This is a genomic window from Arthrobacter sp. LjRoot78, from assembly GCF_964254335.1.
Taxonomy (GTDB): Bacteria; Actinomycetota; Actinomycetes; order Actinomycetales; family Micrococcaceae; genus Arthrobacter.
In genome coordinates, this window is record NZ_CAXUTG020000001.1 from 1 (window position 1) to 111,350 (window position 111,350).

Here is a 111,350-nt window from a genome sequence, read left to right on the forward strand (position 1 = left end):
ATGACAGTAGACGAAGCCAACCACGCGAATACTGTCGGAAGTTCCTGGCGGCGGGTTGTGAGCCTTCTGGAGCAGGACCACCGGGTTTCACCCCGGCAGCGCGGCTTCGTAATCCTCGCCCAGGCGCAGGGACTGATCGGTTCAACCCTCCTGGTCGCGGTGCCCAACGAACTCACCCGTGAAGTCCTGCAAACGCAGGTCAAGGAAGCCCTTGACGACGCCCTGCACAATGTCTTCTCCGACGACATCCGCTGCGCCATCGACGTCGACACCGATCTGGTGCCCCTCCACACGGAGCCGGAACCCGCCGTCGAACTTTCCCTCGCGACCGATCCAACCGTGGAGCAGAAGCCGCAGCCCATGCTGCCGAGCACCTCCCACGAATTCGGCCGGTTGAATCCCAAGTACGTCTTCGACACGTTCGTGATCGGTTCCTCGAACCGGTTTGCGCACGCGGCCGCCGTCGCCGTCGCCGAGGCACCGGCCAAGGCCTACAACCCGCTCTTCATCTACGGTGACTCGGGTCTGGGTAAAACCCACCTCCTGCACGCGATCGGACACTACGCCCGCCGGCTCTACAGCGGCATCCGCGTCCGCTACGTCAACTCCGAAGAATTCACCAACGACTTCATCAACTCCATTCGGGACGATGAGGGCACCAGCTTCAAGACCACGTACCGCAACGTGGATGTCCTGCTGATCGATGACATTCAGTTCCTGGCCGGCAAAGACCGCACGCTGGAGGAGTTCTTCCACACGTTCAACGCGCTCCACAACAACAACAAGCAGGTTGTAATCACCTCGGACCAGCCGCCCAAGCTGCTGGCCGGCTTCGAAGACAGGATGAAGTCCCGTTTCGAATGGGGCCTGCTGACCGATATCCAGCCGCCGGAGCTGGAAACCCGGATCGCGATCCTCCGCAAGAAGGCCCTCAGCGAAGGTCTGTCCGCACCGGATGACGCACTGGAGTACATCGCGTCCAAAATCTCCAGCAACATCCGTGAACTCGAGGGCGCACTCATCCGGGTCACGGCCTTCGCCAGCCTGAACCGGCAGCCGGTGGACGTCGCCCTGGCCGAGATGGTCCTCAAGGACCTCATCACGGACGACGGCGCCCAGGAGATCACGTCCGCCCAGATCCTCACCCAGACGGCCGACTACTTCAAGCTCAGCATGGAGGAGCTCTGCAGCAAGTCCCGGACCCGCACCCTGGTGACCGCACGCCAGATCGCCATGTACCTGTGCCGCGAGCTGACGGACATGTCACTTCCGAAGATCGGCCAGGAGCTCGGCGGCCGGGACCACACCACGGTGATCCACGCAGACCGCAAAATCCGTGAACTGATGGCCGAGCGCCGTGTGATCTACAACCAGGTTACGGAGCTGACCAACCGCATCAAGCAGCAGCAGCGGGATTCCTAAGCCGGGCTTCGCGCCCGCCTCCTTACCTTATTAACAGGCGCATGTGGATAAGCCTGTGGATAGTTAAGGGGACAACCGCGTTTAATGGGCTTAAAACCCTTAAGGCATCTGTGGATCAGCGAAACGGCCGAAAAAGTTGTCCCCATCCACACCCTGTTTAAAACCTGCGTCGCCCACAACGGATGAACAGGGCTTAACCGCGGAATCCTGCCGTGAAACAGGGTTATCCACAGTTTCCACAGCAGTTATTAACACTACTAATCCCAAAAAATTGAAATTCCCTCAAACAACAATCTCGTTCCCAGCCCCGGACAGCCTCGTGGCCTCGGCTCCGAAGAGCCAGCTCCCCGGCCGGGGATGGGGAAAACCGGAATCTTCCGGCTAAGCTGTCAGCAGCGCTCCCATCCTTGGGTCTGTTTGTGGTTCAGCAAGCGCGGACCATGCAGGTTCCGGTGTCCGGGGGCAAGGTTTTCGAACTCCCCGCGGGAGTTCCCGTTCAGAAAATGGCAGCAGCAATGAAAGGCGGCACCCTTCCGTGAAGTTCAGAGTCGAACGGGACGTCCTGGCAGAAGCCGTCACATGGACCGCCCGGTCGTTGTCTCCGCGGCCGCCGGTTCCGGTGCTTTCCGGGCTTCTTCTCAAGGCTGAGGCCGGCACAGTCAGCCTCTCGAGTTTCGACTACGAAACGTCGGCCCGCCTTGAAATCCCGGCTGATATCAGCGTTGAAGGCACCATCCTGGTCTCCGGCCGCCTTCTTGCGGACATCTGCCGAAGCCTGCCGTCTGCCCCTGTTGAGGTCGAAACCGACGGCAACAAAGTCACGCTCACCTGCCGTCGCAGCAGCTTCCACCTCGCGACCATGCCCGAGGCCGAGTACCCGCCGCTGCCCGCACTGCCCACCATCAGCGGAACCGTTCCGGGTGACTCCTTTGCCCAGGCCGTGTCCCAGGTGATCATCGCTGCCAGCAAAGACGACACCCTTCCGATCCTCACTGGCGTTCGGATGGAGATCGAGGACGACCTCATCACCCTGCTGGCAACGGACCGCTACCGTCTGGCCATGCGCGAAGTACCTTGGAAACCCGTTACCCCCGGAATCTCCACCAGTGCCCTGGTCAAGGCCAAGACTCTCAACGAAGTTGCCAAAACTCTCGGCAACAGCGGCGACATCAACCTCGCCCTGGCCGACGATGACAGCCGGCTGATCGGATTCGAAAGCGGCGGACGCACCACCACGTCCCTGCTGGTGGACGGCGACTACCCCAAGATCCGTTCGCTGTTCCCGGATGCAACCCCGATTCACGCAACAGTGCAGACCCAGGAACTGGTCGAAGCAGTCCGTCGCGTCTCCCTCGTTGCCGAACGCAACACCCCGGTCCGGCTGGCGTTCACCGAAGGCCAGCTCCACCTCGATGCCGGTACCGGTGAGGACGCCCAGGCTTCGGAAGAGCTTGAAGCACAACTGACCGGCGACGAGATCACGGTTGCGTTCAACCCGCACTACCTCATCGAAGGCCTTAGCGTCATCGAAACCAAGTACGTCCGGTTCTCCTTCACCACGGCGCCCAAGCCCGCCATGATCACGGCACAGGTCGACGCCGACGGCGAAGACCAGGACGACTACCGTTACCTGGTTATGCCGGTGCGCCTGCCCAATTAGGTAGCAGCTGATGTCGTTATGGGCAGCCAAAACGACATCTAATGCGAGCCAGTTGAAACCACCACCGCAGCCCCTCCACCACACCAGCGCAGAAAAGAGTTCCTACCGTGCACATCGGACTGATCGGCCTTGGAAAAATGGGCTTCAACATGCGCGAGAGGCTGCGCAAGGGCGGCATCGAGGTCACCGGCTTCGACCGCAACCCTGACGTCACCGACGTCACCACGGTGGACGAGCTCATCGCAGCCGTTCCGGCTCCGCGTGTCATCTGGGTCATGGTTCCGGCCGGCGAGATCACCGATGCAGTGATCACCGAACTGGGTTCCAAGCTCGACGCCGGCGACCTGGTGATCGACGGCGGCAACTCCCGCTTCACCGAAGACCAGAAGCATGGTGCCGCGCTGGCCGAAAAGGGAATCCGGTTCGCGGACTGCGGCGTCTCCGGCGGTGTCTGGGGTCTGCAAAACGGCTACGGCCTGATGGCCGGCGGCGATGCAGCCGACATCGAACGGGCGATGCCCGCATTCGATGCCCTTCGTCCCGAAGGCGACCGCGCTGACAGCTTCGTCCACGTTGGCGGAATCGGCGCAGGACACTACGCCAAAATGGTGCACAACGGCATCGAGTACGGACTCATGCAGGCTTATGCGGAAGGCTATGAACTGCTGGCCGCCAAGGACATCGTGACGGACCTGCCCGGAACCTTCCGCGCCTGGCAGAAGGGAACGGTTGTGCGCTCCTGGCTGCTGGACCTCATGGTGAAGGCGCTGGACGAGGATCCGGGCCTGGCCTCGATCGATGACTACGTCGAGGATTCCGGAGAAGGCCGCTGGACCGTCGAAGAGGCAATCGCCAACGCCGTTCCGGCGCCGGCCATCACAGCGGCGCTGTTTGCGCGCTTCTCTTCCCGCGAAGACAATTCCCCGGCCATGAAGATGGTATCCGCCCTGCGGCACCAGTTCGGCGGGCATGCCACCCGCCCGGCCAAGTAGCAGCAGTCCGAGCAGTCCGGGAATCCTGAAGACGGCGTGTACCTAGAAAAGCTTTCGCTGACCGATTTTCGCAGCTATGCCCAGGTGGACCTCTCCTTCGAACCCGGAGTGACGGTCCTCGTGGGGTACAACGGCATCGGCAAGACCAACCTCATGGAGGCCATCGGGTACCTGGCCACGCTTAGCTCACACCGTGTCAGTTCGGATGCCCCGCTGCTTCGCTTCGGTACCGAACGGGCACTGATCCGGGCCAAGCTGGTACGGGGCGGGCAGTCCACCGTCCTGGAACTGGAAATCAACGGAAGCCGCGCCAACCGCGGACGCATCAACCGCAGCAACCCCGTCCGCGCCCGGGACATCCTCGGCATCTGCCAGACGGTGCTTTTTGCGCCGGAGGACCTTGCCCTGGTGAAGGGAGACCCGTCCAACCGCCGGCGCTTCCTCGACGAGCTGATGGTCAGCCTCATGCCGCGGCATTCAGCCACGCGGACTGACTACGATCGTGTGCTCAAGCAGCGCAACGCCCTCCTCAAATCAGGCCGGACCGGCAAATTCACCGCCGGGCACGAGGCCACCCTGGATGTGTGGGACCAGCACATGGCACGGGCCGGTGCCGAGCTGCTGCACGCCCGGCTGGAACTGGTGGAAAGGATCCGGCCCCACCTGAAGGCGGCTTACGCGAAGCTGACCGACGGGTCCAAGGAAGCGGACGCGATCTACCGGTCCACGCTCCAGGACATGATGGACGACGACGCCGCCGGTGCGGGTTACGCTGCAGGACCCGCCGCCGTCGAACGCGGTGAGGACCTCCGGGAACTGTCCGTCGATGACCTGACCGATCGCTATGTGCAGGCTTTTGCGGCATCCCGGCGCAAAGAACTGGAACGGGGCATTTCCCTGGTGGGGCCCCACCGCGACGACGTCGAACTCATCCTCGGCGAAGCGCCGGCCAAAGGGTATGCCTCGCACGGCGAAACGTGGTCCATGTGCCTTTCCCTGCGGCTGGCGTCCTACTACGTGATGCTCGACGACGCCCGCACCGGCGGGTCGGCCCCGATCCTCATCCTTGACGATGTGTTTGCCGAACTCGACGTCCAGCGCCGGCGTAAACTGGCGGCAATAGTATCCGGCGCCGAACAGGTGCTGGTGACCGCCGCCGTCGACGCCGACATTCCGGAAGAGCTGGCCGGGCGGCGGGTGAAGGTAGTCCCCGGAGGAATCGATGAGTCGGAATCCCGATGAGTAAGGACGCTGGCGGCCTGCAGCCGGGCCGCGATCCCGACGAAATAGATGCGCCCCAGGCGGCGCTCAACAGGATGCGCGAAGCTGCCGCTGCCCGCGGCGAAATCCGGCGCAAGTACCCGCTGCCGGGAGCCGGAGCCAAGAAGCCGGGACGCAGCGCCGGCGGAACGCGGGGCTTCACCCAGTTCCACGGCACGGGCCGCGACCCGTTGGGCCTGGGGAAAGTGGTGGGACGTCTCGTGGCCGAACGAGGCTGGACTTCGCCGGTTGCCGTCGGATCCGTGATGGCCGAGTGGAGCACGCTTGTCGGCCCTGAAATTTCGGCGCACTGCACGCCGGAGAGCTTCACCGACACCACGCTCCATGTGCGGTGCGATTCCACTGCGTGGGCAACCCAGCTGCGCCTGCTCAGCTTCAGTCTCCTCGAGAAATTCCGGACCGAACTGGGGGAAGGCGTCGTGACCAAGATCCAGGTCCTCGGGCCTGCGGCGCCCAGCTGGCGGAAGGGTGGACGGACAGTCAATGGCCGCGGTCCCCGGGACACTTACGGATAGTCACTGGCTGTGGCGCCCCGCCAGATTTCCACCGCCACAACCCTCGACCCTTGAAAAATGGCCAAACGGCGTGTACGGCGCTCTAACGCCCCTTGGCCGTATAGGAACCCAGAGACGGTACCCCGGGAGCCTTGCAGGCGGGGCCAATGGCCTGCCAGCACTATATTCCCGCGCGTTTGCGGCTCTGGAATGCGGGATTACGCTCTCCCGCACGGTAGAATCGGGGTAGATAACTGGGCGCCGGTGAAACGTTGACTGAGTCCGTTTTCCGGCGCTTTTCCTGCGGCCGGGCACGGTTCCGCCAGTCAACGAAGTAATCGGCGTTATCAGTGACGTGCCTGTTGGCAGGAGCCTCTTCTATCGGAGACGGTGACGGCCGGCCATACGAATACAGAGGAGTCGAAAGCGCCTGTGGCTAACGACAATGCAGATATCCCGGCAGTGGAACCCGTAGCTGAGGATGCCCGTACAACTGATGCGCCGGCGGAGGCAGCCGAACGCAAGGGATACGGTGCGAGCGACATCACCGTCCTTGAGGGTCTTGAAGCTGTTCGGAAACGTCCCGGCATGTACATCGGATCCACGGGACCCCGCGGACTCCACCACCTTGTGTACGAAGTGGTGGACAACTCTGTGGACGAGGCCCTGGCCGGCTACTGCACCCACATCGAGATTGTTCTCCAGGCCGACGGCGGCGTCAAAGTCGTCGATGACGGCCGCGGCATCCCGGTGGACATGCACCCCACCGAGCACAAGCCCACGGTTGAGGTTGTTATGACCATCCTGCACGCCGGCGGAAAATTCGGCGGAGGCGGGTATGCCGTTTCCGGCGGCCTCCACGGCGTGGGCATCTCCGTGGTCAACGCTCTCTCCAGCCGGGTGGATACCGAAGTCCGGCGCCAGGGCCACGTCTGGCGGATGTCCTTCGCCGACGGCGGCAAGCCCCAGGGCAGCCTGGTCCAGGGTGAAGAGACGGACCAGACGGGTACCACCCAGACCTTCTACCCGGACGCCAGCATCTTCGAGAGCACGGAATTCGACTTCGAGACGCTTCGTGCCCGCTTCCAGCAGATGGCGTTCCTCAACAAGGGCCTGCGCATCACGCTGACGGACGAACGCCGCGTTGCCCAGGAAAGTTCGGAGGACGAGGACCTGGATCTCGATGCCGTTCCCACCGAGGGTGAAGTCGCCGCAGAGTTCCGCACGGTTGTGTACCAGTACGACGACGGCCTGCTGGACTACGTCAAGCACCTTAACTCCGGCAAGAAGGTTGACGTTGTCCACGAGGACGTCATCGCCTTCGAAACCGAGGACAAGGAACGGAAGATCGCCCTGGAAATGGCGATGCAGTGGACTAACGCGTATTCCGAGAGTGTCCACACTTATGCCAACACGATCAACACCCACGAAGGCGGCACCCACGAAGAGGGTTTCCGTGCCGCGATGACGTCGCTCATCAACCGCTACGCGCGCGAGAAGAACATCATCAAGGAAAAGGATGACAACCTCACCGGAGATGACATCCGCGAAGGCCTCACCGCCGTCATTTCCGTGAAGCTGGCGGAACCGCAGTTTGAAGGCCAGACCAAGACCAAACTCGGCAACTCCGAGGTCAAGGGCTTTGTCCAGCGCGTGGTCACCGATGGCCTGGGCGACTGGCTGGAGCGCAATCCGGGTCCGGCACGCGATGTCATCCGCAAGGCGATTTCCGCAGCGCAGGCCCGGATGGCCGCCCGTAAGGCCCGCGACAACGCCCGCCGCAAGAGCCCGCTGGAGTCCTTCGGCATGCCGGGCAAGCTTTCAGACTGCTCTTCCAAGGACCCGGCGAAGTGTGAGGTGTACATCGTGGAGGGTGACTCCGCCGGCGGTTCCGCCAAGCGCGGCCGCAACCCCGAAACGCAGGCCATCCTCCCGTTGCGCGGCAAGATCCTGAACGTGGAGCGGGCACGGCTGGACAAGGCCCTCGGCAACAACGAGGTCCAGTCCATGATCACGGCATTTGGTACGGGTATCGGCGAGGACTTCGACCTCAGCAAGCTGCGATACCACAAAATCGTCCTCATGGCCGATGCCGACGTTGACGGACAGCACATCACCACGCTCCTGATGACGCTTCTGTTCCGCTACATGCGCCCGCTGATTGAAAACGGATACGTGTACCTGGCTCAGCCGCCGCTGTACCGCATCAAGTGGTCCAACGCTCCGCACGACTACGTCTACAGCGACCGCGAACGCGATGCCCGGCTGGTTGCCGGCCAGGCCGCCGGGCGCCGCATTCCGAAGGACAACGGCATCCAGCGCTACAAGGGCCTTGGCGAGATGGACTACACGGAACTGTGGGACACCACCATGGACCCTGACCACCGCACACTCCTGCAGGTCACCATGGATGACGCCCTCGCGGCCGACCAGATCTTCACCGTGCTGATGGGTGAGGACGTTGAATCGCGCCGAAACTTCATTCAGCAGAACGCCAAGGATGTCAGGTTCCTGGATATTTAGAGCTCTACAAGAGCCTAAATATTCCTTGAACGACATATACCTGAAACGGAAAATATAGACTATGAGTGACGAAACACCCGAGGTTCCCGCGGACTCCGCCGGACCCGTCGAGCCCGTCCTGGAGGGCGATGTGCTGGTCGACCGCGTGGAGCAGGTGGACCTGCAGACGGAAATGCAGCGCTCCTACCTGGACTACGCCATGGCCGTTATTGTCGGCCGCGCGCTGCCGGACGTCCGTGACGGCCTCAAGCCCGTCCACCGCCGCGTGCTTTACGCCATGTTCGACGGCGGCTACCGCCCGGACCGCTCCTTCAATAAGTGCGCCCGTGTGGTGGGCGAGGTTATGGGCCAGTACCACCCGCACGGCGATACAGCCATCTACGATGCCCTGGTCCGCCTGATCCAGGACTGGACCATGCGCTACCCCCTGGCGCTCGGGCAGGGAAACTTCGGTTCGCCGGGTAACGACGGCGCAGCAGCACCCCGGTACACCGAAACCAAAATGGCCCCGCTCGCCATGGAAATGGTCCGCGACATCGACGAGGAAACCGTCGATTTCCAGGACAACTATGACGGCAAGAACCAGGAACCCACCATCCTGCCGGCCCGCTTCCCCAACCTGCTGGTCAACGGTTCCTCGGGTATCGCCGTCGGCATGGCCACAAACATTCCGCCGCACAACCTCCGCGAGGTTGCCGACGGTGTGCAGTGGTACCTCGCCAACCCGACTGCAAGCCGCGAAGAGCTGCTGGAAGAACTCCTGCTCCGCATCAAGGGACCGGATTTCCCCACCGGAGCCACCATCCTGGGCCACAAGGGCATCGAAGATGCCTACCGCACCGGCCGCGGTTCCATCACCATGCGCGCTGTGGTGAACGTGGAGGAGCTCCAGGGACGCACCTGCCTGGTGGTCACCGAACTGCCCTACCAGGCAAACCCGGACAACCTGGCCATCAAGATTGCCGAACTCGTCAAGGACGGGAAGATCTCCGGAATTGCCGATCTTCGGGATGAAACCTCCGGCCGCACCGGCCAGCGGCTGGTGATCGTACTTAAGCGCGACGCCGTGGCGAAGGTCGTGCTCAACAACCTGTACAAGCACACCCAGCTGCAGGACAACTTTGCCGCCAACATGCTGGCGATCGTGGACGGCGTCCCGCGGACGTTGAGCCTCGATGCCTTTATCCGGCACTGGGTCACCCACCAGATGGATGTCATTGCCCGCCGGACCCGGTACCGCCTCCGCAAGGCCGAGGAAGAAGCGCACATCCTGCGCGCTCTCCTCAAGGCCCTGGACATGCTGGACGAGGTCATTGCCTTGATCCGTGCGTCCAACACCACCGAAGCCGCCCGGGACGGCCTGATGCAGCTGCTGGACATCGATGAGCTGCAGGCCCGGGCCATCCTGGACATGCAGCTTCGAAGGCTCGCAGCCCTGGAACGCCAGAAGATCCAGGACCGCCATGCCGAACTCGAGGCCCTGATCGCAGAGTACAACTCGATCCTGGCTTCGGAAGAGCGCCAGCGGGAGATCATCAGCACCGAACTTTCCGAGATCGTGGCCAAGCACGGGGATGACCGCCGCACGAAGATCCTGATGGGCTTCGACGGTGACATGTCCATGGAGGACCTGATCCCGGAAGAGGAGATGGTTGTCACGATCACGCGCGGCGGCTACGTCAAGCGCACGCGCAGTGACAACTACCGATCACAGCAGCGCGGCGGCAAGGGCATCAAGGGTGCCCAGCTGCGCGGGGACGACGTTGTGGAGCACTTCTTCGTCACCACAACGCACCACTGGCTGCTGTTCTTCACCAACCTGGGGCGCGTCTACCGTGCCAAGGCCTACGAACTCGTGGAAGCGGGGCGTGACGCCAAGGGCCAGCACGTGGCCAACCTGCTGGCCTTCCAGCCGGATGAGCACATCGCCCAGGTCCTGGATCTCCGCGACTACCAGCACGCCCCTTACCTGGTGCTGGCCACCAAGCGGGGCCTTGTCAAGAAGACCCGCCTGGAGGACTACGACACCAACCGCTCCGCTGGCGTGATCGCCATCAACCTGCGCGACGGCGACGAACTCGTCTCCGCCCAGCTCGTTTCGGAAACCGATGACCTGATGCTGGTTTCACGAATGGGCCAGTCCATCCGTTTCACGGCCACGGACGACGCACTGCGGCCCATGGGCCGTGCCACGTCCGGCGTGACCGGCATGAAGTTCCGCGAGGACGATGAACTGCTGGCGGCTGACGTCGTCAAGGACGGCTCGTTCGTCTTCATCGTCACCGAGGGCGGCTACGCCAAGCGGACCGCGGTGGAGGAATACCGTCTCCAGGGCCGCGGCGGCCTCGGCATCAAGGTAGGAAAATACCAGGAAGAGCGGGGCCACCTCGTAGGTGCCCTCATCGTCCAGGAAGAAGACGAAGTCCTTGTGGTCATGGAAGGCGGAAAGGTAGTCCGCTCCTCGGTGGCCGGAGTGCCCGCCAAGGGCCGCGACACCATGGGCGTCATCTTCGCCAAGCCGGATAAGAACGACCGCATCATCGAGGTGGCGCGGAACAGCGAACGCGGACTTGAGGGCGAGGAAACGGAAGCCACCGACCCGGAAAACCCGGCTGAAAGCCCGGCAGCGGCCGGGGATGACGTAACGTTGGCTGAAGGTGCCGGATCACATGATGGGTCCGCAGAGGCAGATTCAGCACCGGCCGAGGAATCCGACGAGTCATCGGACGACGCTGAGCTGGACGAAGAAAATACCGGAGGTAACGAGTGAGTAATTCCGACTCATATCCCAAGCCGAACAGCAACACTCCCGGCGGGATCAGGCAGCCGGCGTCCGCTCCGCGCGTGAACGCCCCCGTACGTCCCCAGCAACGGCCGTCGACGCCGGGCGCCCCGGGGCAGCGCCCGGTGGTCCCCGGCCAGCGTCCGGCGCAGGGGCAGCGTCCCGGCGTTCCGGGCCAGGCCCCCCAGGGCCAGCGACCCGGCGTACCCGGTCAGCGACCCGGCCAAGGCGCCTCCCAGGGTGCCCCCGGACTGGTCAAGCCCGCCCCGAAGGCGAAGGTCCGCCGTGCGCGGCTCCTCGTCAGCAAGGTGGACCCCTGGTCCGTGCTGAAGATGGCCTTCCTGCTGTCCGTTGCCCTGGGCATCGTCACAGTCGTTGCGGCTATCGTCCTTTGGACCGTCCTGGACCTGACAGGCATCTTCGACCAGGTGGACAGCCTGCTCGGAACGCTTGCCGGATCCGAAGGCGGCGGGTTCGAACTGAAGAAGGTTGCTTCGCTGGGCCAGGTGGCTTCCTTCGCGGTGATCATCGCCGTGGTAAACGTGGTCCTGTTGACCGCCCTGTCGATGCTATCGGCCGTGCTGTACAACATCTCCGCCACCCTCGTAGGTGGCATCGGCGTGACCCTCACGGACGATTAGTCCGCGGTTTTTCGCCGGAATTCCGCCGGCGAAATGCCTCGATTTGAGATCGGGCCGGGATGTGCTGTAAAGTCATGTCTCGGCCCGATGAGGCATCGGGGCGTATAGCTCAGGCGGTTAGAGCGCTTCGCTGATAACGAAGAGGTCCCAGGTTCAAGTCCTGGTACGCCCACGGAACCTGCACAGGTTTTGGAAATGGTTCGGGTAATACCGGGCCGGAACGGGGTGCATGTGAAGAAGTTGCTGGTTGTTGCAGTAGCTATCGCAGGCGCGCTGCTCTTCAAGAAGGTGCAGGAGTCCGAAGCCCGAAAGACGGTATGGAGCGATTCGACTGACACGGTCGAATAGTCCCGAGCCTGGTGCGGACGCTGGTCAGAAGCGTTCCGGAACTAGGGTATGATTGACGGGTTGCTTCTTATGGGGGCATGGCGCAATTGGTAGCGCACCTGCTTTGCAAGCAGGGGGTTCGGGGTTCGAGTCCCCGTGCCTCCACCATAAGAAAGGCCCCGGAATGCGGAAACGCAGTCCGGGGCCTTTTGCTTTGCCCGCCAAGCGGCCCGGCGCTGTTGTCCCGGCCACTACTGTTGGAACGGTGAACTTCTTACTCGCCGCTTTGGGCGTCCTGGGCGTGGCCTCTTCCGGGCCCCTCATTGCCGCCACGCTGGGCGCCACCTCTGTCAGCGCGCTGGCCATCGCCTTCTGGCGCAACGCCATTGGAGCCGCAGTCATGGCCTCGCCGGTCCTCGTGACCAATCCACGGCAGTTCGGCAGGGTGACGCCGCGCGAGTTCCGCTGGGCGGTCCTTGCCGCCGTCGCCCTGGCACTGCACTTCGCCTGCTTCATCACATCCCTTCAGCTCACCTCGGTAGCGGCGGCCACCGCGCTGGTCTGCCTCCAGTCGGGCTGGATTGCGGTGTTCCAGCTTTTCCGGGGCGTACGGCACCGCTGGCAGGTTCTGGTGGGCCTGGGAATGGCCTTCGGCGGCGTCGTGGCCATCACCGGGTTCGACATGGGCACCTCCCAGGACGCCTTACTGGGAGACCTCCTGGCGGTGGCTGGCGGCGCCCTGGCGGGCCTCTACACCCTCGCGGGCGGCAAGGCGCGGGAGACCATGGGCACAGGCACCTACACAACGCTTTGCTACGGCATGTGCGCGGCCGTAGTAGCGCTTCTTGCCCTGGTCTCCCAGCAGCCGCTGGTGGGCTTCGAGGCAGCCGGCTGGCTGGGAATCATTGCCATCACCGTCTGCGCGCAGCTGGTGGGGCACACGGCGTTCAACCATTTGCTGGCCACCATGAGCCCGCTGCTGGTGTCCATGATCATTCTGCTGGAGATTCCGGGTGCCGCGCTGCTGGCGGCTGTGTTCCTGGATGAGAGCCTGCCGGGCGGTACCTACGCCGGCCTGGCGCTGATTCTGGTCGGGCTCGCCGTCGTGGTGGCAGGCCAACGGCGCAGAAAGCCCGTACGAGCCGGTGAAGCCCGCGTGGCGGAGCTTGGCACGGACTGACGCTACTGGCCGCCGCGTCGCACAGGCTGGGCGGAGCTCACCGTGTGGATGGCGCGTAGGAGCTTGGCCGGGAAGTAGACGGAGAAGAACACCACCATCGGAGCCTTGAGGGCCATCTTCTTAACGTTGTGGGCCTTATAGGTCCGGTCGAACCTGGTCACGTAGTACCGGTAGTCGCGCGGGGAATCCTCGAGGCGGCGGGCGGACATGCCGGAGACCATCTGGGGCCAGTACTGGATACGCAGGTCATGGTCGGCCAAGTGCAGGGACAGGTCGATGTCCTCGTGCATTTCGTCCTTCTCATCCCGGCAGGTTTCGCCGCGGATGGTTTCCCAGGCCGACCGGCGCAGGGCCATGTTCGAGCCAAAGAGGAAGTGGTACTGGTGCTTGGCCAGCTTGAGCATCAGCTGGCGCATCTTGTCATCGGCTTTGAGGCCGAAGCGGCGCATCGGCATGTCGTAGTACACCACCGGACCGGTCGCTGCCTGGACGGACGGGTCGTGGAAAGCTTTCTGGACCTGTTCCACCCAGTCCGGTTCCACCACGGAGTCTGCGTCGATCCGGCCCAGAACATCGCCGGTGGCGTGGTTGAGGCCGAAGTTACGGGTGGGAATGAGGCCCTGGGATCTGTCCTGGGTGAGGAGGATGATGGGGCTCTCAGGATATTCCTGCTGCATCTGGCCGACGATTTCTGCCGTGCGGTCCTTGGACATGTTGTCCACAACAATGATCTCCGTGGCCGGCACCGACTGGTAGATGGCCGCAATAAGGCACTGCCTGATGACGCTGGCCTCGTTATATGCCGGTATGACGATGGATACGCCCGGCATAAGCGCAGCGTCGTGCGAGGCATCCTCGGCGGATCTATCGGGTGACATCACCACAAATTTAGCACCCTTGTGCGTCCCAACCCGGGACGGCGGGTGAAGATACGGGAAACAACGGAGGAGCCCCGCACATTTTGCGTGCGGGGCTCCTCCGATGTTGTACCGGCCGGTGAAGGCCTGGTTTTAGGTGTCGCTGGGCTTAGCGGCACCGTTGTTCATGCTGGAAGCGATGTTCTTCACGGCAGTCTTGGCGTCCGTGGCAACGTTGGCAGCCTGGTCCTTGGCGTCCTCGGCTGCTTCATCAGCCTTCGCGGCGGCGTCGTCGGATGCTGCAGCAACGGAGTCCGCTGCGTCAACAGCCTTCTCACCGGCGGCGGCGGTCGTGGCACTTACGTCATTGACGGTTGTGGCCGGAACGGGCGCGGGCGTCACCGGAGCAGGTGTCTTCCAGGGATCCTCCACAGGCTTGGAGGCTTTCCATGCGGCCACACCGGCGGCGACGGCTGCGGCGATTACACCGAAAATCAGCAATCCGCGGTGCTTGGGCTTCTGCGGCTTGGCCACTTCCCCGGTAACAACGCGGGTGGCCTCGGCGGCAGCAGCCTTGAGCTGGTGGCCTGCGGCCTGTGCCTGATCCTGCAGGGAATGAACGACGCCGGAGTCCGCAAGCCTCTGCGCGACGGCATCCACGTGGGCGGGTGCGCTTTCGAGGGTGCGGTGCACCGCCTCCGAGGCGTGCCCGATCTGGTCCGAGAGCCTGGGCAGGTATTCCACCACCACGCGGTCGCGGGCCTGTGAGATCACGGGCGCAGCCTTGTCCAGTGCTTCGTGGAGCCGCGGTGTGGCGCCGTCCACTACGTCATGGATCTTGGGCGCAAGGTGGGCGAGTCCGTCCTGGATGCGAGGCGTTACGGTGGCAACGCCGTCGGCCAGGTTGTGGGCTGCCGATTTGAGCCCTTCCTGGATCTTCGGGGAAGCGGTGTCAATGCCGTGCTGCAGGCGGGGAACCGCCCAGTCGACGGCTGCTTCAACGCGGGGGGCTGCCCAATCCTTGGCGTTCTCTACCGCGCTGCTGACTGACTGCTCCAGGTCACGGGCAATACGATCCGATTTCTTCACAACTACCTCCCGATTAATGTGACGGTTCTGTTGTTAGCCTACGTGGATTGCCCCGCACCGGCTATTCATCAGGGCCATTTCCAGCCGATTTCACCTAGCGCGGAACTGCCCGGCAGGCCTGATGTGCAATAGCCCGACGTGGAACAATGGGCCTATGACTGCCATCGCAACTGCAAAAGCAACCATCCACACGAGCCTCGGCGACATCGTCGTCAACCTCTTCGGCAACCACGCGCCCAAGACGGTCAAGAACTTCGTCGGCCTGGCCACCGGCGAGCAGGCCTGGACCCACCCCGAAACCGGTGAGGACAAGACCGGCACCCCCTTGTACAACGGCACCATCTTCCACCGCATCATCAAGGACTTCATGATCCAGGCCGGCGACCCCCTCGGCCGCGGCGTGGGCGGACCGGGCTACAAGTTCGACGACGAGATCCACCCCGAACTGACCTTCAACCAGCCCTACAAGCTGGCCATGGCCAACGCCGGCATCCAGATGGGCAAGGGCACCAACGGCTCGCAGTTCTTCATCACCACCATCCCCACCGACTGGCTGCAGGGCAAGCACAGCATCTTCGGTGAAGTTGCCGATGAGGAATCCAAGAAGGTCGTCGACGCCATCGAAGGTGTCCGCACCGGAATGGGCGACCGCCCGGTCGAGGACGTCGTCATCAACAGCATCGACGTAGAGCAGCTCTAACACCCCATGAGTTACGGAATTCCGGCGGCCGAGCCGTCCGCGCAGATTCCGGTGTGCCCCCGGCACCCGGACAGGCCTTCCTATGTCCGGTGCCAGCGCTGCGGGCGCCCGGCATGCCCGGAATGCCAGCGGGCGGCCGCCGTCGGATTCCAATGCATTGACTGTGTCAACGAAACAAAACGTACGACGCCGGCAGCCAGGACCGTTTACGGCGGAACCGCCGTTGCCGGCCGGCCCCTGGTGACGTTCGGGATCATCGCGGCCTGCGCGCTGGTCTTTGTGCTGCAGTGGATAGTCCCCAATGACGGGATTTACCAGAACTTCGCTTTCGCAACGGTCTACGCCACCCCTGAGTACGGCGTCTTTGAACCGTGGCGCATGCTGACCTCGGCATTCCTCCATTCCCAAGGCTTCATCCTGCACATCGTGCTGAACATGTACATGCTGTGGATGTTCGGCCAGGCGCTGGAACCCCTCCTCGGACGCATCCGTTTCCTGGCGCTGTACTTGCTGTCCGCCGTCGGCGGATCGGTCGGCTACCTCGTCCTGACGCCGACCTATACTCCGGGCCAGCCCCTCGCCGGAGTCGTGGGCGCATCCGGAGCCATCTTTGGACTCTTCGGGGCCATGCTGGTGGTCCAGCGTCACCGCGGCGGCGACACAAAGCAGCTGTGGGTCCTGATCGCCATCAACGGCGTCATCGGCTTTATCGTCCCGCAGATTGCCTGGCAGGCCCACCTTGGCGGCCTGGTGACAGGCGCTGCCTGCGCCGCAGCCATTGCCTACGCTCCCCGCGGCCCGCAGCGCCGGCTCTGGCAGTCCGCGGGCCTCGTGCTGGTCCTGGCTTTGCTCGCAGGCGCCACCTGGCTGCGAATGGCCGGCGCCTAAGCCTTCGATATGACCCAAGATCCCAGGCATACCGTGATCGGAAAAGGGCACAAGGGCATTCATCAGCCGACGCCATACGCTTCCTCAAACGCTTTGTAGCCCGTGAAATTTACTACAGCCTGAAACGGGACCTAACGCCCAGCGGAGTAAGCAGTGGAACTGTAGATACATTCGCCGGTCAGCCTCGCCGGCGCAAGGCTAGGGTGGGCCGGTAATTGCCCCGGGGCTAGACTGAGCCGGGTAAGGACGGATTGGGGGATCCAGGGCGGCTTGCCGCTGTTCCGCTGGTCGGTCGCAGCCAGCGAACCCAAGGAACGGCCATGACTTTCTTCCAGGACTACCCGATCCCTGCACCGCCTCCCCGCCCTCGGACGCCGCAGTTCATACCGCCTCCCTGGGTCGCTGCCCCGCGGTACGAGCTGCCCCCTGTCGTTCCCGTGGGCCAGTTCATCTACAAATCCCCGACCTTTGTGATGGCCATTGAAGCCGCCAAGGTGTACTCGACCGGATGCGTCTTAGAAATGTCCTGGATGCTGCGCCGCACTGACCAGGATGACCGGCGATGGTCCGAGATGAACGCTGTCTTTCACCGGCCTGCGCCTCAATTGCGCGACGGGGCCATTTCGGTCGATTCCGTCCTCCTGTTCGGTATGCAGTTCCCGGACGGAACCAAGGCCACCACATCATCCCTGGCGATGTACGAGCAAGGGCAAGGCGCTCCCTTGGATCAGGAACCTGACGGCCCGGTTTTCGAATTTCGCCCCAAAGGCGGCAACGGCGGGGAGGACGACATGTCGGCAATGGGAGCGCTCTGGCTGTGGCCGCTGCCTCCGGCCGGGGAGCTCCGTCTGCTTGCCCAATGGACAAGCATGGGCATGCCCGAATCCTCCATCGTCCTGGACGGAGGGCGGCTCCGGGCGGCCGCAGCAGCGGTGCAGAAGTACTGGCCGGACGAGGAAGGGCAGAAATGATGGCACTCGATAGCCTTGTCCTGGTCGCAGTCCTCGGAGCAGTGTTCTTCTACGTCCTATACGGTGTCATCCGCGCTGGGGGTCCGTGACGGCATCCTTCAGGCCGATCAGCGGCGGCAGAACGCCCTTGGCATGGTCCGCAGCAACGGAGGGCAGGGATGAGCGCCCGGGGCTGGATAGCGGCGACGGCGGGACGGCCTTCATCATCTTTGTGCTCCCGTACGTCCCGGCAGTGTTCGGCCTGACGCCCAACGGCATCGAGACCAGGGGCAGGCACCAGCCCCAAACAACCTTAGCTGTTAGGTGTAAAGGCCCAACACAGACATGACTGTGATGAGTAGCCCGAAGATTGCGATGGCGTAGCCGACTGCGAGGGATACACGTGCAAGCTGGCGCCCTTGGCCGCCGTCGCTGTTGATCTGGTTGAGCGCAACGTGACCCGCACCGACGGCGAAGACCGCCAAACTAGTGAAGCCTCCAAAGAAGAATCCGGCTACGGCCACCACGGCACAAGTCAGGGACAGGATGGCCATTCGGTTGTAGCCGGCCTCGGCGGGTGAAGCTGCTGTTGCTGACATCTTATGAGTCCCCCACTCTGGATCGTTTCGGCGAGTCTACTCCGCGTCCCAAGGGTGAATGTCGAGAAAATTCAGCGTTTGGGCGTGTCTATAGGAACATCTCCTCCGGCCGCCGACCACGCTGACGCGGGCGTGGCTACGATTCGCCAAGCGCAAAGTCATCGTTGGGGTAACGCCAGTCCAGAACTTGAAGCGATCGGAGGTTAAGGCCCGTTTCCTTGTGCTGGGAAGTAAACGCCTGGGCGATGAGTCGTACTGAAGGCCTCGAAGCCAACTCTCGTTCGTCGGGAGGCGAAACTTCTGGTCCGTCCATTACCCCACTACGGCTCTCCCATTGTTCGTTGAACTGCTGGGCCGCCTCGACATCATTAAGTTCAATCTCTAATGAGAACGTAAAGACTTCTTTAGACGGAGTTTTCCACAGGGGTTATCCACATTGTTGGTAACTTACATGCTTGTAGTTCACTCCCCCTCCCCGGTGACGCCCTTGCCAGCTGGCGATAATCGACAACGGCGATCCTCCTTGTCCACAACTGTGGATAAAACAGTCCGGCGGGGCTGTGGTTAAGTGGACAACTCAGCTGCCCGCGGCGGGCTGCCGGTGAGGTGCTTCAAGGGCCGGAAACGAGGATGCCGCCAGCCAAGTACCAGGCTTCGCATGGGAGACCCGGCTCTCCTTGGCAAGCATTTGGCGCTGAAACGGCATATCCCGCCATCGATTGGGCGCTGGAGATACGCTCTTCAACAGGTTATGCACACTGTTAATAACTCCGGAGGGCTGAGGAGCCCGATGCCAATTGGCGGGCTGGAGCCTGATAGAGCATCAGATCACTGATTTATCCCCTGCGTTATCCCCACCTGTGGATAACTTCTGGGGATAGCGTTGTTCTTAAGTGGATAAGTTCAACGCTCTTGGTGCCCGCGGTCATTGCCGCGGTTCCCCTGCGCAAAATGGCGGGGTGGCTGCTGGATCCAGGCGGCCTACTTGGCGCTTTGCCGCTTGGAACCCGTTATCCACAGGCAATCCACACTGTTAATAACTCCGGGTCGTGGGATTCTTCAGGGGTCCGGGTCATCCACAGGCCATGGCCCGCGGAAGGATCGCCTCATCGGCCCAGACTTATCAACACTGTGGATAACTTTCCCCACAGGGCCGGGATAAGTTCAGGCCCCGTCAGTCCATACGCCGGACGAGCCGCGACGATGGCTGTCGACAAGATGGGTGTCGATCATTCCGATGGCCTCCATGAGCGCGTACATCGTGGTTGGCCCCACAAAAGCGAAGCCTTTGGCACGCAGGGCCTTGGACAGGGCAATGGATTCGGTCGAAGTTGTGGGGATCTCGGAATGTGTGAGCGGACTCGGCGTTACCTCCGGTTGGAAACTCCAGACGAAGTCCACCAGCCCGCCTTCACTCCGCAACGCGATGGTGGCCTGGGCGTTGGTGATGGCCGCCCGGATTTTGAGCCGGTTCCGGACGATGCCGGCGTCGAGCATGAGGCGTTCGACGTCGTCGTCGGTGAAGGCCGCCACCGCATCAGGCTGGAAGCTGTGGAACGCTGACCGGAAGGCAGGCCGTTTCCTCAGGATGGTGGCCCAGGACAGTCCGGCCTGGAAGGCCTCCAGGCTGATGCGCTCGAACAGGCCCTGTTCGTCGCGGACGGGCATGCCCCATTCGGTGTCGTAGTACTCCTGGAGCAGCGCATCCGCGGCCGCCCACGGCGGACGGGCCAGACCGTCGCTGCCGATGATTGTGGCGCGTTCATCCGGGGTCATGTGGGTTCCTTAGGTTTTCAGCGAGGTGGTGCTGCGTCCAGCATATTCAGCCGCCCGGGCTTGGACATGCCCCGGCGATCGCGCATTTCATAGCCGAACGACGACTCTCACATTATGCTGTGGCTCTGATCACAAATTACTGGGAGGTACGTGTGAGGAAAACCAAAATTGCCGTGGCTGGCGTGGCGGGGGTCGTTCTCGGGATGCTCAGCATCCAGGCCCCGGCCGTTGCCGCACCACCTGTCGACGACGGGTCAAACAATCCCGCTGCGGCGGTCCGGCAGGACAACCGCCCCGGACCGCGGACCAAGGAACTCGTGGAACGGCGCAAAGCGGCCATTGAGAAGGTGGCCAAGGGACAGGCGAAGGCAAGCGACGACGGCGTGGTCCAGTTGGCGCCGGACAAGTTCGCCGAAGTCGAAACCGCCAAGCAGGACAAGATCTTCACCATCCTCGCCGAGTTCGGTACCCAGGGCTCGGGCCGCTTCGGAACCGCGCCGGGGCCTCTGCATAACACGATTGCGAAGCCGGACCGTCTGGTGGACAACACCACGCTGTGGACCGACAACTTCAGCCCCGCCTACTACGAAGGACTCTTCAACGGCAGCGGTGATTCAATGAAGGGGTACTACGAGGCCGTTTCCAACAATAAGTACTCGGTCACCAACACCGTGACGGACTGGGTCACGGTGCCCAACAACGGATCCTTCTACGGCGACAACGCCACCGAGGACACCGGCGGGTCATGGGCTTTTGTTAGGGACTCCGGCAATGCCTGGTGGGATTCCCAGGTGGCGGCCGGCAAGACGCCGGCCGAAATCGACGCGTACCTTGCACAATTCGATGTGTGGGACCGCTACGACTTCAACAACAACGGCAACTTTGATGAGCCCGATGGCTACATCGACCACTTCCAGGCGGTCCACGCCGGCGAAGGTGAGGAAGGCGGCGGCGGCGCCTTGGGCGAGGATGCCATCTGGTCCCACCGCTGGTACGCCTATGGCAACCAGTTCGGCGCTGCCGGACCGGAAGGCAACCTTTCCGGCGGAACCCGGATCGGGTCCTCGAAGTACTGGCTCGGCGACTACACAACCGAACCCGAAAACGGCGGAGTCGGCGTCTTCGCCCACGAATTCGGACACGACCTCGGGCTGCCGGACTTCTACGACACCACGGGCGCCGCGACCAACAGCACGGCATTCTGGACCCTCATGAGCTCGGGGTCCTGGCTGGGCCACGGTTCGGCGGCAGGAGCCGGAATCGGCACCACCCCGGGACTGATGGGACCCGAGGAGAAGCTCTTCCTCGGCTGGCTGGACCACAGCACGGTGGAAGCGGGCGCCATGGGTGACTTTGTCCTGAACCCGTCCCAGCTTCAAGTCGACGGCAAGGACCAGGCCGTCAAGGTCAACCTGCCGGACAAGACCACAACCACCAAGTACACCGTTCCCGCCTCGGGGAGCAACGCGTGGTGGACGGGCAGCGCGGACGGCCTCAACGAATCCCTGACCCATGCCGTCCCGGCGCAGTCGAGGGTGACCGTCACGGCGAATGCCTGGTACGACATCGAGGCGAACTACGACTTCCTCTACGGCGAATTCTCCACTGATGGCGGCAAGACCTGGAAATCCGCGGGGCGTGCGCTCAGCGGAGCGGCCGCGTGGGGGCAGGTGCGTTACTCCTACGACGCTGCCGGCCTCGAATCGCTGTTCCGCTTCAGATACCAGACCGACGGCGGCGTCCATAACCCGGGTGCCTTCATTGACGACGTGAAGATTTCCGCGGGACAGACCGTGATCCTCAGCGACGACGTCGAGTCCGGTGCGGGCCAGTGGACTGTCAGCGGCCTGTGGCAGGTGAGCAGCGGCTCGGTAACGCAAACCACCGAGCAGTACTACCTCGTGGAGAACCGTGAGTACGTGGGCTTCGACGCAACTCTCGCGGAAGGGCCATATGCCTTCACGCACAGCATCACGAAGCCGAACTGGGTCGATTTCTTCAAGTACCAGAACGGCATGCTGGTCTGGTACATCGACGACTCCTACGCGGACAACAATGTTTCGGCCCACCCGGGCGCCGGCTCGGCCCTGCCGGTGGATGCCAGGCCTGCCCCGCTGAAGTGGTCCGACGGAACCATGCCCGGCAACAGCCGCCAGCCGTTCGACGCGACGTTCGGGCTGGAGGCCACGGATCCGCTCTGCATCGCGAAGGAAGTGCAGACCGGCACCAAGCGCAGTTCGACAATCAGTTCACTCGATGCCTGTGCCGTAAGCAGCGCGCCGATCGGGGTCTTCAAGGACAGTGATCCGCTGGCCTACTACAGCGCGGACAACCCCTACGGAAGCGTCAAGGTTGCGGGTCACGGCGTGGAGATTTCCGTAACGTCCGACGCCGGCACCGACCTCGCGATCCATGTGGTCAACCCTGCACTGAAGTAGGCGCAGGCAACAAAAAGTCGGACCGGCACAACGTGCCGGTCCGACTTTCTTGTGAAGCAGGTTCCGTGGGGGCCGATACCCCCGAAAGTCTGTGGCTAGGAACGCCAGCGGGTGGTCATCAGGAACCCTGCGATGGCAATGCCGAATCCGGCAACGATGTTCCAGGATTCCCACGCCCTGACGGGGAGGGCGCCCTCGCTGATGTAGAACGTGATGATCCACAGCAGCCCGATGATCATCAGACCAAACATGACGGGCTTGAACCACACCGCGTTGGGCTTGTACGCCTGCGATGCAGAAGCCGGCCTGTCCGCGGCGGCGGTCTTCTTTCGTGGCTTTGACTCGGGCACGGGTCCTCCTCGTCGGGCTGAATCAAGGGCGGGGCCTCCGGCTTGATATCCTGCAGGAAGGAACATGCCGGCGGGGTTGGCGCCTTGGGTCAGGTCTGAATTCTTACTAGCAGCCAATTCTAGCTGTAGTTCAGAACACACCCGCGCCAGCCCATGCCGCCAATTGAGGAGACCACGTGGTGTTGCTGGAGAAGGAGACGACCGCTGCCGCGCCGGCGCGCGGCGTCGGAGTTCTCCGGACCCTCATCCAGATCGTTGGCGAGCTGCTGATCACGGTGGGAGTCGTCCTCCTCCTGTTCGTCGCCTGGCAGCTGTGGTGGACCAACGTGGAATCCGATGCCAAGCAGAGCGAGACCATCCGGAACTTCGCCCAGGAACTGGGCGGTTCCCCTGCCCCCGCGGAGCCGCCCGGCCCAGCGGCATCCATGCCCGCCGATTACGGCCCGCCGAAGGTCGCCGAAGCGCCTGGACACGGCCAAACCATCGGCATCATGTACATCCCCCGCTTCGGCGCGGACTACACCCGGCCCATCGTGCAGGGAACCTCCACGGACGTCCTGGACACGCTGGGCCTTGGCCACTACAACGACACCGCGATGCCCGGGGCAACCGGAAACTTTGCCGTGGCCGGCCACCGCCAGACGCACGGGGCCGTTCTGGACAATATCCATACCCTTGTGCCGGGCGACAAGATCTATGTCCGGACCCGGGACGGATTCTATGTGTACGTCTTCCGGAACAACCAGATCGTGCTTCCTTCGGCCACTGACGTGTTGCTTCCGGTGCCCACCCAGCCCGCAGCCAAGCCCACGGAGGCCTACCTCACCATGACCAGCTGCAATCCCCGCTTCGGCGCGCAGGAGCGCATCATTGCGTACTCCCTGCTGGAGCACTGGCAGCCGGCGTCGGCGGGACCGCCGGCAGAAATCGCGGCCCAGGTGGCCAAGGCACTCGGGAAGGTCTGACGCCATGTACGGATGGATTTTCCGCCACCTGCCGGGACCGCTGTGGCTCAGGATTGCCACGTCGCTGGTGCTGCTTGCCGGCGTGCTGGTATTGATGGTTCAGTTCCTGTTCCCCTGGATGTCCCAGTTCACCCAGTTCACCGACTCAACGATTGGTTTAGTAACTCGACAATGAGCGCCACCAAGATCCTGGTCGTAGACAACTACGACAGCTTTGTTTACACCCTGGTGGGATACCTCCAGGAGCTCGGCGCCGAGACGACGGTGGTCCGCAACGACGACGTCACCCTCGCCGAGGCAATCGAGATGGCGGACGCTCGCGACGGCGTCCTCATCTCTCCGGGTCCCGGCACCCCCGCGGAGGCCGGCGTCTGCATCGACCTGATCAAATGGTGCGGCGGCCACGACAAGCCGATGTTCGGCGTGTGCCTGGGTCACCAGGCGCTGGCTGAGGCCTACGGCGCCACGGTGACGCACGCCCCCGAACTGATGCACGGCAAGACATCCCTTGTGGAGCATGAAGGAGCCAGCGTGTTCGCCGGACTCCCCTCCCCTGTCACGGCAACGCGCTACCACTCCCTGGCTGCTGTCCGCGAAACCATCCCCGACGTCCTCGAGATCACCGCGCAGACGGCCAACGGCGTGATCATGGGCCTGCAGCACCGGACGGCACCGCTCTGCGGCGTGCAGTTCCACCCGGAATCAGTCCTCACCGAGGGCGGATACCAGATGCTGGGCAACTGGCTGGAATCCCTCGGCATGACCGGTGCGGCGGAGCGGGCCGCCAAACTGAGCCCGCTGATCCAGCACTAACGGTCCGGGCTCCGCGCCGGCGCCCGGAGCCAGGCGCCCAGGCGTAGCCTCTAGCCGCGGCTCCGGCCCGTCTCGGTTGGCGTAGGCGTGGGGGTCGGTGTGGGTTTGGGCGCCGGCGCCTTGGCAACGACAATGCTGATGGTCTTCCCTTGCTCCACCAGGGCATTGACCGCGTCGCTCTGCTCGGTCACCTTGCCGGGTTCAACTTCGGAGTTCTCGACTTCCTTAACGTCGATCCCCAGGCCAAGGTTCTTGAGTGCCGTCTCTGCTTCCGCCCTGGGCAGCCCGCGGAGTTCGGGCATGGCCACCTTGCCGGTGGACACCACGATTTCCACGGTACTTCCGATGGGGACCGTTTCGCCCGGAGCAGGCTTGGTGGTGATCACGATTCCGGACGGCACCGTGGCGCTGTTCGCCATGGTGGTGCCGGGGGCACCCGCAAGGCCGATCTGCCGGAGGACGTCCCGGGCAGCAGCTTCCGTGCGTCCCGGCAGGTCAGCCGGGATTTTGACGGCGCTGGGACCGTCGGAGATATTCAGGGTTATTTTCGATTCGGGTTCCATCGCTGTACCGGCCGCCGGCACCGTGCCGATGGCCGTTCCCTTGGTGACGGTGTCGTGCGGCAGCCTGTTGATCTGCGGGCTCAGCCTGGCGTTGTACAGCCGTTGCAGCGCCTCGGATTCGCTGAGCGCCGAAACGGCGGGCACCTCGATCTTCGCCACGGGAGGAGGCGTCTGGTTCATCATGTTGTAGAGCCAGAGGCCGCCGCCGGCCAGGACCAGCAGGGTGAAAATCACCAACGTGGCAATCCACGTCCGACGGCGGGACTTCTGCCGCGGGGTGCGCTCACGTTCCGGCGGGAAGCCGAGCGGAAGATCGTTGGATTCCGAAGGTTCGTAAACCTGGGCGGGAATCGCCTGGTCGTCGCCGAGCGTGTCATTGAGCGGCCGGAGCCGGCCGCTGGGCGAATCGTCCAGGAAGGCAGCGCCCGTCAGCGAGTAGGGGGCGGCCTGCGCCGTCCGCTCCGCCGCCGGGACCGTGTTGTTAGCATCCGTGGGTTCCTCGCCCGCCGCCACGTCGGGTACGGAGATGCCGTTGCGGGCCGCCCGGAGGGCCCGCTGGAACGCGGCTGCGTCCTGGAAACGGTCGGCCCGGTTCTTTTGCAGGGCCTTGACCAGCACGCTGTCCAGGGCCTCTGACACCTCGGGGTTGAGGCTACTGGCAAGTCCTGGAATCTCACGGACGTGCTGGTATGCCACGGAAACGGGACTGTCGCCAACGAAGGGAGGCCGCCCCGTCAGCATTTCGTACAGCAGGCAAGCTGCGGAGTACAGGTCGCTGCGGGCGTCCACGGTTTCACCGCGGGCCTGTTCCGGAGACAGGTACTGGGCGGTGCCCACCACAGCCTGGGTCTGGGTCATGGTGGCGGACGAATCCGCCATGGCCCGGGCAATCCCGAAATCCATCACCTTGATGGTGTCCGAGTCTTCGCAGAACATCACATTCGCGGGCTTGATATCCCGGTGGACGATTCCCGCGCGGTGGCTGTACTCGAGGGCGGAGAGCACGCCCAGGGTGAAGTCGATGGCATGGTCGATGCTGACTTCCTTCGCACGGATCAGATCCCTCAGGGTCTTCCCGGACACGAATTCCATCACGATGTACGGCACCCGGACGGTGTCCTCGGGACCGCCCGGCACGGCGTGGTCCCCGGTGTCGTAAATGGCAACAATCGAAGGATGGTTCAGGGCGGCCACGGCTTGGGCTTCGCGCTTGAACCGTGCCTGGAACTGCGGATCCCGGGCAAGATCCGGCCGCAGCAGCTTGATGGCCACTGTCCTGCCCAGCCGGGTATCAACGCCGCGGTGGACGTCTGCCATGCCGCCGCGGCCAATGAGCTCACCGAGTTCGTACCGTCCGTTGAGGACGCGCTGGGTATTCACTGGAAGGCTGTCCTCTCTGTGTGACGGGAGGCGGGGTGAGTCCGGCACTGTGCGCCTTAGTTCGACGTCGACGTGGTGGGGGTGGGCAGGAGTTCCTGGGCGAGGTGGTACGTCACCACGGATCCGGCGGGCACCTTGCTGCCGGCGCCCGGTTCCGAACTGACGAAGGTCCCGGCCTGCTGCCCGGCGCTGCCGGGAACATCTGCTCCCTTGACCCAGCGCAGACCGGCGTTCTCGATGGCCTTCTGTGCTTGCGACTCGGAACCGCCAACCCCGATCGCGGGCACGGAGGATTCCTTGGCTGGTTCCGGGCCCTTGGAGTAAGTGACGGTGATGGTCTCGCCGGGGGCCACCGGACCGGACGGCTCGATGTTGGTGACCGTGCCCTCCGGCTTGTCACTGAACACCGGGTCACCCTTGACGGTCAGCCCCATGCCCACGAGCTGGCTGCGGACCGTGTTGTACGGCTGGCCCAAGTAGGCATCGGGGATCAGGTTGATGGTTTCTGGAGTGGACTGCGTGGGAGTCGGGCTCGCACTCGAGGCGGTGGGGCTGGCCGAGGTGGACGTCGGCGAGGCGCTGCGGCTGGTGGGCTTGGCGCTGGTGGACGTCGACGAGGACTCGGCCGGGCCGGACGGGGAAAAGATTCCGGCCTGCGTGAGCATGACACCTATAAGCGCGAACAGGACGAGCACGATAAGGGCGATGAGCGGCCACGTCCACGGGCTGCGGCCCTTGCGCTGCGGCTCGTCCACCGGTTCGTCGTAGCGGTCCTGCTCCTCTTCCTGGTCCCAGCTGCGCTGCGCGGCCAGGGCGTCGGCGCGTGAGAGAGTGCTGTGCGGACCGGTGGCTCCGGTAGCTGCCGCCCCTGCCGCGAGCCCGGCTGCCGCGCCGGCGCCGGCGGCGCCGACGACCGGAAGTGCGGAAGTCGTCGTCGTCGATTTGTCCTTTTCAGGGGATTCGATGACGCCGGTTGCGGCGGTGGGGATGTCCACCGGTGCGGTGATCGGCCCCGTGGCTGCCTCGAAGAGCAGCATTCCGGGGACGGCGGCATGCGCAGCGGCGATGTCACCGTTGCGGATGGCTTCCGCTGCCTCGGACAACTTGATGGCGTTGGCCGGGCGGTTCTTGGGGTCCTTGGCGAGCATGGACATCAGGAGGGCCCGTACCGGCGTCGGCAGCGTCTCGGGAAGGGGCGGCGGGGCGTCGTTCACCTGGGCAAGCGCGATGGCGATCTGCGATTCCCCGGAGAACGGACGATGACCGGTGAGGCACTCGTAGCCGATGACGCCGAGGGAGTAGATGTCCGAGGCGCCCGTGGCCGTCTGACCCGTGGCCTGTTCCGGTGCGAGGTACTGGGCTGTGCCCATGACCTGTCCGGTCTGGGTCAGCGGGACCTGGTCCGCCAGCCGGGCGATGCCGAAGTCGGTCACCTTGACGCGGCCGTCCGGTGTGATCAGCAGGTTGCCCGGCTTGATGTCGCGGTGTACCAGGCCCTGTGAGTGGGCCACGGACAGGGCGCGGGCGGTCTGGGCGATCATGGACAGGGTGCGGTCCGGGGACAGCACCTGTTCGCGCTCGATGATGCTGCTCAGCGGGTGGCCCGGGACCAGCTCCATAACCAGGTAGGCCGAGCCCTCTTCTTCGCCGTAGTCAAAGACATTGGCGATGCCGACGTGATTCAGCAGCGCCGTGTGGCGCGCCTCGGCACGGAAGCGCTGGAGGAACCCGGGATCGCCCGTGTACTCCTCTTTGAGCACCTTGATGGCGACGATCCTGCCAAGGATAAGATCCTTGGCTTTCCATACTTCTCCCATTCCGCCAATCGCAATACGCGTGGTCAGCTGGAATCTCCCGCCGAGGGTGATTCCCGATGTAGGCCTCACTTATTCAACACCGCCTCAAAAATCTTCTTCGCGTTCGGACTGGTTAGCTGTGCGCCGGTGGTGATGTCCACGCCCTGCATGACGATGGTCACCGACACCTGCGGGTCGTTGGCCGGGGCGAACCCCGTAAACCATGAGTTGTTCAAGCCGTCGGTTCCCAGCTCGGCAGTGCCGGTCTTGCCGGCCACCTGGACGCCGGGAACGGCCGCCCCGCGGCCGATGCCTTCACTGACCACACTGGTCATCCACTCGGTGATCTGCCGAGAAATCTCCGGGCTGGTGGACGTCCGGAGGACTTCGGGTTTCGGTTCGCTGATGATGCGCAGGTCCGGCGACCGCACGGTCTTGATCAGGTTCGGCTGCATCTGGACACCGCCGTTGGCGATGGCCGACGTCATCAGCGCGATCTGCAGCGGCGTGGCGCGAACGTCGCGCTGGCCGATGGCGGACTGGGCGAGCCCGGCCGCGTCCAGCTCCTCCGCAGGGAAGGCCTTCTTGGCGTAGTCCAGCTTCAGCTGGTCGCCGAGGTCCTCGCCGAAGCCGAACTTGGCGGCCTGATCGGCGATGGCTTCCTGTCCCAGGTCCCGGGCGATGTCTGCGAACGGAGTGTTGCACGACTGCTGCAGGGCGAAGGCGAAACTCGCGGTGTTCTGGGTGTAGCAGTTGCCGCCGGCGTAGTTCGGCAGCTTGTACTGGATGCCGGGGAAGCTCATCTCGGCGGGGTTGGGCAGGACGCTGTCCTTGTTGTACTTGCCTGAGCTGAGCGCCGCCGCCGTGTCGACGAGCTTGAAGACAGAGCCCGGCGCCAGGAGCGCGCCGGTGGGGCCGCTGACGTTCTGGTTCAGGTTGATTCCCGGGATTTTATTCAGCTCGTTGTAGTTGGCGGCTTCGGCCTCGGCGTCCTGCGTTGCGATCAGGTTCGGGTCGTAGGACGGTTTGGACACCATGGCCAGGATGTTGCCCGTTTTCGGGTCAGTCACCACAATGGAGCCCCGCTGGCCGTCCGGAATGGCGTCGTAGGCGAGCTTCTGCAGTGCCGGATCAATGGTGAGTTCAACCGAGGCGCCCTTGGGCTGGTTGCCGAGGAACAGCTGGCCGATGCGGTCCAGGAAGAGCTGGTCGGAGCTGCCGGCCAGCTGCTCGTTCAGCGCGCTTTCCAGGCCGGTGACACCGTAGTTCTTGGAGAAGTATCCCGTGATGCCGGCATACAGTTCGGGTTCCGTGTAGGTCCGCTGGAACTTGCAGCTTTCCGAGGCGGCGACGGACTGCGCAATGGGTTTCCCGCCGACGATGATGGCGCCGCGGTCGTTGCAGTAGTTCTGCAGGATGGCCCGCTTGTTCCAGGGGTTCGCCTGCAGTTCATCGGCACCCACCACCTGGACATAGCTGAGGGCGCCGAAGATCAGCGCGAACATGGCTACCGCGGCGATCCATGAATTCCGGATGGCGTGGTTCACAGTTGTTTCACCGCTTCAGTTGGCGCGTCGGGATGGGCGGAGGAAGGCTGGCGACCGGGCTGCTTGGCCGGACGCGGCGGGGAAGGCGGAACCGGCTTCTGCTCGCCGGGCTCGGCACCGTGCGGCATGGGCGTGGTGTCCACCGGGCCGCGTGCGGTGTGCGAAATCATCAGCAGCAGGCCAACGATGATCCAGTTAGCCAGCAGGGATGAGCCGCCGGCTGCCAGGAAGGGAGTGGTGAGCCCGGTCAGGGGGATCAGGCGCGTCACGCCACCGATCACCACGAAGCACTGCAGGGCGATGGCGAAGGACAGTCCGCAGGCCAGCAGCTTGCCGAAGGCGTCACGGGTGCCCAGGGCCGCCCGGAAACCGCGTGTGAACAGGAGCAGGTACATCAGCACGATGGCGAAGAGGCCGATCAGGCCAAGTTCTTCGCCGAACGAGGCGATGATCATGTCGCTGTTGGCAAACGGCACCAGGTTCGGTCGCCCCTGGCCAAGGCCTGTGCCCACGAGGCCGCCGTTGGCCATGCCGAACAGGCCCTCGACGATTTGCAGGCTGCCGCCGAACTGCCGTCCGTAAACCTCGTCCGTGAAGGCGTTGAGCCACCCGTCGATGCGAAGGCCCACGTGGGAGAAGACACGGGAGGCCACAAAGCCGCCGCCGAGCAGCAGTCCCACGCCAATGATCACCCAGCTGATCCGGCTCGTGGCCACGTAGATCATCACGATGAAAAGCCCGAAGAACAGCACCGAGGAGCCGAGGTCGCGCTGGAAGATCAGGACCCCGATGCTCACCAGCCACGCCGTGATCATGGGTCCCATGTCCTTGAAGCGCGGGAACTGGAGCGGCCCGATCTTGCGGCCCGCCAGCAGAATGAGGTCCCGGTTGGACGAAAGATACCCGGCGAAGAATATGGCCAGCGTGATCTTGGCAATCTCGCCCGGCTGGAAGGTCATCGGCCCGATCTTGATCCAGACGCTTGCGCCGAGGATCTCACCCGCGGAGATCCCCGGTACGAGTGGCAGAATCAGGAGCAGGGCACTCACGGCAAGGGAAATATAGGTGAACCGGCGCAGGATCCGGTGGTCCTTGAGGAACCAGATGACGGCGATGGCAACGCCCATTGCCATCAAGGTCCAGCGGAGCTGGTTGTTGCCGGTGTCCTCGCCCACCCGGTCCAGGCGGTGGATCATCGCCAGTCCCAGGCCGTTCAAGGCAACCACCAAGGGAAGTATTACCGGATCGGCATATTTTGCCCGGATCCTTAGCACCACATGGAAGACGAGGGCAGCCGCAGCGAGCAGGCTGGACTGGAACCAGAAGTCGGAGTCAAAGGCTTTCTGCTGGTCAACGCCGACAAGGGCGTTGGCGCCGATGCCCACGGCAAGCGCCAGGATCAGGAGTGCCAGTTCGGTATTCCGTCGTGGCTTTGGGGTGGCCTCAATCTGTGTCATTTGGCCTCCTCACAAGCGTTGGCGGACGGGCTGGGTGTGGCGGACTTCGAGGGTGTTCCGGGCGGTGCTGCGGTGCCGCTTGGTGCGGGCGCGGCGCCCGGCGCGGACGCTGTCGGCGTGGCCGTCGGGCTGGCGCATTCGTCCGCCGGCGATGTTGTGCCGGTCAGATCGAGGTTCTTGACGATCCGTTGTGCGTCGTAAAGGTCACGTGCAGGGACTGTCTGGCGGACCCGCTGCTGCGAGAACTCCGGAAGGTCGGACATGCGGATGTCCGTCACCGTCTCCAGCGTGGAGAGCTGGATTGGTCCCAGCCGCTGTGATACGCCGTTGAAAATGGCAACCCGCTGGTCGTATTCACCGATGTAGTAGCGCGTTTGAGTCCAGGCATACCCGAGCCACAAGCCGACGCTCAGGATGACCAGGAGTGCGGCGGCCGTTGCGATCGTGACCCAGCGGCGCGGCTTGGCGGGCGGCTTGTATTCGTCAGTTTCCTCGCGGCCCTGATCCGACTTGTGGGTGAGGACGGTAGCGGCGCGGCGTGCGACAGTCCGGCCGGCGATGGTTGGAATCGACCCGGACTCTGCGGCGGCAGCGGCGGCTCCGACAAGTTCATGCGGACGCGTGGAGAGCTCCTCGCGGAGGACAGCGGCCGACAGGTGCTCGCCCAAATGCGGGTCCGTGGTGGTGGTGGGTTCACCAGGTTTTGAGGGGGGCTTCGTGCCGGCGTCATCTTTGGCGGCAGCGGCCGTATCCCCGGCAACCGCGGTGTCCCCGGTGCCAGCCGGCCCGACGGCCGCGGCAGCTTCGACGGCCGCGGTGCCGTCCGCCTCGGCGGAGTCTCCGGCGGGCTTGGGCTTCGAATCGTCTGACGAAGCTGCCGGGGTCTTGGCCAGGGCGGCGGGCTTTGTCTCGTCGGTACTGCTAGCCAGCGGCTGGACGATTTCAACCGCGGCAGTGCGGACGTCGTCGGGAGTCTGTTCGGCGATTTCGAGCATGACAACAGTGACGTTGTCCGGTGCGCCGGCCTCGAGGGTGAGGTCCACGAGGGTTTCGACGCATTCGCGCAGATCCTTGGTTTCGCGAACCGTGCGTTCCACGACGTGTCCCGCAACATAGTTCAGCCCGTCGGAGCAGAGCAGCCATCGTTCGCCGGGTTCGACGTCGAGGGTTGCGAGGTCGAGTTCGGGGCTGGCATCAACATCGCCCAGGACCCGCATCAGGACGTTCTTGTGCGGATGGGTTTCCGCTTCCTCGGGCCGCAGCCTGCCTTCGTCGATGAGCCGCTGGACAAACGTGTGGTCGACGCTGATCTGCTTGAATTCGCCGTTGCGGAGCCGGTAGGCCCGGGAGTCGCCGATATGCGCGAAGTGCAGTTTTCCTTCGGCGAGGAGAAGGGCCGTCACAGTGGTTCCCATGCCGGCAAGCTTCGGATTGATGTGCACGAGTTCAGACAGGAGGGAATTGGCGGTCTGGATCTCGTCCGCCAGGACGGTCCCGGCGTCGCCGTCGTAATGACCGTGGTCCAGGTGGAGCATGTCCAGGACGGTGGCCGCGGAGGCCACGTCACCCCCGGCGTGTCCGCCCATGCCGTCCGCCACGATGGCCAGGTGCCGGCCGACGTAGGCGGAGTCATCGTTTTTGGCGCGGATGCGTCCCACGTCCGAGCGGGCGGCGTAGCGCATGATGAGCGGCCGCGTCGGGGCGGGGCCCTTGTCGGCGGGAGTTTCCGGGACGGCCACGGCTATGGCCTCAATTCGATGACCGTCTTGCCGATTCTCACGGGGACACCGAGCTCCACCGGGAGGGCGCGGGTGAGCTGCTGATTGGCCAGGTACGTGCCGTTGGTCGAGCCTAGATCCTCGATGAACCAGCGGCTGCCCTGCGGGAAGAGCCGGGCGTGCCGGCCCGAGGCATAATCGTCCTCAAGGACCAGCGTGGCCTCCTGCGCGCGGCCCAGGAGGATGGGACTTTCCGCCAGAGGAATGGTGTGTCCCCTAAGCGGGCCTTCCGTCACAACCAGTTGGCGGGCCTGCTGTTTCGCGGGCGGCGGTGCCGTTTCTGCCAGTTCGGGGTGCTTGCGTACCTGGCGGGCAGTGGGAGCGCCCATGGCCGCCTTCCTGCCGATCATCAGGTCCCGTCGCATGGCGGACACGATGCTGAAGATAAGGACCCACAGCAGCAGGAGGAATCCGAACCGCAGGGCCGTAATGGTCAGTTCGCTCACGGGCGGCCACCGGAGTTGGCGGGCAAAAGGCGGAAGATGATTTTGGTCCGTCCCATCGTGATGGTGGAGCCGTCAGTAAGGTCGACGCTGCCGACAACCTTGTGTCCGTTGACGTAGCTGCCGTTGGTGGATCCCAGGTCTACGGCTTCTGTTGTGCCGTTTGTGGTGCGGATTTCGAGGTGGCGCCGTGAAACCCCGGTGTCATCCACCAGGATGTCAGCCTCCGATGACCGGCCCAAAACGATGGAGGCGGCATTCAGCGAATAGCGCTGGCCGTCGATGTCCAGGACCGGCTGAAGGCGAACCGGCTGGCGGCTCGGCGCGGCGGGCACGTTGTTCCGTGGCATCGGCGGGGCCACGGCGGAACCGGAGGCGTTCTCTGTTTTCGAATCAATTTCGAAGTCACCGGCGCGGATTGCCTCGTCGCGCCGGAAGGAAATGCGGACCGAGCCGCGGAGCGTGTAGCCCTGGCTTCTGACGTGGTTGATTACTACGTCGCAGAGTTCCTCGGCCAGGGGAGTGCCCCATTCCTGCGCCCGCTTGAAGTCATCCTCGCTGAGGCGGACGTCAAACACGTTGGGGGCAAGTGTTCGTCCAGCGGCGACGGTGATGGCTTTGTGGTCAACTTCCCGGCGGAGCCGGCTGGCGATTTCCACAGGCTCAACCTGGGCCTTCGAACCGGTGGAGAAGACACCGCGGACGGCCTTTTCGATGCCGCGCTCGACTTTGTCCAGCATTCCCATGGCACCTCTCCTCTCCCTACGGCTGCGCGGCAGCACACGATTCGGAACTCAGTTCACAACATTGCCGGGAGTGCGCCGGGGACGGGCACTCCTACATCTGATACTACTGGCCGGGGCTGTGAATGACCTTAATGCACAACGCCGGGGCGCGGAGATTAGTTCATGAGGGGCTGAGCCGCCGAGGGCCTTTCGTCGTCTCCGCACAGGCGTATCCACGTGCCTGACCTGCACGATTTTTCTGCCATGCCGGGTCCCGGGAAGGCCGATTGGTGTTTTCCCGTGGTTGTCCGTTATGCTTGATCTCGCTGCTTTTACGAGGTTGGCAGTCCGGAAAACGGGCTCCTTTTCGAGTGAAAGAAGTTGCGCGCGAGTGGCGGAACGGCAGACGCGCTGGCTTCAGGTGCCAGTGTCCGAAAGGGCGTGGGGGTTCAAATCCCCCCTCGCGCACGCAAATGAAGGGCCCCGGTCTTAGGACCGGGGCTCTTTGCTTTAAGTCGAGGCTTTAGGTGCCGGCGTCGAGCTCCTGGAACAGGGTGAGCTGAAGTCCCGCCGGCCCGTCCAGCCTGGAGTTCAGGGACCGCCACGGGGTTTCCCTGGGTTCGGCAATGAGTGTGGCCCCCGCTTCGACGAGCCTTCGGGTTGCGCCCTCTGCATCATCAACTTCCAGGGCGACGCGGAGCCGTGCGCTGGGCCGGCCTTCCGCCTCGACGCTGTCAATCAGCCGGACCTGGGCGGGGTTTGAGAGCTCGAGCGTGGCCCGGCCTGCATCGAGGATGCTCACGCGGGCACCGCCGTCGCCTTGGAACGCTGCTTCTTCCGGCATCCCGAGAACGTCCCGGTAGAACGCGACGGCGGCGTCGTAGTCCTCAGCCTCCACCACGAGCCGTAGCTGCCGCACGGTGGGTTGTTCGCTGTTTCCGGTTGTCATGTTCGTACCGTACGCCGGAACCGGGTGCAGCCGCCATGGCTAAATGACAGTTAACTTCGCTGAAACGGCTCAAGCAGATTCCTGAAACAACCGTTCCATAGTGTCGGTGCCAGACGGCCCCCGGGGGCCGCTTTCACATGTGACCGCCTGCCGATTTGGAGTAGAAGAATGACGGCTTTCAGTTCGGACAAAGGACCACTGCGCCCATCGCGGCGGATGGTGCTGGCAGGATTTTCGTCGGCGGCGCTGGTGGCGCTGACCGGCTGCGCAGCCGAATCGGGCGCCACGGCTCCGGCCGCTTCAGGCACGGCTTCCGGGGCGGCCGCCGAGTTCGGCACGCTTGAGGTCCAGCTTTCGTGGCTGAAGAATGCGGAATTCGCCGGCGAGTACTTTGCCGACAGCAAGGGCTATTACAAGGAGGCGGGCTTTAGCGCCGTCAACCTGATAGCCGGTGGCCCGGGAGGGGCCTCGGCGGAGACCATGGTCCTGTCCGGCAAGGCCTTCGTGGGCACCTCCTCGCCCGTGGGTGTTGCTCCTGTGGTCCTCAACGAGGGTGCGCCGCTGAAGATCATTGGCTCCACCTACCAGAAGAACCCGTTCACCATCGTTTCGCTGGCGGCCAACTCCATCACCGCCCCGGAAGACCTCATCGGCAAGAAGATCGGCGTCCAGGCCGGCGTCAATGAAACGTTGTTCGATGCCCTGCTGGAGGTCAACAAGATCGATGCATCAAAGGTCACCAAGGTGCCAGTGCAGTACGATCCGCAGCCGCTGCTGAACGGCGACGTCGAGGGCTTCTTTGCGTACCTGACCAACGAGGTGCTCACCCTTGAGCTGGGCGGGCACAAGACGGCGGTCCTGCCGTTCGCGGACAACGGCCTTCCCTTCATTGCCGAGAGCTTCGTGGTCACGGAGGAATCCATCAAGGACAAGCGGCCGGAGCTGAAGGCGTTCCTCGTGGCCACCATCAAGGGCTGGAAGGATGCCCTGTCCGATCCGGCGGAGTCGGCACGGCTCGCGGTCGAGGTCTACGGCAAGGAGCTGGGCCTGACCATGGCCAAGGAAAAGGGCCAGGCGGAAGCCCAGAACACCAAGCTCATTGCCACGCCCGAGACGGACAGCAACGGCCTGTTCACGGTTTCCAAGGAACTGATGGACAAGAACATCGAGATCCTCAAGCTCGCCGGTTATGACACCACCGCGGACGCGATCTTCGACCTGAGCCTCCTCGATGAGGTCTACGCCGAAAACCCCGACCTTAAGTAGGACGCATGACTGACGTGAGCACGGAAGCCGTCGCAGCAGGGCTGCTCTCCGGGACAGGCATATCGCTCAGCAACCTGGGCAAGAGTTTCCGGATGGGCCGGATGAGCGTGGTGGCACTGGAGGATGCCAACCTGATGACGTCCAAGGGGACGTTCCTCTCCCTGCTGGGACCCTCCGGCTGCGGCAAGTCCACCATCCTGAGGATTCTTGCCGGCCTGGAAACCCCCACCACCGGGCAAGTGACGGTGGACGGCCACACGCCGGCCGAGCTGCGGACGCGGCATGAACTGGGGATCGCCTTCCAGGATCCGGCGTTGCTGCCCTGGCGGAGCGTGGTGTCCAACATCCGGCTGCCTTTCGAGGTGGCAGGCCTCCCTGTTGACCACGCGATGGTGGAGGATCTGGTGGAGCTGATCGGCCTGAAGGGCTTCGAAAAGGCAAAGCCGGCCCAGCTGTCCGGCGGCATGCGGCAGCGGGTGTCCATCGCCCGGGCCCTGGCGCTCAAGCCGTCGGTGCTGCTGCTGGATGAGCCCTTCGGCGCACTGGACGACATGACCCGCCAGCGGCTGAACCTGGAGCTCCTTAGGATCTGGACGGAGAAGCCCGCCACGACCCTGATGGTCACCCACGGCATCGCCGAGGCCATGTTCCTCTCCGACGTGGTGGCTGTGATGAGCGCCCGGCCGGGACGGATCAAGGAAATCATCACCGTGGACCTGCCCCGCCCCCGGACTCCGGAGATGATGCGCACGCCGGAATTCCATGCCCTGTGTGACCGGGCGTCGGAGCTCCTGTTCGGCGACGCCGGCGCACGCCTTGAGGAAGTGGAGTCACCGTGACGCGGCCTTTCCTGTTAAGTAAGAGGGGGGTGAGTACGACGGCGGCCCGGCCGCTGCCGCCATGGGCCGCGGCCGGGATCGGCGTGGCGGCCACCGTTGCTCTCTGGTGGCTGGTCGCCGCGACGGTTCTTTCCGGGGTGGGCGCCAGTGCGGACGGTTCCGGCGGTGCCGTGCCGACGCCGCCGGAAGTCCTGGGGCAACTGGCGAGCGACGGCGTCGGGTTTTACTGGCCCAACCTTGTAGTGACCATGTCGGAGGCGTCCGCAGGGTACCTGTGGGGGAACGCCGCGGCGCTGCTGCTGTCCGCGAGTGTCCTGGTGCTTCCGTCCTTGGAACGTCTGGTCACCCAGCTGGCGGTGATCAGCTATTGCCTGCCCATCGTGGCCATCGGGCCGCTGGCCTTCATCGTCATCGGTTCGCCCGCACGCGGGGAGTCGTCCGGCACGGCCGTCCTCTTGGCGGGCATCTCGGTCTTTTTCACCACCGTGGTGGGCGCGCTGGCGGCGCTGAAGAGCGCGGACCGGGCCAGCCTGGACCTCGTGGCGGTCTACGGCGGGGGCCGGCTCAAGCAGTTGGTGAAGGTCCAGCTCATTTCCGCACTGCCGGGAATCCTGAACGCGCTGAAGATCGCCGTCCCGGCCGCCGTCCTGGGAGCCGTGCTGGGCGAATACGTGGGCGGCGTGGACCGGGGGATCGGCCCGGCGCTGGTCAATGCGCAGCAGAACCTCGAGATCGCCAGGGCGTGGGGTGTTGCCCTGGTGGCGGGCCTTGTTGCCGGGGCCGGCTATGGAGTGTTCGCGCTGCTGGCAAGGTTCGTGACCCCGTGGTCCTCCGGGCGCCAGGGGGCATCATGAGGCCGGCAACGGCGGCCGGCGTGGCCGCACTGAAAGGCGCGGGCCGCGCGGGTGTGGGCCTGCTGGTTTCCCTGGCCGTGGTGCTGCTGCTGTGGGTTGCGCTGCTCAAGGTCTTCAACATCTCGCCGTTTGTCGGCAAGGGCCCACTGGACGTGTTCAACTTCCTGTTCGCTGTCCCGGCCGCGGAAACCAACCGGCAGGCCGTCCTGCAGAACCTCGGCCAGACCATGGTGGACGCGTTCTTCGGGTTCACCGCGGGAATGGTGGGCGCCGTGATGATTGCCGGTGTGTTCGTCCTGTTCCGCGGTGTGGAGAACGCCCTGATGCCGGTCGCCATGCTGCTGCGCTCCGTTCCGCTCGTGGCGCTGGCACCCATCATTATCCTGATCTTCGGCCGGCAGGAACCGGCGGTCGCGGCCATCGGCGGGATCGTGGTGCTGTTCCCCGCCCTGGTCACGATTGTGTTCGGGCTGCGCTCGGCCTCCCCGGCCATGCTCGAAGTCATCGACGTCTATGGCGGATCACGCTGGACCGCCCTGCTGAAGGTCGCCCTGCCGTCGTCCCTGCCTGCCTTCTTCACCGCGGTGAAGGTCTCCATTCCGGGGGCGATTACCGGCGCGCTGCTGGCAGAGTGGCTCGCCACGGGCAAGGGAATCGGCTACGCCATCATCTCTGCCGTGTCCCGGGCCAGGAACAACGAGGTGTGGGCGTCGGTGGTGGTGATCACCCTGGTGTCGATCATCCTCTACACCGTGGTGGCGCTGCTTGAGGAAACCATGCTGCGGAGGTCCGGGAGGTTGCCGTCAGCGTCCGGGTAGCGGGATTCCCCGCCCCGCGGTCTTTTCCCCTTGGCGTTGCCGGGGGATGCGACCATGGGGCGGGGATTAGCTGCGAGGGGGATACCTAGCGGGTTGCGGCAGGCTGGCGGGTTACGGTCGCGGCACCGTCAGCGGGCACGACGGCGGGCGGTTCCGCCGTCGTCGTCCGTTCCTTGAGGAAGTACACCAGACCGGCCGCGAGGGTGGACGCCGCCGCCAGGGCGAACAGTCCCGGGACCACGCTTCCGGTCTGTTCCTTGATGATGCCGAAGCCGAACGGGGCCACGAAGCCGCCCAGGTTGCCGAGCGAGTTGATGACGGCGATGGCCGGTGCAAGGACCAGGGGGTGCAGTCCTGACTGGGGGATGGTCCAGAACAGGGGCGACGCGCTCTTGAAACCCATCGCGGCCACAGCCAGGAACACCAACGCCAGTACCGGAGTGGCGACGGCTGCCGCGAACGTTCCCACAGCGGCCACGAGCAGGGCAACCACCAGCAGCGGACGCTTGGATGTGGCCTTGTCCTGCCACTTGGCTGCGAAGTACATGGCGACGACGGCGCAGACCCAGGGAATGGCGGACAGGAAGCCGACGCTCAGGTCCGTGGTGCCGGGGATCTGCTTGACGATGCTGGGCAGCCAGAAGGTGTTGGCGTAGATGGACAGTTGCACTGAGAAGTAGATGCCGCACAGCAGGAGGATCTGCGGGTTCAGCAGCATCTTCCAGCGGTTGACCTTATTACCCTGTTCGCCGCCTTTGCCCGTGGCAGGGTTGTGCCGGGCATCCTCGCTGGCGATGGCGCCGATGAGCGCAGCCTTTTCCTTGAGGGTCAGCCATTTGGCGTCCTCGATCCTGGCGTCCAAAAGGAAGTACACGGTGATGCCAACGACGACGGAGAGCAGTCCTTCGAAACCAAAGAGCCACTGCCAGCCGCGGAATCCCAGCGCACCCTGGAGGCTGAGCAGCATTCCTGCGATGGGTCCCGAAAGAGCGGCGGCAACCGAGGAACCGGCGATGAAAATGGCGGTGGCCTTGCCCCGCTGGCCGGCCGGTACCCAGCGGGCGAAATAGAAGATGACGGCGGGGAAGAACCCGGCCTCAGCCGCTCCCAGCAGGAAGCGCAGCACATAGAACATCATTTCGTTCTGCACGAACGCCATCAGGAAGGAAACGATGCCCCAGCTGACCATGATCCTGGTGAGCCAGACCCTGGCGCCGAACTTCTCCATCATCACGTTGCTGGGCAGTTCAAAGATCGCGTAGGCGATGAAGAACAGGCCAGCCCCGAAACCGTAGGCGGCGGCACCGATGCCGACATCCGCTTCCAGGTGCTCGTGGGCGTAGCCGATGTTCGAACGGTTCAGCTGGTTGCAGACGAGCATGACCAGCATGATGGGCAGGACGCGCCGGAAGAACTTCTTGGTGGCGGACGCCAGATCCGTGACAGCGATGTCGACAGACTGCATGGGAAAAATCCTCTGTATCGGTGAAAAATCTTGCGGTGCGGGGGACCGGGAGGCCAGCCCTTTGTGGTCCTCGCCACAGCTTTCCCTAGACTTTATTCACCTGCAGCGATGCACGTCCAACACGCTTTTTGCATTGCGTGATACCTATGGCGCACTGCGGGTCGCCCCGGTGCTCACGAACGCGGTCCGACCTCGGCTTTAACCGCCGTGACCGGGCAGCCGGCCTCAAGGATGACGCGCTGGGCAGTGCTGCCGAGGAACAGTTTCCCCACCGGGGAGCGCCGCCGGACTCCTATCACTATCAGTTCAATATCCTCCTCGTAGGAGGCGTCGATCATGACGTCCGCTGCGTCGCTGCCCTCGTTAGGGCGGAGTGTAGCTTGGACGCCCGCTGCGGCCGCGGCAGCAATGGCTTCGCGGATGTCCCCCTCCGCCTCGGCCGATGCGTCGCCCGCAACAGGGCCCATGATCTGCAGCGCGGTCTTTCGCAGTGCAGCCTCCCCGATGGCGGCACTCAGGGCGGCGCGGCCCTCCTGTCCGGCCACGTATCCCACTGCGACGCTCATGCCTGCACCGCCGTCAGGACCGAAGCGGACTCAGCGAACTGCCGCAGGTTCGCGAGCGTAAGTTCTGCCATTGCGGCCCTCGTTTCGTGGGTTCCGCTCCCCAGATGGGGCAGCAGGACTACATTGTCCAGGGCGAGGAGGTCTTCCGGGACCTTTGGCTCCTCCGCAAAGACGTCCAGGCCGGCCCCGGCCAGCCGCCCGGCCAGCAGGGCAGCCACAAGGGCGTCCTCATCCACCACGCTTCCCCGGGCGATGTTGATCAGGTAGCCCTCCGGCCCGATCGCGTCGATGACGGCGGCGTCCACGAGTTTGGCCGAGCCTGACCCGCCGGCGGCGGCGACAATCAGGACGTCGCAACCGGCGGCGAGTTCGCGCGGTGAGGCCTTGTACGCGTAGCTGACCCCGTCCACCGGATTGCGGCTGTGGTAACTGATGTTGCAGTCGAAGCCTTCCAGGCGCCGGGCGATGACCCGTCCAATCCGGCCGAGCCCCAGGATGCCCACTCTCTTGCCGCTGGCCTTGGTGGCGAGTGGGAAGTTGCCCTTGCTGAGCCAGTCACCACGGCGGACGAAGCGGTCCGCGGCGCTCACCCGACGCAGGACGTCCAGGTACAGGGCGATTGCGGTGTCCGCCACGCAGTCGTTGAGGACGTCGGGGGTGTTGCTGACCGTGATGCCGCGCCGGGCGGCCTGGGCAACGTCCGTGGTGTCATAGCCGACACCGAAGTTGATGACCGCGCGCAGGCTGGGAAGTGCGCGCATCAGGTCGGGGCCGACGCCGAACTTGCCCGAGGTCACGGCGACCTCGAAGGATCCGCCGTGGAGATGCAGGAATTCTTCCCGCTCGGGGGTTGAGTCGGGGAGGCGCACGGCGTCGTACTCGCTCCGGATGGCTTCTTGAACGGCTGGCATGAGTGGCCCTACCTGCAGGACGGCGGTGTTCTTCATATCTGCACCCTAGGTTTCGGATCCATACGCGTCCAACATGTAAATGGCATTGTTCGATGCCGTAAGTGAATCGATTGAGGTACTCCGGCGTAACCGCGCGGATTTCCGGGATAGTGGTGCCCGTCACAGGGCGTCGGTGGCTGGAACCGGCCCCGGCGCGCGCCACCGGCGGCCGGTAAAAACCTTGTGGAGCCTGTGGACCTCAACTAGCTTGAGTCCAGCGCGGCCCGAACTACCTGATCTTGTTGCCCGGTTCCACTGGTGCACGAGCCCACCCCTGCCGCAAACACCCAATTCGGAGGAATCCAATGACGTCTTCTTCAAAGTCCCCATTTCCCGCCGCCTTGCTCAAATGGCCGGCCCTGGCGTCCGTCGCGGTGCTCGGTCTGAGCGGCTGTTCGGTGGCCAATTCCGACGCCGGCGCCGCCTCCTCGAACACGGTGCGCGTGGTTCTCGGCCAGGAACCGCCCACACTGGAAGCCTGTGAGTCCAACCTGACCTCCACCGGTGTAGTGGTGCGCTCTAACGTCACCGAACCGCTGATTGAACGCAACCCGACCAGCGGCGAACTCGAGCCCAAGCTCGCCACTGAATGGAAGGCCACTACGGATACTGAGTGGACCCTTAAGCTGCGCGAAGGCGTGACTTTCCAGGACGGCACGCCGTTCAATGCCGAAGCCGCCGCCTTCACCATCGAAAGGGCAGTCAACTCCAAGCTCGGCTGCAACGTGGAAGGCTACGTCTTCGGCGACGCGGACCTCGCAGTGAAGGCCGTGGATGCCACCACCCTGACCGTCACCACTCCCGAACCTGATCCCATCCTGCCGCTGCGCCTTTCGTTCCTCGAGGTGGTGCCGACGTCCACAAGTACCACGGCGAAGGTCCGTGAGCCGATCGGCACGGGTCCCTACAAGATCGAGAAGTGGGACGCCGGCCAGAAGATCACTTTGTCCAGCTGGGACGGGTATTGGGGGGACAAGCCCGCTTACGCCAAGGCGGAGTACCAGTGGCGTTCCGAGAGCTCAGTGCGCGCTGCCATGATCACCAGCGGCGAGGCAGATGTTGCCATGGGACTGAGCCCGGACGACAACATCGGCGACCTTGGCGTCGACTACCCCAACAACGAGACCGTGGCATTGCGGCTCGATGCCAATGAAGCGCCGCTCAACGACCTCCGTGTCCGCCAGGCAGTCAACTACGCCCTCGACAAGGAGGGAATCGTCAACTCGCTCTACCAGGGCAAGCACCAGGTGGCTGCCCAGTTGGTTCCCGAAGGCATCGTGGGGCACAACGCGGCGCTGAAGGCCTGGCCGTTCGACCTGGACAAGGCGAAGTCCCTCGTTGCCGACGCCAAGGCCGACGGCGTAGATACGTCCGCGCAGATCTCGCTGGTAGTCCGGAGCGCGCAGTTCCCGAAGATCACTGAGCTCGCTCAGGTCCTCCAGGAGCAGCTGAGCCAGGCCGGCCTGAACGTCAAGCTCAAGATGCTCGAAACCAGCCAGCACCTGACCTACCAGGTCCGTCCCTTCTCCGATGATGAAGGCGCGGTGGCCCTGATGACCCAGCACGGCAACCAGGCCGGCGATGCAGCCTTCACCGTGGACCAGTACATGCTGTCCACCGGAGCCCAGAGCTACTTCGGCACCCCCGAGTTCGACGCCATGATCAAGAAGGCGGATGCGGCCTCCGGCGACGAGCGGAAGAAGGACTTTGAGGACATCTTCGCGTACCAGAACGACAAAGTGGTCCAGTTTGCCCACATCTCGCACCAGACCGGCATCATCGGCAAGGCCAAGTCCGTGAAGTACACGCCCAATTCGTCCAGTGGCGACGAGTTGCGTGTTTCGGAAATGACGCCGGCAAACTAGCCCGGACCCCGGAGATAAGGACAGCCATGCTGAGCTACTTGAGAAAGCGGATTGTCTCCAGCGCTCTGCCGCTGGTGGTGGTGATCGTTGGTGTGTTCGCGCTGGCCAGGATGACGGGAAACCCTGCCAGCCTGTACCTGCCGCTGAACGCCACCCAGCAGATGCGCGACGACTTCACCGCACGCAATGGACTGGACCAGCCGCTGCTGGTACAGATGGCCGACTACTTCGGCGGAGTGCTCCGGCTCGACTTCGGACAGTCACTCCGCACGGGGCAGGATGCCGCGGCCATGGCACTGCGCGCCTTCCCGGCCACCCTGCAGCTGGCCGCCACCACCATGGTGCTGGCTGTCCTGCTGGCGCTGGTGGTCGGGTGCTGGGCTGCGCTGAAGCCGAATGGCATCGCGGACCGCATCTCAAGTTTCGTCTCCATGGCTGCAGCCTCGATACCGGATTTCTGGCTGGCAATCGTGGGCATCTGGGTCTTCGCCATCACCCTGGGCTGGCTCCCGACATCCGGTGTGTCGGGGGCCGGCGCCTGGGTATTGCCCATCGCCACGTTGCTCCTGCGGCCGTTCGGCGTGCTGGTCCAGATTGTCCGCGGCTCCATGGTCTCCGCCCTCTCGGAGCCCTACATCAAACTGGCCCGCAGCCGCGGAGCAGGCGAACTCCGGGTGGTCACGCACCACGCGCTGCGCAACGCGGCCGCCCCCGCACTGACGGTGGCCGGCGACCTGACCGTGGGCCTCGTGAACGGCGCCGTGGTGGTGGAGACCATCTTCGGCTGGCCGGGCATTGGAAAGCTCATGATCGATTCGATCCTGCAACGGGACTTCGCCGTCCTGCAGGCAGCCGTCCTGCTCACCGCCGTCGCGATTTTTGCCCTGAACATCCTTATCGACATGGGCTACGCGCTGCTGGACGCGCGCGTCCGGCCCGTCACGGTTAGGGCCTAGGAGTAGCCATGAAGAGTTCACTGACTGAGGGCGCGGCGCCGGAGAAGCTGCCGGCGGCCCGCGAACTCCAGAACGAAAAGAAGGACGAAAAGCAGGTGGGACAGCTGAGTCTTTTCCGCCTCCTGCTCAAGGACCGCTTTGCCACCGTCTCTGCGCTGATCCTGATCGTTATCGGCCTGACCGCCCTGGTTGGCCCTGCGCTGATGGGCGATCTGGCCACCAAACAGAACCTGCTGTTCGCCAACAAGGCACCATTCACGCTGGCGCACGGCTGGGAATACTTCCTGGGCAGCGACTCGCTGGGCCGCAGCATGCTGGCCCGGCTGGTCGTGGCGAGCCGGACCACCCTGTCCGTCGCCTTGCCCGCGGTGGCCGTGGCCCTGGTCGTTGGCTCCCTGTGGGGCGTCTGGGCCGGCTACCACCGGGGCTGGCGGGAGAACGTGTCCATGCGCATTGCCGACGTGATCATGAGCTTCCCGTCCCTGCTGCTCGCCGTCGTCGTGCTTTACGTTTTTAGCCCCAGTGCGGCGAACATCGTGCTTATCCTGGCACTCACCCGCATCCCGATCTACCTGCGCACCGCGCGCGCCGAATCGGCGGAACTCCAGAGCCGGACATTTGTCGACGCCGCCCGGACCTTTGGTGCCAAACCCAATGCGATCATCCTCCGGCACGTCATCCCCGTGGTGCTGCCGACGCTCCTGACGCTGGCCACCCTCGAGTTCTGCTACGTCATGCTCGCCGAGTCCTCCCTGAGCTTCCTGGGCATCGGCATCCAGCCGCCGGACGTCAGCTGGGGCCTGATGGTCTCCCAGGGCCGGCAGTACCTGCAGACCGCCTGGTGGCTCTCGATCTTCCCCGGCGTTGCCATCGTGGTCACAACCATCGCCGCCAACGTCCTCGCCGCCTGGCTGCGGATCGCCACCGATCCGGCCCAGCGATGGCGCCTGGCACTTCCCCGCAAGCGGCTGATCGCCCGTATCCCAGCCAAGGAGGCACAGCCGTGAAAACAGCCGCCCAGCAAGCCCCCATCCAGCGCACCGGCGAGGCTGCCCGCGCTGCCACAGGCCAGACCAAGGCGCACGACGTCGTCCTGCAGGTCCGTGACCTTGCCGTGGACATCCGCACCCACCGCGGCACCGTGCGCGCCGTCAACAGCGTGGCTTTCGAAGCCCGTGCCGGGGAGACACTGGCGTTGCTCGGGGAATCAGGGTGCGGAAAGTCCATGACAGCAAAGGCACTCGCCGGGATCATGGACCCCGTCTGCGACCTCGCCGACGGCGAGATCGTCCTCAACGGCATCGATCTCGCCGCACTCAGCGCCAAGGAACGGCTCAAGTTTGCCGGGCCCGAGCTGGGCATCGTCTTCCAGGACGCGCTGACTGCCCTGAACCCCGTCTATACGGTGGGGACGCAACTGGGCGAAGCCTTCCGCATCCACCGCGGGCTCAGCGCCAAGGAAGCCCGGGTTGAAGCGATTGACCTGATGAAACGCGTCGGCATTCCCGAGCCGGAATCCCGGATCATTTCCTACCCGCACCAGTTCTCAGGCGGCATGCGCCAGCGCATCCTCATCGCCATGGCCGTGGCCCTCAACCCGCGCCTGCTGATCGCCGATGAACCCACCACGGCACTGGACGTCACGGTCCAGGCGCAGATCATGCAGCTTCTGCGGAAGCTCCGTGAGGAGGGCCAGATGGCGGTCATCCTCATTACGCACGACCTGGCCGTGGTGGCCGAGGAAGCCGATGCCGTGGCCGTGATGTACGCCGGCAACGTGGTGGAGAGCGGACCGGTCTCCGAAGTTTTCGCAGACCCGCGCCATCCCTACACCAAAGGGCTGCTGGAATCGGTGCCCGTCCACCTGGAGCGGGGCGCCAAGCTCAAGTCCATTGCCGGCAGCCCGCCGGAGCTCCACGACATCCCGTCCGGCTGCGTCTACCAGTCCCGCTGCCCGCTGGTGCAGGACATCTGCCGGGCCGAACGTCCCGTGCTCCGCCCGGTAGCCGGAGCCCGCCCGGTAGGCGAAGCCCGCCCGGCAGCCGGAGCGGCGGGCACCGGCGGCACCCCCGTGAACATCCCTTCCGGCGTCCAGCCGCGGCCTGCCCGCACGGCCGCCTGCCACTTCAGCGAGGAGATCAGCAATGTCTGAGCCGCTTCTGACAATCGAGGGCCTGACCAAGACGTTCCACGTGGCCAGGAGCGCCAGCGGCAACACCCGGCTCAAGGCCCTGGACGGGATCAGCCTGACCGTGGGCCGGGGTGAGACCCTGGGACTGGTGGGCGAGTCCGGCTGCGGCAAGTCCACCCTGGCGCGGACCCTGATGATGCTGGAAACACCGGATGAAGGGACCGTGACCTTCGAAGGAACCAACCCCTTCGGGCTCCGCGGGAAGGAACTGCTGAGCTGGCGGCGGCGCGTGCAGATGGTCTTCCAGGACCCGTTTGCCTCCCTGAACGCCCGGATGAACGCCGGCGACATCATCGCCGAACCGTGGGCCACCCACCGCGGCCTCTACCCGACGTCCCGGGAGCGCCAGGCAAGGGTAAGTGAACTGCTGCACATGGTGGGGCTGCGTCCCTCCGATGCCCGCAAGTCGCCGCAGGAATTCTCCGGCGGCCAGCGCCAGCGCATCGGGATCGCCCGGGCCCTGGCCCTGAACCCGGACGTCATCATCCTCGACGAGCCCGTCTCGGCCCTGGACCTTTCCGTGCAGGCGCAGGTCCTGAACCTGCTCAATGAGCTCCAGCAGGAACTCGGTGTTTCCTACATCTTCATCTCGCACGACCTGACCGTGGTCCGCCACGTGGCGGACAGGGTGGCTGTGATGTACCTCGGACGAATCATCGAGACCGGGGCCACCGAGGAAGTCTTTGACCATCCCCGGCACCCCTACACGGCGGCCCTGATGTCGGCGTCCCCGAAACTGGACGTCAGCGGAACCAGACGGGACAGGATTGTCCTTCAAGGTGAGCTGCCCTCTCCGCTGGATCCGCCGTCGGGCTGCCGCTTCCGGACGCGCTGCTGGAAGGCGCAGGATATCTGCGCCGAAGTATCACCGGAACCGCAGGTCCTGGCAGCCCCTGACGGCACGCGGCACGTGGCGGAATGCCATTTCCCGCTCGATTCCCTCAAGGGCCTGACCGGCGCCGCGGCAACTGCCACTGCTACCTCCGCTGTGCCCGTCCAGTGACGGGCCCCGAGTGACTGGTGCCGAATATGCCGTCATAGCCGGGGTGATCTTCCTGGCAGCCTGCCTGCAAGCCTCCAGCGGCTTCGGCATGGGCATGCTGGCAGCGCCGGTGATCGCGATGGTGGATCCTGCGCTGCTTCCCGCCACCCTGATCCTCCTGGCTCTGCTCGTCACCCTCATGGTCACCGTGCGGGAGCGGCAAAGCCTGGACCTCCGAGGCACGGGCTGGGCCCTGGTGGGCCGGATTCCCGGGAGCTTCCTGGGCGCGTGGCTGGTGACGGCACTGTCCCGCGAAGGCCTGGCGTGGGTGGTGGTGGCGGTGGTGCTGGCCGGTTTGGTGCTGGCGGGCCGCGGCTGGGCTCCCCGGCCGGTCCGCGCCAACCTGATCGCTGCCGGCGCGGCCTCCGGCATCATGGGTACCGCCACGTCCATCGGGGGACCGCCCATGGCCCTGGTGTGGCACGGGCACGACGGCCCCCGGCTGCGCGGCACCATGAGCGCCTTCTTTATGGTGGGCTCATCCATTTCCATGGCAATGCTGTGGCTGGCAGGAGCTGTTACCACGGACATGCTTTCACTGGCGCTTTGGATGGTTCCTGCGGCCGTTGGCGGCTACGCGGCATCCCGGTTCGTGAACCGCTTCCTCAATGCCGCACGCCTGAAGGCCCTGGCCCTGGGTGCGTCAGCGCTGGGAAGCGCCCTGCTGATCGTGCAGCTGGTCCTGGCGGCTACGTAGCCGGAACGGGCCGCGGCACCAGGTTCACGAGCTCCCCGCCCTGTGCAAGCAGCCGGATGTTGGCGGCGATGTCTCCCGCGCGGCGTTCAAAGGTGGTGCGTGCATGGCCGGAATGGTGCGGGGTCAGCACCGTGTTCTGCAGGGATGCGAAGGGCAGTTCAGCAGGCGGAACCACACCGTCCGCGGGCGATCCCCACCAGACGTCGAGGCCGGCTCCGGCGATCCGCCGCTCCTTCAGGGCCGCGTACAGTGCCGCCTGATCCACCACCGGCCCGCGTGCCACGTTAATAAGGAACGCTGACGGTTTCATGGCGGACAGTTCCGCCGCCCCGATCATCCCTTCCGTGCCGGGATCCAGCGGCACGGTCACCACCACGACGTCGGACGCCGCCAGGAGTTCGTGGAGCTCATTATTTCCGCCTACCCGGTCGAGGCTGACCCCCTGCGGCAGGGCGGCCGCAGGATTGCGCCGCACAGCGCGGACTTTCATGCCCAGCGATCCGGCCATGCGGGCGACCTCGGCGCCGATGGATCCCAGGCCCACCAGGCCCAGGGTCAGGTCGGCGAGGACGGGATGGAACGGCACGTCGTCGGCCGTTGCGATGGTCCGCCACTGCCCCTGGCGGACCTCCCGGTCGGCTGCCGCAACATTGCGGGAAAGCATCAGGGTGACCATCAGGACGTGCTCGGCGATGGGCCGTGCGTGGTGGAAGGTGTTGGCCACCAGAGCCGACGGCGCCAGGTGCGGGAAGGAAATCTTGTCGTAGCCTGCACCCGTGACGTGGACCAGGCGCACGCGGCCGGCAGCCTCCGCTTCCACGGGGCCCAGGGAGGAGCAAACCACGACGTCGGCGCCCGCCAGTGCGTCCAGCCGGCGTTCCGGAGTCCAAGCCGCAGCCATGTCCCACTGGTGAGTGCCGCCGTCGGACCTTAACCGGTCCTCGAAGCGGCTGATAATGGGATCGGTGACCACGATCTTCAGTGATTCCAGGCGGTCCGGAGCCTGCTCCCCGGTGGTTACCACCGGGGGCCCTGAAGCTCGTAGGACGGGTGGAGCCGCTGCATGTAGCCGGTGTCGTCCCGGCTGGTGATCCCGCAGTCCAAGTACTGGCGGTGCAGGCGTTCCAGGGCGTCACGGTCCACCTCGACGCCGAGGCCGGGCCCGGTGGGGACCTGGACGGCGCCGTCCTTGAACGTGAACACACCGCCGGCAATGACATCCTCCGGCGGGTCCTTCCACGGCCAGTGCGTGTCGCAGGCGTAGTCGAGGTTGGGGGTTGCCGCTGCCAAATGGACCATGGCGGCGAGGCTGATGCCAAGGTGGGAGTTGGAGTGCATGGACAGCCCCAAGCCGAACGTCTCGGTGATGCCGGCCAGGAACTGGGTCCGGCGGAGGCCGCCCCAGAAGTGGTGGTCCGAGAGGATGACGTCCACGGCGCCGGCCGCCACGGCAGGGGCCACGTCCGCGAAGCTGACCACGCACATGTTCGTGGCCAGGGGCATGCCGACCTCTCGGCGGACGGCCGCCATGCCGTCAATGCCTGGTGTGGGGTCCTCAAGGTACTCCAGGACGCCGTGCAATTCCTTGCCCACGCGGATGGAGGTCTCCACTGTCCAGGCGCCGTTGGGATCGATGCGGAGGGGGAGGCCGGGGAATTCGGCGCGGAGGGCGTGGATGGCCGCGATCTCTTCTTCCGGCGGGAACACGCCGGCCTTCAGTTTGAGTGCGCTGAAGCCGTAGCGGTCCACCATGGTCCGGGCCTGCTGCACGATCCCGGCAGGGTCCAGGGCGGCACCCCAGGCGTCGTCCTCCTGGCCCGGGTGGCCCGCCCACTTGTAGAACAGGTACCCGCTGAACTGCACGGAGCCACGGACGGCGCCGCCCAGGAGGTCGCTGACCGGGCGGCCGAGGAGTTTGCCCTGGATATCCAGGGCGGCGACATCGAACGCGGACAGCACGCGGTCGGCTGTGCTCGAACCGGTGACCATGCCGCTCATGCCGTGGCCGCCTTGGATGGTGTCCTGCTGCAGCGCCTGGGCGATCCGGCTGCGCAGCACGTTGATGTTGAAGATGTCCGTCCCGGGAACGGCCGCAGCCGCGAGCCGGAGCCGGGCAATGTGGCCGGCATCGCCGTAGGTTTCACCGAAGCCCGATACGCCGGCATCCGTCTGGACCTCCACGATGGCCCGCAGCGCGAACGGTTCGTGAACGCCCACGGTGTTCAGGAGCGGCGGGTCCTTGAAGGCCACCGGCGTGATGGAGACGCCGGTAATCCTGGCCTGGTTCATGTACTGGGCGGGATCGTATGCCTGGTCCACAGCGCTGTGCTCCTTGGGTTGCCTCGGGGGTTGATTTACCTGCTCCGTTCACCGACCATAAGGGGAGTCATCGATCCAAGTCCAAGCTAATTTGTGCACTCAACAATTCAGTAAAGGTATGAATGTTTTCCCTACCCCAGTTAGAGGCGTTCGTTGCCGTCGCTGAAGAGCTCCACTTTGGCGCGGCGGCCGAGCGGCTCAACATGACCCAGCCGCCGCTGAGCCGCCAGATACAGATGCTCGAGAAGAAGCTGGGAACCCAGCTCTTCGGCCGCACCAGCAGGAAGGTGGAGCTGACCGCCGCGGGCGCCACGCTGCTGCCGAGGGCACGCCAGATCCTGGATATGTGCATCAAGACCGACCTGGATGTCCGCCGGGTGTCCTCCGGCGAGGCAGGCGCCATCACGGTGGGGTACACCGCCATTGCCGGCCAGAGCGCACTGCCGCTGATGCTGCGGCGCGCCGCGGAGGGGATGCCGGGAGTGTCCTTTGTGCTCCGGGAACTGGTCTCAACGGACCAGATGGACGGGCTGGTGAAGGGCAGCGTGGACATCGGCCTGCTGCGGCCCATCGTCGCCCGGCCGGGCGTTGTGTCCCGGCCGCTCATGCAGGACCGCCTGGTGGTGGCGCTGCCGGAGGGGAGTTCACTGCTGGGCAACATGGCGGCGCCGAAGGGGGAGCCGCTGCCGCTTGGGTCCCTGGACCGTCTGCCGTTGCTGATGTATTCCACCAAGGAGGCCCGGTACTTCCACGACCTGGTGCTCCGGCTGTTTGCCAGCGCCGGCGCCCATGCCAACATCACCCAGTACGCCAGCCAGGTTCCGGCCCTTTTGGCCTTCGTCCAGGCGGGTCTGGGGGTGACGCTAGTCCCCGCTTCGGCCATGGCTTTCGCGCCCGCCGGGGTGGAATTCCACGAGATTGATGGAAGGCACGGCATCCAGGAGCTGAACCGCGTGGACCTGGAGCTGGCATGGAATGAAGAAACAGCCAACCCCGCAGTCCTGCGGCTCCTCAGGCTGATCGACACGCCTGAACGGCTCGCTGACCTCAACGCCTGAGCGGCCCACCCGGCCCCCCGGCGCCCCGGCCGGCAGGAGCCGGCCGCCGCTACTGGCGTCCGTCCCTGAGCCGTCGCCTCGAGTTGGCCAGGTGGCTGCGCATGGCAGCAGACGACGACGGCACGTCACCTTCCGCGATGGCCGCATAGATCGATTCGTGCTCGTGGACCACCTGTTCGAAGTGGTCACGGGCGTAGTGTTCGACGCCGGTCATCAGCCGGGTGCGCGGCATGGCGATCATGGTCTGGCCCAGGGACGCGAGGCAGTCCGAATAGAAGGGGTTTCCCGTCGCCGCGGCGATGGCCTTGTGGAATTCGTAGTCGGACTTCATGGCATGCGCCGGGTGGTCGCCGCTGGCAGTGAACTCCTCCAGGGCGCTCAGGACGGCCTTCAGTTGCCGGTCCGTCCGGTTGCGGGCGGCGAGGGCGGCGGCCTCCGCCTCGACGCCGATGCGGAACTCGAGCAGGTGGAGCCGGTCCTCAAGGCTTGCCACCGGCCGTCCGCCGGGGGAGTGCGGATCGCCGTGCGGGGGCGGGGTCAGCGCGAAGCTGCCCCGCCCGCGTTCGGTTTCCACCAGTCCTTCAGCCTGGAGCCGGGTCAGGGCAGCCCGGACCACCGTGCGGCTCACACCGAACTCGCCGATCAGCGTGTTTTCGCTGGGAAGCTTGTCGCCGGGCTGGATGACGCCGTCAACGATGCGGGTGCGAAGATCGGCGGCGAGGTCCGCGGTCAGGTTCCGGCTCATGCGTTCAAGGTTACGCGCCGAACTCCACGGACTCGGTGGTCCAGGCGCGGGCCTGGTCACTGAGTGTCACGCCGAGGCCGGGGCGGTCCGGAACCAGCATGCGGCCGTTCTTCGTTTCGAGGCGCTCGTTGAACAGCGGGTCCAGCCAGTCGAAGTGCTCCACCCATGGTTCGCGGGGGTAGGCGGCGGCGAGGTGCAGGTGGATCTCCATGGCGAAGTGCGGTGCGAGCCCCAGTCCCCGCTCGTCCGCCAGGGCGGCCAGGCGCAGGAACTGCGTGATGCCGCCGACGCGGGGGGCGTCGGGCTGGATGATGTCGCAGCCGTTCGCGTTGATCAGGCCTTTGTGCTCGGCCACGGAGGCCAGCATCTCGCCGGTGGCGATGGGGGTGTCCAGGACCTGGGCGAGGTGGGCATGGCCCTCGAAGTCGTAGGCGTCCAGCGGCTCTTCGATCCAGATGAGGTTGAACTCCTCCAGCTGCCGGCCCATCCGCAGTGCGGTGGCGCGGTCCCACTGCTGGTTTGCATCCACCATAAGCGGCACGTCCCAGCCGATGTGTTCGCGGATTCCGGCGACGCGGCGCAGGTCCTCTTTGCTGTCGGGGAGGCCCACCTTGATTTTGATGCCGCCGATTCCTTCGTCGATGGACTGGGTGGCGCGGGCCTTGACTTCGTCCAGGGAGGCGTTGAGGAAGCCGCCGGACGTGTTGTAGGTCTGGACGGAGTCGCGGTAGGAGCCCAGCAGCTTGGCCAGGGGCAGGCTGGCGCGCTTGGCCTTGAGGTCGTACAGGGCGATGTCTATGGCGGCCAGTGCCTGGGTGGCTACGCCCGAGCGGCCCACGGAGGCGCCAGCCCAGAGCAGCTTGGTGTAGATCTTGCCGATGTCGTTGGGGTCCTCGCCGATGATGCCCTCGGCCACCTCCTTGGCGTGCGCATACTGGGCCGGTCCGCCCGCGCGCTTGGAGTAGCTGAAGCCAATGCCGCTGTGGCCCTGCTCGGTGGTGATTTCAGCGAAGAGGAAGGCCACCTCGGTCATGGGCTTCTGGCGGCCCGTGAACACTTTGGCGTCGCTGATCGGCACGGCAAGGGGAAGCCTTGCGGTGGAAAGTTTGACGTGGCGGATGAGGTCTACGGTGCTCATGGGGGCTCCTCGGAAAATCGGTAGGGGGCAGCGTCGCCCGCACTCCTTATGCTACAAGTTGGAAACTTGTATTACAAGTAGTGGTTGTCACGCGCCTAGCCCACCAGCCACGCCACCACGAGCAGCGCCCCGATGCTCAAGACGGTGGTACAGAGGATGACGTCGCGGGCTACGGTCATGCCGCGGCCGTACGGGGACGCGAAGAGGAAGACGTTCTGGGCGGTGGGGAGTGCGGCCATGATCACGCTGGCCAGCAGGTGCTGCCCCTCCAGTCCGAAGACAAAACGTCCGAGGACCCACACAATGAGCGGCATTCCGGCAATTTTCAGGAACGTGGCCACGAGGGTCTCTGTGCGGCCGTCGTCCTTCTGCAGCGGGGCCCGGCCGGCGAGTGAGAGCCCGAAGGCAAGCAGCACCATGGGCACGGCGCCGCCGGCCAGCATGTCGATGGGTTTTTGCAGGAGGTCCGGGGCGCTCCAGCCGGTCAGCGCCACGGCGGCCCCCAGTCCGGAGGCGATGATCATGGGATTGGCGAAGGGTTGAAGCAGGAGCTTCTTCCAGGAGATTTTGGTGCCGGAAACCAGGCCCAGCACCGTGAGGTAGAACGGCGCCATCACCAGGATCTGCACCAGGAGTACTGGGGCCACGTGCTGTGCCGTTCCGACGGCGTAGAGCGACACCGGGATGCCGATGTTGTTGGCGTTTGCGTAGCTGCTGGCCATGGCACCCACGGCGGTTTCGGCCGCCGGCCGGCGGAAGAACAGGAAACTCGCGAGGCAGTAGAGAAGCCCCACTATCGCTGCCGAGAGCAGCGCCAGCGGGGCGTCCGTTCCGAGGGCTGCCCGGATATCGCTGCCGGCCACCACGGTGTACAGCAGAGCCGGGTTGGTGACGTAAAAGGCGGTGCGGGTCAGCGCGCCCTGGACTTCCGGTCCCAGGATCCGGAAGCGGGCGGCGAAATACCCCACGGCAATGACAGCGGAGACGATGAGTATTCCGGAGACAACGCCGCCCAAAAGTGCGCCCTTCTATTTATCTGTACGTCTTGGGTTTCCGCACGGCCGTCTCCCTGTTGCGTCGGGAGGGCCGGCCGTGCGGAAGCTTCAGTTCTTTCGCAGGACGCTTAGCGCACCAGGCAGGGCCGTTTCGGGTCGAAGGACCAGCCCTCGACGTAATACTGCATGCCGATGCTGTCGTCGCGGGCATCCAAACCGTGCTCCAGGTACAGCTGGTGCGCTTTGTCCAGGGCGTCGCGGTCCAGTTCGATGCCCAGCCCGGGAGCGTCCGGCACCTCGATGGCGCCGTTCCGGATCTGCAGCGGTTCTTTGGTGAGGCCCTGCCCGTCCTGCCAGATCCAGTGGGTGTCCAGCGCGGTGATCTCGCCGGGGGCTGCCGCGCCGGTGTGCGTGAACATCGCCAGCGAGATGTCGAAGTGGTTGTTCGAGTGCGAGCCCCAGGTGAGGCCGAATTCGTGGCAGAGCTGCGCCACCCGGACGGAGCCGTGCATGGTCCAGAAGTGCGGGTCGGCCAGCGGAATGTCCACGGCGTTGCTGCGGATCGCGTGGGACATTTCCCGCCAGTCCGTGGCAATCATGTTGGTGGCCGTCTTGAGACCGGTGGCCCGGCGGAATTCCGCCATGACTTCGCGCCCGGAGAAGCGGCCTTCGGCGCCGCAGGGGTCCTCGGCGTAGGCCACGACGCCCTGCATCCGCTTGCCGAGCCGGATGGCCTCCTCCAGGAGCCAGCCGCCGTTGGGGTCCAATGTGACGCGGGCTTCGGGGAAGCGCTTGGCCAGGGCGGTGACCACGTCCACTTCGTCGTCGCCGGACAGCACTCCGCCCTTGAGCTTGAAGTCGCTGAACCCGTACCGCTCCTGCGCGGCTTCGGCCAGGGCGACTACGGCTGCAGGTGTCATGGCTTCCTGCCGGCGCAGCCGCTCCCAGCGGTCCGCCGGCGCATCCTCCACCAGATACGGCAGGTCCGTCCGCCGGCGGTCGCCGATGAAGAAGAGGTAGCCGAGCATCGGAACGGAGGAGCGCTGCTGCCCGTCACCGAGCAGTTCGGCCACCGGGACGCCCAGGAACTGGCCGTGGAGGTCCAGCAGGGCGGATTCGACGGCCGTGACCGCGTGGACGGTGGTCCGGAGGTCGAAGGTCTGCAGCCCGCGGCCGCCGGCGTCGCGGTCCGCGAATTCCGCCGCGATTTCCCGCAGCAGGGAGCGGTACCGGGCCACCGGCTTGCCGGCGATGAAGGCCCCGGCCTCCTCGATGGTGGTGCGGATTTTCTCGCCGCCGGGGACCTCACCCAGGCCGGAGCGTCCGTCCGAGTCGGTAATGATCACCACGTTGCGGGTGAAGAACGGTCCGTGCGCACCGCTGAGGTTCATCAGCATGCTGTCGTACCCGGCGACGGGAACTACCTCAACCTTGGCGATGGTGGGCTGGGTGCTCATGCGTTGACCTTATCTTCTGCGTCGGCTACGGCTTCGACCGTACCGTCGATCCGGCGGTTCAGCTGCCACGGATTAGCATCCTGCAGCGGAGCCGGGAGCAGTTCCTGGGGCAGGTTCTGGTAGGCGACCGGCCGCAGGAAGCGGTTGATCGCGAGCGTGCCGACCGACGTCGTGCGGGTGTCCGACGTCGCCGGGAAGGGGCCGCCGTGGACCATGGCATGGCCCACTTCGACGCCGGTGGGCCAGCCGTTCACGATGATCCGCCCCACCTTCTGTTCGAGGGCGGGCAGCAGCTGCGCCGCCGTCGGGTAGTCCTCTTCGGTGAGTTGCAGGGAAGCGGTGAGCTGTCCCTCCAGCCGGTTGGTGGCCTCGATCAGTTCCGCGGCGGTGGAGTAGCGGATCACCAGGGACGCGGCCCCGAAAATCTCGGCGTGCAGGACGTGGTTGGACACGAAGTCGGCAATGTCGGTCCCGAAGATGGTGGGTGCCGGTGCGTTTTCGGTGGGGCCTGCAGTGCCCTGGCCGACAATGGTCACATTGTCGGCCGAACCGAGCGCCTCGGCCCCGGTGTTCCACGAGCCGGCGATGCCGGCGGTCAGCATGGTCTGTCCGGCACAGGCGGATACTGCGCGGCCGACGGCGGCAGCCAGTTTGTCCCCTGCCTCGCCGGCGGGGGCGAACAACAGGCCGGGGGAGGTGCAGAGCTGGCCGGAGCTGCCGGTGACGGCAGCGACATACTGTTGCGCCAGGGCGTCAATGTGTTCGGCGGAGCCGTTGAGGGCGCCAGGGAAAACGAAGACCGGGTTGAGCGAAGACATTTCCGCGTAGACAGGAATGGGCTCCGGGCGTGCCGCCGCGGTGCGCATCAGCGCGATGCCGGCGCTCTGCGACCCGGTGAAGCCCACGGCCTTGACGGCCGGGTCCGCCACGAGGGCCTGGCCGATGCTGCTGCCGGGTCCGTAGATGAGCGAGAAGACGCCGGGGTGGAGTCCGATGTCGTTGACGGCCTTGACGATGGCCTGGCCGACAAGCTCGCCTGTGCCCGGGTGGGCGTTGTGCGCTTTGAAGACCACCGGGCAACCTGCGGCGAGGGCCGAGGCGGTGTCTCCTCCCGCCGTCGAGAAGGCCAGCGGGAAGTTGCTGGCACCGAAGACGGCCACGGGGCCCAGCGGAATCTGGCGCTGGCGGATGTCCGCCCGGGGGAGCGGCGTGCGCTCCGGCAGGGCCGGATCGATGCGGACGCCGCGGAAGTCGCCTTGGCGGACCACGTTGGCGAAGAGGCGGAGCTGGCCGGTGGTGCGGGCACGTTCACCCTGCAGGCGGGCCGCCGGCAGTCCCGTCTCCTGGCCGGCGCGGATGATTAGCTCGTCGCCGATGGCCTCGATGTTGTCCGCGATTGCTTCCAGGAAGCGTGCGTGCGTCCCGGGATCGAGCGTGCTGAAGGACGGGTAGGCGTCAGCGGCCGCGGCCGTGGCTGCCTTGAGCTGGTCCTCGGTGAGCAGGGTGTAAGGGGGCTCAAGCTGTTCGTTGCTGGCGGGGTTGAAGCCAAAGGCGGCTTTGCCTTCGCCGACGACGGCACGCCCGGCGATCAGGGAATGTCCGGTGAGTGTCACGGTGGTAACTCCTAGGAAGGGGATCGATCAGGAGACGGTGGATCAGGAAACGGCAGGTCAGGAAACGGTGGCGATGAGTGCCTTGAGGTCCGCCAGGTCCTGCGGCGCCAGGTTCTGCAGCGGCGGGCGGACGCCTCCGGCCGAGCGGCCTATGGCGTCCAGGCCGCCCTTGACGATGGAAACGGAGTAGCCCTTGACCCGGTCGCGGATGTCCAGGTACGGGATGACGAAGTCGTTGAGCTTCTTGTTGACGGCTACGCGGTCCTGGTTGCGCACGTCCTGGTAGAAGTCCAGGGCGAACTGCGGGACGAAATTGTACATGGCGCTGGAGTAAGTGCTCATGCCCAGCTGCAGCAACGGCAGTGCGAAGGTCTCGGCCGTCGGAAGGCCGCCAAGGTAGAAGAGCCGGTCGCCGAGCTTGGCGTACACGCGGGCGTCGTGTTCGAGGTCGCCCACGCCGTCCTTGAAGCCGATCAGGTTTGCGTGGCGGTCGGCCAGGGTTGCAACAGTGGTGTCCTTGTAGATTGCGTTGGCGCGGTTGTAGATGATGACGCCGAGCGAGGTGGAACTGCAGACGGCGCTGACGTGCTCGATCAGACCGCCCTGGTCCGCTTCCGTCAGGTACGGCGGAAGGAGCAGGATGCCCTCGGCTCCCGCGGCCTCTGCAGCCTGGGCGTTTTCAATGGCCTGCGCCGTGGAACCTCCGGCCGATGCCAGCACGGGAACAATATTTCCGACTTCTTCGACGGCGGCGCGGACCACGCGGGCGGATTCCGCCGGCGTGAGGGAGAAACCTTCGCCCGTGCCGCCGGCGGCGAAGAGCCCCGCCACCGGGTAGCTGGCCTGCCAGGCAAGGTGCTTGCGGTAGTTCTCCTCGTCGAACTGGAGTTGCGAATCGAACGAGGTCACCGGGAAGGAGAGCAACCCGTCTTTGAGAACGCTGGCAAGTTCCTGGGGTGAATGTTTGGCCACGATGAGTCCTCCATGTCGGCGCCGCGTCGGTGCGGCAGTAGATGATTTCTCCTTCAGCCTAGGGAGCCAGTTGATGCCTGTCTAAGTTCATTTTTGTATGCATTGATACCCTTCGTGCATGGTGCGGCGGCCTTGTAAGGTGGCATTCCAGTGGCCGTTGCGGCCGGGCGGCTCAGTTTTCCTGGAAGTCGAGGGTCCTCAAGGCCAGTGCGAGTGCCGGGTTGGTGATGGTGCGGGTCCAGATGGCGTGCAGTTCGACGGGGTCGTTCACGCTGCTTTCCAGTGGCAGGAATTCCACGCCGTGGACGCCCAGCAGGGTTGCCGAGTGCGGAACGAAGGCCACGCCGCGCTTGGCCGCAACGAGGGACACCATGGTGAGGATCTGGCTGACGGTGTGGACCACGTTGGAGTGCTGGATAGGGATCATCCGGACGACCAGGTCATAGAAGTACCGGGCCTGGGTGGAGGAGTGCATGATCAGCGGCGCGTCCCGGAGGTCCTTCTCGGTGATGTCCCTGTTGAGTCCGGCCAGCGGGTGGCCGGACGGCACCGCCAGGACCATCGCTTCCCGGTAGAGCAGGTGCGAATCGAAGATTTCGTTGTCAAAGGGCGGCCTTGCCAGGCCAAGGTCCAGCTCGCCGGACAGGAGCCCGGCGATCTGCTCGCCCGTCACGAGCTCCTGCAGGTCGATGTCGACGTCGGGCAGTGTTGCGGTGATTTCCTCCAGCAGGGGGCCAAGGATGCTGAAGCCGCTCGCAGCCGTGAACCCGATCCGGAGCAGGCCCGAGCGCCCCGAGGCGATCCGCCGTGCTGTCACGGGTGCCCGGCTGGCCAGGGCCATCAGCCGCCGGGCCTCGTCCAGGAAGGCCCGTCCCGCAGCCGTCAGCTGGACTTTCCGGTTGTCGCGTTCCAGCAGTTCGGCACCCACGGCCTTTTCCAGCTTCTGGATTTGGCGGCTCAGTGGCGGTTGGGTCATGTTGAGCCGTTCCGCGGCCCTCCCGAAGTGGAGCTCCTCAGCTACGGCGATGAATCCCGCCAGTTGGTCAAAGGTAAACATGATGCCCTCCGGGTATCACTCGATGCATATTTGGGCTTAGACATGCATCATAGAGGGTTCCTACACTCGATACAGCCGACCGGCAGTGATCCGGTTCACAAACGTATTTGGGGCGTAGCCCTATAGCGCCAACGAGGAGTTCCAATGATGCACTTCCCCACCCGCCGAGCCGTACTCGGAGCGGCGTCTGCCATGACGCTCCTGGCACTGACCGCCTGCGGCAACGTCGCCGGCGGCAGCAAGGATTCTTCGAAATATCCCAGCGGCCCCATCAGCGTGACCGTCGGCCAGGCGGCCGGCGGCAGTACTGACCTGATTGCCCGGGCCGTCGCCGAGGGCGCCTCCAAGACGCTCGGCACGCCGATGCCGGTGGTCAACAAGCCCGGCGCCAACGGCGCCCTCGCCACCAAGGAAGTGGCGGGCAAGCCTGCCGACGGGCAGAACCTCCTGCTCGTTACGGCGTCGCTCGTGACCATCACGCCGCTGGCCGTCACGGCGGATGAAGCCGTCAACATCGACGACCTGGACATCATCACCGGCCTCTCCCAGGACGACTACGTCCTGGTTGCCAGCACCCAGTCCGGCTTCAAGACCATCAAGGACGTGACCGGCGCGGGCCGCAACATCACGTTCGGCACCACGGGCGTGGGCACCGGCAGCCAGCTGGCACAGACGGTGCTCTTCAAGCAGGCCAAGGTGCAGGGGACCGACGTTCCGTTCGACAGCGGCAAGCCCGCCCTGACGGCCGTGCTGGGAAACCAGGTGGAGCTGGCAACCATCCAGCTGGGTGAAGCCATGCCGCAGATCCAGGCAGGGAAGGTGGCCCCGCTGCTGGTCTTCTCCGAGGAGCGCAACACGTTCCTCCCCGACGTTCCCACTGCCAAGGAATCCGGCTACGACGTCCCTGTCGCGCAGTACCGGGCGGTCGCAGCCCCCAAGGGAACGCCGCAGGATGTGAAGGACAAGCTGCTCGCGGCCTTCAAGGAGACCTTCAAATCGGAGGCTTACCAGGAGTTCAACAAGAAGAACATGCTGACCCCCAAGGAGATCTCCGGCGAGGAAGTGGTCACGCAGTGGAAGGAATACGCCGCCAAGTACAAGTCCCTGGTTGAGAAGTACGACATCAGCCTCAGCGGAACGAAGTGATTCCAGTGAAGGAAACCTCCGCGGACCCGGTGGCCGAGGACGACCTGACACCGGAACAGCTGGCCGCGCAGTGGGAGGACGAAAAGCCGCCGGCCGCCGGACCCCTGGCCAATGCAGCGTCATCCCTCGTGGTCCTCGGCGTCGGCATCGCTGCCGTCATCCTGTCTGTTGCCATGGGACTCGGCACTCCGTCGGCACCGCAGCCCGGACTGTGGCCGTTCATCATCAGCTGCGTCATGGTGGCCCTGGGACTGTTCCAGCTGATTGCCGGGCGGCACAACAGGGATGCGGAAAAGTTCACCCGCATGTCCATCTCCCCGCTGACCGGCCTGGTGACGCTTGCCGCCATGGTGGCCGTGATGCCGCTCATCGGCTTTGAACTGCCGGCGCTGGTGCTGTGCATCATCTGGATGCGGTTCCTGGGCGGCGAAACCTGGCGCTCCACGGTGCTCATCAGCGCCATCGTCGTCGCGGCGTTCTACGGCATCTTCGTGCTGGCGCTCGGCACCTCCATCCCCCACCTCTTCTAGGAGACCCCCGTGGATTTTCTAAATCCCGTGATCAACGGATTCGCCGTTGTCCTGGAGCCGACAAACCTCCTGTACTGCCTGATCGGCGTCGTCATCGGAATGCTGATCGGGGTGCTGCCCGGACTGGGGCCCGCGGCAACCATCGCCATCCTCCTTCCGCTCACCTACAACGTGGAGCCCGTCACCGCCATCATCATGCTGGCGGGCATCTTCTACGGTGCCCAGTACGGCGGCACCATCACCTCCGTGCTGCTGCGGCTGCCGGGCGAGGCGTCGTCCGTCGTCACCGTTTTCGACGGCTACCAGATGGCCAAGCAGGGAAAGGCCGGCACGGCCCTGGGCCTGGCAGCCATCGGCTCATTCGTCGGCGGCACCGCGGCGATTATCGGCCTGACATTCCTGGCGCCGGTGGTGGCCAGCTTCGCGCTGGACTTCGGACCGCCGGAATACACCGCGCTGGCGCTCCTGGGCATCCTGCTGGTGGCCACCATCAGCAGCGGCGCCAAGGCGAAGGCACTCATCGCAGCGGCCCTCGGACTGCTGCTGGCCACGGTTGGCCGGGACATTTTCACGGGCGAAAGCCGCTTCACCTTCGGCAGCCTTGACCTGGCGGACGGCATCGACTTCGTGCCGATCGCCATGGGCATCTTCGGCCTTGGCGAAATCCTCTACAACCTGGGGGAACGGCACCGCGCCGCCAAGGCTCCGTCCAAGGTGGCCAACGTCTGGCCGTCACGCAAGGAACTGAAGCAGGCTTCGGGCGCGATCGGGCGCGGCTCCGTCCTGGGATTCTTCCTGGGCATCCTCCCCGGAGGCGGCGCCACCATCGCCTCCATGGCGTCCTACGCCATGGAGAAGAAAAGGGCCAAGCAGCCGGAGCGATTCGGCAAGGGCGCCCCCGAAGGAGTCGCGGGTCCGGAAACAGCCAACAACGCGGCAGCGACGTCGTCCTTCATCCCGCTGCTGACCCTGGGCATACCGGCGAACGCCACCATGGCGCTGATGTTCGGTGCCCTGCTGATCCAGGGCGTGACCCCGGGACCGCAGCTCGTGGAACAGGATCCCGAGCTCTTCTGGGGTGTTGTGAACTCGATGTACATCGGCAACGTCCTGCTGCTGATCATGAGCCTCCCGCTCGTGGGAATCTTCGTGAAGATCCTCCGCGTCCGCGCCGCCATCCTGGCTCCCGTCACCGCCCTCATCACGCTCCTGGGTGCCTACACCATCAACAACAGCATGTTCGAGGTCTCGCTGGTGGTGGTCTTCGGCATCGTGGGCTACCTGATGAAGAAGTTCGGTTTCGAACCCGGACCGCTCGTGCTCGCGTTTGTGCTTGGCGAACTGCTCGAAAGCTCCATGCGCCGCTCACTGCTGGTCTTCGGCGGCGACCCCATGGGCTTCTTCGGCCGCCCGATCTCCGCCACGCTGCTTGTGGTGTTCGTGCTGGTCGCCGTGCTTCCCGCCCTCAAATCCATGCTGGCCAAGCGCAAAGCCCCCGCTGCGGTAGAGCCCGCACCCACCAAAATCAAGGAGAAGGTATGAGCATCATCGTCGGATTCGTTCCCACGCCCGCGGGCGAGGCGGCGCTCTCGGCCGGCATCGCCGAGGCAACCCTTCGAAACGAGGACCTGGTGATCGTCAACTCTGCACGTGAAGGCGCGCTGGTGGACAAGTCCGTGGCGGGAGAGGACGTCCTGGCACGGGCCGCGAAGCGTGCGGAGGAGGCTGGCGTCACGGCAAAGGTGATCCAGCCGCCGTACCACCACGACCTCGCCGATGAGTTCCTGGACGTGGCCCGTGAAGCGAATGCGTCCCTGATCGTCATTGGCCTGAGGCACCGCTCCCAGGTGGGCAAGTTCATCCTGGGCAGCCACGCCCAGCGCATCCTGATGCAGGCTGACCGGCCGGTCCTGGCCGTCAAGGCCGACGGCGCGCACTTTTAAGCGGCCAGTATCCATCCAGGGGCGGTACGCGAGACCTTCACAGGGCCGCGGCCGCCCCTTTCCGCGCGTCCGGCAGGTTGACCGCAGTCCGGCTTCCGCCGCGGACCGGCTAGCGCCGCAAGGCCCCCAGGCCCGAAATCAACGCCTCGAGACCGAGGCCAAAGGCGACGTCGGCAGGCTTTTCGTGGCCTTGGTCGGCAAGGCTGCGCACTGCGGCCGTGAAACTGGGCGTGGATTCGGCCATGCTGCCCGGATCGAAGATGTCCGCGGGGGCTGTGACATCGAAGGCCGAGCCGAAAATGAAGGACTCCAGCGCCACGATCGAGGAGATGATGCGTTCCTCCGGGAAGCCGGCCTCCCGCAGTCCTTGGCTGACGGCCTCGTACATGGCCAGGGTCTGCGGCGCATCCGTGACGGGCAGGACCGCGATCACCGGGATCAACGGGGTGTGCTTGGAGAAGACGTCCCGATAGCTCCAGGCCCACCGCCGCACGGCTTCGTCCCACGGTTCAGCACCGAAAGCGGATACGTCCACCAGTGCGGCGAGGTGGTCCTCCACTAGGACCAGCACGTCGCGTTTGGATGCCACATGGTTGTACAGGGCCGACGGCGCCACATCCAGTGAGCGGGCCAGCGCAGCCATGGTGAGGCCGTCGTAGCCGCTCTTCCCGATCAGCCGCAGGGCTGCCGAGGTAATCACTGCCTGATCCAGCACCGCTGTGGCCGGCCTGCCCGCGCGTCGCTTCGCCGGGGTCGCGGCCGCGCGGGGCGCGGCTTCACGCGATACCGCTGGGGGCTTGGTGTTCGGGCGGGCGGCTGCCGGCATCGCTGGCCTTTCTGCTGGCGGGGTCCCCAGCATTATTCCATTGACCTCTTCCGTGGCGGTGCTGGAACCGCTATAGTCATTAATAAATGAATGGCATTCATTTAGTGGTACGCATCACTCGAGCGGCCACGGAGAGGACATCATGCTGGAACTTGACCGCGACGTCGTCGTCGTAGGCGCCGGCCCCTCGGGTCTCACCGCAGCCCGTGAACTGAAGAAGGCCGGCCTCACTGTCGCCGTGCTGGAGGCGCGGGACCGCGTGGGCGGCCGCACCTGGACGGACACCATTGACGGCGCCATGCTGGAAATCGGCGGCCAGTGGGTCTCGCCGGACCAGACGGTACTCCTGGAACTCCTGGACGAGCTGGGACTGGAAACGTACTCCCGCTACCGCGAGGGTGAATCCATCTATGTGGGGGCCGACGGCAGGAAGACCCGCTACACCGGCGATTCCTTCCCGGTCAGCGACACCACGGCGGCCGAAATGGACAAGCTGATCGGCCTGCTGGACGGGCTTGCTGCGGAAATTGGCGCTTCCGAACCCTGGGCCCACCCCAAGGCGCGCCAGCTGGACACCATCTCCTTCCATCACTGGCTCCGGCAGAACTCGCCGGATGAGGAAGCCTGCAACAACATCGGCCTGTTCATTGCCGGTGGCATGCTCACCAAGCCCGCGCACGCATTCTCCGCGCTGCAGGCCGTCCTGATGGCCGCGTCCGCGGGGTCTTTCAGCCACCTGACGGACGAGGACTTCATCCTGGACAAGCGCGTTGTGGGAGGGATGCAGCAGGTTTCGCTGCTGCAGGCACGCGAACTGGGTGACGACGTCGTGCTTAACAGTCCGGTGCGCACCATTAACTGGACGGAAGAGCGCGACGGCGGCCCGCGCGTCACCGTGGTGTCGGAGCGGGCCACGGTCAATGCCCGCTACGTGATCATGGCGGTGCCGCCGAACCTGTATTCGCGGGTTTCCTTCAACCCGCCGCTGCCCCGCCGCCAGCACCAGATGCACCAGCACCAGTCGCTGGGCCTGGTCATCAAGGTGCACGCCGTCTACAAGACGCCGTTCTGGCGCGGCGAGGGGCTGTCCGGCACCTGCTTCAGCGCCGGATCGCTGGTGCAGGAGGTGTACGACAACACCAACCACGGGGATTCCCGCGGCACGCTGGTGGGTTTCGTCTCGGACGAGAAGGCCGACGCCGTCTTCGAGCTCAGTGCCGAAGACCGCCGCCGCGCCATCCTGGAATCGATCGCGGCCTTCCTGGGGGATCAGGCCCTGGAGCCCGAGGTGTACTACGAATCCGACTGGGGCTCGGAGGAATGGACCCGCGGGGCCTACGCCTCCAGCTACGACCTCGGCGGACTGCACCGGTACGGCAAGGACCAGCACCAGCCCGTAGGCCCCATCTACTGGAGTTCCTCCGACCTGGCGGCAGAGGGTTACCAGCACGTGGACGGCGCCATCCGGATGGGCCAGCTGACTGCCGCCCGGGTTGCCGCCGTCGCCAGGGTGGGCGCTTCGGCGTAGGGCCCCGGCCAAACTGCCCGGACAGGTCCCCGCCAGCCGTTGAAAGTAAGCAAACTTACTAATACTCTTGGTTGGCGGGGATCTTCCCCGTTGGACACGAACGAGGTGAGTGCATGTCTGACACTGAGAGCATCAGCAAAGTCACAGAGATCATCAACGGTTCCCATATCGGGATGCTGACCACCATCAACGAAGAAGGCGCCCTGGTCAGTCGGCCGCTTGCTGTCCAGGAAGTCAAGGACGACGGCGACATGTGGTTCTTCACGTCATCGGAAACGTCCCAGGTAGCGCACGTGCGCGCCGACCCGCGGGTGAACGTCTCCTTCGGCAAGAACACCGAATGGGTCTCGGTGGCCGGCACGGCGGAAGTGGTCACGGACAGGCAGAAGATCCACGACATGTGGAACCAGGTGGTTGAAGCCTGGTTCCCGGACGGGCCGGACACTCCGGAAGTGGTGCTGCTGCGGGTCGACTCGGATTCGGCGGAGTACTGGACCAGCCCCGGCGGCAGGGCGGCAACGGTGCTTCAGTGGATCAAGTCCAAGGTGACGCACAGCCGCATGAGCGTCGGCGAAAGCGGGACAGTGGACCTGTAGTCCTTACAGCCCCCCGCACTCCTACGGCAGCTGCCGGAGGGCCGAAAGGACCTCCGGGAGCAGCACGTCGTTCCGGCCCCACACGGGATCCAGGACTTCCACGTACCAGGAATCGGCGAGGAGCAGGGCCAGCGTTTCGTTGGTCTCGTCCGACCAGTCGCGGAGCTGGTCCTCGTCCACCGGGTTCTCACTGGACCCGAGCACGGTGACCACAGCATCGCCGTCGAACGTTACCGGGATGGCCGCGGCGCTCACTTCACCGGGGGCATGGCCGACGGTGATGAGCTCGGTCCTGGTGGACAGGGCCATGAGTTCCGCGGCGGCCTCCGCGCTGCAGAAGCCGGTCACGTACTGCCTCTGTGCGAGTTGTCTTTGGGCGTGGCCGGCGTCGGCGCGAATGCCGGGCTGGGATTCTTTGGTGAAGAGGCCGTTCCGGTTGATTTCCGCCAGCTCGGCGGCGATGGGCCGGGTCTCCTCATCGAAGCTGGGCGCAAACGTTCCCGGCTGGAATTCGCTGTGGGATTCAAGCCACCGCGCGGTGAGTTCGCCCGCCGCTGCGAGGGTTGTGGCCTGCCGCCAGACTCCCCGGTCCGATCGCAACCTGCCGTGCTGGTCTCGTGTGTCCGTGACTAAAGGCTCCATTATGGGATGCTACCGCCGCCGGTTCCGGCCTTTCCAATGGTCCCGACACACCAGTTAACTTCCGCGGGGCTGGACTCACCCAAAGCGCGGCTCCCTGCGAGGGCGCCATTCTTTACCGGGAGGGCACGCCCGCCGCGGCTTCCGCCCGGCCCAGGGCATGTTCCAGCCGGTCGACGGCGGGAACGTAGCCGGCTGCCTCGGCCGCCCGGAGCCGTTCGGCCTCCTTCATGGCCTTGATCAGGGCCGCCGTTTCCGGACGGCGCACATCGGTCATGTCCGGGTAGTCGATGCAGCAGGCGGGATCAAGCTCGTAGCGCTGCCACCGGGTCAGCACGGTCCGGTGCCGGGCCGCTGCCGCTTCGATCTCCGCCCGGGCGGTTCCCGTGTGGATCCGGGCGTCCCGCCAGGCCATGACGCGGGGACTCCACACATACGCGGCCGCGGCAGTGGCGGCGGCGAGCGTGCCTACAGCGAACCCCAGCCATGGGGACGCGAGCGAAGGTATCAGGACGGCCGGGAACACAATCACCAGGCCGGCGAAGCCGTCCCAAAAGACGGCGTCCGTTAGCTGTCCGGCGTCACGCCTGGCGTGATATCGCGCCGAAAATACGGCGCCGGCCACGCCGCACACCACGACGGCGGCGCAGACCGCCAGCTGCAGGGGCCCCATGGGGACCGACTCCGTTATGACAGACACCGTTCCACCTCCAACAGAACCTGCCCGGGCTGGGTGGCTCCGCTACTTCCATTGGAATCCCGGCAAAGCCGGCCGTCAATGGGCAGGACTTCCTGACGGGTGGTGCGCCCGGCGTTGCGGGCCGGCCCCGTTCCGAGCGAGGCGGGGCACCGGTAGCCTAGGCACCATGCGACTAAAAATGTGCAGCATCCACGTCAAGGATCCGGCCGCGGCCCACCAGTTCTACACGGAGACACTGGGTTTTGAAACGCTCATGGCCATGCCCGAATACAACCTCTACATCGTGAAGGATCCAGGCTCCGCCGGGGGCAGTTCGGGGTCAGTAGGACTCCTGCTGGAGCCCAGCGACAACCCCATCGGCGCGAACTACATGAACGCCCTGCACGACGCCGGGATGCCGGCGATCGTGTTCGGCGTTCCGGACGTGCGGGCCGAGCATAAGCGGCTCGCGGCCCTCGGCGTCATCTTCCAGGACGAACCGGCGGAGGGCCCCACCGGAACCTCGGTGGTGCTGGACGACGGCTGCGGAAACTTCGTCCAGCTGCACCAGGACTAGACCTTTTGCAGCATGACGAGGGGCTAAAGGACTCTGGACTCCACCAAGGCACCGGCTGGTACTGTGGCCGCATGACAGCAGCATTGGTTCGGCCCAGGAATGGCAAAATGATCGCCGGCGTCTGCGCCGGGCTCGCAGCCAGGTTCGGTGTTTCGACAGCCCTCGTCCGCATTGGCTTTGTGCTGTTCGGCCTGTTTGGCGTGGGCGAATTGGTCTACATCGCGCTGTGGATCATCATGCCCAAGGAGTGACTGCCTGATCTGAGGGCAGCGGCTCTGAAGCCGGCGGCGCAACCGAGTCCCGCACAACCAGAGGGCATGGCAGCACCCTGGATGTGCACGGGTCCCTATTCAACCGCCGGAGGCCGGAGCACAATGAATCCACCCTTACCTTGGTGGTGATGACCCGTGGCGCTGGCAATCGTGGTTGTTTGTACGTTCCTGCTGTCGGTTGCCTTGGCAATTGTCATCGTCTGGGGAGGACGCTCCATAAGTGGACCGCCGGCGCCGGCGGCTGTAACCGCGGATCTTCCGGTGCCTTCGTCAGCGCCCCTACGGGATGCTGTGGTGGATGCCCAGGTCTCGGCGCTGCGCAAGTACCTGTGGTGGGCCAACGTGGCCACGGTGGCCGGGGTCGCGTCGGGCCTGCTGGTCGGGTGGGCCGGCGGAAGGCTGGTCATGCGGGTGCTGGCCGTCACTTCGCCCGCATCAGCCCAGGGCCGGCTGACCGAAGCCCAGGCCAATGTGGGCTTTCCCACCATTGAGGGCAGTATTGCCCTGCTGTTTTTCGCGGGACTTCCGGCAGGCTTCGCCGCCGCCATCATTTACGTGCTCATACACCGGTGGCTCCCTGCCGGCCGGTGGGCAGGGCCGGTGCTGGGTGTTTTGCTTCTTCTCGTTTTCGGCGCCTCAGTGGAACCGTTCCGCGCAGACAACATCGACTTTGCCATTGTGGGTCCGGGCTGGCTGTCCGTGGTGCTCTTCTCCGTAATGGCCATCCTGCACGGTGCCGTGGTGGCGGCTGTGGCGGGCGCATTCAGTCAAGGCCTTCCGCTTCCTTCCGGACAGAACTGGAAGTACTACCTGCCGCTACTGGCGGCCGTGCTGTTCGTGCCTGCGGGCGTGTTGCTGGGCGCCGGTGCACTGGGGGTGATGGTGTGGGCGCAGGCGGCTGCAGTTATCCGTGCCCGGCGGCTGCATGTGGGCCGCGAGGCGCGTGTGGCCAGGAAGCCAGTGGCCGGCCGCCGCGGAGGGGCCGTCGACTGGGCGGGGCGCGCGGTTCTCGGCCTGGCAGCGGTGGCGGCCCTGCCTCCGTTCGTCAGCGCAGTGACGTCGATTGTTTCACGCTGATCCGTCCGGCCCCACCGGCCGGATTGCCCGGTGTACCGCTGGCTGCGCCGTGGATGGCGTCGGTGAGCTCGGCAAGGACCTCGTCCTGGGTGGCGCCTGCGTCGATCAGGACAAACCGCGGAAAGTCCGGAAGGGCGCGGTAGCCTTCACTGAGCGCGGTCAGTTCCTCCAGTGTTTCGCTGTCCGTACCCCGCCGGAGGATGCGCTCCAGTGCCCGCTGCGGAGCGACGTCGAAGTGGATCACCAGGTCCGGCGCAGGGAGGCGCCGCAGCAGCCAGGGTATGAACCGGCCGGGCCGGATCCCCCGGACGCTGCGCAGGGCAAGCTGGCAGTAGAGGTGGCGGTCCATGACTACCAGGCCGGAAAACCTGCGTGCCCGGGCGTGCGACACCAGCACGTTGGCCGTCCGAATCACTGTCTCCAGTGCGTCAGCCAGGCGGGGGCTAAGGGGAACGCCGGAGCGTTGCGACCACTGGGTCATGTTGCGGCGGCCGGCGTGATTGCGCAGCAGCAGGGCGCGGCCGCCTGCCAGGCGTGCAGCGTCAACGGCTGCGCGTGCAGCGGTGGTCTTTCCGGCACCGTCAATTCCGGTGAGGACAATCAGCAGGGGTGGCTCGTTTCGTTGGGGCGGTCTGTACAGCGCGTGGCGTCAATGGTTCAACGAGGTGGCGGACCGGATTGTCCCCCGTAGAACCCGTAGAACTTGTTCGTTGTTCGCCGTCCGGATTTCATGCGCCGTTAATGGCGGGGTTCTAGCGTGGTCCTTCAGGCACCATTCGCTAGAAGGGATCCACCATGGCCGACATTGCTGCTGTGCTGGGACGGCTCACTCCGGAAGAGCTCGACGAGCTCCGGGAGATTGGTCCGCAGGGGCACCTCACCAGGCGCCTCGTTGACGCGCTGGACAGGGCTGCCGGCGGGGCAGGCGCGGGCCGGGGCTACTATGTGCCCACGGGAAGCGTGAGTGCAACGGGCGGTCCCCACCTTGTGCTGCGAAGTGACGTGTCCGCCTGGCTGTTCGGCGCGGAACCGCAGGTTCCGCACGGACATCAGGCCGACAACGTGCCGGCCGGATCCGCACGGCCGGAGACCGACTGGTCGGAGCTGCGCCCCGGAGACAAGGTGGCGGTTGTGCGGGGCAACCGGGTCACGGCGTCGGGCATTGTTGACTCCATGACCGACGACGCCTCCACCGTGTGGGTGCTGTTCGAAGGCGTCGCGCCGCGGCGCATGTTCCACCGCGAGGACCCGGACGACCTTCGCCCCGTCCGCTAAACACGCTCGTGCAGAAGCTTGTCCGCGGATCCCGGCTGCCACGGCGCGGATGCGCGGACAAGCTTAGGATTTCAGCGGCCTACTCCGCCTTGGCGCGGGCTTTCTTGGCATCCTTCTTGGCGGCCTCGTCCTTGACGCGCTGTGCTTCGGCGCGGACTGCGGCGTGCGTGGAGCGCTCGGTGACCAGCCAGGCCGGGGGAGCCTGGAGCAGTGCGGTGATTTCCGCCGTCGTGAGTGCTTCCTCGACGCCGCCGCGGGCCAGGCCGCTGATGGAAACGTTCAGCTTCTGCGCCACCACCGGGCGGGGGTGCGGGCCGTTGCGGCGGAGTTCAGCCAGCCACTCCGGCGGGTTGGCCTGGAGCTCGGCGAAATCGGCGCGGGTGATAACCGAATCCTGGAACTCCTGGGGTGTTGCGGGCAGGTAGATGCCAAGCTTCTTGGCAACGGTGGCCGGCTTCATGGACTGGGAGTTTGCAGAGGTCATGCTTCAAGGGTATCCGGCCAGAGCCTGAGTGGGCACCGGTACTGAACTCAGCACCCGCCCGGGCGGTACTGTGAACATGTGTCCGCAGCAGAAGAAGCACCCCAGACCCCCGACGAAACCGCCGCCATCCCGGCCGAAGATGCAGTGCGGGAGCTGCGCTTCGCCTACGTTGCCGGCGTGACGCCGGGGAAGTGGATCCGGCGGTGGGAAGAGCGGATGCCGGACGTTCCGCTGCACTCCTTCATGTCCGACGACGGCACACAGCTTTCGGTCCTGCGTGACGGTTCCGCGGACCTCAGCTTCGTCCGGCTCCCGGTGGAGCGCGAAGGCTTGAACGTGATCCCCCTCTATGAGGAGCAGCCAGTGGTGGTTGCTCCCAAGGGGCACGAGATTTCGGTCTTTGAAGAAGTGGCCTTGGCGGATTTTGACGCGGAAACATTCCTGGACGTGGCGGAACTCGGCGGCCCGGAAGCCGCCCTGCAGGTGGTGGCATCCGGTGCGGGGCTCGCCATCCTTCCGATGTCCGTTGCCCGCCATTTCAACGTCAAGGACACGGTGGCGCGGAAACTCACCGGCGCACCCACCACCCAGATTGCGCTGGCCTGGCTCAACGAGGCGACCCGCGAGGCAGCGGCAGACGCTGCGGACCAGCCGACTGGTGAAGTGATCGAGGAGTTCATCGGCATTGTCCGGGGCCGGACCGCCCAGAGCTCCCGCCAGCCGTCGGCGAAGGTGGAGCCACCCAAGAAGGAGCCGAAGCCTGACCGTCGGGGGACCGGCGTCAAGAAGCCCAAAGTGGCCCAGCGCTACGCTCCTAATCCGGACAAGGGCCGGGGCAAAGGTTCACGGAAAAAAGGCAAGCGCTGAACGGCATTCCGGGCCTATGGTTGGGCGTGTGGAACCTTCGACGGGAGCAGCCTTCATGATCACCCTGCAGATTGAACACCAGGTCCGGGACTTCGCCATGTGGCGGAAGGCCTTCGACAGTGACCCGCTGGACCGCTTGGCGTCGGGGGTGCGGTCCTACCGGATTTCGCGTCCGCTCGACCAGGAAGACTACGTGATGCTGGAGTTGGACTTCGACACGCAGGAGGCCGCCGTGGACTTTCTGGCCCGGTTGCAGACCGACACCTGGAAGACCGGAGTGACTGCTCCTGCGCTGGTCGGTGAACCGTCCACGCGGATCATTGAGACGGTCGAGGTCCAGGCGGTGCAGTGATAACGCACCTGCCGCTAAGGCTAGGCGGTGCAGGCATCCTTGAGGGCAGTGACGGATTCCGCCGGAACCTGATCGCCCGATGCCGCGATCTGGCGCAGCGGAGTGGTGATCTCGGAAGGCACGCCCGCCGTCTCAGCGCCAGCCACGAGGCCGCCCAGGAGTTCCTTGTCCTTGACGCTGACCAGACCGTCTTCCACGAGGGCGCACACCTGGCCCTTGACTTGGTCCGCGGCAGCGGTGGCTACCTGGGAGGCGCCGTCGCTCACGGCCTTTTCGGCTGCCTCCTGGACCTGGCCACAACCGGTCAGTGCAACGATGAGGGCGGCAACGGACAGGGCGGCGAGGCGGGATTTCATGGTTCCAGCGTAGCAAGGGGTGCCGGGCGCAGGTCCGGCCCGGTGGTTGTCAGCCGGAAATGCGGGCCGTGGTGCCACGGACCACCAGGACGGGTTCGATCAGCTTGCGTTCGGGTTCCAGCGCGGGATCCTGGATCCTTGCCAGCAGCGTGCGTGCGGAGTCAGCCCCGACCACGTCGCTGCGGTTGTCCACGGTGGTGATGTCCAGATACCGCGATTTCGCCAGCGGCGAGTTGTCGTAGCCGATCACCGACAGGTCTTCCGGCACGGAAAGGCCCCGCGTTTTCGCTGCTGCCAGCGCGCCCAGTGCCATGGTGTCGTTGGCCGTGAAAATGGCCGTGGTGTCGGGGTGGTGGTCCAGCAGCCAGCAGGCCGCCGCGTAGCCGTCCTCTTCCGACGTTCCCCCGGATTCCCCGGCAATCCGAACCCCAAGGCCGGCCTCAACCATCCGGCTCCGGTAGCCCTCACGCCGGTGTGCGGCCGCCCCGTCCGAGCCAGTGAGGTGGCCGATCCGGGTATGGCCGAGCTCCAACAGATGGCTGGCTGCCAGGCGGCCCCCGCCGTCGTCGTCGTTCGTGATGAGGTCGGCGCCGGCCGGGACGCCTTTCCGCCAGCCCGCGACGACCGTGGGAACCCAGGTGCCGGAGAGCATTGACTCGCTGGGTTCCGCGGCGATCACGAGGCCTGCAACGTGCAGGGCCAGTAGGCCGTCGGTCGCCTCCTTGATCCGGTTCTGCCCGGGCTGTGAGTCCGCCACCGTGACCTGGTAGCCGTGCACCGAGAGCGCGGATTCCATGCCGCGCAACAGATCGACGAACCACGGGTTCCGGAAGTCGTCGATCACCAGCCCGATGCTCTTTGTCTGGCTGCTCGCGAGGGCTGTTGCGGCACGGCTGGGCCGGTACCCGAGCTGCGCAATCGCTGCCAGCACGGCCTCGCGGCGCTTGTCGCTGACCCGCGAAGGATTCTGCAGGACCAGGGACACCAGCGACGGCGACACGCCGGCGGTCTTGGCGACGTCGTAGATCGTGGGCCGGCGGGTTCGAGGAGTGTTCAGCGTCATGGCAGGGCCTTTCGTGTCTCGCTATCGAGGATAGCTGCACGATGATTGACAGGACATATAGACAAAGCTACGCTTTTTCCAGCGGACATTTTTGTAGCGCTACAATTTTCCCGGACAGGCGATCGTCCTGCCCACATTTCAAAGGAGAAATCAATGGCTGAAAGCCTCGGCGTAGCCGTTATTGGCGCAGGGATGGCCGGCAAGGCCCACGCCGCTGCCTACCGGACCGCCTCTACGTTGTACAGCCCCGTCCTTCCCCCGGTCCGACTGGTCTCGATCGGCGACGTCAACGCCGAATTCGGCTCGCTGGCCGCCCGCCGCTTTGGCTACGAGCGCAACGACACCTCATGGCAGGCAATCGCTGAAGCCGATGACATCGACGTCGTCAGCGTGGTCATCGCCAACTCCCTCCACCGCGAAGTGGTGGAAGGCCTGCTCGCCGCCGGAAAGCACGTACTGTGTGAAAAGCCGCTGAGCGACTCGCTGGAGGACGCACGCGCCATGGCCGATGCGGCCCGCAACGCGAGCTCGATTGCCCGTATTGGCTTCACCTTCCGCCGCACTCCCGGCATCGCCTACATCCGGGACCTCATCCGGACCGGTGTCCTGGGCAAGGTGCTGCACTTCAGCGGCCGCTACTGGACCGACTACGGATTCAGCCCCTCGGCTCCCATGAGCTGGCGTTACAAGGGCGGCCCCGGCTCCGGTGCGCTGGCCGACGTCGGCAGCCACCTGGCGTACGTCTCCGAGTTCCTCTGCGGCGACATCAAGTCCATCAGCGGCGGCCGCCTCAGCACCGTGATCGACAAGCGGCCCCTGCCGCTCGCGGCCGTTATGGGGCACGACCACGTTGCGGTCAGTGACACCTTCGAAGCGGTGGAGAACGACGACTACGCCGCTTTCTCCGCGGAGTTCGAAAACGGCGCAGGCAGCTTCGAGGTCTCCCGTGTGGCCGCCGGCCACGCCAACAGCCTCAACTTCGAAGTGTTCTGCGAGAACGGAGCCGCCAAGTTCGACCAGCGCCGGCCCGCCGAAATCCAGCTGTTCCTCAACGACGGATCAGGCAACGAGAACGGTTACCGCCAGGTGATCCTCGGCCCCGGCCATCCGTACATCGCCGGCGGCCTCGCCATGGACGCCCCCGAAGTCGGCTTCGGCCAGAACGACGCGTTCGGCTACCAGGCCCGTGCGTTCCTCGAGGAGGTGGCCGGCCTCAGTGAAGCCGAGTCGCTGCCCCGCTGCGCCACCTTCGATGAGGGCGTCCGCAACATGGAACTGCTCGGCGCCGTCGCCGAATCCGCGCTCAACAACGGACAGAAGGTCACGCTATGAAACTCGGCGTCTACAACGCGATCCTGCACGACCGCCCGCTTCCCGAAGCCCTGAAAGTCATTGCCGACCTCGGCCTGACGGGCATCGAGATCAACACGGGCGGGTTCCTTCCGGCCGTCCACGTTCCCTCCATGGACCAGATCCTGGAAAGTGACGCGGCCCGCGACGACTACCTGGCGATCTTCGAGGGAACCGGCGTCTCGATTGCCGGGCTGAACTGCAACGGCAACCCGCTGCACCCCAAGCGGGAAATCGGGGAGAAGCACGCCGAGGACATCCGCCGCTCCATCCGGCTGGCAAGCCGGCTGGGACAGGACCGCGTGGTGACCATGTCCGGCCTGCCCGGCGGCGAGCCGGGAGCCACCACGGTCAACTGGGTGGTCAACGCCTGGAACTCGGCCGCCTTGGACGTGCTCGATTACCAGTGGGGCATCGCGGCCGATTTCTGGAAGGAAACCGACCGCCTCGCCGCCGACCACGGCGTCAAGGTGGCCCTTGAACTCCACCCGCAGAACATCGTGTTCAACACCGCTGACGTCCGCAAGCTCATTGAACTCACCGGCGCCACCCACGTGGGCGTCGAACTGGATGCCTCGCACCTGTTCTGGCAGCAGATGGATCCGGTGGCCGTGGTCCGCGAACTCGGTCCTCTGGTCTTCCAGGCCGCCGCGAAGGATGTCCGCGTCAACACTGCAAACGCCGCGCTCTACGGCGTCCTGGACAACAGCTTCCGCCGGCTCTCGCCGGAGGAAAACCGCACCAACCTGGGCGGCGACGAGTGGGCCAACGAATGGCCGAAGAACTCCGCCTGGGACTTCGTGGCACTCGGCCGCGGGCACGACACCGCCTACTGGACCGAGTTCCTGCGCGCACTGTACGAGGTGGACCCCAACATGCTGGTCAACATCGAGCACGAGGACACCTCCCTGGGCCGGATCGAGGGCCTCCAGGTGGCGGCCAAGGTCCTGCGGGACGCCGACGCAGCACTGACGTCGTCGCTTCACCTGACGTCCTAGTTCCACCATCGGTATGTAAGCCAGCACTGCGTACGCCCGCACCGCGTACGCCATCGCCCGGCGGCCGGCCGAACGACAGGCCGCCGGGCAATGGCATACTTCTTGGTGACTGGAACCTGGGGGGACACGTGAAGATCGCGCTGTACATCATTTGGGCGCTGTTTGTTGCCGGCGTGATTTTTTCGATTGTCCGCGTTTGGCGCAAGACCAAGCGCCGCGAACAACTCACGGCCAGCTGGCCGCGGGTCCAGGCTGTCGTCACCGGAAGCGTGGCCGGTTGGACCAATGGGGGAGGCGGCGGCAGCCGCAACCGGCGCTTCTACCCCACCTACCAGTTTGCGGATCCTTACGGGACACTGTTTGCCGGCGAATCCGAGGTCTCTTACGCCAGCCAGCCCGCCCCGGGTTCGCCGGTGGAAGTGATGTATAACCCCATCAACCCCAACCAGTCATTCCAGGTTTCATCCCAGGACAGCACGGTGATCGGCTGCATGATCCCGTTCTTCGCTGCGATTGCCGCGGGCGCGCTCCTCTTCATCAGCATCCTCCCGGCGGGCTGAGCATGGACTCCATAGTGGCGCTGTTCCTGGCCGTGCCCGCGCTGTTCCTGGTGGCGGGCCTGATAGTCATCGCGGTTTCCCTGGCGGGGTCATTCCGGCGGCGGTACGCGCTTCGCGGCTGGGTGCCGGCGCAGGCACTGGTGACCGGGAACCTGCGCGGCGTGGACGGCCCCGCGAGCAACGGCCTGAACCGCTTTGCCCCGTCCTACGAGTTCCAGGATTCCCATGGCCTGAGGTGGCTTGGCCAGTCGGACGTCTACGGCCCTGAGCAGGAAATCATCGGCACCCGCATTCCGGTGCTCTACAACCCGGCGAACCCGGCCGAATCGACGCGGCCCGTCTTTGTCATCTCCAGGGGCAGCCTCTCGGTAGGCCTCATCCTCGCCATCTTCGGCGCCGGCGGAACGGCAATGTTCGCAGCGGTGTTTCTCTAGCCTTCCGGCGTACTCCCTATTCGCTCAGGCCCCCCGTCGTCCCAGCGGTTCCCATGGCGGGGAAATTTACACCAATGCTTCATTTTCGTGATCTGTCGGAAATCTGAAAACTGTGTACTTATGGACAACTCGTGCTGTAAAAATGAAACAAACAGGCACAAGGAGTTCATGAAGTATTAATTTCGGACACCCAACAAGGAGTGTCCCCTCAGTTTCCAGAGGAGTAAACGTGGTTGTCGCAGCTGTCGATCCCGGTTCCACAGACATCACCCCTTTGATCCACCACCCCGTGCTGTGGGCGTCCGCGGTAGGCGTTTTCGCCGTCGTCATCCTCCAGTCGGTGATCTACTTCAAGGCCATCCGGAAAGCGGCACCGGCCGCTGAGCTCACGCCGGCACAGGTCAGCAGCTCTGTCCGCTCCGGTGCCGTGGCGGCCATCGGCCCATCCCTTGCCGTTGCCCTCATCGCCATATCCCTCCTCCCGCTGTTCGGAACCCCCGCGGTCCTGACACGCATCGGCCTGGTGGGCTCGGCTGCCTTCGACGTTGCGGCAGCCGGCATTTCGGCAGGCACGCAGGGCGCGCAACTGGGCGGACCAACGTACACCCAGAAGATCTTCGCCCTCGCCTTCGCCGCCATGACCATCGGCGGGCTCGCGTGGATGCTGACTGCGCTGATCCTGACACCCATCCTCAGCAAAGGCGACGCCAAGCTCCGCAAGGTGAACCCCGCAGTGATGGCCATTGTCCCGACGGCGGCGCTGCTGGGCGCCTTCTTCACCCTCGCCTTCCAGGAAGTACTCAAGTCTCCCGTCCACCTCGTCACCATGCTCGCCTCCGCGGCAGCAATGGGAGTGTGCCTCCTGCTTGCCCATAAGCTCCGGCTTCCGTGGCTGCGCGAATGGGGACTGGGAATGTCCATCATCGTGGCACTCTCAGCCGCCTTCCTCATGACCGCAGCAGCCTGAAACCCCGACAGGAGCCATACTGATGTCCACCACGACTTCCACCGAAACATCCGCACGGTTTTCAGCCTTTGACCGCACCACGTCGATTTGGGGTCCCATCACCCTGGGGCTCGGGCTGCTGATCTCCCTTGCCGCGGCCCTGTACGCCGCCTTCGGCGCAGGCATGGGGGTGACGCCCCTGGAGCTGGTCACCGCCGTCGGGGCAGTCCTGGCCACCTTCGGCATCATCGCCGTGATCGAGCCGGTGTCCTACTTCCCCATCCTGGGACGGTCAGCCATGTACCAGGCCTTCCTGATCGGCAACATTGCCAACAAACTGTTGCCGGCGGCCATCGTGGCGCAGGCCAATCTGGGGGAGAAGCCGGGCACCCGCCGGGCGGAACTCATCGCCGGCAGCGCCATCATCGGCGCGGTACTGGTCCACATCACCACGCTCATCCTCTTTGTTGGCGTGCTGGGCACCTGGCTCGTGGGCATGCTCCCCGCGCCACTCATCGCCACGGCCCGCAGCTACATCCTGCCCGCGATTTTCGGCGCCGTGGTGCTGCAGAGCGTGCTGGCAATGAAGAGCCGCCGCACCACGATGGTGGCTGTCATTGTGGCCGCCGTCATCGTTTTCGTGGTGGTGCCGCTGGCTCCGGGGCTGACGCACTTTGCCACCGCCCTGGCTGTCATCATCACCATCGCAGCCTCCTGGTTTGCACGCTCCAAAGCCCCGCAGGCTCCGGTAGAACCGGCCGCCGGCGAAAGCGCGCAGGCCACCCGAATTTCCGAACCCACCCACTGAAAGGGAAGCCAGCAATGACTACCACCACAGGCGTACGCCTGACCCCCGCCGTCGAAGTTCCCGAAGACTTTGTGGAGGAGTACGTCGGCGTCTACAAGCACCTGCATGCCCACCCGGAACTCTCGGCGCAGGAATTCGAGACCGCGGAGTACATTGAACAACACCTTGCCGGCCTCGGCATCGAATCCTTCCGCTGCGGCGGGACCGGCGTGGTTGGCATCCTGAAGAACGGCGACGGGCCGGTCATCGGCTTCCGCGCCGACACCGACGGCCTGCCCATCGCTGAACAGACGGGCCTTGACTACGCCAGCGAGGCCACCGGCACCCTGCCGGACGGGGCCATCGCTCCAGTGATGCACGGCTGCGGGCACGACACCCACATTGCCGCCGCGCTGGCGCTGGCGTCGCTGCTCACGGACCGCAGCGAGCTGTGGGCCGGAACCCTGGTGCTCATCTTCCAGCCGGGCGAAGAGACGGCTTATGGCGCCAAAGCGATGGTCGACGACGGCCTGTGGGACCGGGCACCCAAGCCCGACGTGGTGCTGGCCCAGCACGTCATGCCGGTCAGCCAGGGAAAACTCATGATCCGGGGCGGGCACATGGCCAGCCTGGCCGATTCGTGGAAGATCACCGTCCACGGCAAGCAGGCCCACGGCTCGCAGCCCGAGAAGTCAATCGACCCGATCGTGGCCGCCGCCGCCATGGTGCTTCGCCTGCAGACCATCGTCTCCCGCGAGCTGGCACCCTCGACGCCGGCGGTAGTCACCGTGGGAACCTTCCATGCGGGCCTGAAGGAGAACATCATTCCGGACTCCGCCGAGTTCTCGGTCAACGTCCGGACGCCTGATGAGGACACACGCGCCACCGTGCTCGCCGCCATCCGGCGGATCATCTCGGCCGAAGCCGAGGCCTCGGCGGCGCCGGAACCCACCATCGTCGAACTGAACAGCTTCCCCCGCTGCTACAACGATCCTGCGTCCGCCGACCGCGTGACGGCAGCGTTCACGGCGGACTTCGGCGCTGATGCGCTGATCGACTCACCGCTCGGCATGGGGTCCGAGGACGCCGGATGGCTCAGCGACGCGATCGGCGTACCGGGCGTGTTCTGGGCGTTTGGCGCCTTCGATCCCGAGCTCTTCGAGGAGGGCGCAACACCCGCCGGGAACCACTCGCCGCAGTTCGCGCCGGACGCCCGCGCCGCCGTCGTCGGGGGAACAGGTGCCGCGCTCTCCGGAGTGCTAGCCTATCTGGGCCGGAACTGACACGACCGGGGGCGGCGGCGGGTCCGCCGTCCCGGTTCCGTTCAGCGGAAGCAGCCCGCCGGCATCGTACTTTCGCAGCCGCACTGAAAGGAGCCGGGACGTGGAGCAGCTTGACGCCCTGGACCGGCAGATCGTGGCCGCGCTGGTCCGGAACGGGCGTGCTCCCTGGCGCCTGATCGCCGACGTCCTGGGGCAGCAGGAACGCACCGTGGCACGCCGCGGAAACAAGCTCCTCGAGTCCGGGGTGGTGCGCACAAACTCGTTTATCAACCCGTCGTCGGTCAGTTCGCGGTCGGCCTTCCTGCTGCGCGTGACGGCGGCACCGCGCAATCTTCGCGGGGTCTGCACGTGGCTGGCGGAGCAGGAAGAGTCGTCGTGGGTCACGGCACTGTCCGGCACGAACGAGGCCGTGGCAGAGCTGTTCCTTTCCCCGGACGAACTTGGCGGGCTTCTCTACCGGCGCTTGTCCGGGGTGGACGGTGTGCAGTCCTTCTCCATGACACCCCTCCTGGAGTATTTCCGTACCCCCAGCGGCTGGACCCCGGACGTACTGGACAAAAAACAGTACGCCGCGCTCCACCGCGACGAGGACGGCCGGCTGGCCGGAATCCGCACCGGCCAGCCCGGTGAGGCACTTGATGAAACGAACCGTGCGCTGGCAGAGCTCCTCCATCGCAACGGCCGGGCCACCGTGGATGAGCTGGCCACCGAATTGTCGGTCTCCAAGGCAACCGTCAGCCGCCGCCTTGAAGCCATGACCAACTCCGGTGCCCTGTTCATCAGGGCTGTGGTGGATCCCGCAGTGCTCGGATTCCCTGTGGAGTCCCTCATCACCGTGACCCGTTCCGGTAAGGCGGCCGAGTCGCCGGGGAAGCACCTGGCCGGCCTTCCGGTGACCCGCTGGGCCGCCGCCTCCGGCGAGGACGTGCTGGCCCAGGTGGCTCTGCCCGGTCTGGACGAACTGCGGCTGCTGCTCGACGATCTCCGGCAGATGGAGACGGTGACGTCCGTCCGGTCCTCCGTCTATGCCGAGATCTTCAAACGCAGCACCGTGATGTACCGGGACGGTATTCCGGAGCGGCCGGCACGGGAAGTGTGACCGTGTGAAGTGGCTCTGTTGCGTGGCATCGCGGCAACGGAGTAAAGTGTGAGCCGTGTCACCGACAAGTGACACATGCTTTTGATCTGCGGCGGGAGAGTCCTGCCGGTACGTTCAGCAGGCGCCGTAGGAGCAAATCCTCCCCAGGAATCTCTCAGGCCCACGTACCGCCGCGGCGAGGCAACTCTGGAAAGTAGTCCGGTCCCCGGGCTCACCGACGGTGCAAGCGGCACGCTGTAACAGCAGGGTCCGCGGAAACTCTCAGGTCAAATACAGAGCGGGGAGGAACCCGAATCATCGTGGCGCCCTGCGCCACCTGAATTATGGAGTTCCTCGTGACGATTCAGCCGTCCTCATCCACGTTTGCAGGCCGCCATCCTGGTCCGCGCCGCCGTGCCCTGCCGCGCGTGAGCTACTAGGGAGCGCCGGCCATGGCTGTTGGTGTCTTTGATCTTTTTTCCATCGGGATTGGGCCGTCGAGTTCGCATACGGTGGGTCCGATGCGTGCTGCGGCGGTGTTCGCGGAGGAGTTGCGGGCGTCCGGTGACCTTGAGAGGGTGGCGGGGTTGCGGGTGGATCTGTATGGGTCGCTCGCGGCGACTGGTCACGGTCATGGGACGATGACGGCGATCCTGCTGGGGTTGGAGGGTTTTCATCCGGAGAAGATCCTGCCGGCGGAGGTGGAGGAGCGGCTGGCGGCGATCGCGGAGTCCGGGAAGCTGCAGCTGGCCGGGTCGGTGCAGCTCCCGTATGGGGTGAAGGACATGGTGTTGCGGCCGTTGACGGTCCTGCCGCGGCACACGAACGGGATGACGTTTACGGTCTCGGACGGCGCCGGTGAGGTGCTGCATGCGGCGACGTTTTTCTCGGTGGGCGGCGGTTTCATTGTCCGTGAGGGCGGGGAGGACGCGGCGCAGCAGGAGCTGGAGGAGTCCAGGAAGGAACTGCCGTTGCCGTTCCGTACTGCGGCGGAGCTGCTGGGCCGGTGCCAGTCCAAGGGCCTGTCGATCGGGGAGATCATGTTCGTGAACGAACGCGCGTCCCGGTCGGAGGAGGAGATCCGGGCGGGCCTGCTGCACATCTATGCGGTGATGGAGGAGTGCGTGGCGGTGTCCTTGAAGCGTGAGGGGCTGCTGCCGGGCGGGTTGAAGGTCCGCCGCCGGGCCCCGGACTGGCATGAGCGGTTGCTGAAGGAGACCCGGGATCATGATCCGGAGTACCGGGATCCGAAGTACTGGCAGGAGTGGGTGAACCTGATCGCGCTGGCGGTGAATGAGGAGAACGCCTCGGGCGGGAGGGTGGTGACGGCGCCGACGAACGGGGCGGCCGGGATCATCCCGGCGGTGCTGTATTACGCGCTGCATTTCGCGCCGGGCATGGATCGGGCCACGCAGGCGGACCGGGATGATGTGGTGGTGAAGTTCCTGCTGGCCGCGGCCGCGGTCGGGGTGCTGTACAAGGAGCAGGCCTCGATTTCCGGTGCGGAGGTGGGCTGCCAGGGCGAGGTGGGCTCGGCGTCCTCGATGGCCGCTGCGGGCCTGGCGGAGGTGATGGGCGGCACTCCGGCGCAGGTGGAGAACGCGGCGGAGATCGCGATGGAGCACAACCTGGGGCTGACGTGTGATCCGATCGGCGGTTTGGTGCAGATCCCGTGCATTGAGCGGAACGCGATCGCGGCCGCGAAGGCGATCAACGCCGCGAAGATGGCGCTCTGGGGCGACGGGACGCACCGGGTGTCCCTGGACGAGGTGATCGTGACCATGCGCGAGACCGGCAAGGACATGTCCTCCAAATACAAGGAAACCGCGATGGGCGGCCTCGCCGTCAACGTCGTCGAATGCTGACGCTGAATGCTGAAGCCGAATGCTGAAGGAAAGAGAACAATGACACTGGCACCAGAAGGCCGGAAGATGCTGCGTATCGAGCAGCGCAACGCGGCCACCCCGGTGGAGCGTAAGCCGGAGTGGATCAAGGCCAAGGTCCAGATGGGCCCGGAGTTCGTCCAGCTCAAGAACCTGGTGAAGAAGGAAGGCCTGCACACCGTGTGTGAGGAGGCCGGCTGCCCGAACATCTTCGAGTGCTGGGAAGACAAGGAAGCCACGTTCCTGATCGGCGGTTCAGAGTGCACCCGGCGCTGTGATTTCTGCCAGATCGACACCGGCAAGCCCTCCCCGGTGGACATGTTCGAACCCACCAAGGTGGCCCGCTCGGTCCAGGCCATGGCGCTGCGCTACGCCACGGTGACCGGGGTGGCCAGGGACGACCTCGCCGACGAGGGCGTCTGGCTCTACGCCGAAACGGTCCGCAAGATCCACGAACTGAACCCGGGCACCGGCGTCGAACTGCTGATCCCGGACTTCTCCGGCAAACCCGAGCACATCGCGGCGATCTGCGACTCCAAACCGGAGGTCTTCGCGCACAACGTCGAGACCGTGCCGCGGATCTTCAAGCGCATCCGCCCCGCGTTCCGCTACGACCGGTCCCTGGATGTCATCACCCAGGGCCGGAACCTGGGCATGGTCACCAAGTCCAACCTGATCCTGGGCATGGGCGAGACCCGCGAGGAAATCTCCGAGGCCCTGCGGGACCTGCACGAGGCCGGCTGTGACCTGATCACCATCACCCAGTACCTGCGCCCGTCCGAACGCCACCTGCCGGTGGACCGCTGGGTCAAGCCGCAGGAATTCGTCGACCTCGCCACCGAGGCCGAGGAGATCGGCTTCCTCGGCGTCATGTCCGGCCCGCTGGTCCGTTCCTCGTACCGTGCCGGCCGGCTCTGGGCCACCGCAATGCGCAAGAAAGGCTGGGAAATCCCGGCCGAACTCGCGCACATCGAGTCCTCCGGCCGCACCCGCCAAGAAGCCAGCTCCCTCATCGCGGCACACCACTAGGACCACCGTGATATTCAGACGTGACATTGAGAGAGGACCGATGATGTTCCCTACCAGGATCGAGATCATCCCGTCAGAGGGAATCGTTGATCGGGTCAGCGCCCACGTGCCTTTGACCACAACGCTTACCGTGACGTGCCTGCCGCACCACGGCATCGAACGGACCATGCGCACCGCTTTGCAGCTGAGCGTGCTCGGTTACTCCGTGGTTCCGCATCTCGCGGCGCGGAGCCTGCATGACCGGTCCCAGCTCACCGGAATCCTCCGCGACTGCAATGTCGCCGGCATCGGCGAAGTGTTCGTCATCGGCGGCGACCGGAAGCAGCCGGCCGGCCCGTACGGGTCAGCCCTCCCGCTGCTTGAAGACATCGCGCAATACACGGGCGGCATGATGCGGGCAGGAGTTGCCGGCTACCCGGAGGGCCACCCCTCGATTGGGCCCGTGAACCTGCTGGACGCCCTGCTGGCCAAGCAGCATGTGGCGTCGCACGTGGTCACGCAGATGTGCTTCGACGCACCGAAAATCCTCGACTACGTGGCGCTGCTGCGCCGCGAAGGAGTGCAGCTGCCCGTCTGGGCCGGCGTGGCCGGCAACGTTCCGCGGACCAAGCTTGTCTCCTTGGCGACGCAGATCGGCGTCGGAAGTTCCCTGAAGTTCCTCAGCCGCAAAGGTCCGCTTGCGCGCAAGCTCCTCAGCGGTGACCGTTACTCGCCGCAGAACCTGGTGGACGGGCTGGGAAGCCTGCCCGGGAACATCGCCGGCATCCACCTCTACAGCTTTAACAACCTCGATGCGGTCCCCGACGAAGTGGGCCCCGCGTCTTCCCCAACGGCACTCCAGCCAGCATTGATTCGAGGAGCAGCACGTGACAACTAAGACCCTGACGTCCCACCAGGAGCCGCATCTTGAAAGGCAGCTCAGCAACCGGCACATCCAGCTGATTGCCATTGGCGGCGCCATCGGAACCGGCCTCTTCATGGGCTCCGGTAAAACCATTTCGGCGGCCGGCCCGTCCGTCATCTTCGTCTACATGATCATCGGCTTCATGCTGTTCTTCGTCATGCGGGCCATGGGCGAACTCCTGCTGTCCAACCTGAACTACAAATCCTTCAGCGACTTCGCGGCTGACCTGCTGGGGCCGTGGGCCGGTTTCTTCACGGGCTGGACCTACTGGTTCTGCTGGGTGATCACCGGAATCGCGGACGTGATCGCCATAGCCGGCTACTCGAAGGAACTCTGGCCGGGGCTCCCGCTGTGGATCCCGGGCCTGGCCACCGTGGCTATCCTCCTGCTCCTGAACCTCACCACGGTGAAGGCGTTCGGCGAGACGGAGTTCTGGTTCGCGCTGATCAAGATCATCGCCATCGCGGCGCTTATCATCGTGGGCCTGTTCATGATTTTCACCGGCTTCCAGTCCGACGCCGGCCCGGCCACCTTCACGAACCTGTGGAGCCACGGCGGTTTCTTCCCGAACGAGTTCATGGGCTTTGTGGCCGGCTTCCAGATCGCAGTCTTCGCCTTTGTCGGCATTGAACTGGTGGGCACCACAGCCGCCGAGGCCAAGGACCCGGAGAAGAACCTGCCCAAGGCCATCAACTCCATTCCCATCCGCGTACTGCTCTTCTATGTTGGCGCGCTCATCATCCTGATGTCCGTCACCCCGTGGACGCAGTTCCAGGCCGGCCACAGCCCGTTCATCGCCATGTTTTCCCTGGCCGGCCTCGGTGCCGCGGCCACCGTGGTGAACCTGGTGGTGCTCAGCTCGGCGATGTCCTCGGCCAACTCCGGCATCTACTCCACCTCGCGCATGGTCTACGGCCTTGCCCAGGAAGGTGACGCGCCGTCTGTATTCAGCCGCCTGTCCCGCCGCAAGGTCCCGCAGAATGCGCTGTTCCTCTCCTGCGTCCTGCTGCTCTCCGGCGTCATCCTGATGTATGCGGGCTCGGACATCGGCAAGGCATTCGACATGGTGACCACCGTCTCCGCCGTCTGCTTCGTTTTTGTGTGGTCCATCATCCTGGCCAGCTACCTGGCATTCCGCCGGCGCCGCCCGCAGCTGCATGAGGCATCCAAGTACCGGATGCCCGGAGGCATCCCCATGGTCTGGGTGGTCTTCGCCTTCTTCGCGTTCGTCCTGTGGGCACTGACCACGCAGCCGGACACCCTGCTGGCGCTCCTGGTGACGCCGGTGTGGTTCATCCTTCTCGGTGCCGCCTGGTTGGTGCTGCGCCGCCGGCCCGCGCACCTGGCCCGTTATGCGACGTTCCAGGCTGAACTCAGCCAGGACATGGAGCCCGGAGCAGCCGTTGAGCGGGAACTCGGGGACGTCAGGAAATGAGCGAGCATGTGCTGACCCTGGACTGTGCCGAGTCGCCGGGCATTGTCCACGCGATTTCGGGATTCCTCCTGGACCACGGCTGCGACATCATCGACAACAAGCAGTACGGGGACCGCGGGCAAGGGCACTTCTTTATGCGCGTGCACTTCGATTCGGGGCAGGATTCCTCCAGCACCGAGGAACTTCGCCAGGATTTCACGTCCCTGGCGGAGAAGTGGCAGATGAACTGGCAGCTGGAGCCGCATGGCCGCAAGCGCCGTGTCCTGGTGATGGTGTCCAAAATGGGCCACTGCCTCAATGACCTGCTGTTCCGTGCCCGCACGGGGGATATTCCGGTGGAGATCGTCGCGGTGGTCTCCAACCACCGCGAGCAGGAGGACCTGGTCCGGTGGCACGGCATCCCGTTCTTCCACCTCCCGGTCACGAAGGACACCAAGCCGGAAGCAGAGGCACGGCTTCTGGAACTGGTCGACGAGTTCGATGTGGAGCTCGTGGTGCTCGCCCGCTACATGCAGGTCCTCAGCGATGAACTCTCGGCCAAGCTGGCCGGCCGGACGATCAATATCCACCACTCGTTCCTGCCCAGCTTCAAGGGTGCGAAGCCGTACCACCAGGCTTACGACCGCGGGGTTAAGACCGTGGGCGCGACGGCCCATTACGTCAACGCGGAACTCGATGAGGGCCCGATCATTTCACAGCAGGTCATTGACGTGGACCACACCTACACCGCCGACGACCTGGTGGCCGTTGGCCGGGACGCCGAATGCGCCGCCCTCCGCAACGCCGTGCGCTGGCACTGCGAGGGCAGGATAATGCTGCTGGGCAACCGCACCGTGATCTTGCGGTAGCGCCGTTTCCTGGGAAGTACGACGCCGGCGGGTCACCTGACAAAGGTGGCCCGCCGGCGTCGAACTCTACAAATGGTTGCTTACAAGCCCCCGGACGAGTTACCCCGCCCCTGTGGCGGGGCAACTCATCATCCGGAAGGCGACGGTCGCCGATGGCACCCATGAACATCGGCGGGACCGCCTGCCACGGCCGCAGTCACTCCGCTGTGCCTGGACGGCCCGTGGCTGCAATCAACCTACCCGCAGGGCGGCAGGACCCACGAGGGGCTTTAGGCCTAATCCGGGAGGAACTTCCGGGCGTGACCTCGGACTCCTTGACGGCGGCAGGGGAATAACAGGGACCCTTGGGAGCCTTGTAATAACCGGGCGCTGACCACCGGTTGCCCTTTGAGAGGACCTCCTTGCCTACTACCTTTATCCCGTTCACTGTTCGCGCCACCGTCCGTGAGGACCACCAGCGCTCCTTCCGCACGGACATCGAGCGCCTCACCTCCAGCCACCGCGGCTGGGCGCCGCTGGACATGGTCAAGTCCACCAACACGCAGGCGCTTTTGCGGGGCGCCGTGCCCAACAGCGTTCACACCGCCACCGACGCGAGCCTGGCCCTTTATCTCCAGGACCGCCTCGCGGCCGCCAATGACATCCACCTGGATCTGACCGTCTGCATCGAGCGGTAAGGGACACCCGAGCCCCGGCCTGCTTGTCAGGCGGCGCTAGTGGTGCCGGCGTCGGGAGCCGTTGGGGACATGAACGCAAGATCACGTGCCACTGCCTGCAGGTACTGTATGGCTGACTCCTCAGTGAGGCCGTATTCGCGGATCAAGGATTCCACCGCCAGTTCGGTCAGGGGAGAAAGCGGCAGCGTGTTGGCGGTCCGTGCCTTCCGCGCCAGCTCCAACAGCAAATGGCACACCTTGGACAACCGCCGCGCGCATGCAACGGCCCGGATGACGTCGTCGCTGGTGAAGGCGTCGGGTCCGGTGCGTACAGCGTCAGGGCGGCGTTGATCTCCCACTCATCGATCATGGGCACGGACAGCACCGATCCGATGCCCTGACCGGCAATGGCGGCGGAATACCCGGGCCATCGGCGGTCTGCAGCGGCGTCGGGGATGTGGACGAATTCGCCGCTCGCCACCGCGGCCCGGGCAGGACCGTCCGCGAACGAGCTTTGAAGTCCGTCGACCTGCCGCCCCTTGAGCGAGCCCGCGGTCCAATTCCGGACTTCGCCAGGTCCCACACGCGTGATGGCCCAAAGGAAGCCCCGGGCAGCGCCCCCGCCCCCTTCGAGTTCTTCCGCTGCATCGCCGAGGAAGGCTTGTACGTCGGGAATCTCCAGGACCGCGGACGGGAAGGCAACCGGTGGTTCCGGTCCGCTGTTCGTAGCTTCGGCCATGTTGCACGCTCAAATTAAGACGTTGCGGCTTCCTGCAAAACCCTGTAGGAAAAGCATAGGACCGTACCGCGAAATCCGCCCCGCTCTGGCCACAATCCGGTTCACCGGAACTGCCTTCAGCCCGGTGGAGGGTCGGAGACCGGGTGACTTTACGGGGAGATGGTGTAAGTTTCTTCCGGCCAACAAATACACCTGAAACGAGAACCCCCAAGTGGCAACTGATTACGACGAAGTACGTTCCGACGTCAAGGAATCGCAGGACAGCTCCCTGGAAGCGCTGCAGTCGGCGAACGCCCCTGATGCCCGCAGCGTTGTCCGCGACCTGGACGAAGCAGATGCACTGGACGATTCCATTGTTCCCGGTGGCGAGTTTGTGGCCGAGGAGCTGGTGGTTCAGGTGGTGCCGCAGGCACGGGACGAGTTCACCTGCTACTCCTGCTTCCTGGTGCGGCACCGTTCACAGATCGCCCGAGAAAAGGACGGCCACGCGTACTGTATTGAGTGTGAAGGCTGACTCGATGCGGGCATGTGGTGTTTGTCGAGGCATTGGCCTGCCCGGCTAGTCCATGCTTCGCCTGAAACGCCTTGCGGTCTTCTGCCTATTCGCGATCTGTGTCATCACCGGACTCCTTTTCTGGGTGCTCCGCGCACCCGGTGCGGCAGGGTTTGGGGACCTGGCGGCTCCGCCCCAATCAGGCGCGAAGCTTGCGACACTGTCCGGCGCCCGTGCAGTGGACATCACTGACAGCACGATGGACGCGGAATGGCTTGACCGGACCGCGGCGGACACCGGCATACCAGCCCGGGCGCTCCAGGCCTATGCAATGGCAGCGGAGCTCGCCAACACGGCCGCACCGGCATGCCGGATCGGGTGGAATACCGTGGCGGCCGTCGGCTTCGTTGAGTCGGCGCACGGCAGCCACGGCGGCGGAAGTTTGTCGGGCACCGGGCAGGTGAGCGGACAAATCATCGGGCCCAGTCTCGACGGCGGCAGTTTCGCCGCCATCCCGGACACGGACGACGGCGTCCTCGACGGCGACGCCCTCTGGGACCGCGCCGTCGGACCCATGCAGTTCATCCCCTCCACGTGGGAGCTGGCAGGGCGGGACGGGAATGGCGACGGATACGCCGACCCGCTGAACATCGACGACGCCGCGCTCAGCGCCGCCTCGTACCTGTGCGGGGGCGGCCGCGACCTCACCACCGCGCGGGGATGGACCGACGCCGTGCTTTCCTACAACCAGTCCGATTCCTACGTGCGTCAGGTGCGCGAGCAGGCTAATGCATACGCGGTTGAAGCCAGGGCTGCCGGGTAGGTTCGAGGGCGTGGCTTCGTGATCAGTGCCCGGAGCAGTGTGACGCCTGGCAGCCTCGAAAGGCTGCAGCTTCTCGTACCGGACCAGACCGCCCGTCCCGTCGATTCCGGACGGAGCCCGGCCCTGGGGCAGAATACGTTCATGACCAATGACGATCTGCGGCCTGTCTATTTTCTTTCGGACAGCACCGGCATCACCGCGGAAACGCTCGGCAACACCTTGTTGACACAGTTTCCCGCGAATCACTTTGACCGCATCACGGTCCCCTTCATCACCACCGTCGAACAGGCCAGGACCGTCGTCGGCACTATCGACAAACTGGCCGCCAGCGGTCTGCGGCCGATCGTCTTCTCCACAGCAGTCAGCAGCGACATCCGCCAGACCCTGGCCACGTGCAAGGGGATCATCGTGGATCTCATCGGGACGCACGTCGGACAGCTGGAGCAGGCCCTCGGCTCGCCGGCCAGCGGTGAGCCCGGCAGGGCGCATGGCCTGGGCAACGCGGAGCGGTACCAATCCAGGATGGCCGCCGTCGAGTACGCCATGGAACACGACGACGGACAGAGCCTGCGTGCGCTGGAAAAGGCCCAGGTCATCCTGGTGGCGCCGTCCCGCTGCGGAAAAACTCCCACCACCATGTACCTGGCGTTGCAACACGGAATTTTCGCCGCGAACTTCCCGCTGGTGGACGAGGACTTCGAACGCGAAGGGCTCCCCAAACCGCTGCGGCCTTTCGTTGAGAAATGTTTCGGCCTCTCCTCCAACCCCCTGCGCCTGAGTCAGATCCGCACCGAACGGCGCCGCGGTTCACCCTACGCGTCGCTTCGGCAGTGCGGATTCGAGCTCCGCAGCGCCGAGCAGCTGTACGTCTCCCACCGGATTCCGTACCTGAATTCAGCAACGGTGTCCGTGGAGGAAATGGCTGCGACAATCCTGCAGCGCATGAACCTCAAGCATTAGGGAAATTTTTCACAATCCGAGTGTGGCGCACATCATGTGGAAAGAGCGCCCGAGACCTGTCACTGTGGACAGGATTCGCGCCCACCAAACGGCTATCGCCGCGAGCGGGGCGGCACATCTGCATGCCATCATCTGCAAAGGAGCAGCAACTATGACGACAGACATCCTGTGGTTCTCAGAACTCGGACTCAAGGACCTGGACCGGGTGGGCGGAAAGAACGCGTCCCTCGGTGAGATGGTGCAGAACCTGACCTCGGCCGGCGTCCAGGTCCCGGACGGTTTCGCCACGACTGCGGACGCGTACCGCACCTTCCTTGCAGACTCCGGCCTGGACGAGAAGATCGCCGACCGGCTCATCGGCCTGGACACCGACGACGTGACAGCCCTCGCCTCGGCCGGTCAGGAAATCCGTACCCTCATGCGCGAGACGCCGTTCCTGCCGGACTTCGAAGCGCAGATCAGGGAGTCCTACCAGCAGTTGGTGGACAAGCACGGGGGATCCGAGGACCTCTCCTGGGCTGTCCGGTCCAGTGCAACGGCCGAAGACCTTCCGGACGCTTCCTTCGCCGGGCAGCAGGAAACCTTCCTGAACGTCCGCGGCATCGAGAACATCCTGCTCGCCATCAAGGATGTGTTCGCGTCCCTCTACAACGACCGGGCCATCGCCTACCGCGTGCACCACAAGTTCGAGCACGCCGAGGTGGCGCTTTCGGCCGGCATCCAGCGGATGGTGCGCTCCGACGTCGGGGCCTCCGGCGTCATGTTCACCATGGACACCGAATCAGGATTCAACGACGCCGTGTTCGTCACGTCCTCTTACGGCCTCGGCGAGGCCGTGGTCCAGGGCGCCGTCAACCCGGATGAGTTCTACGTCTACAAGCCCGCCCTGCAGGCCGGCCGCCCGGCGATCCTCAAGCGCGGACTGGGTGAGAAGGCGCTCCAGATGACCTACACGAGCAACCGCGAAGTGGGCCACACCATCGATTTTGTTCCGGTTGAGGCCTCGTTGCGGAACCGCTTCAGCCTCACGGACGACGACGTCGAGCAGCTCGCCCGTCACGCCGTCGCCATCGAGAACCACTACGGCCGCCCCATGGACATCGAATGGGGCAAGGACGGGATCGACGGCGGACTGTACATCCTGCAGGCGCGCCCGGAGACCGTGCAGTCCCGCCGCGCCTCCGGCAGCCTGAGCCGTTTCCGCCTCAACGGGACCGGCCGGGTGCTCGTCGAAGGCCGCGCCATCGGCCAGCGCATCGGCGCCGGCACCGTCCGCATTCTCAGCTCGATCGACCAGATGGCCGCCTTCAAGACCGGAGATGTCCTCGTCGCCGACATGACCGACCCGGACTGGGAACCGATCATGAAGCGTGCCTCCGCCATCGTGACGAACCGCGGCGGACGCACCTGCCACGCGGCCATCATTGCCCGGGAACTGGGGATTCCCGCCGTCGTCGGTACCGGGGGCGCCACGGACGCCCTCTCCGACGGCCTTGAGGTGACCGTTTCCTGCGCCGACGGCGAGACCGGCGTGATCTACGAAGGGCTCCTGGACTTCAGCGTCGAGGAAACCGAGATCACCCAGCTGCCCGAGGCCCCGGTCAAGGTCATGATGAATGTCGGAACCCCGGAGCAGGCGTTCACCTTCGCGCAGCTGCCCAACCACGGCGTGGGCCTGGCCCGGCTCGAATTCATCATCAACCGCCAGATCGGCATCCACCCCAAGGCACTGCTGAACCTGGACGAGCAGCCGGCGGACGTCGCCGCGGAGATCCGGGAACGGATCGCCGCATACGGCAGCCCCCGCGACTACTACATCAAGCGCCTGGCCGAGGGCGTGTCCACCATCGCGGCGGCCTTCGCCCCTGAGCCCGTGATTGTGCGCATGTCCGACTTCAAGTCCAACGAGTACGCGAACCTGATCGGCGGACCGGCCTACGAGCCGCACGAGGAGAACCCGATGCTCGGCTTCCGCGGGGCCTCGCGGTACCTGGAGCCGTCCTTCCGGGACTGCTTCGACCTTGAGTGCGAGGCCCTGTCCTTCGTCCGCAACGAGATGGGGCTGACCAACGTCAAGCTGATGATCCCGTTCGTGCGGACCCTGGACGAGGCCCGCGGCGTCATCGAGCTGCTGGCGGAGAACGGCCTGGTCCGCGGCGAGAATGGCCTCGAGGTGATCATGATGTGCGAGATTCCGTCCAACGCGCTGCTTGCGGACGAGTTCCTGGACCACTTCGACGGGTTCTCCATCGGCTCCAATGACATGACCCAGCTGGGCCTGGGCCTGGACCGGGATTCGGCGATCGTCTCGGGTGGCTTCGATGAACGCGACCCTGCCATCAAGAAGCTCCTCAGCATGGCCATCAAGGCGTGCAAAGCTCGCGGGAAGTACGTCGGCATCTGCGGCCAGGGGCCCAGCGACCACGCGGACTTCGCCGAGTGGCTGGTCGGGGAAGGCATCGATTCCGTTTCCCTGAACCCCGACACCGTGGTGGACACCTGGCTCCGGCTCGCCGGTGCAGCCCGCGGCGAAGAGGTCGTCGCGGCGGTCGGCGGAGACGCGAACTGATTCTCTGTGTGAAACGAGTGCCCGCCCGGGGAACCCCTTGGCGGGCACTCTCCTTAACCCGGCAGACGTCGGCTTCATGTAGCCACAATTTCCGGCCACCACCCGCTACCAAGGCAGAATGGAAGGCATGACCCTTACGACGTTCGCCCTTGTCCGCCATGGCCAGACCGACTGGAATGCGCAGCGCCGGCTGCAGGGATCCACTGATATTCCGCTGAACGACGTCGGCCGCAGCCAGGCGCGCGACGCCGTCGCCGTCCTGTCCGGCCAAGAGTGGGACGCGATTGTGTCCTCGCCGCTCGGCCGTGCCGCGGAGACGGCCAACTTGATCGCCGACGGGCTCGGCCTCAGCGTTGCACGGCACATTCCGGAGCTCACCGAGCGCAGCTTCGGGCCCGCCGAGGGCCTGCAGGCCGGGCCCGAGCTTGACGCACTGCGCATCCCCGGCGGTTTCCGGGGCGCAGAAAGCGAGGACGAGGCGGCCTCCCGCGGGTTGGCCGCGCTGGAAACCCTCGCCGAGGAGTTCCGCGGCCGCCGCGTCCTGGTGGTCGCCCACGGCACCCTCATCCGTGTGAGCCTCAGCCGCGCCATCGGCCGCACCCTGCAAAGCGTCGACAACGCCGTGCTGAACCTCGCGCACCACCATGCCGTTGACGGCTGGCAGCTCGAATACTTCAACGGTGAACGCGTGGCCGCTGCCGTCTAGCGCACACCTGAACCTACGGCTGGTAGTGCTCCTCAGCACGAGCGAACCCAACCCGGTCCACTTTTCGGTGGTAGTGGACTCCCGCCAGGCCGCCCAGAACGGCTCCCATCAGCGCTACGGCGGCAACGGCGATGACCGCGATAATGCTGGTTGTACCCAGCTGGCCCTCAAGGACGGGTACCCGTAGGAAATCACTGGCCACGTTCAGGGCATTGAACTGCCCGCTACTGACGAGGGCAAGCAGGGCGATTCCCGCGGCCGCGATAACGGCCCACAGCCACACCATGAGTCCCTGGCCGACACCGTTGAAACGGGCCATCCGTCCTGCGACATAGCCGCCTGAAACAAAGGCGAGGAAGGGGACCAGGAAAAGCAGGACCGTGCCGGTGATCCCGCTGAACGGAGAGGACGCGTCGGCGGATCCCGAGGCCAGGGCCGGGCCGGCCAGAAGCCCGGCCCTCCCCGCCGCCACAGCCAAAGCTGCCAGCAGGAAAGTCATTGCGGCGGCAGTCAGGCAGCCGAAGAAGGCCGAACCGATTTTGATGCCGCCGAACCGCTCCTCCTGCCGGGCAACCACCGTTTCCCGGATCCGGGAAACCGGGTCGGAGGGGACCGCCGGGTCGGAGGGGACCATGTTGTCGGCCGGGACCCCGCTGTCGGGCCCTTCGTCGTAGCCGCCATCAGCGTTCCATGGGCTGCCCATCACGCGTCCCCGCTTTCACTGCTCAAACGGTGGGTATGCCCTAAGCTAATCGCAATCCGCCGGAGTCCACGAGAGGCTTTGGGCCCGGCGTCGGCTACGCCGCCCCAGCCCCAGCCTCCCCAGCCCCAGCCTCCACGGCCCCAGCCTCCCTGACGTCAGGCCGCCCTGCGTGCGTTCCGCCCGTCGCTCGGCGTGGACCGCCGTGAAGAGCCCGCGGACGCCCTGGGCCTGGCCCCGACGCGGCTGCCTTGTGCGACGTTGCTGTCGCCATGCAGGCGGACTCCGTGGCCAATGACAGCGCCCGCTCCAATCCGGGAGTGGCTGCCCACGCGGACCCGGTTGCCGATCACAGCGCCCGGCCCCACGTACACGGCATCACCGATCACTACCCGCTGGCCGATTCGCGCCCGCCGGTCGATCCAGCTGCCGCCGCCGATCCGGCAGCCTTGCCCCACCTCGGCGCCGGCCTCCACATAGGCCGTGGAACTGATGAAGGACGACTCGTCCACCTCGGCGCCACGCCCGATCAGGCCGCCGCCGTTAGGGTGCCGGTGATAGCTCATGACCTTGCCGGCGTCGTCTTCGACTGTTTCGATTTTCCTGCTCATGACCTTCCTGTCAGTCCGGCGCAACCCAAAGCAACGGACACTGGTTTTAACGCCGGCAACGTGGTGCGCATTCCATTCACAAATGTGGCATTCCGGGCAGTTTTTGGAACATGTGGGGCGCTTCAATGGTTATTCACAGAAAGGGCGCAGGGCTTCCCACAAGGAGGTGCGTGGTGACCACGAATGACAAGGATCTGTCAGGACGCCGGCCCTTCGGCGTTGTCATCAGCAGGGATACCGCGGCGGGTGTCAGCGAGCACCCGTGGCGCCGGTACGTGGCGCTCGGGGATTCGTTTACCGAAGGAGCGGGGGACCCCGACCCCCGGCGCCCCGGCGGAGTGCGGGGCTGGGCCGACCGTGTGGCCGAGGAACTCAGTAACGGCCACCCGGACTTCGCCTACGCGAACCTCGCTGTGCGGGGCCAGCTTTTGGATCAGATCCTGGCACGGCAGGCCGGTCCTGCGCTGGCACTGCAGCCGGACCTGGTCACGCTTTCCGCGGGAGGCAACGACATGGTCTTCCACGGGAGCGACCCGGACAAGTTGGCGGAACGGCTCGACGCCGGCGTGGAGCTGCTGAGCACTTCCGGTGCCACGCTGGTGGTGTTCACCGGCCCCGACTGGGGGTCCACCCCCGTGCTGGGCCGCAACCGGGCAAAGGTTGCCGTCTTCAACGAAAACATCCGCGCGATCGCCGCAAAGCATGATGCCGTGATCGCTGATCTGTGGGGCCTGCGGGAGCTCAGGGACCCGCTGATGTGGGACCGGGACAGGCTGCATCTGTCACCGCTGGGCCACCACGCCGTGGCGATGAGGGTGCTGGATGCGCTGGGTGTGCAGCACCTGCTGCAGCCGCTGGAGTCCCGCGAACTGCCGCATGGCAACTGGCGCCAGACCCGCGCCGAAGACCTCCAATGGGCCCGGAGCTACCTGCTGCCCTGGGCGTGGCATCGGGTCCGCCGGCCGGCCAAGGTCAGTGAGCCCATCGCGAAGCAGCCTATTGCTGCCCCGGTAACCACTCCGGGGCAGCCCGCGGTTGCCGTCAGGAGTCACGCCTGAGAAGAGCAGCCTTTGGCACCATGGAGTGTCTGCCGCACAGTGTCGGTGGCCTGCCATAAACTCAGCCAGTGGCAGATTTGAGCACCGATGGCAGTGCAAACCAGGTGGTGATCCCGGTACTGGAGGGGCAGACCTGCATTGCCGACCTGCTCCCGGAGTTCAAGGACCTTGCCCGTCTCGCCCTGGCGGAGTGGGCGCCGCAGGCCGCCGACGCATCAGCAGGGGGCCAGCAGACCCTCTTCTGACCGCTGGCGTTCCCCTCGCCGGGAGGTCCCCAAAACCTTCCGTCATGGCTGCCGCGGGTCATGGCTGCAGCGGCAGGAACAGGACGGTGTAGATCCCCAACAGGGCGAGGACGACGACGCTCGCGGCCACCGCCGCCGTCGAACCTATATGCGGTGGCATGGTTTCGCGGTTGATGCCCCGGACGGCACGGTGGAAGCGGTGCTTCTGGGTGAGATTGATGGCCAGGGCCGCAGCGATGGCGCCGCCGACGAGCGTTCCGACGAACCAGCCGTGGTGGGGCAGCCAGCGCAGGAAGACTGCTGCGGCCACCACCATTGCCATGGTGGTGCGGCCCCACGCCAGATCCGTGCGTTCGGGCTGGAGGCCGGAATCGCCGTGCCGGGCTGGATCTCCCGGGGCGGGATCATGCGGGGCAGTCACGGTCAGGCCGGCCGGGCGATCACGAACACCACCATGATGGCAGCCACCAAGGCCCCGCCGATGGCCAGCACGGGGGCGATCAGGGGGAGCGGCAACGGCGTGTTGGAACGCATGGCGCGTTCCACGTTGAGCCACCGGAAGAACGAGCCGCCGCCGATCACCAGTGCCAGCACCAGCAGCAGGACGGCGATGGTCTTGCGCAGCTCGGGACCCAGGAGACCGGCCATAAAGGCTTCGACGGCCACGCCGCCGGCGAGCAGCGCCAGGGATGTCCTGATCCACGCCAGGAAGGTGCGCTCGTTTGCCAGGGTGAACCGGGGGTCGGGTTCGGTGCCGCCACGGAGGAGCCGCGACGCGAGCCGGCCCCTTGCATCCTTCGCTCCGGTATTCGAATTCTCTGGCAACGTTAATCCCTCCGCGCATGGCAGGTCGCAGATGCTCCCTTCTCTTGCCTACCACGTTTCCGGCGGCGGTGTCCCACTCATGCCCGGCGGAGGATCCGACGGTTTTGGCGAACCGTTGGGTAGCGTTGTACGCCGTGAGCATCGAACAGAGGGTTATGGGCATTGCGTCGCTATGGTCCGCCATCGTCCTCAGCATGGTGGCGTTGGCTGCACCGGCGGCAGCGGAGCCGTGCCCCGCAGGTCAGGTCCCGGTGACACGCGGCGGCGTCTGCGTCCCGTTGAGTCCGCTGCTTCCCGCACCAGCAACGCCGACGACGGCGGTTCCAACGACGCCGGCCCCCTCGCCCTCGGTGACGTCGGACCCCTCGCAGGGCGGCACCGTTCCGGGTCAGCCGGCCGCAAGCACCCCGACGTCGACCGCCCGGCCGCCTGGACCGGGAACCGAACTGCCGCAAAGCCAGGCGCCCGGAACCACCACCGAGGATGCGGCAGCAGCCGGCGATGCAACCCTCACGCCCTCGTCGGAATTCGCTGGAGCGCCCGCCCCTGCGGGTTCCGCGCCATCGGCCGAGGCGTCCGCCGGGGTTCCGGCGGGTGCACCTGCACGGCCGCAAACGCCGCCCCGGTCAACCCTGGCAGCGGCCGGCTACTTGCTGACGATCGGCGGAATCCTGCTGCTGGCCTGGGCTGCGGCAGGATTCGCGCTGCACCGCCCTTCGCCCGGGGCGCGCCGGGCCTAGGCCACCCCGGTCAAATGCGGCGTGGCAGTGGCGCGGCGCACCGCGGCGTGCTTGCGGAAGCCGTCAACCGGCACCCGTCGGGGTTCGCACGCTGAAGGTGCCGGTACCGGCAATGCGGCACCCTGCATCACGGAAGCCGGTGCCGGCACCGAACTGCCCGCCGGGCAGAGGTCGCTGATCAGTCCCATTCCCGCGCACTCGCGGACCGCCTCGATGGCCGCGACAGCCGAGGACTTGTCGGGGTAAGCACCGGAAACGGCCAGTTCGGTTCCGTCCGGCGTTGTCAGCCGGAACCGGTACTGCGCCTCTGCATCAAGGAAAACTTCGAACTTGCCGGCCATAACTAATCCTTCCGGTCTGCGGAGCCCGTCCGTTGGCGGCTTCGCCGTGAAACGGGCCGAACGCATCTCTGCGAACATGTTCCGCTGGTCTGGTCGAACGATCAGAATTGATCGGTTCATCAAGTGCTTCAAGTCTGTCGTGGCTCCTTGTAGGCTCACAAGACCGATCAAGTTAAGCCCACGTAAAATGCATGCAACGGATTGCCCTCCCGTGGTCCTTCCGTTGCCTCAGCGCACACCAAGGAGTTCGTTATGACCACATTGTCAGATCGACCCAATACAGCCTTGATGGTGATCGACGTCCAGAACAGCGTGGTGGCCGATGTGCACCAGCGCGACGAGGTGGTGGCCAACATCGGCACGCTCGTGGACAAGGCGCGCAGTGAAGGAGTGCCGATCGTCTGGGTCCAGCACTCGGATGAGCAGCTGGAAAAGGGCAGTGAAGCCTGGGAGTATGTCCCGGAATTGAAGCGCCAGGACCCTGAAGCGCTGGTGCACAAGTCGTTTGCGGACTCGTTCGAGGACACCAACCTGGAAGAGGTGCTGGCCAAAGCCGGAGTGGGGAAACTCGTGGTCGCAGGCGCGCAGACGGATGAATGCATCCGGTCCACGATCCACGGCGCCTTTGTCCGCGGCTATGACGTGACGCTCGTCGGCGATGCACACACCACTGAGGACCAGAGCGAATGGGGCGCGCCGCCGCCGGACAAGGTCATCGCGCACACCAACCTGTACTGGAAATACCACACGGCGCCCGGGCGGACGGCTGCCGTGGAGGACACCAAGGATGTGACCTTCAAGGACTGAGCAGGTCGCCGTCAGCCCCGCGTGCGAGCCACTGGTCCAATTGGCAGAATAGGAACCCGTAACAGGCCTCACGAAGAGGCTGCGGGATTGAGTTGGGTGGAGCTTTGGTGGACGTTGACGTCGTTGTAGTTGGCGGAGGGGCAATGGGATCCGCTGCAGCGTGGCAGCTTGCCCGCCGCGGGCATTCGGTCAGGCTCCTGGAACAGTTCGAGCAGGGGCACCACATCGGCGCCTCCCATGGCCCAACCCGGAATTTCAACATGGCCTACGCGGAGGCCGACTACCTGGATCTGGTCACCGAGGCCAAGGATCTTTGGGACGAGCTTGCCGCCGAAACGGGCAGGCAGCTCCTGGACCTTGTGGGCCTGGTGAACCACGGCAACGTCCGCCGGCTGCAGGAGGTCCGGTCGTCGCATGCCCAGAGGGGCATAGAAAGCCACTTCATCTCCGCCTCGGAAGCGGCGGACCGCTGGCGGGGCATGAACTTCCGGAGCGACGTGCTGGTGGTTCCGGGCTCCGGCCGGGTCCGCGCCGGGGAGGCGCTGCTGGCGCTGCGCCAGGCCGCAGAGGCGCATGGCGCCCGCTTTGAGTACTCGACGCCGGTCCGCGACATCCGCGTCGCCGGTGACGACCGCGTCGTCGTCGTTAGTGACTCCGGCGAGATCACCGCGCGACGCGTTGTGGTCACGGCCGGCGCGTGGACCACCAAGCTTGCGGGGAGCCTGGTCCGGCTTCCGAGGCTCGTGGTCACGCAGGAGCAGCCGGCGCATTTCACGCCGCTGGATGACTCGCTGGAGTGGCCCAGTTTCAACCACAACCCCGACCCGGACGATCCCCGCGACGCGTACTGGTACAGCCCGGTCTACGGAATGCTCACTCCGGGCGAGGGCATCAAGGCAGGCTGGCACGGCGTGGGGCCCGTGACGGATCCGGACGCGCGGACCTTCACCCCCGAACCTGCGCAGCTGGAGGCGCTGGTCCGTTACGTCGGGGACTGGCTGCCGGGCGTGGATGCGGCTTCGGCGGTTCCGATCAGCTGCACGTACACCAGCACCGCGAATGAGGACTTCGTGCTGGACCGTTTCGGGCCGGTGGTGGTGGGGGCCGGTTTCTCCGGACACGGGTTCAAGTTCACACCGGCGATTGGCCGGGTGCTTGCAGACCTGGCCGACGGCGGCAGCGCCCCGGCGAGGTTCTCGGCCCGGCGCTAGGCATCGGTTGGCAGGCCGGATTCCGCCGGAGCGGGTAGCGTTGGCTGACATGCGTAACGGTCGACTGATTCCATGCATCCTCGCGGTGCTGTCCGTCGCGGCTGCCTGCCTCCTGGCTTTCGCTGTGTCCGCTAGTGCCGCACCCTGCGCGGACAAGAAGGGTCCTGCTGCCGACGCCGACTCCTGCGTTTCCGGCGGGCCGCCCTCCCGGACGCCCGCTTCTTCGGCGACTGCCCCGGCCGGACCCGCCTCCGGGACCGCTCAGGACGGCACCGGTCCCGGCGAAGCGCAACCCGTCGTCACGGGTTCGGGCGAGGAAGATATGCCGTTACAGGAAACCATCGCCGGCCAGGAACCGGAGCCAGCCCCCGTAGTGTCTTCCGGATCGCCGTCCCGCGCGGGCATGGCCGCCTCGCAGGCAGGATCGGCACCGCCGTCGCCGTCCCGCTCAGCCCGGACGTTGACGGCGGCACCGTCCGATTCCGGCGGGGTTGAGGCGGGGACCGTTCCCGTGGCCGGATACCTGATTGCCACCGGCGGCGGGCTGCTCCTGCTTTCCTCAGCCTTCGGTTTTATGAGGTTCCGTCCCGGCGCCCAGGTCCAGCCATGATGTCCGCAAATGCCGTGGATGAGCTCACCGGGATAGCCGGCTTCGCCGCGCGGGGCATCGATTCGCTGGGGGAATGGGGCGTCGGGCTCTTCACCTTTGCTGAAACCATCATCCCGCCCATTCCCAGCGAGGTCATCCTGCCGTTGGCGGGCTTCCTCACCAAGCAGGGGAGCATGGTCCTGGCGCTCGTCTTCATCACCAGCACGCTCGGCGCGTACGCCGGTGCCTTACTGCTGTACTGGCTGGGTGCCAAACTGGGTTTGGAACGGGCAATCACCGGCCTGTCCCGGCTTCCGCTGATGGACCGCGAGGACTTCGAAAAGGCCGCGGACTGGTTCCAGCGCCACGGAAAGTCGGCGGTGTTCTTCGGCCGGTTCCTGCCGGGGGTGCGCAGCCTGATTTCGTTGCCTGCCGGTGCCAAGAAAATGAACCTGGCCACTTTCAGCATTTTCACCATTGCAGGGAGCGGTCTCTGGAACGCGCTGCTGATCAGCCTGGGCGTGCTGCTCGGAGCCCAATACCGGCTCATTGAGGACTACTCCAGATACCTCAATTACGCCGTCTATGCCGCACTGGCTGCCACAATTGCATGGCTGTCGGTGCGGGCCTACCGGCGGCAGCGCGAACGCGCGGATCAGAACGAATCGTAGGGGAGCGGCTGGAAGGGGCACGGAAGCGCACGGGCGGATCGTCGTCGTCGGCTCCCTCAATGCCGACCTGACCATTTACTGCGAACGGCTCCCGCGTCCGGGCGAGACGGTCCACGGCACCGGGTTCGCCGTCAATCCCGGGGGCAAGAGCGCCAACCAGGCTGTGGCGGCCAGCCTGCTGGGCGGGGCAGTCAGCCTCATCGGCGCCGTGGGGGACGACTCCAACGGCGAAATGCTCCTGGCCTCCACCGCCGGCGCCGGTGTGGACATCTCGCACGTGCGCATCTCAGAGTCCGCTGCCACCGGAGTCGCCGTCATCGCGGTGGATGCACACGGTGAGAACAACATCATCATCTCCGCCGGGGCCAACGGTACCCTTGCACCCGCCGACGTCGCGGCGTCCGCGGACGCGTTCGACGGCGCCTCCGTGGTCTGCCTCTGCCTTGAGGTCAGCCTGGATACCGTTGAAGCCGCTGCCCGGACAGGGCACGACGCCGGCGCGACAGTTTTGCTGAACCTTTCGCCTTACGGCGAGATCCCGCAGGCCTTGGCGGCTGTGTGCGATGTGCTGCTGGTCAATGCGCACGAGGCGTCGCTGGTTCTCGGGCAGGATGTTCCTGTGGCGGACGCGGACGATGCCTGCTGGGACCAGATCCGGGAAAGGTTCGCCGAACGCGGGCTGCAGCGGGTGGTGGTCACCCTCGGCTCCAGCGGCTCGGTGGTTCTTGACTCGCTGGCCGCCGGAGCGGACCGCGTCACCCGGATCGCGCCGGTCACGGTCCATGCCGTGGACACCACGGGAGCCGGCGACGCGTTCACCGGCGCCATGGCTGCGCGGCTCGCGGCCGGTGAGCCGCTGGCCGAAGCCGCAGCCTTCGCCTCAGCGGCGGCGGCGCTTGCCGCCACACGCAAGGGCACGCAGGCTGCCTACGCCGGAGTTGCCGACGTGGAGCGGCTGCGGCGGTCTGCACGAGGCTGACGGAAGCGGGCCGCCGGTCCGATAAGGTCCGGCGGCCCGCTGACTCCTATTGCCGCTACTGCATGGTGTGCCGCATCTCGCCGATGCCGCGCACATAGGTGACCAGTTCATCCCCCGGTTTGAGGAAGCGCTGCGGCACCCGGCCAACGCCCACCCCGGGAGGCGTGCCGGTAAAGATCACGTCTCCGGGCAGCAGCGGCGTCACCTGGGAAAGCCGGGCGATGATCTCCGGCACCGGGAACACCATGTCAGCGGTGTTCCCCTTCTGGACTTCGTCGCCGTTGATCGAACAGCCCAGTTCGATGCGGTGCGGGTCATCAAACTCATCAGGAGTCACCAGCAGCGGCCCGATGGGTCCAAACCCGGGAAACGACTTGGCCAGGCTGTACTGCGGCGCCGGCCCTGTCTGCTGCAGCGTGCGCTCCGAGAGGTCCTGTCCCACGGACAGGCCCGCCACATGCTTCCACGCCTCCTCAACGGGGATGCGGGTCCCGCCCCGGCCGATGACGACGACGAGTTCGACCTCCCAGTCCACCGTGCCCTGCGGGAGGACGATGGTCCCGTGCGGACCAGTCAGGGACGTCACGAACTTCGTGAACACCGTGAGGTCATCGGGTACCTCCAGCGCGGCCTCGGCGGCGTGCGCCGCGTAGTTCAGCCCGATGGCAAACACCTGCCGGGGCTGCGGCGCGGGATTTCCAAAGGACGACGGCGGCACGTCGGCCAGCGGGGTTCCGCTCCATTGCTCCAGCGTGAAGGCCACGCTGCGAAGCTCCGGCCAGCGCTCGTAGCAGTCCTGGATCCGCGGGCTGAAATGTCCGCCGGTTTCCATCGAAACATCGATGACGTGGTCATCGGGGGTGACGAGGTGGAGGCGTCCGGAAATGTTGGCCAGGCGCATGATCAGGCCGAAACGTCGAACTCGACCGTGCCCCAGCCCTCGAACGTTCCGGACCAGCGGCCGGCCTCGTTCATCGGTACGGCCTGGAGGCAGCTGCCGGGAAGGATGACCTGGCCCGCTTCAAACTCGACGTCGTAGTCGGCAAGGCGGTTGACCAGCCAGGCGACGGCGGCGAGGGGGTTTCCCAGGATGTTGCCGGTGGTCCCTGCGATGACTTCGCGGTGGTTGAAGGTCAGGACTCCGCGGGTGTCCCGCAGGTTCAGGTCGGTGACCTTGCGGGGTGTGCCGCCCAGGATGACGGCGCCGGTGGAGCCGTTGTCCGCCAGGGTGTCCGGCAGCCCGATGGCCCAGTCCTTCACGCGCGAGTCGATGATCTCGATGGCGGGCAGCGCGTAGTCGACGGCGTTGATGACGTCCGCGATCGTGGTGTTCCGGCCGCCCAGGCGTGAGCGGAGCACGAAGGCGGGTTCGAGTTCCACGTAGGGTGCGATGAAGTTGTCCCGCTGGAGGGTGGCGCCCTCGAATTCGAAGATGCCTGCCAGCAGGTGGCCGTAGTCCGGCTGGTCCAGGCCGAAGGCGTCCTGCATGACCTTGGCGATGTTGCCGAGCTTGTAGCCGACGAGCCGGTCCCCTCCGGTGACGGCGTGGTCAACGTTGATTTTCTGGACCTGGAATGCGCCGTCGGCGTCCAGCGCGGGCCAGGTTTCCGTGGGCGCAGGTACGGGCTGTCCCTGCAGCCGGGCGGTGCGGAGCGTGCCGGCGACGTCTTCAAGCGTGATGGTGGACATGGTTTCCTCAAATTTCAATGGTTGGGGATCCGGCCCCGGGCGACTCGTGCGAGAGAGGCATGCCCGGGGCCGGAAGTTGCGGGGTTTTGGCGCCGGGCCTAGTGCTGTTCCGGCTTGCCGTCGATGAGGCGGTTGACGTTCCACGGGTTGGCGTCCTGCAGCGGCGCGGGCCGCAGTTGCTCAGGGAACCCCTGATAGGCCACGGGGCGGAGGAACCGTTCAATGGCCAGGGTTCCCACCGACGTCGTTCTTGAATCGGAGGTGGCGGGGTACGGTCCGCCGTGGACCATGGCGTGGCCCACTTCGACGCCGGTGGGCCATCCGTTGATGATGATGCGGCCCACCTTGCGTTCCAATGCCGGGATGAGCGGTGCGGCCGCGGCGTAGTCTTCCTCGGTGACGTGCAGCGAGGCTGTCAGTTGGCCGTCGAGCTTGCCGGTTGCTTCAACCAGGTCATCGACGCCCTTGTAGCGGACCACCAGGCTGGCCGCGCCGAAGATTTCCTCGTGGAGCACCGGGTTGCCGGTGAAGACGTCCAGTTCGGAACTGAAGACCGCCGGTGCGGGTGCGTTCTCGCCGGGGCCCTGATGACCCCGACCGAGGAGTTCGACGTCGGCAGCGGCCTCGAGTGCGTCGTGGCGGTGGTGCCAGGCCGAGGCGATCCCGCCGCTGAGCATGGTCTGCCCGGACAACGGGGTGATTTCGCCGGCGACGGCCACAGCGAACCGGTCGCCCGCCTCACCCGCGGGGACGAAGACCAGTCCCGGGGAGGTGCAGAGCTGCCCGGAACTGCCCGTCACCGAGGCGACGTACTGCCTGGCCAGCGCCTCGACGTCCTTGGTGCCGGACAGGGCTCCGGGAAAGACGTAGACCGGGTTGATCGAGGACATTTCGGCATAGACCGGGATGGGCTCGGGCCGGGCCGCGGCGGTGCGCATCAGCGCGGTGCCGCCGGCGCGGGATCCGGTGAACCCCACGGCCTTGATGTTCGGGTCTGCCACCAATGCCTGGCCGATGCTGGCACCGGAACCGTAGACCAGGGAAAACACGCCCGGATGCAGGCCCAAATCGCGGACGGCGTTGACGATGGCCTGGCCCACGAGTTCGGCAGTGCCGGGGTGGGCGTTGTGGGCCTTGACCACCACGGGGCAGCCTGCCGCAAACGCGGACGCGGTGTCGCCCCCGGCCACGGAGAAGGCCAGCGGGAAATTGCTGGCGCCGAAAACAGCCACCGGACCTAGGGGAATCTGGCGCTGCCGGATGTCGGCCCGGGGGAGCGGTGCCCGGTCCGGCAAGGCGGGATCGATGCGGACGCCGCGGAAATCGCCCCCGCGCACCACCTCTGCGAACAGCCGCAGCTGGCCGGCAGTGCGGGCGCGTTCGCCGCGGAGGCGGTCCACGCCGAGGCCGGTTTCGGCGGATGCCCGCTCGATGAGCTCCTCGCCGATCGCTTCGATGTTTTCGGCAATGGCGTCCAGGAACCGGGCGTGCTGTCCGGGTTCGAGGGTGCTGAACGAGTCAAAGGCGTCCGCGGCGGCTTCGGTGGCCGTCCGCAGCTGGTCGTCGCTGATCAGGGTGTACGCCGGTTCCAGCTGCTCGCTGGTTGCCGGGTTGATTCCATGGGCGGTTCCGCTGGTTCCCGCGGCGGGGTGCCCTGCGATGAGGGAATGTCCGTTAAGTGTCATGATGGCGCCCTCCTGGGCGGTAAGAAGTTGGTGGGAGAGGTCCTGGTCAGGCGTTGCCGGGGCCCAGGTGCCAGATCCCGAGTGCGGAGAGGAGTTCGCGGGGGTCCCAGACCACCCATTCCTCGGCCAGCTTGTCGCCGTCGAAACGGAGGAAGGACGCGCCGGAGACGGTGATGGTGCGTCCGGTGGCGGGTACGTCCATGAACTCGCCTTGATGCGTTCCCTTGGTCTGCCAGTGAATGGCAGCGGTGGCACCGTCCTCGAGGATGTGCAGGATCTCCGTGGTGGTGTCGGGGAAGGCTGCGTGGGTGGCCTCAATGGTCTTCCGCAGGGTGGCGTAGTCTTCACTGCCGGACTTGGACCTGCGGACATAATCCGGTGCGAGCATCTGCTCGAAGGCGGTCAGGTCGCCGTCGCCCCATGCGCTGTTCCAAGCCCTGAGGATGGTCTGCTGGCGGCTCATGATGCGCTCCTTGCCGGTGCTGATGCGGGTACGGATGCCGGTGCTGCCTGTTCGGCGGGTGCGGGAATCTCGATGGGAAGGTACTGGCCGAACTTGCCGGCCCGGAAGAGCAGCGCATCGCCGTTCCCTTCCTTCATGCCGGTCACGGCACCCACCACCATGTAGTGGTCTCCCACGACAACCTCGGCCGTCACCAGGCAGTCGATGTAGGCGGTGGCGCCGTCCAGGTGCGGGGTGCCGAGGGGGCCCGCGGTGCAGGGCAGGCCCTCGAACTTCTGCGGTCCCTTGCGGGACAGCGACCGGCAGATGTTGATCTGGTCATCGGACAGGATGTTGGCGGTGAACTTCTGCAGCTTGCGCAGCTTGGGCCAGCTGGAGGAGGACTTGTCCACGCAGAACATGACCAGCGGCGGATCCAGCGAGAGTGACTGGAAGGTGCCGACCACCAGGCCGAGCTTCTCGTCGTCGTCATTGATGCCGGTGATGGCAGTGACTCCCGTGGGGAGTTTGCCCAGGACCTGGCGGTAGTAGGCGGGTGTGATGTCTGCTGTTTTGTCTGCCAGAGCAGTGGTGCTGGCTGGGGTGATATCCATGTCTGGGTTTCCTTACATCAAGGCGTATCAGGCGGCTTCGCGGAAGCTGCCGAAGCGGCCGCCGTGGAAGATGAGCGGGGTGGAAGCCCGCTCAGCGGGAGTCATGTCCAGCACGTTGGCGATGACGACGACGTGGTCTCCGGCGGTGAACTGCTGTTCAACCCGGCAGTCGAACCAGGCCAGGGAGCCGTGCAGGTGCGGGGTGCCCCAGCCGGACTCGGACCAGCCAACAGAGCTGAGTTTGTCCTCGCCTTTGGCGGACAGTGCGCGGCACACCTGCTGCTGGTCCTCGGCGAGCAGGCTGATGCTGAAGGTTGCGGCCTCGGAGATCTTCGGCCAGCTGGTGGAGCTGTGCATGACGCTGAACGTCACCAGCGCCGGCTCCATGGACAGGGAGGCGAACGTGCCCACGATCATGCCGTTCTGGATGCCGGTCACCGAATCGGTGGAGCAGACGGCCGCTACACCTGTTGGCAGGTGCCGCATGACGGCGCGGTAGCGGTCGGAGTCGATGGTCCTGGGGGCCATGGCGGTGGCGGTCATGACTGTCCTTCCGGTGCGGCGGCCTTCAGCTCTGCGTGGATGTTGCGGCCTGCCCGGAGGCCGCTTTCAATGGCGCCGTCGAAGAAGCCCGCCCAGATGTTCGCGGTGTCGCTGCTGGCGAAGTGGAGGGCTCCTTCACTGGCCTGCTGCGCTTGGTGGTACTTGGTGAGCTGGCCGGGGCGCTGGATCTGCCAGGTTTCCTCCGCGTAGGGGTCTTCACCCCATTTGTGACCGGTGACCTCGAGGACTTCCAGGTCATCGCGCCAGACCTTGATGGCGTCCTGGATCTGCCGGGGATCGGTGACGTCGATGCGGTTTGCGTCGGCGCCGAAGCCCACCAGTACCGCGTCGTCTTCGCCGACGAACTCGGTGCGGATCACCGAGAGGGGCTTGTCCTGGGCGGAGTATGCGAAGAACGGCTTGATGGGGCCCTTGACCCGGATCCAGGCCTTGACGCCCTGTGACGCGGTCTTTTCCCGGCTGGCAGCGAGCTTGCCGTCCGAGAGTGCGGGCTCGACGTCGAGCTTGTGCAGGATGTTCTGCGGCAGGGTGATGACCACTTTCCTGGCCAGGATTTCCCGGCCGTCGCCGTAGCTGACGGTGGCACCGTCGGCGTGGTGGCGGACCGCGGTGACCGGGGTGTTGAGGCGGATGTCCGCGTTGGTGTCCTCGGCGATGGCGGTCACCAGGGTGTCGTTCCCGTTCGTCAGGCGGTAGATCGCGGAGGCTTCGTGCATCAGGTGCCAGTGTCCGGAGGACCCGGCGGTCCAACGCAGGGCGTTGACGTAGGCGCACTGGTCCAGGGGTGCGTTGAAGTGGCCCACCCAGGCGGCCTCGTTCGCGTTCCGTTCGTCCTCGGAGAGGTCCAGCTTGTCCAGCATTTCCTGCAGGTTGTACTGGTCGGCCTCGGCCAGGTTCTCTACCGTCAGCGGTGCGTCAGGGCGCGGCAGCCACTTCATGGTGTCTTCCAGCAGCCGGGTCATGCCCGGATCGATCAGCTTCATGAAGTCGTCCAGGTTGCCGCGGCGCACTTCATTGCCGGCCAGCCAGTAGGTTTCTTCCGAGCGCGGCCCGCGTGAGACCTCCAGCCCGTAGCGGGTGACCTCGGCCCAGACGTGCGGCTGGGTCCAGTGCAGCCAGTTTCCGCCGAGCTCCAGCTTCCGGCCCAGGCGGTTCTCTGTCCACAACCGGCCGCCCAGTCGCTCGCGGGCTTCCAGGACGACCACCTTGTGGCCGCGGTTGCCGAGTTCGCGGGCAGTGATGAGGCCGGCCAGCCCGGCACCGATGACGACGACGTCAGTTTGTTCAGTCATTGAAGGATCCTTTGGTGATAATTCCGTTGATGGCGGCCGCGTTTAGCGGGCAGCGTCGCTGAGGTGAGCGGCGCGCTGTGCCGTGGCCGGGTGGCCGGCCAGGGTGTATTTCTGGCCGAAGAGCTTTTCGCGCAGGGTGACGGGTTCCTGGTCTCCGCTGCGTTCCGGGGCGATGATCCCCTGGGCGCGGAGTTCCGGGAGTGCCAGCTCGATGAAGTCTTCCCAGCTGCCCGGCTTGGTGGTGTAGCTGAGGTTGATGCCGTCGATGTCTGCCTCGTCGCGCCAGCGGCGCAGTTCGGCGGCCACGGTTTCCGGGGAACCGATAATGGTGGATCCGGTGCCGCCGACGGCGAGGAATTCTGCGATCTGGCGCGGCGTCCAGTCCCGGTCCGGGTCCGCTTTGGAGAACATGTCCACCATGGACTGCCCTGCCTTGGTGCCTACGGACCGCAGGGGAGTGTCCAGTTCGTATTCGGACATGTCTATGCCGGTCCAGCCGCTGAAGCGGGCCAGGATGCCTTCGACCGGGGCGGTTTCAACGGCGCTGCGGTACTTCGCCTGGGCTTCCTCGTCGGTGGGCGCGACGACGACGGTGAGCAGGACGACGATCTTGACGTCCCGGGGATCACGGCCGGCGTCCGCCACGGCCTGGCGGAGCTTGTCGACTGACCGCCTGGTGCCTTCCACAGACGTGCCCTGGAGGAAGACCACTTCGGCGTGCTTGCCGCCGAACTCCATGCCCCTTGAGGAAGCGCCGGCCTGGAACAGGACCGGGGTGCGCTGCGGGGAAGGCTCGCAGAGGTGGAAACCGGGCACCGTGAAGTGCTGGCCGGAGTGGTTGATCGGGTGCACCTTCGCCGGGTCGACATAGGTGGCGGATTCGGCGTCGCGGACCACGGCGTCCTCCTCGAAGGAACCCTCCCAGAGCTTGTACACGACGTCCATGTACTCGTCGGCCAGGTCGTAACGTTCGGCCGGGGTGAGCTGTTGCTGCTTGCCAAGGTTGCGGGCAGCGGCCTCCGAGTAGGACGTCACGATGTTCCAGCCCACGCGGCCTGCTGTGAGGTGGTCCAGTGAGCTGAACTTACGGGCCAGCAGGTAGGGCGGCTCATACGTCGCCGACACCGTCACCCCGAAGGTCAGGTGCCTGGTGACGGCGGCCATGCCGCTGATCAGTACGGTCGGGTCGTTGATCGGGAACTGCGCGGCATCGCGAAGGGCGGCATCGCCGTTTCCGCGGTAGACGTCGTGGTAGCCCACGTTGTCGGCGAAGAAGATCCCGTCGAACCCGGCCTTTTCCAGCTTCTGTGCGATGCCGGTCCAGTACTGCAGGTCGGTGTATCGGTAGCCCTGGTCCCCGTCGTTCCG

The 111,350-nt window shown here is 65.4% G+C and carries 114 protein-coding genes, 3 tRNA genes, 1 pseudogene and 1 riboswitch (1 of these 119 running past the window's edge); of the genes and pseudogenes, 70 read left to right on the top strand and 48 right to left on the bottom strand.

The window, feature by feature from the left end:
* The 12 genes from dnaA to ACSQ1X_RS00060 all read left to right on the top strand — a co-directional run.
* Positions 1–1,422, top strand: a 1,422-nt coding sequence (gene dnaA / locus ACSQ1X_RS00005) for a chromosomal replication initiator protein DnaA (protein WP_043479795.1), incomplete at its 5' end; no start/stop codon positions are given.
* 535 nt (positions 1,423–1,957) lie between these two features.
* Positions 1,958–3,082 (top strand): DNA polymerase III subunit beta, encoded by a 1,125-nt coding sequence (gene dnaN / locus ACSQ1X_RS00010; protein WP_436056189.1) that lies wholly within the window; start codon positions 1,958–1,960, stop codon positions 3,080–3,082.
* A gap of 107 nt (positions 3,083–3,189) precedes the next feature.
* Positions 3,190–4,074: a phosphogluconate dehydrogenase (NAD(+)-dependent, decarboxylating) gene (gnd, locus tag ACSQ1X_RS00015; RefSeq protein ID WP_436056190.1), complete on the top strand. Its 885-nt coding sequence runs from the start codon at positions 3,190–3,192 to the stop codon at positions 4,072–4,074.
* 36 nt (positions 4,075–4,110) lie between these two features.
* The gene (gene recF, locus ACSQ1X_RS00020) at positions 4,111–5,316 is read left to right on the top strand and encodes a DNA replication/repair protein RecF (RefSeq protein ID WP_436056191.1); all 1,206 of its coding nucleotides are present in this window, start codon (positions 4,111–4,113) and stop codon (positions 5,314–5,316) included.
* A complete protein-coding gene (locus ACSQ1X_RS00025; protein ID WP_055797409.1) occupies positions 5,313–5,870 on the top strand; it encodes a DUF721 domain-containing protein in 558 nt (185 codons plus the stop codon). Before recF ends, ACSQ1X_RS00025 begins: the two co-directional genes overlap by 4 nt.
* A gap of 411 nt (positions 5,871–6,281) precedes the next feature.
* The gene (gene gyrB / locus ACSQ1X_RS00030; protein ID WP_055797412.1) at positions 6,282–8,372 is read left to right on the top strand and encodes a DNA topoisomerase (ATP-hydrolyzing) subunit B; all 2,091 of its coding nucleotides are present in this window, start codon (positions 6,282–6,284) and stop codon (positions 8,370–8,372) included.
* 61 nt (positions 8,373–8,433) lie between these two features.
* Positions 8,434–11,142 (top strand): DNA gyrase subunit A, encoded by a 2,709-nt coding sequence (gyrA, locus tag ACSQ1X_RS00035; protein ID WP_436056192.1) that lies wholly within the window; start codon positions 8,434–8,436, stop codon positions 11,140–11,142.
* A complete protein-coding gene (locus tag ACSQ1X_RS00040) occupies positions 11,139–11,795 on the top strand; it encodes a DUF3566 domain-containing protein (protein WP_436056193.1) in 657 nt (218 codons plus the stop codon). The genes gyrA and ACSQ1X_RS00040 overlap by 4 nt, the downstream gene beginning before the upstream one ends.
* Before the next feature lie 98 nt (positions 11,796–11,893).
* Positions 11,894–11,967 (top strand) — tRNA-Ile (locus ACSQ1X_RS00045).
* 23 nt (positions 11,968–11,990) lie between these two features.
* The gene (locus tag ACSQ1X_RS00050) at positions 11,991–12,143 is read left to right on the top strand and encodes a DLW-39 family protein (RefSeq protein ID WP_235505590.1); all 153 of its coding nucleotides are present in this window, start codon (positions 11,991–11,993) and stop codon (positions 12,141–12,143) included.
* A gap of 71 nt (positions 12,144–12,214) precedes the next feature.
* Positions 12,215–12,290: transfer RNA gene (locus tag ACSQ1X_RS00055), tRNA-Ala, on the top strand.
* 97 nt (positions 12,291–12,387) lie between these two features.
* The gene (locus ACSQ1X_RS00060; protein WP_436056194.1) at positions 12,388–13,302 is read left to right on the top strand and encodes a DMT family transporter; all 915 of its coding nucleotides are present in this window, start codon (positions 12,388–12,390) and stop codon (positions 13,300–13,302) included.
* Positions 13,303–13,304: 2 nt separating this feature from the next.
* Here the strand turns inward: ACSQ1X_RS00060 and ACSQ1X_RS00065 are convergent, their stop codons facing one another.
* On the bottom strand, positions 13,305–14,180 hold the full coding sequence (locus tag ACSQ1X_RS00065; protein ID WP_055797824.1) for a glycosyltransferase: 876 nt from the start codon (positions 14,178–14,180) through the stop codon (positions 13,305–13,307).
* Positions 14,181–14,312: 132 nt separating this feature from the next.
* Entirely contained in the window at positions 14,313–15,248 is a 936-nt protein-coding gene (locus ACSQ1X_RS00070; protein ID WP_436056195.1) for a hypothetical protein, read from the bottom strand.
* Positions 15,249–15,402: 154 nt separating this feature from the next.
* Here ACSQ1X_RS00070 and ACSQ1X_RS00075 point away from each other — a divergent pair, with 154 nt between their 5' ends.
* The 3 genes from ACSQ1X_RS00075 (at position 15,403) to ACSQ1X_RS00085 (ending at position 17,807) form a co-directional block, all read left to right on the top strand.
* Positions 15,403–15,948 carry a peptidylprolyl isomerase gene (locus ACSQ1X_RS00075; protein WP_028271893.1) on the top strand — a complete coding sequence of 182 codons (546 nt, stop codon included), beginning with the start codon at positions 15,403–15,405 and terminating at the stop codon, positions 15,946–15,948.
* Positions 15,949–15,954: 6 nt separating this feature from the next.
* Entirely contained in the window at positions 15,955–16,836 is an 882-nt protein-coding gene (locus ACSQ1X_RS00080) for a rhomboid family intramembrane serine protease (protein ID WP_436056196.1), read from the top strand.
* Between the two features lie 320 nt (positions 16,837–17,156).
* Positions 17,157–17,807 carry a hypothetical protein gene (locus ACSQ1X_RS00085; protein ID WP_436056197.1) on the top strand — a complete coding sequence of 217 codons (651 nt, stop codon included), beginning with the start codon at positions 17,157–17,159 and terminating at the stop codon, positions 17,805–17,807.
* Between the two features lie 66 nt (positions 17,808–17,873).
* On the opposite strand, the gene ACSQ1X_RS00090 is transcribed toward ACSQ1X_RS00085, so the two are convergent.
* The 3 genes from ACSQ1X_RS00090 to ACSQ1X_RS00100 all read right to left on the bottom strand — a co-directional run bounded on the left by ACSQ1X_RS00090 (position 17,874) and on the right by ACSQ1X_RS00100 (position 20,161).
* Positions 17,874–18,014 carry a hypothetical protein gene (locus ACSQ1X_RS00090; RefSeq protein ID WP_436056198.1) on the bottom strand — a complete coding sequence of 47 codons (141 nt, stop codon included), beginning with the start codon at positions 18,012–18,014 and terminating at the stop codon, positions 17,874–17,876.
* 92 nt (positions 18,015–18,106) lie between these two features.
* The gene (locus tag ACSQ1X_RS00095; RefSeq protein ID WP_055797428.1) at positions 18,107–18,385 is read right to left on the bottom strand and encodes a DUF4190 domain-containing protein; all 279 of its coding nucleotides are present in this window, start codon (positions 18,383–18,385) and stop codon (positions 18,107–18,109) included.
* 1,164 nt (positions 18,386–19,549) lie between these two features.
* Positions 19,550–20,161, bottom strand: coding sequence for a DNA-3-methyladenine glycosylase I (locus ACSQ1X_RS00100; RefSeq protein WP_436056199.1), 612 nt, complete (start codon positions 20,159–20,161; stop codon positions 19,550–19,552).
* Positions 20,162–20,313: 152 nt separating this feature from the next.
* Here ACSQ1X_RS00100 and ACSQ1X_RS00105 point away from each other — a divergent pair, with 152 nt between their 5' ends.
* Positions 20,314–22,599 (top strand): immune inhibitor A domain-containing protein, encoded by a 2,286-nt coding sequence (locus tag ACSQ1X_RS00105; RefSeq protein ID WP_436056200.1) that lies wholly within the window; start codon positions 20,314–20,316, stop codon positions 22,597–22,599.
* Between the two features lie 95 nt (positions 22,600–22,694).
* Here the strand turns inward: ACSQ1X_RS00105 and ACSQ1X_RS00110 are convergent, their stop codons facing one another.
* Positions 22,695–22,949 carry a cell division protein CrgA gene (locus ACSQ1X_RS00110; protein WP_028272337.1) on the bottom strand — a complete coding sequence of 85 codons (255 nt, stop codon included), beginning with the start codon at positions 22,947–22,949 and terminating at the stop codon, positions 22,695–22,697.
* Positions 22,950–23,125: 176 nt separating this feature from the next.
* Here ACSQ1X_RS00110 and ACSQ1X_RS00115 point away from each other — a divergent pair, with 176 nt between their 5' ends.
* Genes ACSQ1X_RS00115 through ACSQ1X_RS00125 form a run of 3 tightly spaced genes read left to right on the top strand, consistent with a single transcriptional unit; the run spans position 23,126 to position 24,727 of the window.
* Entirely contained in the window at positions 23,126–23,914 is a 789-nt protein-coding gene (locus ACSQ1X_RS00115) for a class E sortase (RefSeq protein ID WP_436056201.1), read from the top strand.
* A 4-nt stretch (positions 23,915–23,918) separates the two neighbouring features.
* Entirely contained in the window at positions 23,919–24,089 is a 171-nt protein-coding gene (locus tag ACSQ1X_RS00120) for a hypothetical protein (protein WP_305942939.1), read from the top strand.
* Positions 24,086–24,727 (top strand): aminodeoxychorismate/anthranilate synthase component II, encoded by a 642-nt coding sequence (locus ACSQ1X_RS00125; protein WP_436056202.1) that lies wholly within the window; start codon positions 24,086–24,088, stop codon positions 24,725–24,727. Before ACSQ1X_RS00120 ends, ACSQ1X_RS00125 begins: the two co-directional genes overlap by 4 nt.
* 50 nt (positions 24,728–24,777) lie before the next feature.
* Here ACSQ1X_RS00125 and pknB read toward each other — a convergent pair whose 3' ends face one another.
* From pknB to ACSQ1X_RS00160, 7 genes are read right to left on the bottom strand one after another with little or no spacing between them, the layout of a single operon-like run.
* On the bottom strand, positions 24,778–26,670 hold the full coding sequence (pknB, locus tag ACSQ1X_RS00130) for a Stk1 family PASTA domain-containing Ser/Thr kinase (RefSeq protein ID WP_436056203.1): 1,893 nt from the start codon (positions 26,668–26,670) through the stop codon (positions 24,778–24,780).
* 56 nt (positions 26,671–26,726) lie between these two features.
* The gene (locus tag ACSQ1X_RS00135; protein ID WP_436056204.1) at positions 26,727–28,556 is read right to left on the bottom strand and encodes a protein kinase domain-containing protein; all 1,830 of its coding nucleotides are present in this window, start codon (positions 28,554–28,556) and stop codon (positions 26,727–26,729) included.
* On the bottom strand, positions 28,553–30,013 hold the full coding sequence (locus ACSQ1X_RS00140; RefSeq protein WP_436056205.1) for a peptidoglycan D,D-transpeptidase FtsI family protein: 1,461 nt from the start codon (positions 30,011–30,013) through the stop codon (positions 28,553–28,555). Before ACSQ1X_RS00140 ends, ACSQ1X_RS00135 begins: the two co-directional genes overlap by 4 nt.
* The gene (locus tag ACSQ1X_RS00145; protein WP_055797447.1) at positions 30,010–31,470 is read right to left on the bottom strand and encodes an FtsW/RodA/SpoVE family cell cycle protein; all 1,461 of its coding nucleotides are present in this window, start codon (positions 31,468–31,470) and stop codon (positions 30,010–30,012) included. The genes ACSQ1X_RS00140 and ACSQ1X_RS00145 overlap by 4 nt, the downstream gene beginning before the upstream one ends.
* Complete coding sequence (locus tag ACSQ1X_RS00150) at positions 31,467–33,209, bottom strand: PP2C family protein-serine/threonine phosphatase (RefSeq protein ID WP_436056206.1); 1,743 nt, start codon at positions 33,207–33,209, stop codon at positions 31,467–31,469. Before ACSQ1X_RS00150 ends, ACSQ1X_RS00145 begins: the two co-directional genes overlap by 4 nt.
* A 2-nt stretch (positions 33,210–33,211) precedes the next feature.
* Positions 33,212–33,694, bottom strand: a complete 483-nt coding sequence (locus ACSQ1X_RS00155) for an FHA domain-containing protein FhaB/FipA (protein ID WP_055797451.1) — start codon at positions 33,692–33,694, stop codon at positions 33,212–33,214.
* Positions 33,691–34,437, bottom strand: a complete 747-nt coding sequence (locus ACSQ1X_RS00160; RefSeq protein ID WP_055797452.1) for an FhaA domain-containing protein — start codon at positions 34,435–34,437, stop codon at positions 33,691–33,693. The genes ACSQ1X_RS00155 and ACSQ1X_RS00160 overlap by 4 nt, the downstream gene beginning before the upstream one ends.
* A 364-nt stretch (positions 34,438–34,801) precedes the next feature.
* On the opposite strand from ACSQ1X_RS00160, the gene ACSQ1X_RS00165 reads away from it, so the two are divergent.
* Positions 34,802–34,884 (top strand) — tRNA-Leu (locus ACSQ1X_RS00165).
* 55 nt (positions 34,885–34,939) lie between these two features.
* Here ACSQ1X_RS00165 and ACSQ1X_RS00170 read toward each other — a convergent pair.
* A complete protein-coding gene (locus ACSQ1X_RS00170) occupies positions 34,940–35,365 on the bottom strand; it encodes a VOC family protein (RefSeq protein ID WP_436056207.1) in 426 nt (141 codons plus the stop codon).
* Positions 35,366–35,533: 168 nt separating this feature from the next.
* Here ACSQ1X_RS00170 and ACSQ1X_RS00175 point away from each other — a divergent pair, with 168 nt between their 5' ends.
* Genes ACSQ1X_RS00175 through ACSQ1X_RS00190 form a run of 4 tightly spaced genes read left to right on the top strand, consistent with a single transcriptional unit; the run spans position 35,534 to position 39,142 of the window.
* Positions 35,534–36,631, top strand: a complete 1,098-nt coding sequence (locus ACSQ1X_RS00175) for an ABC transporter substrate-binding protein (protein WP_436056208.1) — start codon at positions 35,534–35,536, stop codon at positions 36,629–36,631.
* Between the two features lie 5 nt (positions 36,632–36,636).
* Positions 36,637–37,470: an ABC transporter ATP-binding protein gene (locus tag ACSQ1X_RS00180; protein ID WP_436056209.1), complete on the top strand. Its 834-nt coding sequence runs from the start codon at positions 36,637–36,639 to the stop codon at positions 37,468–37,470.
* A 29-nt stretch (positions 37,471–37,499) separates the two neighbouring features.
* Positions 37,500–38,324 carry an ABC transporter permease gene (locus ACSQ1X_RS00185; protein ID WP_436056210.1) on the top strand — a complete coding sequence of 275 codons (825 nt, stop codon included), beginning with the start codon at positions 37,500–37,502 and terminating at the stop codon, positions 38,322–38,324.
* A complete protein-coding gene (locus ACSQ1X_RS00190) occupies positions 38,321–39,142 on the top strand; it encodes an ABC transporter permease (protein WP_436056211.1) in 822 nt (273 codons plus the stop codon). Before ACSQ1X_RS00185 ends, ACSQ1X_RS00190 begins: the two co-directional genes overlap by 4 nt.
* An 85-nt stretch (positions 39,143–39,227) precedes the next feature.
* On the opposite strand, the gene ACSQ1X_RS00195 is transcribed toward ACSQ1X_RS00190, so the two are convergent.
* The 3 genes from ACSQ1X_RS00195 to ACSQ1X_RS00205 all read right to left on the bottom strand — a co-directional run bounded on the left by ACSQ1X_RS00195 (position 39,228) and on the right by ACSQ1X_RS00205 (position 42,120).
* Positions 39,228–40,607, bottom strand: a complete 1,380-nt coding sequence (locus ACSQ1X_RS00195) for an MFS transporter (protein ID WP_436056212.1) — start codon at positions 40,605–40,607, stop codon at positions 39,228–39,230.
* 173 nt (positions 40,608–40,780) lie between these two features.
* Positions 40,781–41,173 carry a universal stress protein gene (locus ACSQ1X_RS00200; protein WP_436056213.1) on the bottom strand — a complete coding sequence of 131 codons (393 nt, stop codon included), beginning with the start codon at positions 41,171–41,173 and terminating at the stop codon, positions 40,781–40,783.
* Positions 41,170–42,120 (bottom strand): 2-hydroxyacid dehydrogenase, encoded by a 951-nt coding sequence (locus ACSQ1X_RS00205; RefSeq protein ID WP_436056214.1) that lies wholly within the window; start codon positions 42,118–42,120, stop codon positions 41,170–41,172. Before ACSQ1X_RS00205 ends, ACSQ1X_RS00200 begins: the two co-directional genes overlap by 4 nt.
* A gap of 308 nt (positions 42,121–42,428) precedes the next feature.
* Between ACSQ1X_RS00205 and ACSQ1X_RS00210 the strand changes: the two genes are divergently transcribed.
* Genes ACSQ1X_RS00210 through ACSQ1X_RS00235 form a run of 6 tightly spaced genes read left to right on the top strand, consistent with a single transcriptional unit; the run spans position 42,429 to position 48,874 of the window.
* Positions 42,429–43,988, top strand: coding sequence for an ABC transporter substrate-binding protein (locus tag ACSQ1X_RS00210; protein ID WP_055797471.1), 1,560 nt, complete (start codon positions 42,429–42,431; stop codon positions 43,986–43,988).
* A gap of 26 nt (positions 43,989–44,014) precedes the next feature.
* Positions 44,015–44,944: an ABC transporter permease gene (locus ACSQ1X_RS00215; protein WP_436056215.1), complete on the top strand. Its 930-nt coding sequence runs from the start codon at positions 44,015–44,017 to the stop codon at positions 44,942–44,944.
* Between the two features lie 8 nt (positions 44,945–44,952).
* Positions 44,953–45,951 carry an ABC transporter permease gene (locus ACSQ1X_RS00220; RefSeq protein ID WP_436056216.1) on the top strand — a complete coding sequence of 333 codons (999 nt, stop codon included), beginning with the start codon at positions 44,953–44,955 and terminating at the stop codon, positions 45,949–45,951.
* Complete coding sequence (locus ACSQ1X_RS00225; RefSeq protein WP_436056217.1) at positions 45,948–47,096, top strand: ABC transporter ATP-binding protein; 1,149 nt, start codon at positions 45,948–45,950, stop codon at positions 47,094–47,096. The genes ACSQ1X_RS00220 and ACSQ1X_RS00225 overlap by 4 nt, the downstream gene beginning before the upstream one ends.
* Entirely contained in the window at positions 47,089–48,138 is a 1,050-nt protein-coding gene (locus ACSQ1X_RS00230; RefSeq protein WP_055797474.1) for an ABC transporter ATP-binding protein, read from the top strand. Before ACSQ1X_RS00225 ends, ACSQ1X_RS00230 begins: the two co-directional genes overlap by 8 nt.
* A gap of 10 nt (positions 48,139–48,148) precedes the next feature.
* A complete protein-coding gene (locus ACSQ1X_RS00235) occupies positions 48,149–48,874 on the top strand; it encodes a sulfite exporter TauE/SafE family protein (protein ID WP_436056218.1) in 726 nt (241 codons plus the stop codon).
* Here ACSQ1X_RS00235 and ACSQ1X_RS00240 read toward each other — a convergent pair.
* On the bottom strand, positions 48,867–49,898 hold the full coding sequence (locus tag ACSQ1X_RS00240) for a 2-hydroxyacid dehydrogenase (RefSeq protein ID WP_436056219.1): 1,032 nt from the start codon (positions 49,896–49,898) through the stop codon (positions 48,867–48,869). The two genes, ACSQ1X_RS00235 and ACSQ1X_RS00240, sit on opposite strands and share 8 nt — an antisense overlap.
* The gene (locus ACSQ1X_RS00245) at positions 49,892–51,193 is read right to left on the bottom strand and encodes a glucarate dehydratase family protein (protein ID WP_436056220.1); all 1,302 of its coding nucleotides are present in this window, start codon (positions 51,191–51,193) and stop codon (positions 49,892–49,894) included. Before ACSQ1X_RS00245 ends, ACSQ1X_RS00240 begins: the two co-directional genes overlap by 7 nt.
* 122 nt (positions 51,194–51,315) lie before the next feature.
* On the opposite strand from ACSQ1X_RS00245, the gene ACSQ1X_RS00250 reads away from it, so the two are divergent.
* A complete protein-coding gene (locus tag ACSQ1X_RS00250; RefSeq protein ID WP_436056221.1) occupies positions 51,316–52,251 on the top strand; it encodes a LysR family transcriptional regulator in 936 nt (311 codons plus the stop codon).
* Positions 52,252–52,300: 49 nt separating this feature from the next.
* Here ACSQ1X_RS00250 and ACSQ1X_RS00255 read toward each other — a convergent pair whose 3' ends face one another.
* From ACSQ1X_RS00255 to ACSQ1X_RS00285, 7 genes are all read right to left on the bottom strand, one after another.
* Positions 52,301–52,996: a FadR/GntR family transcriptional regulator gene (locus ACSQ1X_RS00255; protein WP_055797481.1), complete on the bottom strand. Its 696-nt coding sequence runs from the start codon at positions 52,994–52,996 to the stop codon at positions 52,301–52,303.
* Between the two features lie 10 nt (positions 52,997–53,006).
* Positions 53,007–54,134, bottom strand: a complete 1,128-nt coding sequence (locus ACSQ1X_RS00260) for an L-talarate/galactarate dehydratase (protein WP_436056222.1) — start codon at positions 54,132–54,134, stop codon at positions 53,007–53,009.
* Positions 54,135–54,229: 95 nt separating this feature from the next.
* Positions 54,230–55,150 (bottom strand): AEC family transporter, encoded by a 921-nt coding sequence (locus ACSQ1X_RS00265; protein ID WP_436056223.1) that lies wholly within the window; start codon positions 55,148–55,150, stop codon positions 54,230–54,232.
* 107 nt (positions 55,151–55,257) lie between these two features.
* Complete coding sequence (locus ACSQ1X_RS00270) at positions 55,258–56,586, bottom strand: enolase C-terminal domain-like protein (protein ID WP_055797490.1); 1,329 nt, start codon at positions 56,584–56,586, stop codon at positions 55,258–55,260.
* Entirely contained in the window at positions 56,583–58,199 is a 1,617-nt protein-coding gene (locus tag ACSQ1X_RS00275) for an aldehyde dehydrogenase (NADP(+)) (protein WP_436056224.1), read from the bottom strand. The genes ACSQ1X_RS00270 and ACSQ1X_RS00275 overlap by 4 nt, the downstream gene beginning before the upstream one ends.
* Before the next feature lie 57 nt (positions 58,200–58,256).
* Positions 58,257–59,171 carry a 5-dehydro-4-deoxyglucarate dehydratase gene (kdgD, locus tag ACSQ1X_RS00280; RefSeq protein WP_055797496.1) on the bottom strand — a complete coding sequence of 305 codons (915 nt, stop codon included), beginning with the start codon at positions 59,169–59,171 and terminating at the stop codon, positions 58,257–58,259.
* Positions 59,172–59,343: 172 nt separating this feature from the next.
* A complete protein-coding gene (locus ACSQ1X_RS00285; protein ID WP_055797499.1) occupies positions 59,344–60,228 on the bottom strand; it encodes a LysR family transcriptional regulator in 885 nt (294 codons plus the stop codon).
* A 144-nt stretch (positions 60,229–60,372) separates the two neighbouring features.
* On the opposite strand from ACSQ1X_RS00285, the gene ACSQ1X_RS00290 reads away from it, so the two are divergent.
* Genes ACSQ1X_RS00290 through ACSQ1X_RS00305 form a run of 4 tightly spaced genes read left to right on the top strand, consistent with a single transcriptional unit; the run spans position 60,373 to position 63,847 of the window.
* Positions 60,373–61,374 (top strand): Bug family tripartite tricarboxylate transporter substrate binding protein, encoded by a 1,002-nt coding sequence (locus tag ACSQ1X_RS00290; protein ID WP_055797502.1) that lies wholly within the window; start codon positions 60,373–60,375, stop codon positions 61,372–61,374.
* A gap of 5 nt (positions 61,375–61,379) precedes the next feature.
* Positions 61,380–61,904, top strand: coding sequence for a tripartite tricarboxylate transporter TctB family protein (locus ACSQ1X_RS00295; protein ID WP_235505594.1), 525 nt, complete (start codon positions 61,380–61,382; stop codon positions 61,902–61,904).
* A gap of 9 nt (positions 61,905–61,913) precedes the next feature.
* A complete protein-coding gene (locus tag ACSQ1X_RS00300; protein WP_436056225.1) occupies positions 61,914–63,446 on the top strand; it encodes a tripartite tricarboxylate transporter permease in 1,533 nt (510 codons plus the stop codon).
* Positions 63,443–63,847, top strand: a complete 405-nt coding sequence (locus ACSQ1X_RS00305) for a universal stress protein (RefSeq protein ID WP_436056226.1) — start codon at positions 63,443–63,445, stop codon at positions 63,845–63,847. Before ACSQ1X_RS00300 ends, ACSQ1X_RS00305 begins: the two co-directional genes overlap by 4 nt.
* A gap of 109 nt (positions 63,848–63,956) precedes the next feature.
* Here ACSQ1X_RS00305 and ACSQ1X_RS00310 read toward each other — a convergent pair whose 3' ends face one another.
* Positions 63,957–64,706: a TetR/AcrR family transcriptional regulator gene (locus tag ACSQ1X_RS00310; protein WP_436056227.1), complete on the bottom strand. Its 750-nt coding sequence runs from the start codon at positions 64,704–64,706 to the stop codon at positions 63,957–63,959.
* A 109-nt stretch (positions 64,707–64,815) separates the two neighbouring features.
* Between ACSQ1X_RS00310 and ACSQ1X_RS00315 the strand changes: the two genes are divergently transcribed.
* On the top strand, positions 64,816–66,201 hold the full coding sequence (locus ACSQ1X_RS00315; protein ID WP_436056228.1) for a flavin monoamine oxidase family protein: 1,386 nt from the start codon (positions 64,816–64,818) through the stop codon (positions 66,199–66,201).
* 113 nt (positions 66,202–66,314) lie between these two features.
* Positions 66,315–66,797 (top strand): pyridoxamine 5'-phosphate oxidase family protein, encoded by a 483-nt coding sequence (locus ACSQ1X_RS00320; protein WP_055797518.1) that lies wholly within the window; start codon positions 66,315–66,317, stop codon positions 66,795–66,797.
* Positions 66,798–66,818: 21 nt separating this feature from the next.
* Here ACSQ1X_RS00320 and ACSQ1X_RS00325 read toward each other — a convergent pair whose 3' ends face one another.
* Complete coding sequence (locus tag ACSQ1X_RS00325; RefSeq protein ID WP_055797519.1) at positions 66,819–67,439, bottom strand: DUF6919 domain-containing protein; 621 nt, start codon at positions 67,437–67,439, stop codon at positions 66,819–66,821.
* Between the two features lie 112 nt (positions 67,440–67,551).
* Positions 67,552–68,136, bottom strand: a complete 585-nt coding sequence (locus ACSQ1X_RS00330; RefSeq protein ID WP_436056229.1) for a hypothetical protein — start codon at positions 68,134–68,136, stop codon at positions 67,552–67,554.
* A gap of 166 nt (positions 68,137–68,302) precedes the next feature.
* Here ACSQ1X_RS00330 and ACSQ1X_RS00335 point away from each other — a divergent pair, with 166 nt between their 5' ends.
* The 3 genes from ACSQ1X_RS00335 to ACSQ1X_RS00345 all read left to right on the top strand — a co-directional run bounded on the left by ACSQ1X_RS00335 (position 68,303) and on the right by ACSQ1X_RS00345 (position 70,041).
* Positions 68,303–68,692, top strand: coding sequence for a VOC family protein (locus tag ACSQ1X_RS00335; RefSeq protein WP_055797525.1), 390 nt, complete (start codon positions 68,303–68,305; stop codon positions 68,690–68,692).
* 71 nt (positions 68,693–68,763) lie between these two features.
* A complete protein-coding gene (locus ACSQ1X_RS00340; protein ID WP_051629032.1) occupies positions 68,764–68,943 on the top strand; it encodes a PspC domain-containing protein in 180 nt (59 codons plus the stop codon).
* A 282-nt stretch (positions 68,944–69,225) separates the two neighbouring features.
* Positions 69,226–70,041 (top strand): hypothetical protein, encoded by an 816-nt coding sequence (locus ACSQ1X_RS00345; RefSeq protein WP_436056230.1) that lies wholly within the window; start codon positions 69,226–69,228, stop codon positions 70,039–70,041.
* Here ACSQ1X_RS00345 and ACSQ1X_RS00350 read toward each other — a convergent pair.
* Positions 70,010–70,681 (bottom strand): thymidylate kinase, encoded by a 672-nt coding sequence (locus ACSQ1X_RS00350; RefSeq protein WP_436059227.1) that lies wholly within the window; start codon positions 70,679–70,681, stop codon positions 70,010–70,012. The two genes, ACSQ1X_RS00345 and ACSQ1X_RS00350, sit on opposite strands and share 32 nt — an antisense overlap.
* Positions 70,682–70,836: 155 nt before the next feature.
* Between ACSQ1X_RS00350 and ACSQ1X_RS00355 the strand changes: the two genes are divergently transcribed.
* Complete coding sequence (locus tag ACSQ1X_RS00355) at positions 70,837–71,316, top strand: hypothetical protein (protein ID WP_436056231.1); 480 nt, start codon at positions 70,837–70,839, stop codon at positions 71,314–71,316.
* Positions 71,317–71,395: 79 nt separating this feature from the next.
* On the opposite strand, the gene ACSQ1X_RS00360 is transcribed toward ACSQ1X_RS00355, so the two are convergent.
* Complete coding sequence (locus ACSQ1X_RS00360) at positions 71,396–71,800, bottom strand: DUF5997 family protein (protein WP_028272288.1); 405 nt, start codon at positions 71,798–71,800, stop codon at positions 71,396–71,398.
* Positions 71,801–71,878: 78 nt separating this feature from the next.
* Here ACSQ1X_RS00360 and ACSQ1X_RS00365 point away from each other — a divergent pair, with 78 nt between their 5' ends.
* Positions 71,879–72,667, top strand: a complete 789-nt coding sequence (locus tag ACSQ1X_RS00365) for a LysR family transcriptional regulator substrate-binding protein (RefSeq protein ID WP_436056232.1) — start codon at positions 71,879–71,881, stop codon at positions 72,665–72,667.
* A gap of 28 nt (positions 72,668–72,695) precedes the next feature.
* Complete coding sequence (locus ACSQ1X_RS00370; RefSeq protein ID WP_436056233.1) at positions 72,696–73,019, top strand: hypothetical protein; 324 nt, start codon at positions 72,696–72,698, stop codon at positions 73,017–73,019.
* A 20-nt stretch (positions 73,020–73,039) separates the two neighbouring features.
* Here the strand turns inward: ACSQ1X_RS00370 and ACSQ1X_RS00375 are convergent, their stop codons facing one another.
* The gene (locus ACSQ1X_RS00375; protein ID WP_055797544.1) at positions 73,040–73,375 is read right to left on the bottom strand and encodes a hypothetical protein; all 336 of its coding nucleotides are present in this window, start codon (positions 73,373–73,375) and stop codon (positions 73,040–73,042) included.
* A 49-nt stretch (positions 73,376–73,424) separates the two neighbouring features.
* Positions 73,425–74,438, bottom strand: coding sequence for a LacI family DNA-binding transcriptional regulator (locus ACSQ1X_RS00380; protein ID WP_436056234.1), 1,014 nt, complete (start codon positions 74,436–74,438; stop codon positions 73,425–73,427).
* 153 nt (positions 74,439–74,591) lie between these two features.
* Between ACSQ1X_RS00380 and ACSQ1X_RS00385 the strand changes: the two genes are divergently transcribed.
* The 14 genes from ACSQ1X_RS00385 to ACSQ1X_RS00450 all read left to right on the top strand — a co-directional run bounded on the left by ACSQ1X_RS00385 (position 74,592) and on the right by ACSQ1X_RS00450 (position 88,650).
* A complete protein-coding gene (locus tag ACSQ1X_RS00385; RefSeq protein WP_156372272.1) occupies positions 74,592–75,770 on the top strand; it encodes a Gfo/Idh/MocA family protein in 1,179 nt (392 codons plus the stop codon).
* A complete protein-coding gene (locus ACSQ1X_RS00390) occupies positions 75,767–76,786 on the top strand; it encodes a sugar phosphate isomerase/epimerase family protein (RefSeq protein ID WP_436056235.1) in 1,020 nt (339 codons plus the stop codon). Before ACSQ1X_RS00385 ends, ACSQ1X_RS00390 begins: the two co-directional genes overlap by 4 nt.
* 128 nt (positions 76,787–76,914) lie before the next feature.
* Positions 76,915–77,346 carry a DUF3592 domain-containing protein gene (locus ACSQ1X_RS00395; RefSeq protein ID WP_436056236.1) on the top strand — a complete coding sequence of 144 codons (432 nt, stop codon included), beginning with the start codon at positions 76,915–76,917 and terminating at the stop codon, positions 77,344–77,346.
* Positions 77,347–77,348: 2 nt separating this feature from the next.
* Positions 77,349–77,780, top strand: a complete 432-nt coding sequence (locus ACSQ1X_RS00400; RefSeq protein ID WP_436056237.1) for a DUF3592 domain-containing protein — start codon at positions 77,349–77,351, stop codon at positions 77,778–77,780.
* A 229-nt stretch (positions 77,781–78,009) separates the two neighbouring features.
* On the top strand, positions 78,010–78,747 hold the full coding sequence (locus ACSQ1X_RS00405) for a DUF5058 family protein (protein ID WP_436056238.1): 738 nt from the start codon (positions 78,010–78,012) through the stop codon (positions 78,745–78,747).
* A gap of 22 nt (positions 78,748–78,769) precedes the next feature.
* Positions 78,770–79,534 (top strand): hypothetical protein, encoded by a 765-nt coding sequence (locus ACSQ1X_RS00410; RefSeq protein ID WP_436056239.1) that lies wholly within the window; start codon positions 78,770–78,772, stop codon positions 79,532–79,534.
* A 14-nt stretch (positions 79,535–79,548) separates the two neighbouring features.
* The gene (locus ACSQ1X_RS00415; RefSeq protein WP_436056240.1) at positions 79,549–80,796 is read left to right on the top strand and encodes an amidohydrolase; all 1,248 of its coding nucleotides are present in this window, start codon (positions 79,549–79,551) and stop codon (positions 80,794–80,796) included.
* 100 nt (positions 80,797–80,896) lie between these two features.
* On the top strand, positions 80,897–81,895 hold the full coding sequence (locus tag ACSQ1X_RS00420) for an Lrp/AsnC family transcriptional regulator (RefSeq protein WP_436056241.1): 999 nt from the start codon (positions 80,897–80,899) through the stop codon (positions 81,893–81,895).
* A gap of 82 nt (positions 81,896–81,977) precedes the next feature.
* Positions 81,978–82,075, top strand: a riboswitch (glycine riboswitch).
* Between the two features lie 251 nt (positions 82,076–82,326).
* Positions 82,327–83,739 (top strand): L-serine ammonia-lyase, encoded by a 1,413-nt coding sequence (locus ACSQ1X_RS00425; RefSeq protein WP_436056242.1) that lies wholly within the window; start codon positions 82,327–82,329, stop codon positions 83,737–83,739.
* Between the two features lie 39 nt (positions 83,740–83,778).
* Positions 83,779–84,786 (top strand): lipoyl synthase, encoded by a 1,008-nt coding sequence (lipA, locus tag ACSQ1X_RS00430; RefSeq protein WP_436056243.1) that lies wholly within the window; start codon positions 83,779–83,781, stop codon positions 84,784–84,786.
* Between the two features lie 40 nt (positions 84,787–84,826).
* On the top strand, positions 84,827–85,663 hold the full coding sequence (locus tag ACSQ1X_RS00435; protein ID WP_436056244.1) for a methylenetetrahydrofolate reductase: 837 nt from the start codon (positions 84,827–84,829) through the stop codon (positions 85,661–85,663).
* A complete protein-coding gene (gene cycA, locus ACSQ1X_RS00440; protein WP_055802151.1) occupies positions 85,653–87,125 on the top strand; it encodes a D-serine/D-alanine/glycine transporter in 1,473 nt (490 codons plus the stop codon). The genes ACSQ1X_RS00435 and cycA overlap by 11 nt, the downstream gene beginning before the upstream one ends.
* Positions 87,122–87,973 (top strand): formyltetrahydrofolate deformylase, encoded by an 852-nt coding sequence (gene purU / locus ACSQ1X_RS00445; protein ID WP_055802148.1) that lies wholly within the window; start codon positions 87,122–87,124, stop codon positions 87,971–87,973. Before cycA ends, purU begins: the two co-directional genes overlap by 4 nt.
* A 401-nt stretch (positions 87,974–88,374) precedes the next feature.
* Positions 88,375–88,650: a hypothetical protein gene (locus ACSQ1X_RS00450; RefSeq protein WP_055802143.1), complete on the top strand. Its 276-nt coding sequence runs from the start codon at positions 88,375–88,377 to the stop codon at positions 88,648–88,650.
* Positions 88,651–88,676: 26 nt separating this feature from the next.
* On the opposite strand, the gene ACSQ1X_RS00455 is transcribed toward ACSQ1X_RS00450, so the two are convergent.
* Together ACSQ1X_RS00455 and ACSQ1X_RS00460 are read right to left on the bottom strand one after the other, a co-directional pair.
* Positions 88,677–88,988 carry a hypothetical protein gene (locus ACSQ1X_RS00455; protein WP_436059382.1) on the bottom strand — a complete coding sequence of 104 codons (312 nt, stop codon included), beginning with the start codon at positions 88,986–88,988 and terminating at the stop codon, positions 88,677–88,679.
* 14 nt (positions 88,989–89,002) lie between these two features.
* A pseudogene (locus tag ACSQ1X_RS00460) lies at positions 89,003–89,368 on the bottom strand (GAF domain-containing protein); the annotation flags it as partial.
* 211 nt (positions 89,369–89,579) lie between these two features.
* On the opposite strand from ACSQ1X_RS00460, the gene ACSQ1X_RS00465 reads away from it, so the two are divergent.
* From ACSQ1X_RS00465 to ACSQ1X_RS00485, 5 genes are all read left to right on the top strand, one after another.
* Positions 89,580–89,882 carry a DUF4193 domain-containing protein gene (locus tag ACSQ1X_RS00465; RefSeq protein WP_028270230.1) on the top strand — a complete coding sequence of 101 codons (303 nt, stop codon included), beginning with the start codon at positions 89,580–89,582 and terminating at the stop codon, positions 89,880–89,882.
* Positions 89,883–89,934: 52 nt separating this feature from the next.
* Entirely contained in the window at positions 89,935–90,684 is a 750-nt protein-coding gene (locus ACSQ1X_RS00470) for a lytic transglycosylase domain-containing protein (RefSeq protein ID WP_436056245.1), read from the top strand.
* 141 nt (positions 90,685–90,825) lie between these two features.
* Positions 90,826–91,644: a pyruvate, water dikinase regulatory protein gene (locus ACSQ1X_RS00475; RefSeq protein WP_028270233.1), complete on the top strand. Its 819-nt coding sequence runs from the start codon at positions 90,826–90,828 to the stop codon at positions 91,642–91,644.
* Positions 91,645–91,795: 151 nt separating this feature from the next.
* On the top strand, positions 91,796–94,213 hold the full coding sequence (gene ppsA / locus ACSQ1X_RS00480) for a phosphoenolpyruvate synthase (RefSeq protein WP_436056246.1): 2,418 nt from the start codon (positions 91,796–91,798) through the stop codon (positions 94,211–94,213).
* A 127-nt stretch (positions 94,214–94,340) separates the two neighbouring features.
* Positions 94,341–94,919 (top strand): histidine phosphatase family protein, encoded by a 579-nt coding sequence (locus ACSQ1X_RS00485; RefSeq protein ID WP_055802466.1) that lies wholly within the window; start codon positions 94,341–94,343, stop codon positions 94,917–94,919.
* A 13-nt stretch (positions 94,920–94,932) separates the two neighbouring features.
* On the opposite strand, the gene ACSQ1X_RS00490 is transcribed toward ACSQ1X_RS00485, so the two are convergent.
* Both ACSQ1X_RS00490 and ACSQ1X_RS00495 read right to left on the bottom strand, forming a co-directional pair.
* A complete protein-coding gene (locus tag ACSQ1X_RS00490) occupies positions 94,933–95,622 on the bottom strand; it encodes a hypothetical protein (protein ID WP_436059228.1) in 690 nt (229 codons plus the stop codon).
* A 155-nt stretch (positions 95,623–95,777) separates the two neighbouring features.
* Positions 95,778–96,230, bottom strand: coding sequence for a DapH/DapD/GlmU-related protein (locus tag ACSQ1X_RS00495; protein ID WP_055802127.1), 453 nt, complete (start codon positions 96,228–96,230; stop codon positions 95,778–95,780).
* A gap of 173 nt (positions 96,231–96,403) precedes the next feature.
* Here ACSQ1X_RS00495 and ACSQ1X_RS00500 point away from each other — a divergent pair, with 173 nt between their 5' ends.
* The gene (locus ACSQ1X_RS00500) at positions 96,404–97,288 is read left to right on the top strand and encodes an SGNH/GDSL hydrolase family protein (RefSeq protein WP_436056247.1); all 885 of its coding nucleotides are present in this window, start codon (positions 96,404–96,406) and stop codon (positions 97,286–97,288) included.
* Between the two features lie 68 nt (positions 97,289–97,356).
* Complete coding sequence (locus ACSQ1X_RS00505) at positions 97,357–97,533, top strand: hypothetical protein (RefSeq protein ID WP_436056248.1); 177 nt, start codon at positions 97,357–97,359, stop codon at positions 97,531–97,533.
* Positions 97,534–97,591: 58 nt separating this feature from the next.
* Here the strand turns inward: ACSQ1X_RS00505 and ACSQ1X_RS00510 are convergent, their stop codons facing one another.
* Both ACSQ1X_RS00510 and ACSQ1X_RS00515 read right to left on the bottom strand, forming a co-directional pair.
* The gene (locus ACSQ1X_RS00510; protein WP_055802124.1) at positions 97,592–97,954 is read right to left on the bottom strand and encodes a DUF202 domain-containing protein; all 363 of its coding nucleotides are present in this window, start codon (positions 97,952–97,954) and stop codon (positions 97,592–97,594) included.
* 2 nt (positions 97,955–97,956) lie between these two features.
* Entirely contained in the window at positions 97,957–98,358 is a 402-nt protein-coding gene (locus ACSQ1X_RS00515; RefSeq protein ID WP_055802121.1) for a YidH family protein, read from the bottom strand.
* Positions 98,359–98,492: 134 nt separating this feature from the next.
* On the opposite strand from ACSQ1X_RS00515, the gene ACSQ1X_RS00520 reads away from it, so the two are divergent.
* Positions 98,493–99,098 carry a hypothetical protein gene (locus ACSQ1X_RS00520; RefSeq protein ID WP_436056249.1) on the top strand — a complete coding sequence of 202 codons (606 nt, stop codon included), beginning with the start codon at positions 98,493–98,495 and terminating at the stop codon, positions 99,096–99,098.
* Here the strand turns inward: ACSQ1X_RS00520 and ACSQ1X_RS00525 are convergent.
* Positions 99,095–99,439: a YegP family protein gene (locus ACSQ1X_RS00525; RefSeq protein WP_436056250.1), complete on the bottom strand. Its 345-nt coding sequence runs from the start codon at positions 99,437–99,439 to the stop codon at positions 99,095–99,097. The genes ACSQ1X_RS00520 and ACSQ1X_RS00525 overlap by 4 nt on opposite strands.
* Positions 99,440–99,691: 252 nt before the next feature.
* On the opposite strand from ACSQ1X_RS00525, the gene ACSQ1X_RS00530 reads away from it, so the two are divergent.
* The 5 genes from ACSQ1X_RS00530 (at position 99,692) to ACSQ1X_RS00550 (ending at position 103,696) form a co-directional block, all read left to right on the top strand.
* Entirely contained in the window at positions 99,692–100,246 is a 555-nt protein-coding gene (locus tag ACSQ1X_RS00530) for a cysteine hydrolase family protein (RefSeq protein ID WP_436056251.1), read from the top strand.
* 107 nt (positions 100,247–100,353) lie between these two features.
* Positions 100,354–101,457, top strand: coding sequence for an FAD-dependent oxidoreductase (locus tag ACSQ1X_RS00535; RefSeq protein ID WP_436056252.1), 1,104 nt, complete (start codon positions 100,354–100,356; stop codon positions 101,455–101,457).
* 49 nt (positions 101,458–101,506) lie between these two features.
* Entirely contained in the window at positions 101,507–102,067 is a 561-nt protein-coding gene (locus ACSQ1X_RS00540) for a hypothetical protein (RefSeq protein ID WP_436056253.1), read from the top strand.
* A complete protein-coding gene (locus ACSQ1X_RS00545) occupies positions 102,064–102,717 on the top strand; it encodes a DedA family protein (RefSeq protein ID WP_436056254.1) in 654 nt (217 codons plus the stop codon). Before ACSQ1X_RS00540 ends, ACSQ1X_RS00545 begins: the two co-directional genes overlap by 4 nt.
* Positions 102,701–103,696: a ribokinase gene (locus tag ACSQ1X_RS00550; RefSeq protein ID WP_436059229.1), complete on the top strand. Its 996-nt coding sequence runs from the start codon at positions 102,701–102,703 to the stop codon at positions 103,694–103,696. Before ACSQ1X_RS00545 ends, ACSQ1X_RS00550 begins: the two co-directional genes overlap by 17 nt.
* A 55-nt stretch (positions 103,697–103,751) precedes the next feature.
* On the opposite strand, the gene ACSQ1X_RS00555 is transcribed toward ACSQ1X_RS00550, so the two are convergent.
* The 8 genes from ACSQ1X_RS00555 to ACSQ1X_RS00590 form a co-directional block, all read right to left on the bottom strand.
* Positions 103,752–104,597, bottom strand: coding sequence for a fumarylacetoacetate hydrolase family protein (locus ACSQ1X_RS00555; RefSeq protein ID WP_436056255.1), 846 nt, complete (start codon positions 104,595–104,597; stop codon positions 103,752–103,754).
* A gap of 2 nt (positions 104,598–104,599) precedes the next feature.
* The gene (locus tag ACSQ1X_RS00560) at positions 104,600–105,385 is read right to left on the bottom strand and encodes a 2-keto-4-pentenoate hydratase (RefSeq protein ID WP_436056256.1); all 786 of its coding nucleotides are present in this window, start codon (positions 105,383–105,385) and stop codon (positions 104,600–104,602) included.
* A gap of 98 nt (positions 105,386–105,483) precedes the next feature.
* Positions 105,484–107,070 (bottom strand): aldehyde dehydrogenase (NADP(+)), encoded by a 1,587-nt coding sequence (locus ACSQ1X_RS00565; RefSeq protein ID WP_436056257.1) that lies wholly within the window; start codon positions 107,068–107,070, stop codon positions 105,484–105,486.
* Between the two features lie 46 nt (positions 107,071–107,116).
* The gene (locus ACSQ1X_RS00570; protein WP_436056258.1) at positions 107,117–107,533 is read right to left on the bottom strand and encodes an ester cyclase; all 417 of its coding nucleotides are present in this window, start codon (positions 107,531–107,533) and stop codon (positions 107,117–107,119) included.
* The gene (locus tag ACSQ1X_RS00575; protein WP_436056259.1) at positions 107,530–108,126 is read right to left on the bottom strand and encodes a flavin reductase family protein; all 597 of its coding nucleotides are present in this window, start codon (positions 108,124–108,126) and stop codon (positions 107,530–107,532) included. Before ACSQ1X_RS00575 ends, ACSQ1X_RS00570 begins: the two co-directional genes overlap by 4 nt.
* A gap of 27 nt (positions 108,127–108,153) precedes the next feature.
* On the bottom strand, positions 108,154–108,669 hold the full coding sequence (locus tag ACSQ1X_RS00580; protein WP_436056260.1) for a flavin reductase family protein: 516 nt from the start codon (positions 108,667–108,669) through the stop codon (positions 108,154–108,156).
* Positions 108,666–109,982 carry a flavin monoamine oxidase family protein gene (locus ACSQ1X_RS00585; protein WP_436056261.1) on the bottom strand — a complete coding sequence of 439 codons (1,317 nt, stop codon included), beginning with the start codon at positions 109,980–109,982 and terminating at the stop codon, positions 108,666–108,668. The genes ACSQ1X_RS00580 and ACSQ1X_RS00585 overlap by 4 nt, the downstream gene beginning before the upstream one ends.
* 42 nt (positions 109,983–110,024) lie before the next feature.
* Positions 110,025–111,350 carry the 3' portion of an LLM class flavin-dependent oxidoreductase gene (locus ACSQ1X_RS00590; protein ID WP_436056262.1) on the bottom strand. 72 nt of this gene lie beyond the right edge of the window, so only the last 1,326 of its 1,398 coding nucleotides appear in the window; its start codon lies off the right edge, out of view; the stop codon is at positions 110,025–110,027.

Coding starts and splice junctions, on each gene's coding strand:
- ACSQ1X_RS00485 (WP_055802466.1), top strand. CDS start 94,341: ATGACCCTTACGACGTTCGCCCTTGTCCGCCATGGCCAGACCGACTGG.
- ACSQ1X_RS00320 (WP_055797518.1), top strand. CDS start 66,315: ATGTCTGACACTGAGAGCATCAGCAAAGTCACAGAGATCATCAACGGT.
- ACSQ1X_RS00290 (WP_055797502.1), top strand. CDS start 60,373: ATGATGCACTTCCCCACCCGCCGAGCCGTACTCGGAGCGGCGTCTGCC.
- ACSQ1X_RS00210 (WP_055797471.1), top strand. CDS start 42,429: ATGACGTCTTCTTCAAAGTCCCCATTTCCCGCCGCCTTGCTCAAATGG.
- ACSQ1X_RS00540 (WP_436056253.1), top strand. CDS start 101,507: ATGCGTAACGGTCGACTGATTCCATGCATCCTCGCGGTGCTGTCCGTC.
- ACSQ1X_RS00305 (WP_436056226.1), top strand. CDS start 63,443: ATGAGCATCATCGTCGGATTCGTTCCCACGCCCGCGGGCGAGGCGGCG.
- ACSQ1X_RS00335 (WP_055797525.1), top strand. CDS start 68,303: ATGCGACTAAAAATGTGCAGCATCCACGTCAAGGATCCGGCCGCGGCC.
- ACSQ1X_RS00360 (WP_028272288.1), bottom strand. CDS start 71,800: ATGACCTCTGCAAACTCCCAGTCCATGAAGCCGGCCACCGTTGCCAAG.
- ACSQ1X_RS00220 (WP_436056216.1), top strand. CDS start 44,953: ATGAAGAGTTCACTGACTGAGGGCGCGGCGCCGGAGAAGCTGCCGGCG.
- ACSQ1X_RS00160 (WP_055797452.1), bottom strand. CDS start 34,437: ATGGGAATGCTGGACAAAGTCGAGCGCGGCATCGAAAAGGCCGTCCGC.
- ACSQ1X_RS00215 (WP_436056215.1), top strand. CDS start 44,015: ATGCTGAGCTACTTGAGAAAGCGGATTGTCTCCAGCGCTCTGCCGCTG.
- ACSQ1X_RS00530 (WP_436056251.1), top strand. CDS start 99,692: ATGACCACATTGTCAGATCGACCCAATACAGCCTTGATGGTGATCGAC.
- ACSQ1X_RS00585 (WP_436056261.1), bottom strand. CDS start 109,982: ATGACTGAACAAACTGACGTCGTCGTCATCGGTGCCGGGCTGGCCGGC.
- ACSQ1X_RS00090 (WP_436056198.1), bottom strand. CDS start 18,014: ATGATGAAGGCCGTCCCGCCGTCGCCGCTATCCAGCCCCGGGCGCTCA.
- ACSQ1X_RS00315 (WP_436056228.1), top strand. CDS start 64,816: ATGCTGGAACTTGACCGCGACGTCGTCGTCGTAGGCGCCGGCCCCTCG.
- ACSQ1X_RS00385 (WP_156372272.1), top strand. CDS start 74,592: ATGGCTGAAAGCCTCGGCGTAGCCGTTATTGGCGCAGGGATGGCCGGC.
- ACSQ1X_RS00120 (WP_305942939.1), top strand. CDS start 23,919: ATGTACGGATGGATTTTCCGCCACCTGCCGGGACCGCTGTGGCTCAGG.
- ACSQ1X_RS00050 (WP_235505590.1), top strand. CDS start 11,991: ATGGTTCGGGTAATACCGGGCCGGAACGGGGTGCATGTGAAGAAGTTG.
- ACSQ1X_RS00065 (WP_055797824.1), bottom strand. CDS start 14,180: ATGTCACCCGATAGATCCGCCGAGGATGCCTCGCACGACGCTGCGCTT.
- ACSQ1X_RS00310 (WP_436056227.1), bottom strand. CDS start 64,706: ATGCTGGGGACCCCGCCAGCAGAAAGGCCAGCGATGCCGGCAGCCGCC.
- ACSQ1X_RS00475 (WP_028270233.1), top strand. CDS start 90,826: ATGACCAATGACGATCTGCGGCCTGTCTATTTTCTTTCGGACAGCACC.
- ACSQ1X_RS00525 (WP_436056250.1), bottom strand. CDS start 99,439: ATGGCCGGCAAGTTCGAAGTTTTCCTTGATGCAGAGGCGCAGTACCGG.
- gyrA (WP_436056192.1), top strand. CDS start 8,434: ATGAGTGACGAAACACCCGAGGTTCCCGCGGACTCCGCCGGACCCGTC.
- ACSQ1X_RS00575 (WP_436056259.1), bottom strand. CDS start 108,126: ATGGATATCACCCCAGCCAGCACCACTGCTCTGGCAGACAAAACAGCA.
- ACSQ1X_RS00545 (WP_436056254.1), top strand. CDS start 102,064: ATGATGTCCGCAAATGCCGTGGATGAGCTCACCGGGATAGCCGGCTTC.
- ACSQ1X_RS00175 (WP_436056208.1), top strand. CDS start 35,534: ATGACGGCTTTCAGTTCGGACAAAGGACCACTGCGCCCATCGCGGCGG.
- ACSQ1X_RS00195 (WP_436056212.1), bottom strand. CDS start 40,607: ATGCAGTCTGTCGACATCGCTGTCACGGATCTGGCGTCCGCCACCAAG.
- ACSQ1X_RS00100 (WP_436056199.1), bottom strand. CDS start 20,161: ATGACCCCGGATGAACGCGCCACAATCATCGGCAGCGACGGTCTGGCC.
- ACSQ1X_RS00555 (WP_436056255.1), bottom strand. CDS start 104,597: ATGCGCCTGGCCAACATTTCCGGACGCCTCCACCTCGTCACCCCCGAT.
- lipA (WP_436056243.1), top strand. CDS start 83,779: ATGACACTGGCACCAGAAGGCCGGAAGATGCTGCGTATCGAGCAGCGC.
- ACSQ1X_RS00375 (WP_055797544.1), bottom strand. CDS start 73,375: ATGAAATCCCGCCTCGCCGCCCTGTCCGTTGCCGCCCTCATCGTTGCA.
- ACSQ1X_RS00415 (WP_436056240.1), top strand. CDS start 79,549: ATGACTACCACCACAGGCGTACGCCTGACCCCCGCCGTCGAAGTTCCC.
- ACSQ1X_RS00270 (WP_055797490.1), bottom strand. CDS start 56,586: ATGAGCACCCAGCCCACCATCGCCAAGGTTGAGGTAGTTCCCGTCGCC.
- ACSQ1X_RS00255 (WP_055797481.1), bottom strand. CDS start 52,996: ATGAGCCGGAACCTGACCGCGGACCTCGCCGCCGATCTTCGCACCCGC.
- ppsA (WP_436056246.1), top strand. CDS start 91,796: ATGACGACAGACATCCTGTGGTTCTCAGAACTCGGACTCAAGGACCTG.
- ACSQ1X_RS00145 (WP_055797447.1), bottom strand. CDS start 31,470: ATGACACAGATTGAGGCCACCCCAAAGCCACGACGGAATACCGAACTG.
- ACSQ1X_RS00170 (WP_436056207.1), bottom strand. CDS start 35,365: ATGACAACCGGAAACAGCGAACAACCCACCGTGCGGCAGCTACGGCTC.
- ACSQ1X_RS00400 (WP_436056237.1), top strand. CDS start 77,349: ATGGACTCCATAGTGGCGCTGTTCCTGGCCGTGCCCGCGCTGTTCCTG.
- ACSQ1X_RS00085 (WP_436056197.1), top strand. CDS start 17,157: ATGACTTTCTTCCAGGACTACCCGATCCCTGCACCGCCTCCCCGCCCT.
- purU (WP_055802148.1), top strand. CDS start 87,122: ATGAGCGAGCATGTGCTGACCCTGGACTGTGCCGAGTCGCCGGGCATT.
- ACSQ1X_RS00340 (WP_051629032.1), top strand. CDS start 68,764: ATGACAGCAGCATTGGTTCGGCCCAGGAATGGCAAAATGATCGCCGGC.
- ACSQ1X_RS00205 (WP_436056214.1), bottom strand. CDS start 42,120: ATGAAGAACACCGCCGTCCTGCAGGTAGGGCCACTCATGCCAGCCGTT.
- ACSQ1X_RS00565 (WP_436056257.1), bottom strand. CDS start 107,070: ATGACACTTAACGGACATTCCCTCATCGCAGGGCACCCCGCCGCGGGA.
- ACSQ1X_RS00560 (WP_436056256.1), bottom strand. CDS start 105,385: ATGTCCACCATCACGCTTGAAGACGTCGCCGGCACGCTCCGCACCGCC.
- ACSQ1X_RS00180 (WP_436056209.1), top strand. CDS start 36,637: ATGACTGACGTGAGCACGGAAGCCGTCGCAGCAGGGCTGCTCTCCGGG.
- ACSQ1X_RS00490 (WP_436059228.1), bottom strand. CDS start 95,622: ATGGGCAGCCCATGGAACGCTGATGGCGGCTACGACGAAGGGCCCGAC.
- ACSQ1X_RS00200 (WP_436056213.1), bottom strand. CDS start 41,173: ATGAGCGTCGCAGTGGGATACGTGGCCGGACAGGAGGGCCGCGCCGCC.
- ACSQ1X_RS00075 (WP_028271893.1), top strand. CDS start 15,403: ATGACTGCCATCGCAACTGCAAAAGCAACCATCCACACGAGCCTCGGC.
- ACSQ1X_RS00495 (WP_055802127.1), bottom strand. CDS start 96,230: ATGAGCAGGAAAATCGAAACAGTCGAAGACGACGCCGGCAAGGTCATG.
- ACSQ1X_RS00325 (WP_055797519.1), bottom strand. CDS start 67,439: ATGGAGCCTTTAGTCACGGACACACGAGACCAGCACGGCAGGTTGCGA.
- ACSQ1X_RS00410 (WP_436056239.1), top strand. CDS start 78,770: ATGTCCACCACGACTTCCACCGAAACATCCGCACGGTTTTCAGCCTTT.
- ACSQ1X_RS00260 (WP_436056222.1), bottom strand. CDS start 54,134: ATGAGCACCGTAGACCTCATCCGCCACGTCAAACTTTCCACCGCAAGG.
- ACSQ1X_RS00095 (WP_055797428.1), bottom strand. CDS start 18,385: ATGTCAGCAACAGCAGCTTCACCCGCCGAGGCCGGCTACAACCGAATG.
- ACSQ1X_RS00250 (WP_436056221.1), top strand. CDS start 51,316: ATGTTTTCCCTACCCCAGTTAGAGGCGTTCGTTGCCGTCGCTGAAGAG.
- ACSQ1X_RS00570 (WP_436056258.1), bottom strand. CDS start 107,533: ATGAGCCGCCAGCAGACCATCCTCAGGGCTTGGAACAGCGCATGGGGC.
- ACSQ1X_RS00390 (WP_436056235.1), top strand. CDS start 75,767: ATGAAACTCGGCGTCTACAACGCGATCCTGCACGACCGCCCGCTTCCC.
- ACSQ1X_RS00080 (WP_436056196.1), top strand. CDS start 15,955: ATGAGTTACGGAATTCCGGCGGCCGAGCCGTCCGCGCAGATTCCGGTG.
- ACSQ1X_RS00355 (WP_436056231.1), top strand. CDS start 70,837: ATGGCCGACATTGCTGCTGTGCTGGGACGGCTCACTCCGGAAGAGCTC.
- ACSQ1X_RS00380 (WP_436056234.1), bottom strand. CDS start 74,438: ATGACGCTGAACACTCCTCGAACCCGCCGGCCCACGATCTACGACGTC.
- ACSQ1X_RS00435 (WP_436056244.1), top strand. CDS start 84,827: ATGATGTTCCCTACCAGGATCGAGATCATCCCGTCAGAGGGAATCGTT.
- ACSQ1X_RS00125 (WP_436056202.1), top strand. CDS start 24,086: ATGAGCGCCACCAAGATCCTGGTCGTAGACAACTACGACAGCTTTGTT.
- ACSQ1X_RS00580 (WP_436056260.1), bottom strand. CDS start 108,669: ATGACCGCCACCGCCATGGCCCCCAGGACCATCGACTCCGACCGCTAC.
- ACSQ1X_RS00285 (WP_055797499.1), bottom strand. CDS start 60,228: ATGTTTACCTTTGACCAACTGGCGGGATTCATCGCCGTAGCTGAGGAG.
- ACSQ1X_RS00230 (WP_055797474.1), top strand. CDS start 47,089: ATGTCTGAGCCGCTTCTGACAATCGAGGGCCTGACCAAGACGTTCCAC.
- ACSQ1X_RS00025 (WP_055797409.1), top strand. CDS start 5,313: ATGAGTAAGGACGCTGGCGGCCTGCAGCCGGGCCGCGATCCCGACGAA.
- ACSQ1X_RS00425 (WP_436056242.1), top strand. CDS start 82,327: ATGGCTGTTGGTGTCTTTGATCTTTTTTCCATCGGGATTGGGCCGTCG.
- ACSQ1X_RS00470 (WP_436056245.1), top strand. CDS start 89,935: ATGCTTCGCCTGAAACGCCTTGCGGTCTTCTGCCTATTCGCGATCTGT.
- ACSQ1X_RS00190 (WP_436056211.1), top strand. CDS start 38,321: ATGAGGCCGGCAACGGCGGCCGGCGTGGCCGCACTGAAAGGCGCGGGC.